Annotated in this window: 108 protein-coding genes and 3 tRNA genes (1 of these 111 only partly in view); 68 read left to right on the top strand and 43 right to left on the bottom strand. The window is 73.8% G+C overall.

All coding sequences use genetic code 11. The features are described 5' to 3' along the window. The 3 genes in view from ACIOFR_RS20315 to ACIOFR_RS20305 are tightly spaced (at most 25 nt apart) and all read left to right on the top strand, a layout consistent with a single transcriptional unit that may run on beyond the window. Positions 1 to 236, top strand: the 3' portion of a protein-coding gene (locus tag ACIOFR_RS20315; protein ID WP_400999122.1) for a class F sortase. 397 nt of this gene lie to the left of the window's left edge; only the last 236 of its 633 coding nucleotides appear in the window; its start codon lies beyond the left edge, outside the window; it ends in the stop codon at positions 234 to 236. A 25-nt stretch (positions 237 to 261) separates the two neighbouring features. Continuing rightward, positions 262 to 1572 carry an alpha/beta hydrolase gene (locus ACIOFR_RS20310; RefSeq protein ID WP_400999120.1) on the top strand — a complete coding sequence of 437 codons (1311 nt, stop codon included), beginning with the start codon at positions 262 to 264 and terminating at the stop codon, positions 1570 to 1572. Further along, positions 1569 to 4088: a bifunctional lysylphosphatidylglycerol flippase/synthetase MprF gene (locus tag ACIOFR_RS20305; RefSeq protein ID WP_400999118.1), complete on the top strand. Its 2520-nt coding sequence runs from the start codon at positions 1569 to 1571 to the stop codon at positions 4086 to 4088. The genes ACIOFR_RS20310 and ACIOFR_RS20305 overlap by 4 nt, the downstream gene beginning before the upstream one ends. A 36-nt stretch (positions 4089 to 4124) precedes the next feature. Here ACIOFR_RS20305 and ACIOFR_RS20300 read toward each other — a convergent pair whose 3' ends face one another. After that, positions 4125 to 4631, bottom strand: coding sequence for an SsgA family sporulation/cell division regulator (locus tag ACIOFR_RS20300; RefSeq protein ID WP_400999116.1), 507 nt, complete (start codon positions 4629 to 4631; stop codon positions 4125 to 4127). Between the two features lie 251 nt (positions 4632 to 4882). On the opposite strand from ACIOFR_RS20300, the gene ACIOFR_RS20295 reads away from it, so the two are divergent. The 5 genes from ACIOFR_RS20295 to ACIOFR_RS20275 all read left to right on the top strand — a co-directional run bounded on the left by ACIOFR_RS20295 (position 4883) and on the right by ACIOFR_RS20275 (position 9351). Beyond that, positions 4883 to 5020, top strand: coding sequence for a hypothetical protein (locus ACIOFR_RS20295; RefSeq protein WP_400999113.1), 138 nt, complete (start codon positions 4883 to 4885; stop codon positions 5018 to 5020). Beyond that, entirely contained in the window at positions 5017 to 5409 is a 393-nt protein-coding gene (locus ACIOFR_RS20290; RefSeq protein ID WP_400999111.1) for a type II toxin-antitoxin system death-on-curing family toxin, read from the top strand. The genes ACIOFR_RS20295 and ACIOFR_RS20290 overlap by 4 nt, the downstream gene beginning before the upstream one ends. 123 nt (positions 5410 to 5532) lie before the next feature. Continuing rightward, positions 5533 to 7362, top strand: a complete 1830-nt coding sequence (locus tag ACIOFR_RS20285) for a DEAD/DEAH box helicase (RefSeq protein WP_400999215.1) — start codon at positions 5533 to 5535, stop codon at positions 7360 to 7362. A 476-nt stretch (positions 7363 to 7838) separates the two neighbouring features. Then, positions 7839 to 8489 (top strand): IclR family transcriptional regulator, encoded by a 651-nt coding sequence (locus tag ACIOFR_RS20280; protein ID WP_371497296.1) that lies wholly within the window; start codon positions 7839 to 7841, stop codon positions 8487 to 8489. A 70-nt stretch (positions 8490 to 8559) separates the two neighbouring features. Beyond that, positions 8560 to 9351 (top strand): S16 family serine protease, encoded by a 792-nt coding sequence (locus ACIOFR_RS20275; protein WP_400999213.1) that lies wholly within the window; start codon positions 8560 to 8562, stop codon positions 9349 to 9351. A 45-nt stretch (positions 9352 to 9396) separates the two neighbouring features. On the opposite strand, the gene ACIOFR_RS20270 is transcribed toward ACIOFR_RS20275, so the two are convergent. Further along, complete coding sequence (locus tag ACIOFR_RS20270) at positions 9397 to 9879, bottom strand: Lrp/AsnC family transcriptional regulator (RefSeq protein WP_400999109.1); 483 nt, start codon at positions 9877 to 9879, stop codon at positions 9397 to 9399. Positions 9880 to 10056: 177 nt separating this feature from the next. Between ACIOFR_RS20270 and ACIOFR_RS20265 the strand changes: the two genes are divergently transcribed. Further along, entirely contained in the window at positions 10057 to 10608 is a 552-nt protein-coding gene (locus ACIOFR_RS20265) for a VOC family protein (RefSeq protein ID WP_400999107.1), read from the top strand. A gap of 11 nt (positions 10609 to 10619) precedes the next feature. Here the strand turns inward: ACIOFR_RS20265 and ACIOFR_RS20260 are convergent, their stop codons facing one another. Further along, complete coding sequence (locus tag ACIOFR_RS20260) at positions 10620 to 11183, bottom strand: hypothetical protein (RefSeq protein WP_400999105.1); 564 nt, start codon at positions 11181 to 11183, stop codon at positions 10620 to 10622. A 145-nt stretch (positions 11184 to 11328) separates the two neighbouring features. Between ACIOFR_RS20260 and ACIOFR_RS20255 the strand changes: the two genes are divergently transcribed. The 4 genes from ACIOFR_RS20255 to ACIOFR_RS20240 all read left to right on the top strand — a co-directional run bounded on the left by ACIOFR_RS20255 (position 11329) and on the right by ACIOFR_RS20240 (position 16726). After that, entirely contained in the window at positions 11329 to 12033 is a 705-nt protein-coding gene (locus ACIOFR_RS20255) for a response regulator transcription factor (protein ID WP_400999103.1), read from the top strand. Positions 12034 to 12050: 17 nt separating this feature from the next. Next, entirely contained in the window at positions 12051 to 13436 is a 1386-nt protein-coding gene (locus tag ACIOFR_RS20250; protein WP_400999211.1) for a histidine kinase dimerization/phospho-acceptor domain-containing protein, read from the top strand. Between the two features lie 182 nt (positions 13437 to 13618). After that, positions 13619 to 15166 carry a cellulose binding domain-containing protein gene (locus ACIOFR_RS20245; RefSeq protein ID WP_400999101.1) on the top strand — a complete coding sequence of 516 codons (1548 nt, stop codon included), beginning with the start codon at positions 13619 to 13621 and terminating at the stop codon, positions 15164 to 15166. 156 nt (positions 15167 to 15322) lie between these two features. Beyond that, a complete protein-coding gene (locus ACIOFR_RS20240) occupies positions 15323 to 16726 on the top strand; it encodes a glycosyltransferase 87 family protein (protein ID WP_400999099.1) in 1404 nt (467 codons plus the stop codon). Positions 16727 to 16783: 57 nt separating this feature from the next. On the opposite strand, the gene ACIOFR_RS20235 is transcribed toward ACIOFR_RS20240, so the two are convergent. Next, positions 16784 to 17200, bottom strand: coding sequence for an SsgA family sporulation/cell division regulator (locus tag ACIOFR_RS20235; RefSeq protein WP_400999097.1), 417 nt, complete (start codon positions 17198 to 17200; stop codon positions 16784 to 16786). A 215-nt stretch (positions 17201 to 17415) separates the two neighbouring features. On the opposite strand from ACIOFR_RS20235, the gene ACIOFR_RS20230 reads away from it, so the two are divergent. Together ACIOFR_RS20230 and ACIOFR_RS20225 are read left to right on the top strand one after the other, a co-directional pair. Next, entirely contained in the window at positions 17416 to 18915 is a 1500-nt protein-coding gene (locus ACIOFR_RS20230) for an RDD family protein (RefSeq protein ID WP_400999095.1), read from the top strand. Between the two features lie 89 nt (positions 18916 to 19004). Continuing rightward, the gene (locus tag ACIOFR_RS20225) at positions 19005 to 19715 is read left to right on the top strand and encodes an RDD family protein (RefSeq protein WP_400999093.1); all 711 of its coding nucleotides are present in this window, start codon (positions 19005 to 19007) and stop codon (positions 19713 to 19715) included. A 27-nt stretch (positions 19716 to 19742) separates the two neighbouring features. Here the strand turns inward: ACIOFR_RS20225 and ACIOFR_RS20220 are convergent, their stop codons facing one another. After that, positions 19743 to 19994 (bottom strand): hypothetical protein, encoded by a 252-nt coding sequence (locus ACIOFR_RS20220; protein WP_400999091.1) that lies wholly within the window; start codon positions 19992 to 19994, stop codon positions 19743 to 19745. Between the two features lie 243 nt (positions 19995 to 20237). Here ACIOFR_RS20220 and ACIOFR_RS20215 point away from each other — a divergent pair, with 243 nt between their 5' ends. The 5 genes from ACIOFR_RS20215 to ACIOFR_RS20195 all read left to right on the top strand — a co-directional run bounded on the left by ACIOFR_RS20215 (position 20238) and on the right by ACIOFR_RS20195 (position 24924). Next, positions 20238 to 21050 carry an endonuclease V gene (locus ACIOFR_RS20215; protein ID WP_400999089.1) on the top strand — a complete coding sequence of 271 codons (813 nt, stop codon included), beginning with the start codon at positions 20238 to 20240 and terminating at the stop codon, positions 21048 to 21050. A gap of 110 nt (positions 21051 to 21160) precedes the next feature. After that, entirely contained in the window at positions 21161 to 21667 is a 507-nt protein-coding gene (locus tag ACIOFR_RS20210; RefSeq protein ID WP_400999088.1) for a hypothetical protein, read from the top strand. Positions 21668 to 21736: 69 nt separating this feature from the next. Beyond that, positions 21737 to 23152, top strand: a complete 1416-nt coding sequence (locus tag ACIOFR_RS20205; protein ID WP_400999086.1) for a hypothetical protein — start codon at positions 21737 to 21739, stop codon at positions 23150 to 23152. 115 nt (positions 23153 to 23267) lie between these two features. Beyond that, positions 23268 to 24641, top strand: a complete 1374-nt coding sequence (locus ACIOFR_RS20200; protein WP_400999084.1) for a S8 family serine peptidase — start codon at positions 23268 to 23270, stop codon at positions 24639 to 24641. A gap of 91 nt (positions 24642 to 24732) precedes the next feature. Further along, positions 24733 to 24924: a hypothetical protein gene (locus ACIOFR_RS20195; RefSeq protein WP_400999082.1), complete on the top strand. Its 192-nt coding sequence runs from the start codon at positions 24733 to 24735 to the stop codon at positions 24922 to 24924. Positions 24925 to 25019: 95 nt separating this feature from the next. Here the strand turns inward: ACIOFR_RS20195 and ACIOFR_RS20190 are convergent, their stop codons facing one another. Continuing rightward, positions 25020 to 25976 (bottom strand): transglycosylase SLT domain-containing protein, encoded by a 957-nt coding sequence (locus tag ACIOFR_RS20190; RefSeq protein WP_400999080.1) that lies wholly within the window; start codon positions 25974 to 25976, stop codon positions 25020 to 25022. A gap of 96 nt (positions 25977 to 26072) precedes the next feature. Continuing rightward, the gene (locus ACIOFR_RS20185; protein WP_400999078.1) at positions 26073 to 26594 is read right to left on the bottom strand and encodes a GNAT family N-acetyltransferase; all 522 of its coding nucleotides are present in this window, start codon (positions 26592 to 26594) and stop codon (positions 26073 to 26075) included. A gap of 129 nt (positions 26595 to 26723) precedes the next feature. Between ACIOFR_RS20185 and ACIOFR_RS20180 the strand changes: the two genes are divergently transcribed. Further along, positions 26724 to 27254: a DinB family protein gene (locus ACIOFR_RS20180; protein WP_400999076.1), complete on the top strand. Its 531-nt coding sequence runs from the start codon at positions 26724 to 26726 to the stop codon at positions 27252 to 27254. 12 nt (positions 27255 to 27266) lie between these two features. Here ACIOFR_RS20180 and ACIOFR_RS20175 read toward each other — a convergent pair whose 3' ends face one another. Together ACIOFR_RS20175 and ACIOFR_RS20170 are read right to left on the bottom strand one after the other, a co-directional pair. Then, positions 27267 to 28406 (bottom strand): DUF2332 domain-containing protein, encoded by a 1140-nt coding sequence (locus ACIOFR_RS20175; protein ID WP_400999074.1) that lies wholly within the window; start codon positions 28404 to 28406, stop codon positions 27267 to 27269. Positions 28407 to 28598: 192 nt separating this feature from the next. Next, the gene (locus ACIOFR_RS20170; protein WP_400999072.1) at positions 28599 to 29051 is read right to left on the bottom strand and encodes a hypothetical protein; all 453 of its coding nucleotides are present in this window, start codon (positions 29049 to 29051) and stop codon (positions 28599 to 28601) included. Positions 29052 to 29287: 236 nt separating this feature from the next. Here ACIOFR_RS20170 and ACIOFR_RS20165 point away from each other — a divergent pair, with 236 nt between their 5' ends. Continuing rightward, a complete protein-coding gene (locus ACIOFR_RS20165; RefSeq protein ID WP_400999070.1) occupies positions 29288 to 30421 on the top strand; it encodes a cation diffusion facilitator family transporter in 1134 nt (377 codons plus the stop codon). Positions 30422 to 30575: 154 nt separating this feature from the next. On the opposite strand, the gene ACIOFR_RS20160 is transcribed toward ACIOFR_RS20165, so the two are convergent. Further along, on the bottom strand, positions 30576 to 31139 hold the full coding sequence (locus ACIOFR_RS20160) for a hypothetical protein (protein ID WP_400999068.1): 564 nt from the start codon (positions 31137 to 31139) through the stop codon (positions 30576 to 30578). 314 nt (positions 31140 to 31453) lie between these two features. Here ACIOFR_RS20160 and ACIOFR_RS20155 point away from each other — a divergent pair, with 314 nt between their 5' ends. Further along, positions 31454 to 32482: a hypothetical protein gene (locus ACIOFR_RS20155; protein WP_400999067.1), complete on the top strand. Its 1029-nt coding sequence runs from the start codon at positions 31454 to 31456 to the stop codon at positions 32480 to 32482. Between the two features lie 16 nt (positions 32483 to 32498). Here ACIOFR_RS20155 and ACIOFR_RS20150 read toward each other — a convergent pair whose 3' ends face one another. Together ACIOFR_RS20150 and ACIOFR_RS20145 are read right to left on the bottom strand one after the other, a co-directional pair. Then, a complete protein-coding gene (locus tag ACIOFR_RS20150) occupies positions 32499 to 33089 on the bottom strand; it encodes an isochorismatase family protein (RefSeq protein ID WP_400999065.1) in 591 nt (196 codons plus the stop codon). A gap of 102 nt (positions 33090 to 33191) precedes the next feature. Further along, the gene (locus tag ACIOFR_RS20145) at positions 33192 to 34532 is read right to left on the bottom strand and encodes a nicotinate phosphoribosyltransferase (RefSeq protein ID WP_400999063.1); all 1341 of its coding nucleotides are present in this window, start codon (positions 34530 to 34532) and stop codon (positions 33192 to 33194) included. Between the two features lie 134 nt (positions 34533 to 34666). On the opposite strand from ACIOFR_RS20145, the gene clpS reads away from it, so the two are divergent. The 6 genes from clpS to ACIOFR_RS20115 all read left to right on the top strand — a co-directional run bounded on the left by clpS (position 34667) and on the right by ACIOFR_RS20115 (position 37827). Continuing rightward, positions 34667 to 34960, top strand: coding sequence for an ATP-dependent Clp protease adapter ClpS (gene clpS / locus ACIOFR_RS20140; protein ID WP_033821648.1), 294 nt, complete (start codon positions 34667 to 34669; stop codon positions 34958 to 34960). Positions 34961 to 35008: 48 nt separating this feature from the next. After that, positions 35009 to 35584: a DUF2017 domain-containing protein gene (locus ACIOFR_RS20135; RefSeq protein WP_400999061.1), complete on the top strand. Its 576-nt coding sequence runs from the start codon at positions 35009 to 35011 to the stop codon at positions 35582 to 35584. Between the two features lie 183 nt (positions 35585 to 35767). Further along, entirely contained in the window at positions 35768 to 36199 is a 432-nt protein-coding gene (locus ACIOFR_RS20130; RefSeq protein ID WP_400999059.1) for a Mov34/MPN/PAD-1 family protein, read from the top strand. Between the two features lie 162 nt (positions 36200 to 36361). Beyond that, a complete protein-coding gene (locus tag ACIOFR_RS20125) occupies positions 36362 to 36478 on the top strand; it encodes a putative leader peptide (RefSeq protein WP_354640698.1) in 117 nt (38 codons plus the stop codon). Between the two features lie 90 nt (positions 36479 to 36568). Continuing rightward, a complete protein-coding gene (locus tag ACIOFR_RS20120; protein ID WP_371497263.1) occupies positions 36569 to 36847 on the top strand; it encodes a MoaD/ThiS family protein in 279 nt (92 codons plus the stop codon). 11 nt (positions 36848 to 36858) lie between these two features. After that, on the top strand, positions 36859 to 37827 hold the full coding sequence (locus ACIOFR_RS20115; protein WP_400999056.1) for a PLP-dependent cysteine synthase family protein: 969 nt from the start codon (positions 36859 to 36861) through the stop codon (positions 37825 to 37827). Positions 37828 to 37929: 102 nt separating this feature from the next. Here the strand turns inward: ACIOFR_RS20115 and ACIOFR_RS20110 are convergent, their stop codons facing one another. Next, positions 37930 to 38409: a type II toxin-antitoxin system PemK/MazF family toxin gene (locus ACIOFR_RS20110; protein WP_400999054.1), complete on the bottom strand. Its 480-nt coding sequence runs from the start codon at positions 38407 to 38409 to the stop codon at positions 37930 to 37932. A gap of 181 nt (positions 38410 to 38590) precedes the next feature. Here ACIOFR_RS20110 and ACIOFR_RS20105 point away from each other — a divergent pair, with 181 nt between their 5' ends. Together ACIOFR_RS20105 and ACIOFR_RS20100 are read left to right on the top strand one after the other, a co-directional pair. Continuing rightward, the gene (locus tag ACIOFR_RS20105) at positions 38591 to 38785 is read left to right on the top strand and encodes a helix-turn-helix transcriptional regulator (RefSeq protein WP_400999052.1); all 195 of its coding nucleotides are present in this window, start codon (positions 38591 to 38593) and stop codon (positions 38783 to 38785) included. A gap of 176 nt (positions 38786 to 38961) precedes the next feature. Beyond that, complete coding sequence (locus ACIOFR_RS20100; protein WP_400999050.1) at positions 38962 to 39708, top strand: MBL fold metallo-hydrolase; 747 nt, start codon at positions 38962 to 38964, stop codon at positions 39706 to 39708. A 28-nt stretch (positions 39709 to 39736) separates the two neighbouring features. On the opposite strand, the gene ACIOFR_RS20095 is transcribed toward ACIOFR_RS20100, so the two are convergent. From ACIOFR_RS20095 to ACIOFR_RS20085, 3 genes are all read right to left on the bottom strand, one after another. After that, positions 39737 to 40105 (bottom strand): cupin domain-containing protein, encoded by a 369-nt coding sequence (locus tag ACIOFR_RS20095; RefSeq protein ID WP_400999047.1) that lies wholly within the window; start codon positions 40103 to 40105, stop codon positions 39737 to 39739. Positions 40106 to 40267: 162 nt separating this feature from the next. Next, positions 40268 to 41527 carry a PTS transporter subunit EIIC gene (locus ACIOFR_RS20090; protein WP_400999045.1) on the bottom strand — a complete coding sequence of 420 codons (1260 nt, stop codon included), beginning with the start codon at positions 41525 to 41527 and terminating at the stop codon, positions 40268 to 40270. Positions 41528 to 41886: 359 nt separating this feature from the next. Continuing rightward, positions 41887 to 43176 carry a PTS transporter subunit EIIC gene (locus ACIOFR_RS20085; RefSeq protein ID WP_400999042.1) on the bottom strand — a complete coding sequence of 430 codons (1290 nt, stop codon included), beginning with the start codon at positions 43174 to 43176 and terminating at the stop codon, positions 41887 to 41889. A gap of 454 nt (positions 43177 to 43630) precedes the next feature. Here ACIOFR_RS20085 and ACIOFR_RS20080 point away from each other — a divergent pair, with 454 nt between their 5' ends. The 4 genes from ACIOFR_RS20080 (at position 43631) to rdgB (ending at position 45952) form a co-directional block, all read left to right on the top strand. Next, positions 43631 to 43864: a glucose PTS transporter subunit EIIB gene (locus ACIOFR_RS20080; RefSeq protein ID WP_018517946.1), complete on the top strand. Its 234-nt coding sequence runs from the start codon at positions 43631 to 43633 to the stop codon at positions 43862 to 43864. A gap of 89 nt (positions 43865 to 43953) precedes the next feature. Next, the gene (rph, locus tag ACIOFR_RS20075; RefSeq protein WP_371497255.1) at positions 43954 to 44679 is read left to right on the top strand and encodes a ribonuclease PH; all 726 of its coding nucleotides are present in this window, start codon (positions 43954 to 43956) and stop codon (positions 44677 to 44679) included. 226 nt (positions 44680 to 44905) lie between these two features. Further along, positions 44906 to 45301 (top strand): hypothetical protein, encoded by a 396-nt coding sequence (locus ACIOFR_RS20070; RefSeq protein ID WP_400999037.1) that lies wholly within the window; start codon positions 44906 to 44908, stop codon positions 45299 to 45301. Between the two features lie 42 nt (positions 45302 to 45343). After that, entirely contained in the window at positions 45344 to 45952 is a 609-nt protein-coding gene (rdgB, locus tag ACIOFR_RS20065; protein WP_400999034.1) for an RdgB/HAM1 family non-canonical purine NTP pyrophosphatase, read from the top strand. A 47-nt stretch (positions 45953 to 45999) separates the two neighbouring features. Here rdgB and ACIOFR_RS20060 read toward each other — a convergent pair. Further along, positions 46000 to 46081: transfer RNA gene (locus tag ACIOFR_RS20060), tRNA-Leu, on the bottom strand. Positions 46082 to 46174: 93 nt separating this feature from the next. Then, positions 46175 to 46834: an HNH endonuclease gene (locus ACIOFR_RS20055; RefSeq protein ID WP_400999031.1), complete on the bottom strand. Its 660-nt coding sequence runs from the start codon at positions 46832 to 46834 to the stop codon at positions 46175 to 46177. Between the two features lie 376 nt (positions 46835 to 47210). On the opposite strand from ACIOFR_RS20055, the gene ACIOFR_RS20050 reads away from it, so the two are divergent. Next, on the top strand, positions 47211 to 49631 hold the full coding sequence (locus ACIOFR_RS20050) for a chitinase C-terminal domain-containing protein (protein WP_400999209.1): 2421 nt from the start codon (positions 47211 to 47213) through the stop codon (positions 49629 to 49631). A gap of 186 nt (positions 49632 to 49817) precedes the next feature. Next, positions 49818 to 50420: a DUF4291 domain-containing protein gene (locus ACIOFR_RS20045; protein WP_400999028.1), complete on the top strand. Its 603-nt coding sequence runs from the start codon at positions 49818 to 49820 to the stop codon at positions 50418 to 50420. Positions 50421 to 50445: 25 nt separating this feature from the next. Here ACIOFR_RS20045 and ACIOFR_RS20040 read toward each other — a convergent pair whose 3' ends face one another. After that, the gene (locus ACIOFR_RS20040; protein ID WP_400999025.1) at positions 50446 to 51108 is read right to left on the bottom strand and encodes a hypothetical protein; all 663 of its coding nucleotides are present in this window, start codon (positions 51106 to 51108) and stop codon (positions 50446 to 50448) included. A gap of 201 nt (positions 51109 to 51309) precedes the next feature. Further along, complete coding sequence (gene bcp, locus ACIOFR_RS20035) at positions 51310 to 51786, bottom strand: thioredoxin-dependent thiol peroxidase (protein ID WP_400999023.1); 477 nt, start codon at positions 51784 to 51786, stop codon at positions 51310 to 51312. A 138-nt stretch (positions 51787 to 51924) separates the two neighbouring features. Between bcp and ACIOFR_RS20030 the strand changes: the two genes are divergently transcribed. Then, positions 51925 to 52275: a DUF3618 domain-containing protein gene (locus ACIOFR_RS20030; protein WP_400999021.1), complete on the top strand. Its 351-nt coding sequence runs from the start codon at positions 51925 to 51927 to the stop codon at positions 52273 to 52275. 121 nt (positions 52276 to 52396) lie between these two features. After that, entirely contained in the window at positions 52397 to 52759 is a 363-nt protein-coding gene (locus ACIOFR_RS20025) for a GroES family chaperonin (protein WP_400999207.1), read from the top strand. On the opposite strand, the gene ACIOFR_RS20020 is transcribed toward ACIOFR_RS20025, so the two are convergent. Together ACIOFR_RS20020 and ACIOFR_RS20015 are read right to left on the bottom strand one after the other, a co-directional pair. After that, positions 52750 to 53994, bottom strand: coding sequence for a glycosyltransferase (locus ACIOFR_RS20020; RefSeq protein WP_400999018.1), 1245 nt, complete (start codon positions 53992 to 53994; stop codon positions 52750 to 52752). The two genes, ACIOFR_RS20025 and ACIOFR_RS20020, sit on opposite strands and share 10 nt — an antisense overlap. Before the next feature lie 110 nt (positions 53995 to 54104). Beyond that, complete coding sequence (locus tag ACIOFR_RS20015) at positions 54105 to 54695, bottom strand: polysaccharide deacetylase family protein (RefSeq protein ID WP_400999015.1); 591 nt, start codon at positions 54693 to 54695, stop codon at positions 54105 to 54107. Positions 54696 to 55676: 981 nt separating this feature from the next. Here ACIOFR_RS20015 and ACIOFR_RS20010 point away from each other — a divergent pair. The 7 genes from ACIOFR_RS20010 (at position 55677) to ACIOFR_RS19980 (ending at position 63192) form a co-directional block, all read left to right on the top strand. Next, positions 55677 to 56519, top strand: coding sequence for an ABC transporter permease (locus ACIOFR_RS20010; RefSeq protein ID WP_400999012.1), 843 nt, complete (start codon positions 55677 to 55679; stop codon positions 56517 to 56519). Beyond that, positions 56512 to 57339, top strand: a complete 828-nt coding sequence (locus ACIOFR_RS20005) for an ABC transporter permease (protein WP_400999011.1) — start codon at positions 56512 to 56514, stop codon at positions 57337 to 57339. The genes ACIOFR_RS20010 and ACIOFR_RS20005 overlap by 8 nt, the downstream gene beginning before the upstream one ends. 23 nt (positions 57340 to 57362) lie before the next feature. Continuing rightward, the gene (locus ACIOFR_RS20000) at positions 57363 to 58322 is read left to right on the top strand and encodes an ATP-binding cassette domain-containing protein (RefSeq protein ID WP_400999008.1); all 960 of its coding nucleotides are present in this window, start codon (positions 57363 to 57365) and stop codon (positions 58320 to 58322) included. 119 nt (positions 58323 to 58441) lie between these two features. After that, positions 58442 to 59440 (top strand): hypothetical protein, encoded by a 999-nt coding sequence (locus ACIOFR_RS19995; protein ID WP_400999005.1) that lies wholly within the window; start codon positions 58442 to 58444, stop codon positions 59438 to 59440. Between the two features lie 2 nt (positions 59441 to 59442). Further along, a complete protein-coding gene (locus ACIOFR_RS19990; RefSeq protein ID WP_400999002.1) occupies positions 59443 to 60738 on the top strand; it encodes a nucleotide sugar dehydrogenase in 1296 nt (431 codons plus the stop codon). A gap of 36 nt (positions 60739 to 60774) precedes the next feature. Next, positions 60775 to 62088, top strand: a complete 1314-nt coding sequence (locus ACIOFR_RS19985; RefSeq protein WP_400998999.1) for a DUF445 domain-containing protein — start codon at positions 60775 to 60777, stop codon at positions 62086 to 62088. Between the two features lie 69 nt (positions 62089 to 62157). Further along, positions 62158 to 63192, top strand: a complete 1035-nt coding sequence (locus ACIOFR_RS19980) for an adenosine deaminase (RefSeq protein ID WP_400998996.1) — start codon at positions 62158 to 62160, stop codon at positions 63190 to 63192. Between the two features lie 76 nt (positions 63193 to 63268). Here the strand turns inward: ACIOFR_RS19980 and ACIOFR_RS19975 are convergent, their stop codons facing one another. The 4 genes from ACIOFR_RS19975 to ACIOFR_RS19960 all read right to left on the bottom strand — a co-directional run bounded on the left by ACIOFR_RS19975 (position 63269) and on the right by ACIOFR_RS19960 (position 66674). Continuing rightward, positions 63269 to 63955 (bottom strand): YidC/Oxa1 family membrane protein insertase, encoded by a 687-nt coding sequence (locus tag ACIOFR_RS19975; RefSeq protein ID WP_400998994.1) that lies wholly within the window; start codon positions 63953 to 63955, stop codon positions 63269 to 63271. Between the two features lie 81 nt (positions 63956 to 64036). Next, positions 64037 to 64330: a DUF6412 domain-containing protein gene (locus ACIOFR_RS19970; protein ID WP_371497238.1), complete on the bottom strand. Its 294-nt coding sequence runs from the start codon at positions 64328 to 64330 to the stop codon at positions 64037 to 64039. Between the two features lie 167 nt (positions 64331 to 64497). Next, positions 64498 to 65568 (bottom strand): Gfo/Idh/MocA family oxidoreductase, encoded by a 1071-nt coding sequence (locus ACIOFR_RS19965; RefSeq protein WP_400998990.1) that lies wholly within the window; start codon positions 65566 to 65568, stop codon positions 64498 to 64500. Between the two features lie 74 nt (positions 65569 to 65642). Further along, positions 65643 to 66674 (bottom strand): lytic polysaccharide monooxygenase, encoded by a 1032-nt coding sequence (locus ACIOFR_RS19960; protein ID WP_400998987.1) that lies wholly within the window; start codon positions 66672 to 66674, stop codon positions 65643 to 65645. Between the two features lie 348 nt (positions 66675 to 67022). Here ACIOFR_RS19960 and ACIOFR_RS19955 point away from each other — a divergent pair, with 348 nt between their 5' ends. Continuing rightward, complete coding sequence (locus tag ACIOFR_RS19955; protein WP_400998984.1) at positions 67023 to 67802, top strand: HAD-IIA family hydrolase; 780 nt, start codon at positions 67023 to 67025, stop codon at positions 67800 to 67802. Positions 67803 to 68105: 303 nt separating this feature from the next. Further along, a complete protein-coding gene (locus ACIOFR_RS19950) occupies positions 68106 to 68816 on the top strand; it encodes a uracil-DNA glycosylase (protein WP_400998982.1) in 711 nt (236 codons plus the stop codon). A gap of 75 nt (positions 68817 to 68891) precedes the next feature. Here the strand turns inward: ACIOFR_RS19950 and ACIOFR_RS19945 are convergent, their stop codons facing one another. Then, the gene (locus tag ACIOFR_RS19945) at positions 68892 to 70151 is read right to left on the bottom strand and encodes a hypothetical protein (RefSeq protein ID WP_400998980.1); all 1260 of its coding nucleotides are present in this window, start codon (positions 70149 to 70151) and stop codon (positions 68892 to 68894) included. A 348-nt stretch (positions 70152 to 70499) separates the two neighbouring features. Continuing rightward, positions 70500 to 71093, bottom strand: coding sequence for a DedA family protein (locus ACIOFR_RS19940; RefSeq protein WP_400998977.1), 594 nt, complete (start codon positions 71091 to 71093; stop codon positions 70500 to 70502). Positions 71094 to 71648: 555 nt separating this feature from the next. Here ACIOFR_RS19940 and ACIOFR_RS19935 point away from each other — a divergent pair. After that, positions 71649 to 72710 (top strand): LLM class flavin-dependent oxidoreductase, encoded by a 1062-nt coding sequence (locus ACIOFR_RS19935; protein ID WP_400998975.1) that lies wholly within the window; start codon positions 71649 to 71651, stop codon positions 72708 to 72710. Positions 72711 to 72729: 19 nt separating this feature from the next. Here ACIOFR_RS19935 and ACIOFR_RS19930 read toward each other — a convergent pair whose 3' ends face one another. Continuing rightward, on the bottom strand, positions 72730 to 74730 hold the full coding sequence (locus tag ACIOFR_RS19930) for a putative bifunctional diguanylate cyclase/phosphodiesterase (protein ID WP_400998972.1): 2001 nt from the start codon (positions 74728 to 74730) through the stop codon (positions 72730 to 72732). Between the two features lie 332 nt (positions 74731 to 75062). Continuing rightward, entirely contained in the window at positions 75063 to 75488 is a 426-nt protein-coding gene (locus tag ACIOFR_RS19925; protein ID WP_400998969.1) for an OsmC family protein, read from the bottom strand. A 263-nt stretch (positions 75489 to 75751) separates the two neighbouring features. Here ACIOFR_RS19925 and ACIOFR_RS19920 point away from each other — a divergent pair, with 263 nt between their 5' ends. Both ACIOFR_RS19920 and lepB read left to right on the top strand, forming a co-directional pair. Beyond that, on the top strand, positions 75752 to 76099 hold the full coding sequence (locus ACIOFR_RS19920; protein ID WP_400998967.1) for a chorismate mutase: 348 nt from the start codon (positions 75752 to 75754) through the stop codon (positions 76097 to 76099). A 199-nt stretch (positions 76100 to 76298) separates the two neighbouring features. Then, complete coding sequence (lepB, locus tag ACIOFR_RS19915; RefSeq protein ID WP_400998964.1) at positions 76299 to 76922, top strand: signal peptidase I; 624 nt, start codon at positions 76299 to 76301, stop codon at positions 76920 to 76922. On the opposite strand, the gene ACIOFR_RS19910 is transcribed toward lepB, so the two are convergent. Continuing rightward, a complete protein-coding gene (locus ACIOFR_RS19910) occupies positions 76889 to 77926 on the bottom strand; it encodes an EamA family transporter (RefSeq protein WP_400998961.1) in 1038 nt (345 codons plus the stop codon). The genes lepB and ACIOFR_RS19910 overlap by 34 nt on opposite strands. Before the next feature lie 109 nt (positions 77927 to 78035). Next, positions 78036 to 80315 (bottom strand): transglycosylase domain-containing protein, encoded by a 2280-nt coding sequence (locus tag ACIOFR_RS19905; protein WP_400998958.1) that lies wholly within the window; start codon positions 80313 to 80315, stop codon positions 78036 to 78038. Positions 80316 to 80518: 203 nt separating this feature from the next. Between ACIOFR_RS19905 and ACIOFR_RS19900 the strand changes: the two genes are divergently transcribed. Next, a complete protein-coding gene (locus ACIOFR_RS19900; RefSeq protein WP_400998956.1) occupies positions 80519 to 81343 on the top strand; it encodes a hypothetical protein in 825 nt (274 codons plus the stop codon). A gap of 160 nt (positions 81344 to 81503) precedes the next feature. Next, positions 81504 to 81704, top strand: a complete 201-nt coding sequence (locus ACIOFR_RS19895) for a hypothetical protein (protein WP_400998953.1) — start codon at positions 81504 to 81506, stop codon at positions 81702 to 81704. A gap of 72 nt (positions 81705 to 81776) precedes the next feature. Here the strand turns inward: ACIOFR_RS19895 and ACIOFR_RS19890 are convergent. After that, positions 81777 to 81850 (bottom strand) — tRNA-Lys (locus ACIOFR_RS19890). A 134-nt stretch (positions 81851 to 81984) separates the two neighbouring features. On the opposite strand from ACIOFR_RS19890, the gene ACIOFR_RS19885 reads away from it, so the two are divergent. After that, a complete protein-coding gene (locus tag ACIOFR_RS19885; protein ID WP_400998951.1) occupies positions 81985 to 82866 on the top strand; it encodes an alpha/beta fold hydrolase in 882 nt (293 codons plus the stop codon). A gap of 72 nt (positions 82867 to 82938) precedes the next feature. Here ACIOFR_RS19885 and ACIOFR_RS19880 read toward each other — a convergent pair. The 4 genes from ACIOFR_RS19880 to ACIOFR_RS19865 all read right to left on the bottom strand — a co-directional run bounded on the left by ACIOFR_RS19880 (position 82939) and on the right by ACIOFR_RS19865 (position 87053). Beyond that, positions 82939 to 83012, bottom strand: a tRNA-Lys gene (locus ACIOFR_RS19880). A gap of 83 nt (positions 83013 to 83095) precedes the next feature. Beyond that, positions 83096 to 85123: a dipeptide ABC transporter ATP-binding protein gene (locus tag ACIOFR_RS19875; RefSeq protein ID WP_400998948.1), complete on the bottom strand. Its 2028-nt coding sequence runs from the start codon at positions 85121 to 85123 to the stop codon at positions 83096 to 83098. Then, positions 85120 to 86070 (bottom strand): ABC transporter permease, encoded by a 951-nt coding sequence (locus tag ACIOFR_RS19870; RefSeq protein WP_400998945.1) that lies wholly within the window; start codon positions 86068 to 86070, stop codon positions 85120 to 85122. Before ACIOFR_RS19870 ends, ACIOFR_RS19875 begins: the two co-directional genes overlap by 4 nt. Continuing rightward, complete coding sequence (locus tag ACIOFR_RS19865; protein WP_400999205.1) at positions 86070 to 87053, bottom strand: ABC transporter permease; 984 nt, start codon at positions 87051 to 87053, stop codon at positions 86070 to 86072. Before ACIOFR_RS19865 ends, ACIOFR_RS19870 begins: the two co-directional genes overlap by 1 nt. A 364-nt stretch (positions 87054 to 87417) precedes the next feature. Here ACIOFR_RS19865 and ACIOFR_RS19860 point away from each other — a divergent pair, with 364 nt between their 5' ends. From ACIOFR_RS19860 to ACIOFR_RS19835, 6 genes are all read left to right on the top strand, one after another. Next, on the top strand, positions 87418 to 89115 hold the full coding sequence (locus ACIOFR_RS19860) for an ABC transporter family substrate-binding protein (RefSeq protein WP_400998942.1): 1698 nt from the start codon (positions 87418 to 87420) through the stop codon (positions 89113 to 89115). A gap of 436 nt (positions 89116 to 89551) precedes the next feature. Beyond that, positions 89552 to 90754 carry a low temperature requirement protein A gene (locus ACIOFR_RS19855; protein WP_400998940.1) on the top strand — a complete coding sequence of 401 codons (1203 nt, stop codon included), beginning with the start codon at positions 89552 to 89554 and terminating at the stop codon, positions 90752 to 90754. Between the two features lie 114 nt (positions 90755 to 90868). Beyond that, positions 90869 to 91531, top strand: a complete 663-nt coding sequence (locus ACIOFR_RS19850; protein ID WP_400998938.1) for a pentapeptide repeat-containing protein — start codon at positions 90869 to 90871, stop codon at positions 91529 to 91531. A 157-nt stretch (positions 91532 to 91688) separates the two neighbouring features. After that, positions 91689 to 93755: a phosphocholine-specific phospholipase C gene (locus tag ACIOFR_RS19845; RefSeq protein ID WP_400998936.1), complete on the top strand. Its 2067-nt coding sequence runs from the start codon at positions 91689 to 91691 to the stop codon at positions 93753 to 93755. 139 nt (positions 93756 to 93894) lie between these two features. After that, positions 93895 to 94095 carry a hypothetical protein gene (locus ACIOFR_RS19840; protein ID WP_400998934.1) on the top strand — a complete coding sequence of 67 codons (201 nt, stop codon included), beginning with the start codon at positions 93895 to 93897 and terminating at the stop codon, positions 94093 to 94095. Between the two features lie 109 nt (positions 94096 to 94204). Further along, positions 94205 to 94399, top strand: coding sequence for a hypothetical protein (locus ACIOFR_RS19835; RefSeq protein ID WP_400998932.1), 195 nt, complete (start codon positions 94205 to 94207; stop codon positions 94397 to 94399). An 87-nt stretch (positions 94400 to 94486) separates the two neighbouring features. Here ACIOFR_RS19835 and ACIOFR_RS19830 read toward each other — a convergent pair whose 3' ends face one another. Beyond that, positions 94487 to 97693: a S41 family peptidase gene (locus tag ACIOFR_RS19830; protein ID WP_400998929.1), complete on the bottom strand. Its 3207-nt coding sequence runs from the start codon at positions 97691 to 97693 to the stop codon at positions 94487 to 94489. A gap of 230 nt (positions 97694 to 97923) precedes the next feature. On the opposite strand from ACIOFR_RS19830, the gene ACIOFR_RS19825 reads away from it, so the two are divergent. From ACIOFR_RS19825 to ACIOFR_RS19805, 5 genes are all read left to right on the top strand, one after another. Further along, complete coding sequence (locus ACIOFR_RS19825; protein WP_400998926.1) at positions 97924 to 99786, top strand: fatty acyl-AMP ligase; 1863 nt, start codon at positions 97924 to 97926, stop codon at positions 99784 to 99786. Then, positions 99783 to 101618, top strand: a complete 1836-nt coding sequence (locus ACIOFR_RS19820; protein ID WP_400998923.1) for an acyl-CoA dehydrogenase — start codon at positions 99783 to 99785, stop codon at positions 101616 to 101618. Before ACIOFR_RS19825 ends, ACIOFR_RS19820 begins: the two co-directional genes overlap by 4 nt. A 60-nt stretch (positions 101619 to 101678) precedes the next feature. Then, positions 101679 to 101957, top strand: a complete 279-nt coding sequence (locus ACIOFR_RS19815; RefSeq protein ID WP_371497205.1) for an acyl carrier protein — start codon at positions 101679 to 101681, stop codon at positions 101955 to 101957. Continuing rightward, positions 101954 to 102829 (top strand): 4'-phosphopantetheinyl transferase family protein, encoded by an 876-nt coding sequence (locus ACIOFR_RS19810; RefSeq protein ID WP_400998919.1) that lies wholly within the window; start codon positions 101954 to 101956, stop codon positions 102827 to 102829. The genes ACIOFR_RS19815 and ACIOFR_RS19810 overlap by 4 nt, the downstream gene beginning before the upstream one ends. A 134-nt stretch (positions 102830 to 102963) precedes the next feature. After that, positions 102964 to 103572: a DNA-binding response regulator gene (locus ACIOFR_RS19805; RefSeq protein WP_400998916.1), complete on the top strand. Its 609-nt coding sequence runs from the start codon at positions 102964 to 102966 to the stop codon at positions 103570 to 103572. Positions 103573 to 103621: 49 nt separating this feature from the next. Here ACIOFR_RS19805 and ACIOFR_RS19800 read toward each other — a convergent pair whose 3' ends face one another. From ACIOFR_RS19800 to ACIOFR_RS19785, 4 genes are all read right to left on the bottom strand, one after another. After that, the gene (locus tag ACIOFR_RS19800) at positions 103622 to 104827 is read right to left on the bottom strand and encodes a sensor histidine kinase (RefSeq protein WP_400998915.1); all 1206 of its coding nucleotides are present in this window, start codon (positions 104825 to 104827) and stop codon (positions 103622 to 103624) included. Between the two features lie 58 nt (positions 104828 to 104885). Beyond that, positions 104886 to 106385: a SagB family peptide dehydrogenase gene (locus ACIOFR_RS19795; protein ID WP_400998912.1), complete on the bottom strand. Its 1500-nt coding sequence runs from the start codon at positions 106383 to 106385 to the stop codon at positions 104886 to 104888. A gap of 70 nt (positions 106386 to 106455) precedes the next feature. After that, positions 106456 to 108753 carry a TOMM precursor leader peptide-binding protein gene (locus ACIOFR_RS19790; RefSeq protein WP_400998909.1) on the bottom strand — a complete coding sequence of 766 codons (2298 nt, stop codon included), beginning with the start codon at positions 108751 to 108753 and terminating at the stop codon, positions 106456 to 106458. Beyond that, positions 108743 to 109024, bottom strand: a complete 282-nt coding sequence (locus ACIOFR_RS19785) for a hypothetical protein (protein ID WP_400998907.1) — start codon at positions 109022 to 109024, stop codon at positions 108743 to 108745. Before ACIOFR_RS19785 ends, ACIOFR_RS19790 begins: the two co-directional genes overlap by 11 nt. A 243-nt stretch (positions 109025 to 109267) precedes the next feature. On the opposite strand from ACIOFR_RS19785, the gene ACIOFR_RS19780 reads away from it, so the two are divergent. From ACIOFR_RS19780 to ACIOFR_RS19770, 3 genes are all read left to right on the top strand, one after another. Then, entirely contained in the window at positions 109268 to 110086 is an 819-nt protein-coding gene (locus ACIOFR_RS19780) for a BTAD domain-containing putative transcriptional regulator (protein ID WP_400998904.1), read from the top strand. A 103-nt stretch (positions 110087 to 110189) separates the two neighbouring features. Further along, on the top strand, positions 110190 to 110429 hold the full coding sequence (locus tag ACIOFR_RS19775) for an acyl-CoA carboxylase epsilon subunit (protein ID WP_400998901.1): 240 nt from the start codon (positions 110190 to 110192) through the stop codon (positions 110427 to 110429). Between the two features lie 146 nt (positions 110430 to 110575). Then, positions 110576 to 110851 carry an acyl carrier protein gene (locus tag ACIOFR_RS19770; RefSeq protein ID WP_400998898.1) on the top strand — a complete coding sequence of 92 codons (276 nt, stop codon included), beginning with the start codon at positions 110576 to 110578 and terminating at the stop codon, positions 110849 to 110851. Positions 110852 to 110937: 86 nt separating this feature from the next. Here ACIOFR_RS19770 and ACIOFR_RS19765 read toward each other — a convergent pair whose 3' ends face one another. After that, positions 110938 to 111177 carry a hypothetical protein gene (locus ACIOFR_RS19765; protein ID WP_400998896.1) on the bottom strand — a complete coding sequence of 80 codons (240 nt, stop codon included), beginning with the start codon at positions 111175 to 111177 and terminating at the stop codon, positions 110938 to 110940. Between the last annotated feature and the right edge of the window lie 156 nt (positions 111178 to 111333).

The following is a 111333-nucleotide window of genomic DNA, read 5'->3' as shown; positions in this document are numbered from 1 at the left end:
GCCTGCGCAGGGGCGACCAGCTGGAGATCCTGCGGGCCGACCGGGCCACCGCCTTCTTCGCCGTGGACGCGGTCGAGGTCTACCCGAAGGCGGACTTCCCCGACGCCAAGGTCTACGCCCCCACCGGGGACGCCCAGTTGCGCCTGATCACCTGCGGCGGGGGCTTCACCCGGCAGGGCGGCTACGACGGCAACGTGGTCGTCTTCGCCCACCTGGTCCGCACCCTGCGGGCCTGACCCGCCCGAGCACCGAGGAGGCCCATTGGTCCGGCCGCTCGCGGCGTGGAACCCGCTGGACTGGTCGCTGGTCGACGGCCCGGTGCCGTACGTGCTGCTGGTGCTCGGCTTCGGCTCGCTGCTGGGCCTCGCCGTCTCCACCGGCCCGCGCTGGTGGACCAGGCGGCTGCCCTGCGCCGTCCTGGTGGCCGCGGCGGCGTCGGCGCTGGTGGTGTACACCGTCGACGTCTGGTGGCGGCCGTTCCCGGGCGGCCTGCCGCGCGTCGTCACGGTGTGGATCGGGGTCGCGCTGCTCGGCCTCTCGCTGGCGGCCTTCCGGCTGCCGGCGCTGCACTGGCGCGGGGGGATCTGCGCCGTGGTGGCCGCGCTGCTGGTCGTCCTGATGGCCGCCAACCAGGTCAACCGGTACTACGTCCAGTACCCGACGGCGCGCGCGATGCTGGCCCCCGAGACCGATCCGCTGACCACCGGCCGGGACGACCGGACCGTCACCGCGCCGCCCGGCCGGACGCTCTCCGAGGTCTGGCAGCCGCCGGACCGGATGCCCGGCACCGGCACCCTGTCGGCCGTCCCGATCCCCGGCCGGGCGTCCGGGTTCGACGCCCGGGACGCGTACGTCTACCTCCCGCCCGCCTACCTGACCTCGCCGCGCCCGCTGCTGCCCGTCATCGTGCTGATGGCGGGCCAGCCCGGCGGGCCGGCGGACTGGGTGAACTCCGGCGGCCTGAAACAGGTGCTGGACGAGTTCGCCGCGGCCCACCGGGGGCTGGCGCCGGTGGTGGTGGTCGCCGACCCGATCGGCTCCACGCTCGGCAACACCCTCTGCATGGACTCCCGGATCGCCCGGGCCCAGACCTACCTGGCGGTGGACGTGCCCGACTGGATCCACCACCACCTGCAGACCGCCACCGGCCGCACCCAGCAGTCCGTCGGCGGCATCTCGTTCGGCGGCACCTGCGCCCTCCAGCTCGCCGTCAACGCACCGGAGGTGTACGGCTCGTTCATGGACATGTCCGGCCAGTTGGAACCCACCCTCGGCACCCACGCCGATACCGTCGACGAGGCCTTCGGCGGGGACGAGGCGGCCTTCGACGCCGTCGACCCGCTCCATGTGATGGCCCGTCGGAGCTTCCCGGACACCGCGGGCCTGTTCCTCGTCGGCGCCTCGGACGCCGAGTTCGGGCCGCAGGTGCGCGCGGTCCACGCCGCGGCCGTCCAGGCCGGGATGCGGATCACCTTCGAGACCGTCCCCGGCGGCCACAACTGGGCCGCCTTCCACCTCGGCCTGACCCGGTACGTCCCGTGGCTGGCCCAGCAGACCGGACTGACCCGATGACCGACGCCGCCACGCCCGCCACCCCCGTCACCCCGCGCCCCGAACGCGGCCCGCAGCGGCTGCTGCGGCTGCTGCGCCCGCACGCGGCGCACCTGCGCTCGGCCCCGCTGACGGTGGCGCTGCTGGTCGCCCTCTGGGCGGTCGGCGCCGCCACCGGCAGCCTCGGGGACGGCCCCGACCCCGACCTGCTGGCGCACGTCGGGGTGGGCATCCCGACGCTGGAGGCCGGGCGGTGGTGGACCCCGCTCAGCTCGCTCCTGTGGTGCTCCGGCATCGGCGCGTACGTGCTGATCAGCCTGCTGCTGGCGGTGCTCGGCCCGATCGCCGAACGCCGGCTGGGCAGCCCGCTGGCGGCGGCCGTCCTGGTCCTCGGGCAGGTGCTCGGCACCCTCCTGGGCACCGCGGCCGTCCGGATCGGGGTCTCGGCCGACCTGGGCTGGACGAAGGCGATCCAGGACCAGATCGCGGTCAGCCCCGGCGCCGGGCTGGTCGCGCTGGCCGCCGTGCTCAGCTACCGCCTCAGCGTGCTCTGGCGGCGCAGGCTGCGGCTGCTGGCGGTGCTCGTCCCGTTGGTGCTGATGCTCTACGTCGGCCACCTCCAGGGCGTGCAGCGGGTGGCCGGGGTGCTGGTCGGCCTGGTCGGCGGCGCCCTGCTGCACCGGCGGCGTCCGGGCCGGCCGCACCGCGCCTCGTACACCGAGACCCGGGTGCTGGTCGCGCTCTGCCTGGCCGCCGCGGCGATCGGCCCGCTGGTCGCCTCGCTCTACCAGGACGCGATCGGGCCGTTCAACACCGTCAGCGACCTCTACTTCTCGCACGTGCCCTCCTCGGCGGAGGTCGCCGACGCCTGCGCCTCCTCCGTCGAGGAGTGCGCGCGGGCGCACTCCGTGCAGCGCTTCTTCGACTCGCCCGGCCGGCTGATGGCCGCCCTGGTACCGGTGCTGCTCCTGGTGCTGGCCGAGGGGCTGCGCCGCGGGCTGCGGCTGGCCTGGTGGATCAGCGTGCTCACCGAACTGGCCTGGGTCGGCGTGCTGGCCTGGCTGCTGGCCGACAACTACGACGCGTACGCCGAGGACGGCGGTGTCCCGCTGCTGTTCGAGCTGGTCGGCGAGGCGCTGCTGCTGCCGGTCGCCCTGCTGGTGCTCCAGTGGGTCACCCGGCGCAGCTTCGACCAGCGGTTGTCGCGCCGGGACGTCACGCGGTTGGCCGCGGTGGTGGGCGGCGCGCTGGTGCTGTGCTGCGGGGCCTACGTGGGCATCGGCCTGCTGGTCCGGGCCCAGTACGAGCCGGACGCCACGGTGGGCGGCCTGTTCGCCGGGCTGCCGGCCGAGCTGCTGCCGCCCTCGTACAACGACCTGCTGCCCGGCTACCCGATCGCGTCCGGCGGCACCGCGCAGGCCCTGGAGATCTACTGCGGCGTGGTGTTCTGGGTGATCACGCTGGTCGCGCTGGTGCTGGCGTTCCGCCGGCCGGTGCTGCACACCGACGCCGAGGACGCGGCCCGGGCCCGGGCGCTGCTGACCGCCCACGGCGGGTCGACGCTCTCCTTCATCTCCACCTGGGACGGCAACCACTACTGGTTCGACGAGGAAGGCCTGGCGGCGGTGCCGTACCGGGTGATCGCCACCGTGGCACTGACCACCGGCGACCCGTTCGGCGAACCGGCGGCCCGGTCGCGGGCGGTGGCGGGCTTCGCCCGGTACTGCGACGCGCGGGGGTGGACGCCCTGCTTCTACAGCGTCACCACCGAGACGCTGGAGCAGGCGGAGGCGCTCGGCTGGCGCTCGCTCCAGGTCGCCGAGGACACCGTGGTCGCGCTGCCGGAGCTGGCCTTCACCGGCAAGAAGTGGCAGGACATCCGCACCTCGCTGAACAAGGCCGGCAAGCAGGGCATCACCGCCGAGTGGTGGACGTACCACGACGCCCCGATCGCGATCCGGGACCAGGTCCAGGCCATCTCCGAGGAGTGGGTCTCCGACAAGGGCCTGCCGGAGATGGGGTTCACCCTGGGTGGCCTGCCCGAGCTGACCGACCCCGCGGTGCGGATGCTGGTGGCGGTGGACGCGGACCGGACGGTGCACGGCCTGACCAGCTGGATGCCGGTCTACCGGGACGGCGAACCGGTCGGCTGGACGCTGGACTTCATGCGGCGCCGGTCCGAGGGGTTCCGCGGGGTGATGGAGTTCCTGATCGCGTCCGCGGCGCTGGGCTTCAAGGAGGAGGGGGCCGAGTTCCTCAGCCTCTCCGGCGCCCCGCTGGCCCGCTCCGACCGGGGCGAGCCGCCGACCGCGCTGCAGCGGATGCTGGACTGGATGGGCAAGGTGCTGGAGCCGGTGTACGGCTTCCGGTCGCTGCTGGCCTTCAAGGCCAAGTTCCAGCCCGAGTACCGGCCGATGTACATGGTCTACCCGGACCCGGCCGCGCTGGGCAGCATCACCCGGGCGATCGGCAAGGCCTACCTGCCGCACCTGACGCCGGCCCAGGGCGTCCGGCTGATGCGCAGGCTCTCGGCCTGAGCCGCTCCGCCGGCGGCCCAGGCCCGCGACGGCCGTTCAGCCCAGCAACTCGGCCAGCTCGCGGTCCGGGTCCAGGTTCAGCGCTTCCTGGCCCTCGGGGACGGCCAGGTGGCTGCGCCACAGGAAGCGCCGGAGGTCCGGGGTGGTGAAGTGCAGCAGGGCGACGCCCTCCGGGGCGCGCAGCTCGACCGCGGTCCGGCGCTCGGTGGCGGGCCGCACGTGCACGTCACCGGGGCCGGCGGGACCGTCGAGTCCGGCCGCGAGCAGCCGGCGGGCGAAGACCCACTCGACGCCGGGCCCGGCGTCGGGGTCGGGCCCGGTGCGGTCGGGTTCGTGGCGCCCGCCGGGGCCGCCGACGTCGCCGGGGTCGCCGGGGGATTCGCCGGCGTCGTCCAGCGAGTACTCGGCGGGGAAGACCATCCGGACGGCGAGCGGGTCGTCCGTCCGGTACCGCAGGGTGACCGGCAGCAGCGCGGAGCGCCGGCTGCTGATGATCAGGCGGGCCTGGACGACCTGTTCGACGGTTGCCGTCGTACCGGACATGTTTCTTCCTCCCGATGAAGCGTGCGTGCGAGCCGCGTGACGCGAGTGGCCGATGTGGCTCCGGAACACTGGGAGTCCGGAAGGCGGTCGGGATTACGCGGCTTTTCGCCCTTTCTGGAGTGATCCGGGTCACATCAAACCGGATGTCGGGGGAAATCCGGTCGGATGGTCCGAACTTCACCCGGGCGGCCGGGGGTGGCGCACCCGAAATGCGCTGTCCGGGCGGTCGTCCGGGCCCCTACCATCGCGGGATGGACACTCCGAGCGACCCTGGCCGGGCGCCCGTCCCCGAGGAGGAGGACGTGCAGCGCCACCGCGAGGACGTGCGCCGCCTCGGCGCCAAGTACGCGGCCCGTCACGCCGATCTGCTGCGGAGGCTCGGCGAATGAGGTACCTGGACGTGCCGGACGTGCTGGAGCTGTCCGCCTTCGCCTGTCAGGGGCGCGAGATGGCGGTCCGCGAGCCCGGCCTGCTGGCCTCGGCCGCGCACCGCCCGCGCTCCGGGATGTTCGGCGTGGAGGCGTACGAGGGCCGGTTCCAGAAGGCCGCGGCGCTGCTGCACGGCCTCGCCACCAACCACCCGTTCGTGGACGGCAACAAGCGGACGGCGTGGATGGGCACGGTCGTCTTCCTGGACCTGCACGGCGCCGACATGGCCGCGGTGGACCAGGAGGAGGCGTACCGGCTGGTGGTCGAGGTGGCCTCGGGAGAGCTCGCCGATGTGACCGGGATCGCCCGCCGGCTGAGGGCGATGTACGAGCGCGGCGAGGCCGGTTGAGGTCGGCGGGCCGGTAGGCTGGGCGGGTTGTACGACCGCCGACCGCCCGCGGGCCGGGGGCTGAGAAATGCCCTGACCTGCGACGAACCCCTTCCGGAGACCGTGAGTACTGCCGCCTCCCCGATGGCCCCCCTGTTCTCGGACGCCGATCCGCACGCACCCAGCCGCCCGGCCGGAACCACGGCCGCGTCGCACCTGTCCCCGGCCTTTCCCGGCCGTGCCCCCTGGGGCACGGCCGGAAAGCTGCGGGCCTGGCAGCAGGGGGCCCTGGACCGGTACATCGAGAAGCAGCCGCGCGACTACCTCGCGGTCGCTACCCCGGGCGCGGGAAAGACCACCTTCGCCCTGACCCTCGCCTCGTACCTGCTGCACAACCACCTCGTGCAGCAGGTCACCGTCGTCGCCCCGACCGAGCACCTGAAGAAGCAGTGGGCCGAGGCCGCGGCCCGGATAGGCATCAAGCTGGACCCGGCCTACTCCTCGGGCCCGCTCTCCCGCGATTACCACGGCATCGTGGTCACCTACGCCGGCGTGGGCGTCAACCCGATGCTGCACCGCAACCGCACCGAGGCCCGCAAGACCCTCGTGATCATGGACGAGATCCACCACGCCGGTGACTCCAAGTCCTGGGGCGAGGCCTGCGCCGAGGCCTTCGAGCCCGCCACCCGGCGGCTCGCGCTCACCGGCACGCCGTTCCGCTCCGACACCAACCCGATCCCGTTCGTCCAGTACGAGGCGGGCAGCGACGGCATCCGCAAGTCGGTCGCCGACTACACCTACGGGTACGGGCACGCGCTGGCCGACCACGTCGTGCGCCCGGTGATCTTCCTCTCCTACAGCGGCAACATGCGCTGGCGCACCAAGGCCGGCGACGAGCTGGAGGCCCGGCTCGGCGAGCCGATGACCAAGGACCTGATCGCCCAGGCCTGGCGTACCGCACTGGCCCCCCAGGGCGAGTGGATCCCGAACGTGCTGAGCGCGGCGGACCGGAGGCTCACCGAGGTCCGCAAGGCCATCCCGGACGCCGGCGGCCTGGTGATCGCCACCGACCAGAACGTGGCCCGCGCCTACGCCAAGATCCTGCGCGAGCTCACCGGCGAGAAGCCCACCCTGGTCCTGTCCGACGAGGCCGAGGCCTCGAAGCGGATCTCCGACTACGCGGCCGGCGACTCCCGCTGGATGGTCGCCGTCCGGATGGTGTCGGAGGGCGTCGACGTGCCCCGGCTGGCCGTCGGCGTGTACGCCACCTCCATCTCCACCCCGCTGTTCTTCGCCCAGGCCGTGGGCCGCTTCGTGCGCGCCCGCAAGCGCGGCGAGACCGCCTCCGTCTTCCTGCCCACCATCCCGATGCTGCTCGGCTTCGCCAACGAGATGGAGGTCCAGCGCGATCACGTGCTGGACCGGCCGAAGAAGGAGGGCGAGGGCCTCTTCGACGAGGAGGACCGGCTGCTCGCCGAGGCCGAGAAGGCCAACGACGGCCCGGACACGGCCGGCGGCGAGGAGTTCTCGTACGAGGCGCTCGGCTCCGACGCGGTCTTCGACCGGGTGCTGTACAACGCCATGGAGTTCGGCATGCAGGCGCACCCGGGCAGCGAGGAGGAGGAGGACTACCTCGGCATCCCGGGCCTGCTGGAGCCGGACCAGGTGCAGATGCTGCTGCAGAAGCGCCAGCACCGGCAGATCCAGCGCTCCAAGGCGAAGCCCGCGGAGGAGGCCGACCTGATCGAACTCCCGGCCGAGCAGCGCCCGGTGGTCACCCACCAGGAGCTGCGCGAGCTGCGCAAGGAGCTCAACGCGCTGGTGGCCGCCTGGCACCACCGGACCAGCCAGCCGCACGGCACCGTCCACAACGAGCTGCGCCGCCAGTGCGGCGGCCCGCTCACCGCCCAGGCCACGGCGAACCAGTTGAAGGCCCGGATCGCCAAGATCAGGGAGTGGGCCACCGCGTCCTGAGTTCCGACCCTTCCCTCGGGGGGGGGATTGCTTTTCGCCACGGCCGGCGCGACGGCCGGTGAGAACGCCCGGCGGCCATCGGCCGCCGGGCGTCGCGCGTTCCGGGCTGGGAGTCCGCTGGGAGTCCGCTGGGAGCGGTGATGGCACTCCGTACTGTCCGGACTCCGGACTCGCTCGAACTGGCGAGCGGGAATTGCCGGAGGGTATGGGGGATTTTGGTGGGAATTTGATCTCGGTAGCGCGACGAATCGGATCGGATTTTGGACAAGGCCTTCCGCAGCGAGCCTCCCGTTCACTACTTTTCCTCCACGCTCTCTCGAACCGACCACCCCGACCCGGGGGAGCACCGCAGAGCTATCCGCCCGGCAATGGCGCCGGGACGTGGCTTCCAGCGCGGACACCCACTCGCGCGCGACACCTCCGTCCCGGTACCGGCACCACGTCGGACCGGCGACCGCCGCGGAAAGGACATGCGCGTGACCGCTGAGACCTCCCAGACCCTGGACAGAGGTGTCCGGGTACTGAAACTGCTCGCGGACTCCGAGCGGGGCCTGACCGTCACCGAACTCGCCGCCCGCCTGGCGGTCAACCGCACCGTCGTCTACCGGCTGCTGGCCACCCTGGAACAGCACGGGCTGGTCCGCCGGGACATCGGCGGCCGGGCCCGGGTCGGCCTCGGGGTGCTGCGCCTGGCGCACCGCGTCCACCCGTTGCTGCGCGAGGCCGCGCTGCCCGCGCTGCGCAGCCTCGCCGAGGACCTCGGCGCCACCGCGCACCTCACCCTGGTGGACGGCAGCGAGGCGCTGGCGGTGGCGGTGGTCGAGCCGACCTGGACGGACTTCCACGTCGCGTACCGCACCGGCCTGCGCCACCCGCTGAGCGAGAGCGCGGCCGGCCGGGCGATCCTGGAGGCCCGCTCCTTCCCCAGCCAGCGCCGGCCCGAGCAGGGCTTCGTCGTCACCCACGCGGAGGAGCAGTCGGGAGCCAGTGGCGCCGCGGCCGCACTGCTCGGTCTGAGCGGCATCGAGGGCAGCGTCGGCGTGGTGATGCTCAACGGACTGGTGCCGGAGCGGGTCGGCCCGCGGGTGGTGGAGGCCGCGACCGAGGTCGCCGACGCCCTGAGGTAGTGCCCGCCGGACCGGCCGGGTGTGTTTTGATGCGGGGTGTGTCTCCTGTGAAGGTGTGTCCCCTGTGAAGCTGCCCCCGGCCCTCACCGCTCCCAAGACCCGCGCGCTGGGCCTGTGCGGCGCGCTGGTCGTCGCGCTGTTCGCGGTCGCCGCGTTCGCGCCGCTGCCGTTCACACTGACCCAGCCCGGGGTGACCGCCGACACCCTCGGCACGTACCAGGGCCGGCCGGTGCTCACCATCACCGGTGCGCCCGTCCGGGTGACCGACGGTCAGCTGCGGGCCACCACCATCTCGGCGACCAACGCGGGCGAGCGGATCAGCCTGCGCCGGGCGCTGGAGGGCTGGCTGAACGAGGACGAGGCCGTGGTGCCCACCGACGTCGTCTACCCCGAGCCCGACCCGGCCGACGCCGAGCAGGAGACCGCCCGGCAGATGACCGAGTCCCAGGACTCGGCGACCGCGGCCGCCCTGAACTACCTCCACCTCGCCCCGGAGCAGGTCAAGGTCGCGGTCGACCTGGGCGACATCGGCGGCCCGAGCGCCGGCCAGATGCTCACCCTCGGGATCATCGACAAGCTGGCCGGCAACGGCCACGGCGGGGACCTCACCGGCGGCCGCACCGTGGCCGGCACCGGAACGGTCGACGCGGACGGGAGGATCGGCGCGGTCGGCGGCGTGCCGCTGAAGACCCAGGCGGCGGCCCGGGACGGCGCCACGGTCTTCCTGGTGCCCGCCCAGGAGTGCTCGGACGCCAAGGTGAACCTCCCGGACGGCCTGCGGCTGGTGCCGGTCACCACCGTCGCGGAGTCGGTCGCGGCCCTCGACGCGCTGGCCGCGGGCGGGACCGTCCCGGCCTGCTGAGCCGCCGTACCCGCCGCCGCCCGGCTCGCGGCGCCGCCCGGCGGCTCACTCCCGGGCGGCCTGCTCCACCAGCGGCAGCACCCGGTAGGGCACCGGGTTCTCCAGGGCGATCGCGGTCGAGGCCCGGACGATCCCGTCGAAGCCCACCACCCGGTCGATCACCCGCTGGAGGTCCGCGTTGGACCGGGCGACGATCCGCACCAGCATGTCGCCCTGCCCGGTGATGGTGTGCAGTTCCAGCACCTCCGGCACGGCCACCAGGTGGGCCCGGACGTCCACCCCCTGGCCCTGGGAGATCTCCAGGGTGGCGAAGGCCGTCACCGGGTAGCCCAGCGCCGCCGGATCCACCTGCGGGCCGAAACCGCCGATCACGCCGCGGGCCTGCAACCGGTCCAGCCGGGCCTGCACCGTCCCGCGGGCCACCTGGAGCCGGCGCGAGCACTCCAGCACGCCGATCCGCGGCTCCTCGCTGAGAAGCCTGATCAACTTTCCGTCGAGCGCGTCGATCGCGTCATTGGGGGAGTGCACGGGGGCTCCGTCCGGTGGGCAAACTGTCCAGCTGCTGCGGCCATTTTCGGGCGGCGACGGGCACCTTGCCCAGGAGGAATCGGAACAGTTGCGCATCGATCCGCCGAGGGCCAGTCTCCCTCCACACCCCGTGGCCCGACCCCCACGCCGAGCCGCGGGCGACCGGGGAGGAGCGCCTTGACCGAGATCTTCGCCGCACCAGTCGCCCAGGAACCCGCCGACGACTTCCGTCCGATCACCGGCCCGGACGCCGTCGTGCTCGCCGTCCACGACGCGCGGAAGGCCGCGCACTACTACTCCGCCACCCTCGCCATGCGATGTACCGCCTACTCGGGGCCCGAGAACGGAAACCCGGAGACGTGCGCCTACGTCTTCGAGTCCGGCCCCGCGCGCTACGTGCTGACCTCCGTGGTCCAAGTCCTCGGCGGGCACGGCCGCCTGATCGCCGATCACCTCGAACGCCACGGCGAGGGCATCGTCGACCTCTCGCTGCGCGTCCCGGACGCCTACGCCGCCTTCGACTACGCGGTCGACCGCGGCGCCACCGCGCTCGCCGAACCGTACGAGCTCACCGACCCGGACGGCACCGTGGTGCTGGCCGTCATCGCCACCGCCGGGACCGCCCGGCACACCCTGGTCGACCGGACCGGGTACCGCGGCCCGTACCTGCCGGGCTTCACCCCGGTGCCGGACCGGGTGCGGCCGCCGACCACCTCGCTGTACCCGTGACGCCGGGTCGCTCAGCCGGCGGCGGGCACGGTCTGCACCGTCGGCGGATGGCCGTTCCAGGTGACGAAGACCGAACTGGTGCCCTCGGGGTGGGAGAAGTCGATCCGCATCCAGTGGTCGCCGTTCCAGACCTGCATCTGCCAGCCCGTCTCCGGGGTGGCCGAGACCAGCTCCGCGTGGTCCTCGCGGATGTCCAGGGCCACCCGGCCGCCGGGCACCAGGTAGCTGCGGACGGACGAACTCGGGCTCGGTTGCCGGGTCGGCGTCCGGCTGGGTGAGGCCGCGGCGGACGGGCTGCCCGGCGCCCCGCCCGGGCTCTGGCCCGGGGCCTGGCTCTGACTCGCCGAGGGCGGAGCCGTACCGGCGGCCGCGGGCCCGGTGGTCGGCCCGTCGGTGGGGCGTGACCCGGCGGACTCGCTCGCCGCGGGCGCGGGTGCCGACGCGGGCAGCGGTACGGCCGTCGGCTGCTCGAACACCGTGTCCGCCAGGACGGCGTGCACGCCGAGCCAGGACAGCACCACCGCTGCCCCGGTGGCGGCCGTCCAGGCGCCGAGTTGTACCAGTTGGCTCCGCATCGCCCGCCCATCCTGCCGTATCCGGGCGGGCGGCAGGTCAGTGGCCCTGACCATCGGTGGGGACCGTGCGGAAACGGCCGGTCGGCGGCCTTATCGGGACCCGAGGTACAGACCAATGGGGGCCGATGCCGTACCGTGCAGGGCCATGGCAACAGTGCTCGTGGTCGAGGACGACCCCTTCGTCCGCTCCGCCCTCATCCGACACCTTTCCGAGTCGGGCCACGCGGTACGCAGCGTGGGAACAGCCCTCGAAGCGCTGCGCGAGGTGGCCCAGGTCGGCTGCGACCTGGTGATCCTCGACCTCGGCCTGCCCGACCTGGACGGCGGCGAGGCGCTCAAGATGATCCGCGGCATCACCAACGTGCCGGTGATCATCTCCACCGCCCGGGACGACGAGGCCGAGATCGTCCGGCTGCTCAACGACGGCGCCGACGACTACCTGGTGAAACCTTTCTCCGGTGAGCACCTGACGGCCCGGATGGCCGCTGTGCTGCGCCGGCTCGGTGGCGGCGGGCCCGCCACCCCGCAGGTCCTGCGCGTCGGCGGTCTCACCATCGACCCGCAGCGGCGCGAGGCCGTCCTGGACGGGCGGACCCTCGACCTGACCCGGCGTGAGTTCGACCTGCTGGCCTTCCTCGCCGCCCGGCCCGGCGTGGTCGTGCCGCGCAAGGAGATCCTCGCCGAGGTCTGGCGGCAGACCTACGGCGGTGACCAGACCATCGACGTGCACCTGTCCTGGCTGCGCCGCAAACTCGGCGAGACCGCCTCCAGCCCGCGCTACCTGCACACCGTCCGCGGCGTCGGCGTCCGCCTGGAGGCACCCGCCGCACCCGCGGGGTACGCGCCGTGAGGCGGTTCACCCGCTCGCTGCGCTGGGCCATGATCAAGGCGGCGGTGGCCGGCACCACCATGGTCGCGCTCGCCTTCCTCATCCCGCTCGGCCTGATGGTCCAGCAGACCGCCCGCGACCGGGCGTTCACCGCCGCCGAACGCCAGGCCGCCGCCCTCGGCCCGGCCCTGGCCATCACCACCGACCAGGACGCCATCACCCGGGCCATCGCCTCCACCGACGCGGGCGCCCGGGACCGCCTCGCCGTCCACCTCCCGGACGGCACGGCGGTCGGCGCGGCCCGCGCCAACCCCGACGACCTCGACACCGTCGAGCGGCAGGGCCGGTCCTTCACGGTGGCCGTCCCCGCCGGCTTCGCCCTGCTCCAGCCCGTCGCCGTGGACGGCGGCAGGATCGCGGTGGTCGAGGTGCACGTCGCCGACGGCGACCTCACCCGCGGCGTCACCACCGCCTGGCTGGTGCTCTCCCTGGTCGCGCTCGCGCTGGTCGCCATCTCCGTGCTGGTCGCCGACCGGATGGGCGCGAGGATCGTCGCCTCCGCCCGCCGGCTGGCCGGCGCCGCCCGCTCGCTCGGCGCCGGCAACCTCGCCGTCCGGGTGCCGGTCGAGGGCGGGCCGGGCGCCGACGCGCCCGAGGAACTCCGCGACGCCGGAAAGGCGTTCAACGCCATGGCCGACCGGGTGGTCCACCTGCTCGCCGCCGAACGGGAGCTCGCCGCCGACCTCTCCCACCGGCTGCGCACCCCGCTCACCGTGCTGCGCCTCAACGCCGCCTCGCTCGGCGACGGCGACGCCGCCGACGCCACCCGGCACGCCGTCTCCCAACTGGAGCGCGAGGTCGACCAGATCATCCGCTCCGCCCGCCGTGCCCCCGACGACGCCCCCGCGGTCGCGCTCGGCTGCGACGCGGTCGAGGTGATCCGTGAGCGGGTCGGCTTCTGGTCCGCGCTCGCCGAGGACGAGGGCCGCCCCTGGCAACTCGCCGGCGCGGAGGGCGCCGTCCTGGTCCCGGTCCAGCGGGTCGACCTGGCCGCCGCCGTGGACGTGCTGCTCGGCAACGTGTTCCGGCACACCGCGATCGGCACCGCCTTCTCGGTCGACCTGATGGCCACCCCCGACTCGGTGATCGTCCTGGTCGGCGACGCCGGACCGGGATTCGTCGACCCCGACACCGCGATCGAGCGCGGCACCGGCCACGGCGGCGACGGCTCCACCGGACTCGGCCTCGACATCGTCCGCAAGCTCGCCGAGACCACCGGCGGCGACGTCGCGCTCGGACGCTCGGCCGGGCTCGGCGGGGCCGAGATCCGGCTGCGCATCCAGACCCGCCCGGAGTCCGCCCCGGCGCGTCAGACCCGGCGCCGCGGCGCCCGGTTCGCCGGTGCCTCCCGCCGCCGCGACTGACCGCGCGGCGCGCCGTCCGTGCGCCGGTCGCCGCCGTGCGGGACGACTTCCTTAACCGGGCCCTAAGCCAGCGCTACACCTGCCTCAGCTGTCCGATTCGTCCCTTCCGCACTCGCTAGCGTCTGCGGCGCCGGGGTCGGTGATCCCGGGTACGACGGTCGATCCCCGGAGGTACGCCGACCATGACGACGAGCCAGCCCACCCGCCCCGGACACCGCCGCCGCAGCCGCAAGGGCACACTGATCGGCGCCTCGGCCGTCGCCGCCGCGGTCGTCGCCGGCGGCCTGGTCACCCTCGCCTCCTCGGCGAGCGCCGCCTCGGTCGGCGCCGTGTACAGCCGCACCAGCACCTGGGACGCCGGCTACACCGGCCAGTACGCGATCAGCAACCCCGGTACCGGCGTCATCGACGGCTGGACCCTCAGCTTCGACCTGCCCACCGGCGCCACCGTCTCCTCGCTCTGGAACGCCGGCTTCACCGTCTCCGGCCGGCACGTCACGGTCAAGCCCGAGGACTGGAACAAGCGGATCGAACCGGGCCGCACGGTCGACGTCGGCTTCGTCATCCAGGGCACCGGCGCGGCCCAGGCCGAACCCGGCAACTGCCTGATCAACAACGTCTCCTGCACCGCGGGCGGCGGCCCGGCCCCCACCCCCTCCGGACGGCCCACCGGCACGCCCACCACCCCCGCCCCGACCCCGTCCCCGAGCGCGTCCACCACCTCGCCCAAGCCCACCGCCACGGCCTCGCCCAAGCCGACGCCCACCCCCACCCCGACGCCGACCCCGACCGGCACCCCCGCGCCGGTCACCGGCGCCCGCTTCGCGCCGTACGTCGACACCTCGCTCTACCCGCCGTACGACCTGGTCGCCACCGCGAAGGCGAGCGGGGTGAAGAACTTCAACCTCGCCTTCCTCGTCTCCGGCGGCGGCTGCACCCCCAAGTGGGGCGGCGTCTCCGACCTCTCCGCGGACGCGGTCGCCGGCCAGATCGGCGCGCTGCGGGCGATCGGCGGCGACGTCCGGGCCTCCTTCGGCGGCGCCAACGGCAGCGAGCTCGCCACCGCCTGCTCCTCCACCGCCGACCTGACCGCCGCCTACCAGAAGGCCGTCGACGCCTACGGCCTCGACCGGCTCGACTTCGACATCGAGGGCGGCGCGATCGCCGACGGCGCCGCCAACGGCCGCCGCGCCCAGGCCATCGTCCAGCTCCAGAAGAACGCCGCCGCCAAGGGCAGGACGCTGGACGTCTCCTTCACCCTGCCGGCCCTGCCCAGCGGCCTCACCCAGGACGGCATCAACCTGGTCGCCGGGGCGAAGAGCGCGGGCGTCCAGATCGGCGCCGTGAACATCATGGCGATGGACTTCGGCGACGGCGTCGCCCCCAACCCGCAGGGCCGGATGGGCAAGTACGCGATCGACGCGGCCACCGCCACCCAGGCGCAGGTCAAGAGCGTGCTCGGGGTCAGCGACAGCGTCGCCTGGAGCAAGGTCGCGGTCACCCCGATGATCGGCGTCAACGACGTCGCCACCGAGGTCTTCACCGTCGCCGACGCGACCCAGCTGGCCGACTTCGCCAAGACCAAGCACCTGGCCTGGCTCTCGATGTGGTCCGGCACCCGCGACAAGGCCTGCCCCGGCGGTCCCAAGGGCTTCGCCGACGCGACCTGCAGCAGCATCGCCCAGCAGCCGCTCGACTTCACCCGCGCCCTCGGCTCGTACAACGGCTGAGCCCCCGCCGCACCGCCGCACGGCCGGCCCCCGGGACACCGCCACCACCGTCCCGGGGGCCGGCCGCGCCCCCGCCCGTCCGCCCGCACGACAGGTGGCCGGGCGGGCCCTTCCGGTAAGGTCGCAGGCTGGCCCCACCAGCGGACGGAGCAGGACGTGAGCACGGTGCACGAGGAACGCAGGACGCCCCCGTGGCGCCCCGAGCAGCCCCCTGCGCCGGCAGCCTGGCGCCGCCCGTTCGCGGCACCGCTGGCCGCCCTGCGCGCCGCCCCGCGGCGCCCGCTCGCCCTCGCCACCGCGCTGGCCCTGTTCTCGCTGCTCGCCTACGCCACCGTGCGGCACTTCGTCGGCACCTCGATGGTCGACATGATCGTCTACCGGGCCGAGGGCGCCGCCGTGGCGGACGGCCGCGACCTGTACGCGCTGCGCGTCACCGAGTGGAACCTGCCGGCCACCTACCCGCCGTTCGCCGCGATGCTCTTCGTCCCGACCACCTGGTTCGGCGTCGGGTTCCTGCGGGTCGCCATCACCGCCGGCAACGTCGCCCTGATCGGGCTGCTCGCCCACCTGTCGTTCAAACTGGTCGGCTGGCCGCGCCGCGAACTGCGCCCGGTCGGCGTGGTGCTGGTCGCCGGCCTCGGCGTATGGCTGGAACCGGTCTTCACCACGCTGCGCTACGGGCAGATCAACCTCGTCCTCGCCTGCCTGATCCTCTGGGACCTCACCCGCCCCGACGGCCGGCGCGGCAAGGGCATCGCCATCGGCATCGCCGCCGGGATCAAGCTCACCCCCGGCCTGTTCGCCGTCTACCTGCTGATCACCGGCCGGATCCGGGCCGCCTTCGTGGCCGGCTTCACCTTCCTCGCCACCTTCGCCCTCGGCGCGGCCGTGCTGCCCGACGCCACCTGGGGCTTCTGGACCAAGTACCTCTACGACTCCACCCGGGTCGGCAAGACCGAGATCGTCGACAACCAGTCCGTCCGCGGCGCCGTCGCCCGTCTGCTGCACAGCGCCGACCCCGGTACGCTCGCCACCCTGGCCAGCGCCTGCGTCGCGCTGGCCGGCCTGGCCGTCGCCGGGTGGGCCCACCGCAGCGGCCGCTGGACGCCGCGCGCCGAGGCCTGGGGCGTCTGCTGCGCCGCCGTCACGGCCGTGCTGATCTCCCCGATCAGCTGGACCCACCACTGGGTCTGGTGCGTGCCGATGCTCGTCCTGCTCGCCGCGGAGGCCGCGCACGAGCACTCCCGCCCGACCGCCGTCCGCCGCCTGCGCTGGCGGCCGATCTTCGGCGCGACCCTGCTCGCCTTCCTGTCCTTCGGCATGTGGGTCGTCCCCCACAAGGGCGACCTCGACCTGCACCTTCCGCCGCTGCACCAGTTCCCGGCCGACGTCTACCCGATCGTCGGCATCTGCTTCCTGGCACTCGGCGCGCTCCGGGTCACCGCCCGCCGCCGGGCGGCCGGCGCACCGCTGCTCCAGCTGCCGCAGCAGCGCCGGGATCGCGCGGCCGGAGCCGGCACGCCGGCCGACGAGCAGCTGCGCGAGCCGCAGCAGGCCTGAGGTCCGCGCCACCGGCCACCGGCCGGGCCCCGCGCCCGGCACCCGTGCCGTTGCGCCTCACGCCAGCAGGTCGGCGAGCGAGCCGTCCAGGTCCAGCGCGCCCAGCTCGGCCCCCGGCGGCACCAGCCGGTGCGCCCGCTCCAGCCAGGACGCCACCGTCGCCAGCGGAGCCTCCAGCAGCGCGTCCCCCGCCGGCGAGCTGAGCGCCAAGCAGAGCACGCTCCGCCGGCCGGCGCGGGTCGGCCAGATCCGGACGTCCCCCTGCCCGCACGGGCGGAAGGTTCCTTCCACCAGCAGCTCGCGGGCGAACACCCAGGTCACCGGGGTCCCGGAGTCCAGGTGGAAGGTGATGTGCACCGCGAACGGGTCGTGGCTCCCGTACGACAACCGGGCCGGGACGGCCACGCTGCGCTCGGGAGACAGCACCAGGTCGAGGTCGAGTTCCTGCTCCACCACACTGACGGACCGTTCCATGACCGTGTTCCTCTCCGCGTTCCGGAGCGGCTGCCGCTCAGCCCCTCCACCGGGAGAGAGGACGGGGAACAGGATCTCTTACACACATTCCCGGGGGTTTCTTTTCCGCCGAACCCGGCCGAGCGCGACGCGAAGGTACTACCCTTTGTGACTGCACGGCGACTCTCCGCCTGCGCCACTCGAACCGGCCCGGTGCGGGCGCGAAGGATGCACGGATGACGGACCGGCCATTCGCCGCCGGCGCGGACACGGCCGCCGGCCCGACGCCGGGCTACTACCCAGACCCCTCCATCCCCGGCTTCGTCCGGTACTGGGGCGGTACCGCCTGGGTGCCCGGCACCAGCCGGCGGGCGCCCGCCGAGGGCGAGTACCTGGCGCCGCCGCACTTCGCCTCCCGGCAGGCCCCGGCGGCCGCCCCGCCGCGCCGGACGCCGCCGCCGGTCGTCCAGGGGGCGCCGCCCGGAGCCATCGGGCACGTGCAGCCCGAGCCGCGGCGGGCCGCCGACGAGACCGGGCCGGTCTTCCTCGACCAGACCGGGGCGGGCGCCGCGTTCACCATGGCCCCGCAGGCCGAGCTCGAACTGCGGCCGCGGGCGTTCGTCGAGCCGCACCGGCCGCCCGGCGGCGCACCCGGCCAGGGCGGGAGCGGGAGCGCCGCTCTGCAACCCGTACCGCCGGTGCCGTCCGGTCCGGGTGCCGTCGGCCAGCGCGCCGTCGACCAGCGTGCCGTCGACCAGGATGCCGCGGCGCCGTGCCCCGACGGGTCCGGCTGGCGGGCCGACCCCAGCGCGCAGCGCGGGCTGCTGGAGACCGGGACGGCGCCGCGGTGGGTGTCCTGGGGAGTGCTCGGCACCGAGGGAGCCGAGGGTGCGGCACGCGCCGAGGGGGCGGAAAGGGCGGACGGCGGCGGGCCCGGCGAGGGTGCCGGACCGCGGGCGCTCGACACCGCACCCGCCCCCGCACCCGAGGTGGCGGCCGTCGTGCCGGCGCCCGCCGCGCCCGCGCCGCGCAGGGCCGAGCCCGCGGCGACCAGGGTCGAGCCGACGGTCGTCGGGTCGGCCGCAACGAGGTCGGCCGCAGCGAGTCCGGCTGGCCCGAAGTCGGCGGACGCGAAATCGGCGGCGGTCGGGCCCGCCGGTGCGAAGCCCGCCGCCAACACCGGCGCCGGTGGAGCCGGTTCGAAGCCCGCTGCGCGCCGCCCCGTGCCGCCACCGCCGCCCGCCGGGCTCGGCCGGCGCCTGGTCGCCCGGACGATCGACACGGCGGTGGTCGCGATCGTCGGCGCCGCGGCCGCGGTCCCGCTCGGGGCCTCCGCGGTCGAGCACCTCCGGCTCAAGCTCGACGAGGCCCAGGCCCGCTCGCACCTCACCGGCCGGGCGGTCCAGGTGTGGATGGTCGATCCGGTGGTCGCCGGCAAGGCGGCCGCGCTGCTCGGCCTGCTGGTGCTGCTGGGCATCCTGTACGAGGTCCTGCCGACCGCCCGCACCGGCCAGACCTTCGGCAAGCGGGTCGTCCGGATCAGGGTGGTCGACGCGACGGGCCCGGCCGGCCGGACCGGTCCGAAGCCGCCGCGCGCCGCCCGTTCGCTGCTCCGCTGGATCGTCGGCCAGCTCTCCGCCGTCCTGGTCCTCGGCCTGTTCTGGCCGCTGCTCGACCGGCGGACCCGGCGCGGCCTCCAGGATCGGGCCGGCCGGACGAGGGTGGTGCGCGCCTGACCGGAGTTGACGGACCGTCCGATGGCGAAACGCATCAAAACGGACGAAATATCCCCACACCGTGGTATGTCCGATGTTCTACTCGGGTCATGAGCACCCCCGACCCCTCAGGCAACGAGCAGGAGGGGGGCGACAAGCCCTCCTTCGACAAGCCCCCGCAGGCGGGTACGCCCTCGGGTGCGCCGTCCGACCCCCACGGCACGCCCCCACCGCCCCCACCCCCGGGCGACACTCCCTACGGCACCCCGCCGGGCTACGGCGCCCCCTACGGAGCACCCCCCGGCGGATCGGGCACGCCCCACGGCTCCCCGTACGGCGCAGCGCCGCCGCCCGTCTCCGGGCCGTACGCGGATCAGAGCGGCGGCCCGGTGCCCGGCATGCCGCCGCTCGCCACCTGGCCCAACCGCATCATCGCGAAGGTGATCGACTTCGTGATGATGGAGGCCCTCGCCATCGTGGTGTCGCTGCCGTTCTCCGACCTCGGCCGGCAGAACGGCTGGATCGGCCCGATCTGGCTCGGCTACGCCTTCTTCCTGGTCTACGAGGGCCTGATGCTCAGCCGGGACGGCCAGACCGTCGGCAAGAAGCTCTTCCACCTCAGGGTCGCCATGCTCATCGACGGCAGCACCCCCACCCCCAACGCAGGGTGGATCAGGTCGGCGACCTTCGTCCTGCCCGCCGTGATCTGCTGCGGCGGACTCTGGTGGCCGGTCGACGGGCTCTTCGGGGTCTTCGACAAGCCGTACCGGCAGGCCATCCACGACAAGGCCGCCAAGACCGTCGTCGTCACGACGGCCTGACGGCCCGATCCCCGGCCGGCGGCCCGGTCAGCCCTGCCGGACGTACTCCGGCCGCGCCACCCCGGACGGCTCGCCGAGCCCCGACCCGGCGGCCGCCCGGCGCTGCGCGGCCACCGACATGAGCAGCGCCGTGGAGAGCGTCCCGAGCGCGGTGGCGAACGCCACCAGCACCGCGACCTCGAAGACCCCGGACGAACCGGAGACGGCGAGCAGGGCCACCGTGGTGGCGACGACGATCAGAATGCCGGTGCTGAGCTGGGCGGTGGTGGGGCGCGGCATGGCGGTCAGTCCTTCGCGCGGGAGAAGTGGGGGTCCGTACTGGTGGACTACCCATGACGGCGGGTCGGTAAGTCAAGCCTCATCAGCCTAATCGGCCGGTCCGGGCATATGCAGAAGCACGAGGGGGCGCACGGGCTCATGGCCGCCCGCCGCAGCCGGGGCGGTGCGCTCGGGGCCGGGTCGTCGGAGCGTCTCGGTACGGTGTCCCGGAGAACGCCGACCCGCACCACCCCGGGGGGACCCATGCCCGTACCAGCCGACTGGCCGACCGGCGAGGCCGGGGCGCTCGCCGAACAGGAACGCCTGCGCCCGCTGGTCGTCCCGGCCGGTCCCGCCCCGCAGGCCGCCGCCGGTGCGCTCGTCGCGGGCGTCGACGTCGCCTACGACGACGACCGGGACCTGGTGGTGGCCGCCGCGGTCCTGCTCGACCTGGCGACCCTGGACGTCGTCGAACAGACCACCGCGACCGGCCGGATCGCCTTCCCCTACCTTCCCGGACTGCTCGCCTTCCGCGAACTCCCCGCCGTCCTCGACGCGCTGGCCGACCTCAGGACCACCCCCGACCTCGTGGTCTGCGACGGCTACGGACTCGCCCACCCCCGCCGCCTCGGCCTCGCCAGCCACCTCGGCGTCCTCACCGGCCTGGCCACCATCGGCGTCGCCAAGACCCCCTTCACCTTCACCCACCGGCAGCCCGACGACGAACGCGGCGCCTGGTCCCCGCTGCTCGACGGCGACGAGGAGGTCGGCCGGGCCGTCCGCACCCGCCGCGGCGTGAAGCCGGTCTTCGTCTCCGTCGGCCACCGCATCGGCCTCGCCGAGGCCGTCACCACCACCCTCGCCCTCACCCCCGCCTACCGGCTCCCCGAGACCACCCGCCACGCGGACTCCCTCTGCCGGCGCCGCCTGACCGAGGCCCAGCAGGCGTACGGAACCCCGCCGCCGGGAACGCCCCGCCAGACACCGCCGGCACGGCGCCGCCGCACCGCCGACCCGGCGCCCGAACCCGCAAACCCGCGCTGCGGAGGATGGTTGGGGTACGAGCCCCCGTTCTGACAGCGCGTCGCATGTGTTAGACATATGGGTTGAAGCTCGGCAACGGCGAGTGAGCGGCGGCGGACGGCACCAACCAGCCCGCCGCACCGGTACGGGGGAGGTAGACAGACGTGAGCACGGGGACCGGATCAACCGGAGGCTCCGGCGCCGGCTACCGCGTGGAGGTCGACGGCCTGAGGGCGTTCGCCACGCAGGTCCGAGGCCTGCTCGGCGAGTTCCAGACCACGGCGGACGGCACGCGCGTGCACGGCCAGAGCGGCGTCGGCGCGAGTGCCTTCGGCAACTTCCCGGAAGCCCAGGCCCTCCACGACAGGTACGAGCAGATGCGGGACGGCCTTCGCGACGTCCTCAACGCGCTCTACGACGCGATCGACGAGGCGCAGCGCAAGGCGGACCTGACGGCGGTCAACTACGAGGAGCAGGAGCACGAGACCTCCCGCACCCTCAAGGTCGGCTCCGACGGCTGGTCGGTCGGCAACCCCTCCACCACCAGCCAGGTCACCTACAACACCACCACGGCCGGCTCGCACCCCAGGCCGACCGGCGCGGCGTCCCCCACCTCCCCGGCGAGCACCACGTCGCCGGCGGGCAGCGGAGAGCCGAAGCCGTCGTGGTAGCGATCACGGTCCCCGGCGGGACCGCAGGCACGAGGCCGATTTCGGGACGGGGACGGAAGGCGTCCGGCGATGAGTGACTACACCAACTTCCACGGCTACAGCCACGGCGACATGCGCAGCATGGTGGAGTCCATGGACTCCGGCGGCGTCATGGCCGCCGGCGACCCCTGGCGCAAGGCCACCGAGACCCTCAAGCAGATCCGCACCGCGCTGAACGTCGCCTCCGCCGACGCCACCTCCGACTGGGAGGGCTCGACCAGCGACGCCTTCTACTCGAAGATGACGAAGCTCGCGAACGCGGTCAACAACGCGGCCGCGTACGCGAACGACGCCGCGGCGGCCATGCAGATGATGTCCGAGGCCATCGACACCGCCAAGCGCGACATGCCCGAGGAGCCCAGCTGGCTCGACAAGGCCGGCGACGCCATCAGCGACACCGCCCAGTCCACCGTCGGCGTCGACGACGAGGACACCCGCACCGCCGTCACCGACGAGAAGAAGGCCCAGGCGGTAGCGGTCATGGAGACCCTCGCCAGCAAGTACCGGGCGACGACGAACTACCTGAAGCCTCCGTCCGGCGGGTTCGAGACCGTTGAGGACATCCCCCCGCCGGATTCGGCCGGCCCGGCAGCGCTCGGTGCGATGATCATGGGTGGCGGAATGGGGCTCTCGGGTGGCCGCGCCTCCGGAGGGTCGGTCGGGTCCAGCCGGACGACCGGGCCCTCTCTCGGGCAGGCTCCTCAGTCGCCCAAGGTCACGACCGTGCATCCTGGAGACCCCGGGATCAAGGGCGGTGTCTCCAGTCCGCCTCCCAAGCCGAAGGCACCCGGCACGTTCTCGCCGGGTACGGGTCTCGACGGCATCCACGCCGGGGCGCCGGGCACGACTGCTGGGGGGCACGCCCCGAACCAGGGTGCCGGCCACGGCGGATCGTCCCAGGGCGGAGGCTCGTCGAGCACGGGGCTCGGCGGAGCCGGCGGCCTCAGGGGCGGTGGCGGGGGTTCGGCGGGAGCGGGTGCGAAATCGGGTGGCACCGCGGGTGTCGGCGGCATGCGTGGAGGTGCTGCGGGCTCCGGAGCCGGGAGCGGCGCTCAGGGATCATCGAGTGGCGCCGGCGGCCGGGGATCCGGCGGGTTCGGCAGTGGTGGCATGGACGGCGCCAAGGGATCCGGCCTCGGTGCCCGGGGCACGGGAGGCGGTGCCTCCGGTGGCGGCCTGGCCCGGAAGGGCGGCGGAGTGGTCGGAGAGACCGCCCACGGCGGGGCCGGGAAGAGCGCCTTCACCGAAGGTGGCTCCGGGCTCGGCCGCGGTCGCACGCAGGGCGGTCAGGGAGGGCAGGGGCAAGGGCAGGGACACGGTATGCCTGGCAACGCCCAGAGTGGCAAGAAGGACAAGAAGCAGGGCAGGGAACGGCCGGACTACCTGGTCGAGGACGAGGAGACCTGGGCATCGGGTGAGCGCGTCAACCCCGACGTCGTGGAATAGGCGTTGCTGCTGGATCCGAACTGCTCAACTGTGCAAGGGCTTTGCTTCCGCCGATATTCTCCAACACATGAGGTGACGTAGCTTGACGACCAGCCGAGTGGCGCGAGGTGTGGCCGTGCTCGCGACGGGATCCTTGCTGTGGGGTGCCGGCATCGGCACCGCCGCTGCGGACAACATCCGCGACGGTCAGTGGGCGCTGCAGAACTACGGCGCAGAGACCAGGGTCTGGCCGATTTCCCAGGGTGAGGGCGTCGTCGTCGCAGTCATCGACAGTGGCGTGGACGCTGGGCATCAGGATCTGTCGGGACAGGTGCTCGCGGGCACCGACCTGTCGGGTGAGAACTCCGACGGGCGCGTGGACAAACTCGGTCACGGCACTCAAATGGCCAGCATCATCGCCGGTCACGGCCACGGTGACCGGGCCGGTGTCATGGGGCTCGCGCCGAAGGCGAAGATTCTGCCGGTGCGCGTCGCGCTCAACGAGAACGGTGACATCGATTCGGGGCAGGAGGCCAAGGTGGCCTCGGCGATCACCTATGCCGTGGATCACGGCGCCAAGGTGATCAACATGTCCCTGGGTGGTGGCCAGAACGGCAGTGATGTGCGCGCGGCTGTCGCCTATGCCGTGAGCAAGGACGTGGTTCTGGTCGGGGCCAGCGGTAATACCGGGAATCACGACACCCCGGTGAGCTATCCGGCGGCCTTCCCCGGGGTGGTCGCGGTCGGCGCGGTCGATCAGAACGGGAATGTCTGGGAGAAGTCGAACAAGGGCCCCGAGACGACTCTGGTTGCTCCCGGAGTCGGAATCTACGTGGCGACCAGTAAGTCCGACTCCGGCTACGGGAACGGGTTCGGTACGTCTGCCTCCTCGGCCTATGTCTCCGCCATTGCCGCGCTCGTGCGGGCGAAGTACCCGGAGTTGTCGGCTGGGCAGGTGATCAACCGGATGATCAAGTCGGCGGTGGCTCCGCCGGACAAGTCGGCGGTGCCGAACAGTAGTTACGGGTACGGGATCGCCTCGCCGGCCGCCGCGCTGGCGGCCAATCCGGCGGTGGACGGTGGGGCGAAGGAGAATCCGCTGCTGGGGCGGGTCGAGTCGCAGAAGGGCGGGTCGGCCGCGCCGTCGGGTGGGGCCGGTTCGCCGAAGCCCGTGCCGAGTGCTCCGGTGAGTGCGGGGGCCGGTGGCGGGGATGTGGCCAAGGGTGATGACGGGGACAGTGGGTTCCCGGTGGTTGCCGTGGCGGGTGGTGTGGTCGGGCTGCTGGTGGTGGTTGGGCTGGTGGTGTTCCTGGTGCGGCGGTCGCGCGGTGGTGGCGGCGGTTCCGGGGGGCCGGGCGGTTCCGGTGGTCCGGGTGGGGGGCCGGTGGCGTACGGGTATGCGCCGCAGGGTGGCCCGCAGGGGTACGGGGCTCCGCAGTCGCAGCCCGCGCCGCAGTACCCGCCGCAGCAGCCCCCCGCCCCGCCGGGCGGTAATCCGTACCAGCGGTGACACGCCCTCGGACGGCCGATGGTCGTGCCGTGTGATCGGCCCTTCGGGTAAGAGATGGCTCCACGAGTCGCCGTCTACCCGAAGGGCCGTCATGTTCAAGAAGATCGCCGTTGTCACCCTGCTCGCCTCGGCCGCCGCGTTCGGTGTGCTGGGCGGGGCCGGTCCCGCCATGGCGAACGGGCCGAAGAACGAGCAGGAGGCGACGGTCTGTTCGGCGCTGCTGCCGTTCGCGGTCTCGGGCAGCCTGGTGGACGCGATCTGTGCGGTGCGCGACGGCGGCTGAGACCGGTGGTCGCCCCGGAGCGGTCCTGCCGGCTCCGGCCTTCGTGGCCGGGGCCGGCTTCGCGTGCCGCGGGTCCGCCGCGCGGGCGGGTCGGGTCAGCCGGCGGTGGTCCAGGGGGCCTTGGCCATGATGGCCTTGACGTTGGCGACGTAGCCGGGGTTGGGGATCACCGAGGTGCCGACGGTGGTGCCGGTGGCCGGGTCGGTGGTGGTGTTGTAGTGGACGTTGCCCGCGCCGGCGTTGTAGGCGGCGACGACCAGGTCGAGCAGGGGTGTCTTGCCGGTGGCCGGGTCGGGGGAGAGGTCGTAGTTGCCGCCGAAGCAGGAGTCGCCGTAGTAGGCGACCAGCCAGTCGAGCAGCTGCGCGCCGAGCTGGACGTTGCCGTTGAGGGTGTTGACGTCGCTCTTGGTGCCGAACTTGGTGTTCATCCAGCTGACCGTGGTCGGCATGATCTGCAGGGTGCCGATGCCGCCGTCGCAGGCGAGGATCGTGGACTGCCAGCCGCTCTCCTGCCAGGCGACGGCCTTGAGCAGGGCGGTCGGGAGGGGCGGGAGGCGGTCGGTGCCGCCGTTGCCGAGGGAGAGGGTCCGGGGCTGGGCGGCCGCGGCGGCCAGGGCGTCGCCGACGGCGGCGCGCGGGGCGTCGGTCCCGGTGTGGCTGGGGGTGCAGCCGCTCTGCAGCGGCGGGGTGTGCGGCGGGGCCGGGGGCGGCGGGGGCGCCACCGGGCCGGGCTTGGCGGTGGGGGGCGGTGCGGCGGCCGCGGCGGGCTTGGCGGTGGTCCTGGCGGGGGTGGGCGAGGCGGAGGCCCGCGGGCTCGTGGCGCTGGGGGAGGCGCTCGGCGAGGCGCTCGGTGAGGGGTCGGCGGTGGCCGACCCGGTGGGGCTCGGTGAGGCGGTGGGCGAGCTCTCGGGGGTGGCGGTGACGGCGGCCGCGGGTGTGGGTGGGGCGTCGGCGCGGGGGTCGGTCTTCTTGGCGCAGCCCGCCAGTGGTGCGGCGGCGATGGTGACCGATATCAGGCAGAGCGCGGCTCTGCGCGGGCCGTTGGCCGTCATGTGTGGATCCCCCGGGTGGTGTGGCCCGCCCGGGTCCGGGCGGGGCGGGCCACATCCTACGGCTCGGTAACGTGTCGGGGCCGGGCGGACGGTGGGTCAGTCGGCCACCAGGGTTTTGGCCAGCCAGAGTTCGGCGTAGGGGTCGTCGCCGTACCGTTCGGTGGGGCGGTAGCCGAGCCGGGTGTAGAGGGCGATGGCCTCGGTGAGGTCCTTGCGGGTGTTGAGCAGCATCCGCCGGGCGCCGCGTCCGCGGGCGGTGTCCTCGGCGGCGGCGACCAGCCGGGCCCCGCCGCCGCCCTGGCGGGCCTCGGAGCGCACGTAGACGCGGGTGAGTTCGGCGGAGCCGTCGTCGAGCCAGTGGAGGCCGGTGCAGCCGACGGGGGTGGCGCCGGCGCGGGCCACGAGGAGCAGGCCGCGCGGTTCGAAGAGGTCCGCGACGTCGCCCGCGAAGGAGTCGATCTCGGGCTCCAGGGCCGGGCGGTCGTAGTACCGGCTGATCAGTTCGTCGGTGTAGGCGCGCAGCACGGTGGTGGCGTCGGGGTGGTCGGCGGGGACGGGGGCGATGTCCCAGTCGGCGGGGCCGGGCGGCGGGGGGAGGACGGGGGAGGCACTGGTCACGGTGTTCATTCTGCGGTGCCGGGCAAGCTGTTTTCGGGCCGCCGGCGGCGGCGGGGGCTGGCGGCATCTTGTGGTCGGATGGCGGTCGGACCGCTGGTGGCGGGTGGGGCGCGGGGACATCCTTGAGCCATGATCACCCCTGACACCAAGGACTGGACCTGGGTCCTGGAACGCGCCTGCGCCGACTGCGGGCTGGACACCCCGGCGGTGGCCCCGGAGGCCGTCCCGGGCATGGTGCGGGCCAATGCGGCGGCCTGGACGGTGCTGCTCGCGGGCGACGCGGCGGAGCTCCGGCGCAGGCCGCGCCCGGAGGTCTGGTCGCCGCTGGAGTACGCGTGCCACGTCCGGGACGTGTTCCGGCTGTTCGACGTGCGGCTCGGCCTGATGCTCGACGGGGACGATCCGGCCTTCCCGAACTGGGACCAGGACCGGGCGGCGGTGGACGGGCGGTACGGCGAGCAGGACCCGGCCCGGGTGGCGGCGGACCTCGCGGCGGCGGCCGAGGTGCTGGCGCATTCCTTCGAGGGCGTGGGGGGCGCACAGTGGCAGCGGACCGGCGTGCGCGGTGACGGCGCGCGGTTCACGGTGGCGTCGTTCGCCCGGTATCTGATCCACGACCCGGTCCACCACCTCCACGACGTCACCGGGGTACGCGGCTGAGCCCGGCCCGGTTCAGCGCGGCGCGGGGCCGGGGCCGCGGAGGGTGCGGGCGGGCAGCCCGTGCGGCGCGGCCTCGGCGAGCATCCGCGCGGGTTCCCGGCCGGCCCGGACGGTGAGCACGAACCGGTGCAGGTCGCCGGCCCGCCGCGGTTCGAACGCGATCCGGGCGAACGGCGCGGCGGCCGTCGAGGAGCCGGCGAGGCGGTCCAACTCGCCTTCCACCAGCAACCATTCGGCGTCGGACACGTACTGGCGCAGCACCGAGTGCCAGACCACGGTGAGTGTCCCGTCGGCGACCTCGACCCCGCGCAGGAACTCTGCCGCGCCCACCGGCTCGACCCGGGTGGGGATCTCGGCCGCCAGCCGCAGGGCTCCGTCGAGCCGGGCGGCGCGGGCCGGCTGGTCGGGCCAGAGGTAGGCGCGCAGGGTGAGTGCGCCGCCGGGGGAGCGCGGGTCGATCGGGGCGGGGTCGCAGCCGACGCGTTCGGCGAAGTGGAGGGGCACGGCCCGGGCGGGCGGGGTCGGCGGCGGCCCCTGCCAGGCGCCGGTGAGCACCACGGGGGAGTCGGCGGGCCCGTGGGAGAACCCCGGCGCCTCGCAGCGGAAGCGGTCCGCGAGCAGATTGAGGCCGGCGCTGGACCCCGGTTCGAACAGCCGGACCGGGCGCGGGCCGCGGCCCTGGGCGGCCAGGGTGTGCAGCAGTCCGGCGATCAGCAGGTTGGCGCGGCCGACCTCGTTGGTCTGCGGGGGCCTGGTCAGCCAGTCGCGCACCCACGGCAGGTCGGCGGCGACGGCGGCCCGGAAGGCGGGCCAGGGGGCGTCGGGCCGGTCGGGGTCGAGGGTGCCGCCGGTGCTCGGGTAGTGGGCCGCGAGGGCGGGAGCGCGCCCGGTCAGGACCAGCGCGTGCACCGCGCCCAGCAGCCGCAGCGGGACGGCGGCGGAGCCCGGGTCGGTCTCGTGCCCGGCCAGCGCCGCGGCGCAGGGACCGCCGGCGGCGAGGTCGAGGGCGACCCGTTCGAGCAGCGCCGCGTACAGCGGGGAGCCGAGAGCGGCGCAAGCGCGGGCCTGCTGTTCGACCACGGCGACGGCGTGCGCGCGGGCCGGGGCGCGGTCGGCGCCCGGCGGGTTCGGTGCGGGGGGCGCGGGGGACATCCGGGGGCTCCGTTCCGTCGGCTGGGATCATCATTCGCCTACGGACGGGCCGCTCGGGACAGCGGCGCGCGGGCGAGTTCCGGCGGTGCGACGGGTCCTCGGTACGGCGGCCCTCGGTGCGGCGGGCCCGGCGGCGCGGTGGGCCCCGCGGCGGGGTGAGCCCGGCTCCACGGCGGGACCCCGGCCGTGCGGTCAGACCTCCTCGGCCGGGGCGCTGCGGCGGGCGTGCCGCAGCCGGCCGGTGATGCTGGCGGCGTCCGTGCCGATCACGTCGGCGATCTCGGGGGTGGCGAGCCCGACCACGTAGTGCAGGATCGCCAGGTCCTCGTCGGCCGGTCCGGGCCGCAGGCCGGTCGGGACGGAGCGGGCCCGCTGCTCGGTGATGGTGGTGCGCAGGATCTCCCAGGCCGCGGCGGTGGGGTTGGGCCCGACCAGGACCTCGGACCAGACCGCGGCCAGGCTGCCCAGTGCGCGGCGCACCACGGCGGACGCCTGGTCCGGGTCGGCGAACCAGACCCGGGCGTAGCTCAGGTACCGCGGGCGGTGGAGCTCGCAGAAGGCGCCGAACTCCACCGGCATGCCGGGGAAGTCGCCGGCCCGGGTGGCAGCCGCCGGTTCCTCGGCCTGGACATGACGGTCAGTCACATCTGCCTCTCGATCTGGTCGGGGCGGCGGGGCGCACATTCCGCTCACTCTAGGCCCTCGCCCCGCTGCATTGGGTGACAAGTCCGTTGAGATGACCGGGAGTGGGACTCGATCCGGCCGATCGCCGACGACCCGTCAGGTCTGCGCGCGGGGCGCGCCTGCGACCGGGTCGCAGCTGGTCAGCAGTGGTACAACGGCAGTGGCTGCAAGGCGGGCGCTGTGCCAGTGTGGTCGGCATGGCAGAGCACCAGCACCACCGTCAGGGGTGGGCCGGACTGCGGCACCGGCTCGGACATCTGCTCAAGCCGCACACCCATGACTCCCCCGAACGAGTGGACGCGGCCCTGGAGGCCTCGGCGGACGGGCTGCGCACCCTGTGGGTCTCGCTGGTCGTGCTGGGCCTCACCGCGTCCGTCCAGGCCGTCGTGGTGGCGCGCTCGGGCTCGGTCGCGCTGCTCGGCGACACCGTGCACAACCTGGCCGACGCCCTGACGGCCGTCCCGCTGGGCGTGGCCTTCCTGCTCGGCCGCCGGGCGGCCAACCGCAGCTACACGTACGGCTACGGGCGGGCCGAGGACCTGGCCGGGGTGGTCGTGGTGGCCGTGGTGGCGGCCTCCGCGGTGCTCGCCGCCGCGACCGCGGTGGACCGGCTGCTGCACCCCCGGCCGGTCGAGCACCTGTGGGCGGTGGCCGGCGCGGCCCTGGTCGGCTGCGTCGGCAACGAGTGGGTCGCCCGGTACCGGATCGCGACCGGGCGCCGGATCGGCTCGGCGGCCCTGGTGGCGGACGGCGTGCACGCCCGGGCCGACGGGCTGGCCTCGCTGGCCGTCCTGCTCGGCGCGGCCGGCAGCGCGGCCGGCCTGCGGTCCGCGGATCCGCTGGTCGGGCTGCTGATCACGGTGGCGATCCTGGCCGCGCTGCGGGGGTCCCTGCGGGAGGTCGGCCGGCGGCTGATGGACGCGGTGGACCCGGCGCTGGTGGACGCCGCGGAGCGGGAGCTGGGCGCGGTGGAGGGGGTGCGCGCGGTGGGTGCGGTCCGGATGCGCTGGGTCGGGCACGCGCTGCGTGCGGAGGCCGAGGTGGTGGTGGACCCGGAGCTGACCGTGGTCGCGGGGCACCGGGTCGCGGAAGCGGCCGAGCGGGCGCTGATCGGTGCCGTGCCGAGGCTGCTGGCGGTCACCGTCCACGTCGACCACGAGCGGGGGCACGCGGGGGCGCTCGACGTCCGTCGCGAGCCCGTCCGCAGCCGCCGGGAGCGCCCCGACCACGAACATCACCACCCTCACCGTCCTCATCACTCCCACGACCACGACCACGATCACCCGCCCGACCGGGCCCACGGCGGCCGGCCGGCCGCGGCGGAGACCTGAAAGGCCGTCATGGCGCCCCCGCAGGCCGGGAGGGGTTCCGCCCGGCCTGGGGGGTACGTCGCTCACGCCGGGTTGACGCCGGACGGGCCGGCCGCCGGCCGGCCGCCCCGGCGGGCGTCGCCCCGGGCGCGGGGTGGGCCCGGCCCCCTCGGGTTCAGGAGATCCGGCCGGCCGGGCTGACGTCGCCGCCGCGGCCCTCGGCGAACTCCCCGACGAGCTCCTCGGGGAGGCCGTCGGAGAGCTGTTCCGCGAGGTGCGCCTGCCGGGCGCTCGCGGCGGCGGAGGCGGCCGCCGAGGCAGCTGCGGCCGATGCGGCCGCCGCGGCGGCCGTGCCCGCGGGTGGCGCCGAGCGCCGGGTCTGCCCGGGAATGGCCAGCGGGGTGTCGGTCCGGCGGGTGCGGGCGCCCTCGTCCACGGCCTCGGCCGCCTCCCGGGCGGCCAGGTAGGCCTGCACCGCCGCGATGCCGTAGACCGGCTGGATCAGCTGGTGGCCCTTGAAGAACGGGCGGGCCGGGGCGAAGCCCGCGGCGATCACCAGCTCGCGGATCTCGGCTATCTCCTCCTCCGTCCGCGCCGTGAAGCGGACCTCCCAGCCCTTCTTGTATGCGCGGCCGTCCTCGCTGTTGCGGCGGGCGAGGTCCGGTCGGCGGACGTAGCCGGGCAGTCGGCCGAGGCGCAGCTGGGCCGTGCGCCGGCCTGAGGTGTCGTCACGTGGCATGAGCTGATGGTAGGCAATCGTTCGGGAGGGTCCGACCCCGGGTTGGTGCTTCACCGTGCGACACTGGCTACTCTCCGTCATGATCGCCAGGTCAGTGTGTCGGGGGTGCTCCGGCCGCAGCGATGATCATTCCGTTGAAAATCGGATGGTACCCGTCAAGTCCGATCTAATCCGGCTTCTGAATGAACGTCCCATCCGCCGAATGGGTGAGGGTATGGGGACTTTAGTGCAGACCAGTCCCGGTTTCGCGACGGTTGGGTAACAGGTCGTCAGGTCGCGGATGCCGCGGCGGGGCTGTTGGGGAGGGTGTCGGCATGAGCTACCAGATTCCTTCCCAGTCCTTGTCCCTCGAAGAGCTGGCCAGGCGGCAGCAGAACGTGATCACGGCCAGTCAACTGCGCGCCCGCGGTGTCCCCACCCGGGTCGTCAGCGAGCACTGCAGGCGGGGTGGTCCCTGGCAGCGGATGCTGCCCCGGGTCTACCTGCTGCAGGAGAGCGAGCCCACCCCCGAGCAGCGGATGTGGGCCGCGCTGCTCTACGCGGCGCAGAACGGGCGCGAGGAGGGCGGCCGCGAGGGCGCCGTGATCACCGGCGCGGCGGCGCTCGCGCTGTACGGCTTCGTCTCCACGCCGCGGCTGCCCGCCGTCACCGGGGTCGAGGTGCTGGTGCCCCGCCAGCGCCGGCTGCGCGACGCCGGACAGGTCCGGATCCGGCGCACCGAGCGGGAGTTGGTGGCCCGGTCGGTGCACGGTCTGGCCTGCGCGCCGGTGGCCCGTGCGGTGTCGGACGCGGTGCGGGAGTGGACGGACGGGGGCGCCTTCGAGGCCGGCGTGATCGGCCCGGGGCTGCTGCGCGCGGTGCTGCGCGAGGCGGTCTCCCGGATCGAGTCCACCGGCGCGCTGCGGGAGCTGTCGACCGAGCTGGCCGAGGCGGGCCTGTTGGAGGAGCCCCGGGTGCGCGCCGCGCTGGACGAACTCCTCGCCACCGAACGGGAGTCGGTGCTGGATCGGCTCGGCGGGCTGGTCGACGAGTGGCTGCTGCCCGTGCCGCTGGCCGGCCCGGAACTGCGGATGCGCGGCGGCACCTACATCGCGGTGCCGGACCTCTACTGGCCGCAGGCCGGCGTCGCCGTCGAGGTCGACTCCGACCTGCGCTGTGTCAGCGAGGGCGAGGCGGCCTGGGTGCGCGGTGGCCAGCACCGGATGGAGTACCTGGGGGTGCGGGTGGTGTACGTGTCGGGGGAGCGGCTCGCCGCCGAGCCGGACGCGGTCGGCGGCGAACTGCGGGAGGCCTTCCGGGCGGGCGGCGAGGACGTGGTGGAACTGCTGGTGACCGAGCGCTGACCGGACGGCCTGGAGGTCAGCCGCCCACCACCGGCTCGCCGACCAACTCCACTCCGGCCAGCCGGAGTTCGTCCAGCGCCGCGGCTGTCGTCGGGGCGGCCACCGCGGCGGTGAGATCGAGCAGGACGCGCGTGGTGAAGCCCTCGCGGGCGGCGTCCAGAGCGGTCGCCCGGACGCAGTGGTCGGTGGCGATGCCGACCACGTCGACCTCGGACACCCCCCGCTGGCGCAGCCAGCCGGCCAGGTTCTCGCCGACCTCGTTGCGCCCCTCGAATCCGCTGTACGCGGCCGCGTACGCACCCTTGTCGAAGACCGCCTCGATCGCGCCCGAGGTGACCGACGGGGCGAAGTTGGGATGGAACCCGACCCCCTCGGTGCCCGCCACGCAGTGCACCGGCCACGAGTCGACGTAGTCCGGCTCCTCGGAGAAGTGCGCACCGGGGTCGATGTGGTGGTCGCGGGTGGCGACGATGTGGGCGTAACCGGGGGTGGACTCGGCGATCAGGTCGGTGATCGCGGCGGCGACCTCGGAACCGCCGGACACGGCCAGACTGCCGCCCTCGCAGAAATCGTTCTGCACGTCGACGACGATCAGGGCGCGGTGCATGGCTGGCTTCTCTCGTTGTGGCTCGGGTGCTGGGGCCGGGGCTATGAACTCTAGGGAGTGACGCGCGTAGGGGAAAGGCCCGCGGCGCCCCCCGGATCGCGGTCAGAGACCGACCGGTGCGGCGGCCCGCGCCCCGGCGGGCTGCTCCGTCACGATCACCGGCTCGCCCTTGGACAGCTGCGTCGCCGACAGCGGCAGCCCCGCGCGGGCCCGCAGGTGACGCTCGCGCGCCGCGCTCAGCGGTTCGCGCCCGACCACCTCGCCGGCGGTGATCAGCGGGACGTGCAGCAGGTGCGGCTCCAGCTCGGCGGGGACCGGGCCCAGCCCGACCACCTCGGCCTCGGCCACGCCGTCCACGTCGGGACGGCGGGCGGCCCACTTGCGTCCCCCGATGCTGGTCTTCCCGCCGGCCGAGCGCTTGGCCACCGGCACCAGCTCGCCGTCCGGGCCGCCCGCCCGGGCGACCAGCTTGTAGACCATCGCGCAGGTCGGGTGCCCGCTACCGGTGACCAGGCTGGTGCCGACGCCGTAGCCGTCGACGGGGGCGGCCGCGAGGGCGGCGATGGCGTACTCGTCCAGGTCGGAGGTGACGATGATCCGGGTCTTGGTGGCGCCCAGCTCGTCCAGCTGGCGGCGGACCCGGTGGGCCAGCAGTGTGAGGTCGCCGGAGTCGATCCGGACGGCGCCCAGGCTCGGCCCGGCCACCTCGACGGCGGTGCGCACGGCCTCCGCGAGGTCGTAGGTGTCCACCAGCAGGGTGGTGCCCCGGCCCATCGAGTCGATCTGCGCGGTGAAGGCGTCCCGCTCGCTGTCGTGCAGCAGGGTGAAGGCGTGCGCGGCCGTCCCGGTGGTGGGGATGCCGTAGGTGAAGCCGGCCTCCAGGTCGGAGGTGGCGCCGAAGCCGGCGACGTACGCGGCCCGGGCGGCGGCGACGGCGGCGCTCTCGTGGGCCCGGCGGGCACCCATCTCGATGCACGGGCGGTCGCCCGCGGCGGCGGTCATCCGGGAGGCCGCGGCGGCGATCGCCGAGTCGTGGTTGAGGATCGACAGGATCAGCGTCTCCAGGATCACCGCCTCGGCGAAGCTGCCCTCGACGGTCAGCAGCGGGGAGCCGGGGAAGTAGACCTCGCCCTCCGGGTAGCCGTGGATGTCGCCGCCGAAGCGGTAGTCGGCCAGGTAGCGCAGGGTGGGCTCGTCGACGACCCCCTGGTCGGCCAGCCAGTCCAGCTGCGGGGTGGTGAAGCGGAACGCCTCCACCGCGTCCAGCACCCGGCCGGTGCCGGCCAGCACGCCGTAGCGGCGGCCGGCGGGCAGGCGGCGGGTGAACACCTCGAAGACGGAGCGGCGGTGTGCTGCGCCGCTGCGCAGGGCGGCCTGCAGCATGGTGAGTTCGTACCGGTCGGTGAGCAGCGCGGTGGACCGGCTCGCGGTGGTGGCGTCCATGGTGATGATGCTACTACCACTTAGCGTCAGATTGACGATTTCTCTGCCGCGTGTTGACCCGGATTCGCTCGCGGGTCCCCCGGATGGAAGCATGAGAGGCACAGACGGTCGTGTACGGCGAGGGAGAAGCAGTCGTGAGTGTCGCCCCGGTGGAGATCGAACGGCCCGAGGTCGAGGGCCTGCCGGTGACGGAGCCGGACACTCCGTGGGTGACCATCGTCCACAACGACCCGGTCAACCTGATGAGTTACGTCCAGTACGTCTTCCAGGCCTACTTCGGCTACCCGAAGGACAAGGCCCGGCAGCTGATGATGGACGTGCACACCAAGGGCCGCGCCGTGGTCTCCAGCGGCACCCGCGAGGAGATGGAGCGCGACGTCCAGGCCATGCACGGCTACGGACTGTGGGCGACCCTCCAGCACGACTGATCCTCACCCTCCCCACCACCACACGAGAAGACGGGCTGATCGGAACTCATGGCTGGGTTGTTCGAGAGCGCGGGCGGCGGCAGTGCGGCGATCGCGCTGGACGAGTTCGAGGTCTCCATCCTGCGCACGCTCGAAGTGCAGATGCTGGAGCTGATCGGGCCTGGCCCGGGCGGCCAGAGCGAGGACCCGCTGGCGGCGCTGTTCGCCGAGGGGCCCACCGAGGCGCCGCAGGACCCGGCGCTGGCCCGGCTCTTCCCGGACGCCTACGGCGAGCCCGGCGAGCCGGCCGACGCGGACACCCGGGCCATGTCGGGCGAGTTCCGCCGCTACACCGAGGTGGACCTGCGGGCCCGCAAGCGCGAGGACGCGCTCGCGGTGGTCCACGCCCTGGACGGCCTCGGCGAGGACGGCGGGGTGCTGGAGATCGCGGGCGACGACTGCCGGCACTGGCTCGGCGCCTTCAACGACCTCCGGCTCACCCTGGGCAGCCGCCTGGAGGTCACCGAGGAGGACGAGCAGGGTCTCTACCGGCTGCCCGACACCGACGAGCGCAAGCCGCTGGTGATGGCCTACATCTGGCTCGGCGAACTCCAGGAGACGCTGTTGGAGGCGATGGCGGGCTGAGCCCGAGACCGTGCGGGCGGTGGCCGGCCCGCTGACGGCGGCTCTGCGGCCTTGGCCGCCAAGGGAGTTCGGCCCGCAGCCGGCCCGGCCCCGGCGGGCCTCGCGGGCGCCGTGCCGGAGCGCGACCCGACCTGCCCGCCCGGTCCGGGCGGGCGGCCGACCCGCCCTGGCTATCCTGACCGGATGCTGACCATCACCCGAGAACTGCGCGACGCGATCGTCGCCCACGCCCGCGCCGACCACCCGGACGAGGCCTGCGGTGTGATCGCCGGTCCGGAGGGCAGCGGACGGCCCGAGCGGTTCATCCCGATGCTCAACGCGGCCCGCTCGCCCACCTTCTACGAGTTCGACTCCGGCGACCTGCTCAAGCTCTACCGCGAGATGGACGACCGCGACGAGGAGCCGGTGGTGATCTACCACTCGCACACCGCCACCGAGGGCTACCCGTCCCGCACCGACGTCTCCTACGCCTCCGAGCCGGGCGCCCACTACGTGCTGGTGTCCACCGCCGACGGCAACGGCGACAGCGACCCGTACCAGTTCCGCTCGTTCCGCATCGTGGACGGCGTGATCACGGAGGAAGACGTGGACGTGGTGGAGGCGTACCCCGCATGACCGGAACCGGCACCGCCGGATCCCCCCGCCGGGCCCGTCGGCCCTGCGCGGCGCGCGGGCGGCGGGCCCGCGGCCTGCCCACGTCTCAGCATCGGATACGCCGACGACCGGATGCTGGGACGCGGCTGCCGGACGGGGCCCGGGAATCTATACGATGAGCCCATGCGTTCCGTCGATGTGAGCAACCAGGCCCCGGGCACCCGCCTCGTGGCGCGCCTGCACGTCGACCTGTGCCGGCTCGCCAGCGCGATCTGTCCCGGCACCGCCGACGCCCGCTGACTTCGGCACCACCCACCCCGGCAGCGCCGGGGCCCCACCCCTGCCGCGACCCGTGCGGCCCACCCGACTCACCTCCACAGGAGCGCAGCCATGGCCATCGAGGTCCGCATCCCGACCATCCTCCGTACCTACACCGACGGCGCCAAGGCCGTCGAGGGCGCCGGCGCCAACCTCGGGGAGCTCTTCACCGACCTCGACGCCCGCCACCCGGGCATCGCCGAGCGCCTGCTCGACGCCGGCGAGCTGCGCCGCTTCGTCAACGTCTACCTGAACGACGAGGACGTCCGCTTCCTGGACGGCATCGCCACCGCCGTCGCCGACGGCGACAGCGTCACCATCCTGCCGGCCGTGGCCGGCGGCGCCCGCTGAGCCGCCGCTCCATGCGCTACGACAGCCCGATCGAAGCGGTCGGCAACACCCCGCTGGTCCGGCTCCCCCGGATCTCCGCCGCCGTCCCCGGCAACACCGACGGGCTGGTCACGCTCTGGGCCAAGCTGGAGGACCGCAACCCGACCGGCTCGATCAAGGACCGCCCGGCCCTGCACATGATCGAGCGGGCGGAGGCCGACGGCCGGCTCACGCCCGGCTGCACCATCCTGGAGCCCACCAGCGGCAACACCGGCATCTCGCTGGCCATGGCCGCCAAGCTCAAGGGCTACCGGATGGTCTGCGTGATGCCGGAGAACACCAGCGAGGAGCGCCGCGAGCTGCTCCGGATGTGGGGCGCGGAGATCATCCCGTCGCCCGCCGCGGGCGGCTCCAACACCGCCGTCCGGATCGCCAAGGAGATCGCGGCCGAGCACCCCGACTGGGTCATGCTCTACCAGTACGGCAACCCGGACAACGCCGGCGCCCACTACCGGGGCACCGGCCCGGAGATCCTCGCCGACCTGCCGGAGATCACCCACTTCGTCGCCGGGCTGGGCACCACCGGCACCCTGATGGGCGTCGGCCGCTTCCTGCGCGAGAAGGTCCCGGACGTCCAGATCGTCGCCGCCGAGCCGCGCTACGACGACCTGGTCTACGGCCTGCGCAACCTGGACGAGGGCTTCGTGCCCGAGCTGTACGACGCCGAGGTGCTCACCACCCGGTTCTCGGTGGGCTCCGCCGACGCGGTGCGGCGCACCCGGGAGCTCCTCCAGCAGGAGGGGATCTTCGCGGGCGTCTCCACCGGCGCGATCCTGCACGCCGCGATCGGCGTCGGCCGCAAGGCGGCCCTGGGGGGCCGGCGCGCCGACGTGGTCTTCGTGGTCGCGGACGGCGGCTGGAAGTACCTGTCCACCGGCATCTACACCGCCGAGTCCACCGAGGCGGCGGTCGAGGCACTGCAGGGCCAGCTCTGGGCCTGACCGCCGGCCCGAGGACACGACGGCGCCGCACCCAGCCGGGGGCGGCGCCGTCGCCGTGTCCGGTACCGGGCCCGCCGGTGTCCGGGGCCGGGCCGGGCGCCGTCAGTGCCGGGCCCGGCGGACCACCTCGGCCCAGACCTGGTCCCCGACCGGGCCGACCCGGCGGCGGAAGTCCGCCAGTGGCACCTCGCGCAGCTCGTCCGGCTCCAGCCAGCTCGCCCGCCCGTGCCGGTCGCCCACCGAGCCGGGCGGCAGCCGCAGCACCCCCGGCCGCTCGGCTCGGTGCCGGGTGGTGATCTTCGCGACCAGCGCCGTCCGCGGCCGCACCCGCAGCACCAGGCAGGGCCGGTCCTTGGCCCCCGGGCCGTCCTCGAACGGCACCGTGGCCCACCAGATCTCCCGCGGAACGGGTCGGCCGGACGCCGGCAGCGGCCGGGGGGCCGGCCGTGCCGCCGCGGTACGGGTGCGGCGGCGCCACCACCGGGCCACCAGCAGCGCCGCCGCCAGCAGCGCCGCCACCAGCAGCGCCGCCGCCACCGCGGCCGCGCCGCCCAGCACGGCGAGGGCCAGTGAGCTGTCCATCCGCCGACCGTACCCGGCCCGGCGGTCCGTTGTGACAACCGATGATTTGTCCGTTCTGTGCTCCTGATTCGTCACGGAACGACCACAGCGTCCGATCTGCTCCGAAGATCCCCGTTGGGACCGAAAAGGTGAAGCGACGGCCCGAGCCCAGCCTCGGGACCTCCGCCCGAAGGTGGTCCAGATGAGTCCAAGCAGCAGCGACCTGTGGTCCTATGCCGAGATCGCCCGCCACATCAACGTCCAGTCCGAGACCGTCCGCAACTACCGCCGCCACGGCCTGCTCCCGGCGCCCGACCTGACGGACGGCAACGGCCACCCCCGCTGGTACCCCGACACCATCAGGGCCTGGGCGCGCAACCGCCCCCGGCACCGCTGACCCCCCGTCGAACGCCCGCCCCCGTCCCTTGCCCGTTCTGGTGATTCCAGCCACAGCGCGGCACGGGGACGGGGGCAAAGTGCCGTCCGGCCCTTACCCTCGACACGCAAAGGCCGTGCCGGTGCAGATGATGCGGACGGCTGCGGACCATGACCATCGGGGCGGAGGGGCTCGGCATGAAACTGACCGTGGTGGGGTGCTCGGGGAGTTTCCCGTCCGCCGACTCGCCGTGCTCCAGCTACCTGGTGGAGGCCGACGGTTACCGCGCCGTCCTGGACCTCGGCAACGGCGCCCTCGGCGCCCTGCAGAACTACTGCGGCCTGTACGAGGTCGACGCCGTGCTGCTCAGCCACCTGCACGCCGACCACTGCGTCGACCTGTGCGCGTACTGGGTCGCCCGCAACTACCGGGTGGAGGGCTGCCCCGAACCGGTGCCCGTGTACGGGCCCGCCGGCACCCCCGAACGGCTCGCCCGCGCCTACGACATGCCCGAGGAACCGGGCATGACCGAGGTCTTCGAGTTCCGCACCCTGAAGCCCGGGAGCTTCGACCTCGGCCCGCTGCGGATCACCGTCATCCAGGTCAACCACCCGGTCGAGGCCTACGCCTTCAGGATCGAGCACGGCGGCCACTCGATCGTCTACTCCGGCGACACCGGTGAGAGCGCCGACCTGGTCGAGCTGGCCGCCGGCGCCGACCTCTTCCTCTGCGAGGCCGCCTACACCGACGGCAAGGACACCTACCAGGCCGTCCACCTCAACGGCCGGGAGGCCGGCGAACACGCCACCGCCGCGGGCGTCCGGCGGCTGGTCCTCACCCACATCCCGCCGTGGACCGACGCCGAGCGCAACCTCCGGGACGCCCGGGCCGCCTACCGCGGTCCGGTGGAGCTCGCCAGACCCGGCGCGGTCTACCAGTTCTGACCGACCGGGCGGTTGCCACCCGCCGTGCTCAACGCGGGGGCGCAGAAGGCGAGTCGAGCTCCCCGCGATGACCGCCCGACCCGGTTCGGCCGGACTCCTCCGCCACCTCCACCACGACCAGGGTGCCCCGGCTGCCCGGGCGGACGGCGTGCGCGGTGCCGGGCGGCACCAGGAACAGCCCTCCCGGCCCGACCGAGACCGGATGCCCGTCGACCGTCAGCTCCAGCCGGCCGTCCAGGACCAGCAGGGCCTCGGCGGCGGCGTGCCGCTCCTCCCCGACCGGCAGCTCGTCCATCCGCAGGACCTTCACCGCGGCCGTGCCCACCCGGCCGAGCGGCCGGGAGCGCCAGGCCCGCGGCAGGCCGTCCGCCGTTCCCACCAGGTCGATGGCATGCATGAGGAGCCCCTCTCGGGCGTCGGGATCAAGGAATGCCCCGAACGCTACCGGGCGCGCACCGGCCATTGGTCGACCGTTCGGCAAAATCCTCGGCCCGGCCCCGGACGTGCCGGTGCCCCGCCGCGGGGGAGTGCGGCGGGGCACCGGGTGAGCGGCCGGGGATCAGGCCTTGGTCACGTCCTCGATCTCCTCGTCGCTCTCGCGGCCGGGGGTCTTGAGGTCGAACCTGATGATCGCGAAGCGGAAGACCGCGTAGTAGATCGCGGCGAAGACCAGGCCGATCGGGATGATCAGCCACGGCTTGGTGGCCAGGTGCCAGTTGATCACGTAGTCGATCAGGCCGGCCGAGAAGCTGAAGCCGTCGTGGACCCCGAGGGCCCAGGTGACGGCCATCGACAGCGCGGTCAGCACGGCGTGGATGGCGTAGAGCACCGGGGCGATGAACAGGAAGGTGAACTCGATCGGCTCGGTCACACCGGTGACGATGCTGGTCAGCGCGAGCGAGGTCATCATGCCGAGGACGACCTTGCGGCGCTCCGGGCGGGCGGCGTGCGCGATGGCCAGCGCGGCGGCGGGCAGCGCGAACATCATGATCGGGAAGAAGCCGGACTGGAACTGCCCGGCGGTCGGGTCGCCGGCCAGGAAGCGGTTGATGTCGCCGGTGGCGACCTTGCCGGTCGCGTCGGTGAAGCTGCCGGTCTGGAACCACGCGTAGGTGTTGACGAACTGGTGCATGCCGATCGGGATCAGCGCGCGGTTGACCAGGCCGAAGATGCCCGCGCCGACGGCGCCCGCGCCGACCAGCTTGTCGTTGCCGCCGGAGATGAGGTCGCCGATCGGGCCCCAGCAGAGGCCGAACAGGATGCCGAGGCCGGTGCCGACGAAGGCCATGATGATCGGGACGAGCCGGCGGCCGTTGAAGAAGCCGAGCCAGTCGACCAGCTTGGTGCGGTGGTACTTCTGCCACAGGACGGCGGCGAGCAGGCCGACCACGACACCCCCGAGCACGCCGGGGTTCTGCGGCTTGCCGGCCGGGAGTGCGGCGGTGACGGTCCCCTCGGCCGGGAACACCGTCAGCACCTGCTTGAAGACCAGGTAGCCGACCAGCGCGGCCAGCGCCGTCGAGCCGTCGGCCTTCTTGGCGAAGCCGATCGCCACGCCGACGCAGAACAGCAGCGGCAGGTTGTCCAGCACCGCGCCACCGGCGGCGCCGAACACCTGGACCAGCTTGGCGGGGAAGTGCCAGTTGGTCTGGACGTCCGGCTGGCCCAGACGGGCCAGGATGCCCGCGGCCGGGAGGACCGCGATCGGCAGCTGGAGGCTGCGGCCGACCTTCTGCAGGCCGGGAAGGATTCCGGAGCCGAACTTCTTTCCCGGCTTGGGCGCGGCGGCGGGCGCCGGTGCCTGCGTGGTCGTACTCATGGGGGTGGTTCCTCACGACAGGGCGGGTCGGACGTCAGGTGGAGCGTCGGGGGCCGACTCGCAAACTGGTCTACACCACTAGTGGTGTAGACCAGTTTTCTAACACGTGCCGACAGGGCGGGGAACCCCGGAAAGCCGTGCAGGTGGGAAGCGCTATGAAATCGAAACCTATTTGTGGATCGGCGATCTTCACTACCCGCGGGAGCCGGGGATTTGGCGAGTCACGCAACAAAAGCCGCCACCCCCGGCCACCCGGGCCACCCCGGCCGCCGGGCGGCGGCGGCAGGGTGACGGCGGAGTGACGGTGGGCGTGCGGTGGGCGTGCGGTGGGCGTGCGGTGGGCGCGCCGGGCGTGACGGTCAGGCCTTGGTGACGTCCTCGACGTCCTCGTCGTCCTCGCGGCCCGGTGTCTTGATGTTGAACTTCACGATCGCGAAGCGGAAGACCGCGTAGTAGACCACCGCGAAGCACAGGCCGATCGGAATGATCAGCCACGGCTTGGTGGCGAGGTTCCAGTTGAGCGCGTAGTCGATCAGGCCGGCCGAGAAGGCGAAGCCGTCGTGCACGCCCAGCCCCCAGGTGACGGCCATCGAGGCGCCGGTGAGCAGCGCGTGCACGGCGAACAGCGCGGGGGCGATGTAGGCGAAGGAGTACTCGATGGGCTCGGTGATGCCGGTCACGCAGGAGGTCAGCGCGACCGAGGTCATCAGGCCGTAGATCTCCTTGCGGCGGTGCGGTTTGGCGGAGTGCGCGATGGCCAGCGCGGCGGCGGGCAGCGCGAACATCATGATCGGGAAGAAGCCGGACATGAACTGGCCGGCCGTCGGGTCACCGGCCAGGAATCGGGCGATGTCGCCGTGCGCCTCGGTGCCGTCCGGCTTGACGTAGGTGCCGAACTGGAACCACGGGAAGAAGTTCAGCAACTGGTGCATGCCGATCAGCAGCAGCGCCCGGTTGGCGAGGCCGAACAGTCCGGATCCGGTCGAGCCGAGGTCCGCCAGCCACTTGGAGAACGACTCCAGCGCGTCGCCCACCGGCGGCCAGACCCACAGGCAGAGCGCGGCGAAGACCAGGCCGGCCAGGGACGTGATCATCGGGACCAGCCGGCGGCCGTTGAAGAACCCCAGCCAGTCGACCAGTCGGGTGCGGTGGAAGCGGACCCAGAGCCAGGCGGACATCAGGCCCATCAGGATGCCGCCGAGGACGCCCGGGTTCTGGAAGCCGACGTTCGAGGCGGTCCGCTTGGCGTAGTCCACGCACTGGCTGCCCGCGATGACACCCTGGCAGGAGCTGAGGTCGGGAAAGGCCTGGAGCACCTTGTAGTAGACCAGGAAGCCCGCCACCGCGGCCAGCGCGGTCGAGCCGTCCGCCTTCTTCGCCATGCCGATCGCGACCCCGACGCAGAACAGCAGCGGCAGGCCGAGCGAGCCGTCCAGCAGGGCCGACCCGGCGGCGGCGAAGGCCTTCGCCACGTTGTCCCAGCCGAGACCGTCGGCGCCGAGCAGGTCCGGCTGGCCGAACCGGACCAGGATGCCGGCCGCGGGGAGGACCGCCACGGGGAGCTGGAGGCTGCGGCCCATCTTCTGCAGGCCGCCGTAGAACGTCTGCCACCAGGGGCTCCGCGGGACGGTGGTGCCGGCCGAGCTCATGGTCGTCCTCCGGGTGCCGTGGCCGCTGCGGTCTGGTCGGGGTCGGTCTGGTCGGTCGGTCGGGGGCGGGTCGGGCTGGTCGGTCGGTCGGGGTCGGGCCGGTCGGGGTCGGGCCGGCCGGTCGTTCGGGGAACGCGGGCGAGGTGTCCCGCGTTGTCCGGAGTGCACTTAAGATTGGTGTAGACCACTTTTCGGGCGGGACGGGACGGCCGCGCCGGAACCCGGATGCCGGTGATCGCCATCCTCGGTTCACCGCCCCGGGCATGCGCGCCGGGGTAGCCCAAAAGTGGACTAACGTGGCATATCGTCCGGAGGCGGGTGATGCTTGACGCGCTGTTTCGACGACGCGCCAGCTGATCACGCGTCATCATCATCTCCGGCAGCGCCCACCGCACACCGCAGTACGGCCACCGGCGACACCCCGCCGAGGCGCCGAGACAGAGTGGAGAAAGACATGGCCAGCAAGGCTGAGAAGATCGTCGCCGGTCTCGGCGGAATCGAGAACATCGAAGAGGTCGAGGGCTGCATCACCCGCCTGCGCACCGAGGTCATCGACCCCAGCAAGGTCGACGAGGCCGCCCTCAAGGCCGCCGGCGCCCACGGCGTGGTCAAGATGGGCACCGCGATCCAGGTCGTCATCGGCACCGACGCCGACCCGATCGCCGCCGACATCGAGGACATGATGTGAGCTGAGCCACCGCTCACCGGCGCCACGGCCCGCCGCCCCGCCGGGGCAGGCGGGCCGACGCGTCCCGCGAGCCACTACGCTCGTTACCCATGTCACGCATTGACGGCCGCACCCCCGACCAGCTCCGCCCCATCACCATCGAGCGGGGCTGGAGCAAGCACGCCGAAGGATCCGTCCTCGTCTCGTACGGCGACACCAAGGTGCTCTGCACCGCCAGCGTCACCGAAGGCGTCCCCCGCTGGCGCAAGGGCAGCGGCGAGGGCTGGGTCACCGCCGAGTACTCCATGCTCCCGCGCGCCACCAACACCCGCGGCGACCGCGAGTCCGTCCGCGGCAAGATCGGCGGCCGCACCCACGAGATCAGCCGCCTGATCGGCCGCTCGCTGCGCGCCGTCATCGACCACCGCGCCCTCGCCGAGAACACCTTCGTCCTGGACTGCGACGTCCTCCAGGCCGACGGCGGCACCCGCACCGCCGCCATCACCGGCGCCTACGTCGCCCTCGTAGACGCCGTCTCCTGGGCCCGCGACAAGAAGATCCTCCGGGCCAAGGGCCAGCCCATCACCGGCGGCGTCAGCGCGGTGAGCGTCGGCATCATCGACGGCGTCCCGATGCTGGACCTCCGGTACGAGGAGGACGTCCGCGCCGAGACCGACATGAACATCGTCTGCACCTCCGACGGCCGCTTCGTCGAGGTCCAGGGCACCGCCGAGGGCGCGCCCTTCGACCGCGACCTGCTCAACCAGCTGCTCGACCTCGGCACCCTCGGCTGCGCCGAGCTCGACGAGATCCAGCGCAAGGTCCTCGAAGGCTGACACCGCGGACCTGACCGGGCATCGGCCCGGCCGGCGGGAACTCCCGTCCGGCCGGGCCGACGGCCTTCCCGGGACCGGCGGGAGACGTCCCCGGCCGCGGGCCGGCGCAACCGAACCACCCGGCCCGCACGTCCTTGTGGGTGCCGTCACCGACGGATGCTGTACACGCCGCCGGCCCAGCCCGTAGCGTGCCAGGCAGACACCCGGAGCCGACCGAAGGACCGCGATGCCGCAGCCGCCCAGCATCAACCGCCCCACCGTGCTCGCCGTGGCCGCCCTCGCCCTCATCCTCCCGCTCAGCGCGGTCAGCTGCTCCGCGGCGCAGAAGGCGATCGACTGCGGCAACACCGCGATCACCATCACCAACGACATCTCCAACGTCTCCAGTGCCTTCAACAACGCCGGCAACGACCCGACCGCGGCCGGGCAGGCCATGCAGCAGCTCAAGAACGACATCGACAAGCTCGGCCGCAACTCCAGCGACACCGACGTCAGCAAGGCCCTGACGGACCTGCAGACCCAGGTCCAGAACGTCCAACAGGCCGTCGACAACAAGCAGGTCCCCGACCTCAAGCCGCTCGGTGACGCCGCCGGCAACCTCAGCAAGGCCTGCACCGGCTGACCCGAGGGCGCACCCCCCAAGTCCTGTCCTAGGCTGGGCGCCATGACTAGCCGACGCCTCGTCCTCGCCACCCGCAACCAGCACAAGGTCGCGGAGCTGCGCGACATCCTCGGCGCCGCCGGGCTGGACGTCGACCTGGTCGGCGCCGACGCCTACCCCGAGATCCCCGACGTCCGCGAGACCGGCGTCACCTTCGCCGAGAACGCCCTGCTGAAGGCGCACGCCCTGGCCCGGGCCACCGGGCTGCCCGCGGTCGCCGACGACTCCGGCCTGTGCGTCGACGTGCTCGGCGGCGCACCCGGCATCTTCTCCGCCCGCTGGGCCGGCAAGCACGGCGACGACCGCGCCAACCTCGACCTGCTGCTCGCCCAGCTCGGCGACATCTCCGACCCGCACCGCGGCGCGCACTTCGCCTGCGCCGCCGCGCTCGCCCTGCCGGACGGCACCGAGCGCGTGGTGGAGGGGCGGCTGCGGGGCACCCTGCGGACGGCCCCGGCGGGCGACGGCGGCTTCGGCTACGACCCGATCCTCCAGCCGCTCGGCGAGACCAGGACCTGCGCCCAGCTCACGCCCGCCGAGAAGAACGCCATCAGCCACCGCGGCGAGGCCTTCCGCGGACTCGGCCCGGTCATCCGCGAGCTGCTCGGCTGACGGCGAAGGGCCCGCCCGGAGATCGACTCCGGGCGGGCCCTGGGCGGTGCGGCCGAAGGGATTCGAACCCTCAAGCCCTCACGGGCCAACGGACCTAAACCGTTTGCGTCGCCATTGCGCCACGGCCGCCTGCGCTGCTGCCTTCATGCTACTCGGCCGATCGCGGGGAAGGCACCTGCGTTCCCACCGGCCGCGACGGTCGCCCGGCGGGTGTGCCGCAGGTCACCCGGGTGCCCGGTGGCCACGGTTGCGCCCGCAGTAGGTGGGGGTGACGGAGTGGCAGTTGGGGCACACCAGGCGCAGATTTCCGGCCCGGTTGTCGAGCGGGTCGCCGTTGACGTGGTCGACCTCCAGGGTCATCGGCCGCCCGAGCCAGGTCGGCGGCGTCCCGCAGAGCTCGCAGCTCTCCGGCCGGCCGAGGTGGAGCAGCGCCGCGCGCAGCCGGCCGCCGGGGGTGCGGTCGCTGCCCGGTGGCAGCCGTACGAGAAGCTCCTCGGGCCTGCGCCGCGGGCCGGTCCTGCGGCCGCGCGTGTGGGCCTGCCCGGTGAAGTGGGCGGTGTCGATCGCGTGCGCGGCGATGCTGCGCTGCACCAGCCGGCGTGCCGCGTTGGTCTCGGGCAGCCCCATCGCGCGCACGACCGCCACGACGCTGCGGTGCTCCGCCACCGCCCGTCGGAGGGCCGGCCCGGGCAGCGGAGCGGCATCGCAGAGGCGGGTCCGGGGGAAGTGCGAGGTGTCGATCCCGTAGTGCTTCAGCCGGCGGCTCAGGTAGGCGTGGGTGCCGCCGGCCATCGGCACTCCGAGCCGGCGCATCAGGTCGTTCACGCTGGCGGACACGGCGGCCAGTTCGGTGAGCAGCTCGCGGGTGTACCTGACGGACATGGTGGATCCTCCCGCTTCGGGCCGTCGGGGTGCCCGTCCCCCGTGCAGGTACGAACGAGCGGTGGGCCGCAGGGGTTCGGGGTGGGCGCAGCGGGTGGGGGTGGTGGGGTGCGGGAGGGGCGCGGGCGTGTCGGTTCACTGCTGATTGGTACAGACCTATTGACCTATGTGGTTCAGACCACATAGCTTCGGCGCACTCCGCGGTGCGCCGGGCCGAACAGTTGACGGGCCGTCGCACGGCGGGGTGCAAACCTCCCCCACAGGCGCGTCCCCACAGCGCGTCCGACACTCTCTCCTGGAGGACCGAGTGTTGATCCGAAACACGACGGCGCAGCGTCCCACCGCCGCGGGCCGTCGCAAGAGCCCCGGCGGGCGGCTGGCGTTCGCCGCCACGGCCGCCGCCTCGCTGGCCGGCCTGCTGATGGCCACGCTGGGCGCGACGCCCTCGCAGGCGGCCGTCGACAACCAGTCCTGTCGCCCCGACGGCATGTACAGCACGCCCGGCGTGGACGTGCCCTACTGCAGCGTCTACGACACCGCGGGCCGCGAGAAGATGGGCGCGGACCACCAGCGCCGCATCATCGGCTACTTCACGGGCTGGCGCACCGGTCAGGACGGCACCCCCGCCTACCTGGTGAACAACGTCCCCTGGGACAAGGTCACCCACCTCAACTACGCCTTCGGTCACGTCGACGGGGCGAACAGGTTGTCGGTCGGCACCGACTCGGCGACCAACGCGGCCACCGGCATGACCTTCCCCGGCGTGCCGGGCGCGGAGATGGACCCGACGCTGCCGTACAAGGGCCACTTCAACCTGCTGACCAAGTTCAAGAAGCAGTACCCGAACGTGAAGACCCTGATCTCGGTGGGCGGTTGGGCCGAGACCGGCGGGTACTTCGGTGACGACGGCAAGCGCGTCGACTCGGGCGGCTTCTACTCGATGACGGTCAACGCGGACGGCGGCGTCAACCAGGCCGGGATCGACACCTTCGCGGACTCCGCGGTCGACTTCATCAAGAAGTACGGCTTCAACGGCGTCGACATCGACTACGAGTACCCGACCTCGATGAAGGACGCGGGCAACCCGCTCGACACGTCGGTCTCCAACGCCAAGCGCGCCTCCCTGGTCAAGGGCTACGCGGCGCTGATGAAGACGCTGCGCGAGAAGCTGGACCGGGCCGGCGCCACGGACGGCAGGCACTACCTGCTGTCGGTGGCCGCGCCCTCCTCGGGCTACCTGCTGCGCGGCATGGAGACGTTCCAGATCACGCAGTACCTGGACTACGTCAACATCATGTCGTACGACCTGCACGGCGCCTGGAACAAGTACGTCGGTCCGAACGCCTCGCTGTACGACGACGGCAAGGACGGCGAGCTGGCGGCCGCCAACGTGTACGGCACCTCGCAGTACGGCGGCATCGGCTACCTCAACACGGACTGGGCGTACCACTACTTCCGCGGGGCGATGCCGGCCGGCCGGATCAACGTCGGCCTGCCGTACTACACCCGCGGGTTCAAGAACGTCACCGGCGGCACCAACGGCCTGTGGGGCACCTCGTCGACCACCACCTGCCCGGCTGGCGCGGGTCTGACGACCTGTGGCGACGGCGCGGTCGGCATCGACAACCTCTGGCACGACCTGGACACCAACGGCAAGGAGTCCCCGGCGGGCTCCAACCCGATGTGGCACGCGAAGAACCTGGAGAAGGGCGTCGTCCCGGACTACCTGTCCAGGTACGGGCTGACCGACACCGCGCTGCAGGGCACCTACAGCCGCAACTACAGCTCCTCGCTGGTGGCGCCGTGGCTGTGGAACGACAGCAAGAAGGTGTTCCTGTCCACCGAGGACGAGGAGTCGGTGGCGGCCAAGGCCGACTACGTGGTCAACCAGGGTGCCGGCGGCACGATGATCTGGGAGCTGGCCGGAGACTACCGCTGGGACGCCACCGCCAACGGCGGCAAGGGCGAGTACGTGCCGGGCTCGACGCTGACCTCGCTGATGTACGACAAGTTCAAGGCGGCCTCGCCGTACGGCGCCGTCCGCTCCACGATCGCGCTGCCCACGCAGACGCTGCCGATCGACGTGTCGTTCACCAACTTCGCGCTGGGCGACTCGAACTACCCGATCAACCCGAAGATCCACATCGTCAACAACTCGGCCCAGACCCTGCCGGGCGGCACCGAGTTCCAGTTCGACTACTCCAACGCGGCCCCGGGCAACGCCAAGGACCAGTCCGGCTTCGGGCTGACGGTGATCCGGCAGGACCACACCGCGGCCAACAACGTGGGCGGCCTCAAGGGCACCTACAACCGCGTCTCGGTGAAGCTGCCGGGCTGGCAGTCGCTGGCGCCCGGTGCCTCGGTCGACCTGGACTTCGTCTACTACCTGCCGGTCTCGACCCCGGCCAACTGGACGGTCGACGTCGGCGGCACGCTGTACGGCCTGGCGGGCGACCTGACCCGCGGCGCGACCGGCGGCGGCACCGCCTCACCGAGCCCGTCGCAGTCCGCGAGCCCGAGCGCCTCCGCCAGCCCCTCGCCGTCCGCGAGCCCGAGCGCCTCGGCCAGCCCCTCGCAGTCCGCGAGCCCGTCGGCCTCCGCCAGCCCCTCGCCGTCCGCGAGTCCGACCGGCGGCACCTGCGCCGCGCCGAGCTGGAACGCCGCGACGGTCTACGCCACCACCGGCACCAAGGTGTCGTGGAAGGGCCACCAGTACAGCAACAAGTGGTGGACCACCAATGAGGACCCCTCGACCACCGGTCAGTGGGGCGTCTGGAGCGACCTCGGGGTCTGCTGACCCGGGGTGACGAACGGCGGTGGCGGTCGACCCGGTCGGGGGGTCGGCCGCCACCGCTCCGTCGTGTCCGGGACGCCCCGGCCGGGCCGGGCCGGAACCCGGGGCCGGACGGCGGGGCCGAAACCCGCTCGCGCACGGCAACCCGGGCTGGGACGCTGGCAGCTCCCCGACCCCCGGAGCCCCACGATGTCCGAGCAGCCGCTGCGCGCGGTCCGTGCCGCGTACGACGCCACCGGCCTGGTGGTGTACCAGGCGTACTCCGCCGCGATCGCCGGACCGGCGTCGGCGGCGGGGACGTTCGTGGCACCGTTCAAACGGGACCGGATGACCTGGATCAAGCCGTCGTTCCGCTGGATGATGTACCGCTCGGGCTGGGGCACCAAGGAGGGGCAGGAGCGGGTGCTGGCCGTCCGGATCCGCCGGGAGGGCTTCGAGTGGGCGCTCGGCCGGGCCTGCCTGAGCCACTACGACCGGGACCGTCACGCGTCGGCCGCCGACTGGAAGGCCCGGCTGCGGGAGAGCCCGGTCCGGGTGCAGTGGGACCCGGAACGCTCGACCCGGCTCGGCCCGCTCCCGCACCGCGCGGTCCAGATCGGCCTGAGCGGCCCCGCCGTGCACCGCTACGTCGACGAGTGGATCCTCGGGATCGAGGACGTCACGGCCCTGGCCCACGAGGCCCACGCCCTGGTGCGGGCCGGCCGTCCGGAGGCGGCCGACGCGCTGATCCCCGCGGAGGCGCCGTACCCGCTGCCCGCCGCCCTCGCGGCGCGGATCGGCGCCACGGGCTGAGCCGGACCGGCCGGGCCGACCCGGCTCAGTGCTCCAGGTCGGCGCGCATGGCCGTGAACTGCCGGGCGGCCTCGGCGGGGGTGGTCCGTGGGAAGAGGGCGACGGCGGCGGTGGACGCGTCGGTCCAGCCGCAGATGACGTCGGTGGTGGGCGCCTTGGGCAGCGAGAGGCACTCGACCGAGCCGCCGAGCGGGCCGGTCGGATAGGGCTCGGCGGTGGTCGGGTCGCCGGTGGAGCCGTTCTGCAGGGCGTAGTCGATCAGGCCGCGCCACAGGTGCTCGCGGCGCTTGCCCGGGTCCTCGGGGACGGCGTCGACGCCGAGGAAGAGGACCGGGCGGCCGGTGGCGGCGGCCCGGTAGGTACCGGCCACCAGGTGCATGCCGTCGCGCATCTCGCCGGGGTCGATCGGCACGTCGGAGAGCGCGCCGGCCCCGGTCACCGCGGGGAGGCCGCCGGCTCTGGCGGCATGGACCAGGGTGCGCCGGTCCGCCGCCGCGGACGAGCCGCTCGGAGCGGCGGCGGTGGCGGTGGAGTTGGTAACGGCGGTGGCGGTGGTCGGGGTGGCCGCGTCCGCCCCGGTGTCGGCGCCTTCGGGATCGCAGGCGGTGAGCGCGAGGGCGGTCACCAGCGCCCCGGCGGCGAGCAGCGTGCGGGCGGTACGGCGGCTCGGGGTCGGCAGGGTCGGCACGGCGGTCTCCCGGGGGTGCGGCGGGGCGTGGAACCGGGCTGCTGGACCCGGTGCGCAGCACGCTAGCGGGGCCCCGGGCACGGCGGCCGGCCGATGCCCGTTCCCGGACGCCACCGGGACATGACGGTGACACGGCTCGGCGGCCCGCCCGGAAGGACCGGGGGACCGCCGACGTGGTGGGCCGTCAGGCCGCGTCGGGCCTCAGCCCGCGTCGATCTTCAGGTCGCGGAGCAGCTTGGCGACGTGGCCGGTGGCCTTGACGTTGTACAGCGCGCGCTCGACCTTGCCCTGCTCGTCCACGACGACGGTGGAGCGGATCACGCCGACGTAGGTGCGGCCGTAGTTCTGCTTCTCGCCGTACGCGCCGTAGGCCTCCAGCACGGCGTGGTCCGGGTCGGCGACCAGGGTGACCTTGAGGTTCTCGGTCTCGCGGAACCTGCCGAGCTTCTCCGGCTTGTCCGGGGAGACGCCGATGACGTCGTAGCCGGCGCCCGCGAAGACCTCCAGGTTGTCGGTGAAGTCGCAGGCCTGGGTGGTGCAGCCGGGGGTGAGGGCGGCCGGGTAGAAGTACACGATCACCTTGCGGCCGAGGTGGTCGGCGAGGGACACCTGGTTGCCGTCGGCGTCGGGCAGGGTGAAGGCGGGGGCGGTGTCGCCGGCCTGGAGGCGCTCGCTCACGGTCGATCTCTCCTCGTGCGTGGACTGGGTGGTCGTGCCACGGCAAACCTACCTCCGTTGGTGGGTGGCACTGCGCGGCCCGGACCGGGAGCTGACAGACTGGCCCTGTCGTACCGGACAACGGCAGGAAGAAGAGGGGTGGCCCGCGTGGGCGAGGCGAGCACGAAGGACAAGGCGGCCCGGTCGACGGCGCAGATCGAGGCGGACATCACCCGGACCCGTGACCGGCTCGCGTCGACCCTGGACGAGCTGGCGATGCGGGTGCACCCGTCGACCATCGCCGCCCAGACCAAGGCGAAGGTGCTGTCCTCGGTCGAGCAGAAGGCCGGCCGGGCGTACGTCGCGGCGAGCGGCGCGCTGGACCGGGTGAAGGAGCAGTTCACCGACGAGAAGGGCCGGCCGCGCCCGGAGCGGATCGTCCCGGCCGCGCTGGTGGGCGTCGGGGTGCTGCTGCTGGTGGCGTCGGCCCGCAAGCGCCGCAAGGACTGAGTACGGTCGGGTCGGGGCCGGGCGGGGGTTGTGACCCGCCCGGCCCCGTGCTGTTGCCGGGGTGGCACCACCCCCGGCGGCCGGGACGGGTACGGTCGGTGGCGTGAGCAAGAACGACGAGCTGAGTGCGCAGCACGATGAGCCCCGCCACGACCGGCTGGGGGAGAAGCTGCCGATCCGGATGCTGCACGACCGGGTGCTGGTGAAGATCGAGGGCAGCGAGGGCGAGCGCCGCTCGACCGGCGGCATCCTCATCCCGGCGACGGCTGAGCTGAGCAAACGATGCGCATGGGCCGAGGCGGTGGCGGTCGGTCAGAGTGTGCGCTCGGTCGAGCCCGGTGACCGGGTGCTCTACGACCCGGAGGACAAGCTGGAGGTCGAGGTGCGTGGCACCACCTACGTACTCCTGCGCGAGCGTGACCTGCACGCGGTGGCGGCGGGGCGTTTCGGTGACACGGAGGGCTCGACCGGCCTCTACCTGTGAGGTGCCGGCTGCCCCGGAGCGGGTGATACCGGGGCGGGTGATACCGGGGCGGGCGATACCGGGGCGGCGCTCGATCTGAGCGAGGGTGAGACGGCCTCCGGGGCTCGCGTCCAAGGACCGACCATCTCCAGGTACAGGGCTGTGAGCTGGCCGACGACCTCGACGATGTCGTACCGGTGGACGGCGCCGGGCGGAGGGAACGGAAGGCACTGGCTGTTCAGCGACAGGTCACCGAGCCTCTGCGCGTAGCTGCGGCCGTCCGATGCCTCCGCATGGGCTTGCGGGGCCTCTGCGCTGGGAAGTTCCTCCAGCGCGGGGCCGCTCGAGTACAGCACGGGAAGCCCCGCCGCCAGCGCTTCGAGCAGGGCCAGTCCGAAGGTCTCGACGACCGAGGGTGCCGCGAACACGTCCATGGCTGCCAGGAGCCGGCGGACGTCGGCCCGTTCGCCGGCGAACACGGTACGGTCCACCACTCCGAGCTCCGCGGCCTGCTGTTGCAGGGTGCCGCGGCTGGCACCATCGCCGACCAGGAGCAGCCAGGGCACGCGCCCGCCCGGGGTTTCCGGCATCTGTGCGAGCGCGTCGATCAGCACGTCGAAGCGCTTGCCCGGCACGAGACGGCCGACGCCACCGACGACGTAGGCGTCGAGCGGGATTCCCAATTCCTCACGGACGGCCCGGGCAGCGAAAGCGCGCTCCTGCTCCGACATGGAGAAGTGCGCCGCATCGATGCCGTTCGGGATGGTCCGGATCTTCCGCTCCGGGATCCCCCATGCCTGAAGCCTGCCTTCGACCGCTCTCGAAACGGCGACGGTGTGCTTTCCGAGGTGCTCGGTGAGTTTGTAGAGGGCCTTGACACCACCCGTGATCGTGCGCCCCTCCAAGGAACTGTCGAGCAAGGAGTGTTCGGTTGCGACGATGTTGCGGACACCTGCCAGGCGCGCCGCCAGCCTCCCGTAGACGCATGCGCGGTAGAGGTGTGTGTGGACGATGTCAAAATTCCCCTGTCGGATGAATTTTGAAATCTTGTACAGTGCCGGAATATCGCGGTTCCCGCGCATTCCGAGGTGGGTCACCCGCACGCCGTCCCGTTCGATCCCCTGCGCGACGAGTCCGGGGTTCTCCAGGGTGAGGACTTCGGACTGGACCTCTGGGGGCATGTTGCGCAGGAGCAGCCGTAGCTGCAGTTCGGCTCCACCCGATGCCAGGCCCGTGATGATATGAAGAACCCGCATGTGACATCCTCTCGCTCCGTACTGCGTGACACGCGGCCCGGTGATGCGGAAATGAAGTCCCGTCCGCTCCGATATTCCTCCGTCGGAGGGTGGGCGGTCCGGCAGGACGGTCAACTGATATCGCTGGACCGGACGGCGTCCATGTATCGGGGCCGGCATGCGCGCTTGGCCGACATTCGCAGGAATCCGTCACGCTCCCCCACGTAGGAACGTGGAATCGTCCAGTCGTTGAACGGGCCGGGCGGGTTCGTCGTGCATGCGTATCCGAACCCCGCCGCGCGGACCTCGGCCTCCACCGCCGAGTCCACGGCGCCGTACGGGTAGCAGAAGCCGTCCACCGGTTTGCCGAGCAGATTTTCAAGATCAGCCCTGCTGCCCCAGACCTCCTCCGCCACGGCGGCGGCCGGTAGGTCCGTCAGGCGCGCATGCCGGCGTCCGTGGCACCCCACGTCCACTCCCTCGGCGGCAAGGTGGAGGACCTGGTCCGCGGTCATCAGGGGATGGCGTGGAGCCCCATTCTCGACGTCCCATTCGTTATGTGACCCGAGCAGGCCGGAGATGATGTAGACGGTGGCTCCGAATCCCCGGTCCCGCAGCCTCGGAAATGCGTTCTGGTAGAAATCGAGATAGCCGTCGTCGAAGGTCAGGCCCACCATCTCCGAGGCATTCTCAGAATTTTGCTCGCGCAGCAGTTCCGCCATGCTGACGCCCCGGAGGCCGCAGCGTGCGAGCCAATCCATCTGCTCCTCGAACCTGGCCGGACTGACGCTGATCCGGAAGGGGTCTCGGTCATATGAACCGATGGAGTGATACATCAAAATCCATGGGATTCTCCTCCTGTCGCATGATTGATTGCGGCGTGGGAGGATCGATCGCCCGTTTGAATTTCGAGACTGGGGTAGCATGCATGGATTATGGCACGGTCGGGCCTTTGATCCGGCCCGCCCGGTGGCTCCGTGGGTCCGATTGGGACGACGACTCTCCAGGTCGGTTTGCGGTGAATGCCCTGCTCCAGAAATCTGACAGAGTCACCGGCCCGAGAGGGTGGATCACCGGAGCGGTGCGTTGTCGGGACTTCATTTCATCGACCGGATAATCGACCCGGTGTGATCCTGATAGCGGCCGGCGGAGTGGCCGACGAGCCGACCGCTATTGCCGCCGCCCCTCTCGGGCCGGGGCGGCGATCTTTCGGGCGGAGGCCGCCCGTCCGGGCGACAGCAACCCGGATCCCTGCCCGGCGCCGCCGCAATGGCCGTGATCCGGGACCAGGACTTCCACCGCGCCGCGAACCCCCGACGCCTCTCCGTCGGCCGAGGCGGCAGGCGCGCCCTGGTCGCGGTTGTGCACAAGCCCGGCGACACCGAGAGGGCGTCCGGCCTGTCCTCGTAGGCGGCGGGTCGGGGCGCCGGCGGGTCGGGGTGCCCGGCCGGTCAGGGCGCCCGGCCGGTCGGCGGGTTGCCGAAATCCTGCTGCGCCGGGCGATCGGTGGCGATACGGTCGAACCCCACATCTGAACAGCGCCTCGGACCAGCTCCGCACGTCGCCCCGGTACCCCCGGGGGCCCGACGGTCGGGGCCGTTCCGGCTGCCCTCCCGATGTCGCGCGTTTCTGCAGGCGTCGGTCCGGTGGCGCTGTCCGGGGCTGTGGACGACCCTGCTGCGATAAGTCGACAAGGAGATATTGTGACGTTAACAGCGCAGCTCAGAAGGGTGGACGGGGGCTCCGCGCAGCTCTACCTCGCGGTCGCCCGGGGCGCCTTCCGCCGCTACTCGACCTACCGGGCCGCCACCCTGGCCGGCGCCTTCACCAACACCGTCTTCGGCTGCATCCTCGCCTACACCTTCCTCGCCCTGTGGCAGGCCCGGCCGGGCCTCGGCGGGTACGACGCCCGGCAGGCGGTCAGCTACATCTGGATCAGCCAGGCCCTGCTGGTCACCGTCGCGGTCTGGGGCGGCGGCTTCCAGGACGACGTGCAGGACCGCTTCCGGACCGGTGACATCGCCGTCGACCTGTACCGGCCGGTGGACTTCCAGGGCTGGTGGCTGGCGAGCGACCTCGGCCGGGCGGCGTTCCACCTGATCAGCCGGGGCGCGCTGCCGACCGTCTTCGGCGCCCTGGTCTTCCGTACCCGGCTGCCGGCCGACCCCGCCGTCTGGGCGGCCTTCCTGCTCTCGGTGCTGCTCGCGGTGGTGGTGAGCTTCGGGCTGCGCTTCCTGGTCTCGCTGACCGGCTTCTGGCTGCACGACTCGGAGGGCGTGCGGGCCGTGATGCTGGTGGTGTCGATGTTCTTCTCCGGCATGCTGCTGCCGCTGGCGCTGTTCCCCGGCTGGCTCGGCCGGATCGCCGTCGAGCTGCCCTGGGCCGCGCTGATCTCGGTGCCCACCGACGTCCTGCTGGAGCGCCGGACCGGGGCCGCCCTGCTGGCCGGCCTGGCGTTCCAGGCCGTCTGGGCGGTGCTGCTGCTGGCCGCCGGCCGGGGCGTCCAACTGCTGGCCACCCGCAAGGTGGTGGTCCAGGGTGGCTGAGACGGTGCTGGAACGGACGGGTTGGGCGCTGCGCTCGTGGTGGCTGGTGGCGGCGATGTGGACCCGCTCGGTCATGGCGTACCGGGCCTCGTTCACGCTGATGCTGCTCGCCAGCACCGCCACCAACTCGCTCGACTTCGTGGTGCTGGTGCTGATGTTCCGGCACACCGACACGCTCGGTGGCTGGACGCTGCCCGAACTCGCCTTCCTGTACGGCACGTCGGGCCTCGCGCTGGGGACGGCCAACCTGCTGGTCGGCAGCATCGACGCGCTCGGCCAGCGGATCCGGGCCGGCACCCTGGACATCGTGCTGATCCGGCCCGCGCCGGCGCTGGCCCAGCTGTGCGCCGAACGGTTCTCGCTGCGCCGGCTCGGCCGGCCGTTCCAGGCGGGGGCGCTGCTGCTCTGGTCGCTGAGCGGGCTGCCGGTGCACTGGACGCCGGACCGCCTGCTGCTGCTGCCGATGATGCTGGTCAGCGGGACGGTCATCTTCGCCTGCGTCTTCATCGGCGGCGCCAGCGTGCAGTTCTGGTGGGACGAGGCCAAGGAGCTGCAGAACTCCTTCACCTACGGCGGCGCCACCATGCTCCAGTACCCGCCCACCATCTTCGCCAAGGAACTGGTCGCGGGCACGGTCTTCGGCCTCCCGCTGGCCTTCGTCAACTGGCTGCCCGCACTGCGGATCCTCGACAAGCCCGACCCGCTCGGCCTGCCCACCGCCTTCCAGTTCGCCTCGCCCCTCGCCGCCGCGCTCTGTGCGGCGGCCGCGGCGCTGGCCTGGCGGGCCGGCCTGCGCGCCTACCGCGGTACCGGGAACTGACATTCAGGACAAGGGAGTTGCAGATGGCTCTGATCGAACTCGAAGACGTCCGGCGGACCTTCACGGTACGCACCAGGGCGGGCCGGCTCCGCCGGGAGAAGCGCGAGGTCCGGGCGGTGGACGGCCTGAGCTTCACGGTCGGCGCGGGCGAGTGCGTCGGCTACATCGGCCCGAACGGCGCCGGGAAGTCCACCACCATCAAGATGCTCACCGGCATCCTCGTCCCCAGCTCGGGCCGGCTCACCGTGGCCGGCGTGGACCCGGCCCGCGAACGCACCCGGCTGGCCCGCCGGATCGGCGTGGTGTTCGGCCAGCGCACCACCCTGTGGTGGGACCTGCCGCTGCGCGACTCCTACGAGCTGGCCCGCCGGATCTACCGGATCCCCGACGGCCGGTACCGGGCCAACCTCGCCCGCTGCGTCGAACTCCTCGACCTGGGCGACCTGCTGGACATCCCGGTGCGCCAGCTCTCGCTCGGCCAGCGGATGCGCGGCGACCTGGCGGCCGCGCTGCTGCACGACCCGCAGGTGCTCTACCTGGACGAGCCGACCATCGGCCTCGACGTGGTCAGCAAGGCGAAGGTCCGGGAGTTCCTGCGCGAGGTCAACACCGAGCAGGGCACCACCGTGCTGCTCACCACCCACGACCTCACCGACATCGAGCAGCTGTGCGGCCGGGTGATGGTGATCGACCACGGCCGGGTGGTCTACGACGGCGGGCTCGGCGGCCTGCACGCCGCCGGGGAGAGCGAACGGACCCTGGTGATCGACCTGGCCGAGCCGCGGCCGGCGATCGAGGTGCCCGGTGCCCGGGTGATCAGGGTGGAGGGCCCGCGCCAGTGGCTGGCCTTCCCGGCCCAGGCGAGCGCGGCGCCGCTGCTCGCCTCGGTCGCGGCCCGCTACCCGCTGGTCGACCTCTCGGTCCGCGAGCCGGCGATCGAGGACGTGATCGCCCGGATGTACGCGGAGGTGCCGATCGGCTGACCCGCCCCGGACCCGGCGGGCGGCGCGGCGCCGGCGCTGATCCGTTGGGGTGAGCGCAGTAACCGGCCCCCCGCCACGGCAGTTGTCACCGGGTGACTCTGCCAGCGCGGGAGGTACCGATGACCGTACCCGACGTCAGTGTCGTGATCGCCGTCCGCGACGCCCTGCCGCACCTCGTCGACTGCCCGGCCTCGCCGGCCGGGCAGACCGTCGGGGCCGGGCGGATGGAGGCGGTGGCGGTCGACGGCGGCTCGACGGACGGCAGCGCGGCGGAGCTGGAGCGCTTCGCCGCGCTGCACCCCGCCCTGTTGGGGCCGCGCCCGTCGGCCCCGGCGCAGCCCGACCCCACCGCCCCCATGGCCCCCACTGCCCCCAGCGCCCCCACCGGCCCCGCGGAGCCGGCCGAGCGGGTCGGCTTCACCGACTCGGCGCTGCCCTGGGCCCCGACCCTGACCGACGCCAGGCTCTTCCGCCGCGAGCTGATCACCCGGCACGGCCTGCGGCGCCCGCCGGAGCTGCCGGTCCACGCCGACCGGCCGTTCACCGTCGCGGCCCTGCTGCACGCCGGACGGATCCCGGTGCCGGCCGACTACGGCCACCACCACCGGGCCCACCGCCCCGACGCCGACCCCGACCGCCGGGCCCCGGCGCGGGGCGCGATCCGCCGCCGGTACCTCGGCCGGGAACTGCCGCACCTGCTCCAGCAGCCGTTCCCGGCCCTGGACGCCCCCGCGCAGCAGGCGGTCGTCCGGGAGATCGGGCGACCGGTGGACCGGTACTGCTCGCCCGGCCTGTTCGTCGGGCTGCCGGTCGCCGACCGGCTGCGGCCGGCGCTCGCCCAGCGCGGCGAACTCGGAGCGCTGCGCGGCCTGGTCGCCCACGAGGCCGTCCACGGCCCGCCGCCCGAGGTGCGCCGCGGCGGGCGCGGGTACGTGGGCCACCCGGTGTTCCGGCAGGCCGGACTCGCCCTGCCGGACGCCCTGTTCGAACTTCCCGGCGGGCCCGCCGTACGGCCGCCGGGGTGGCGCCGCCTGGTGCCGCGCCAGGTCAGGCGCGGGGCACGCGGGTGGCGCCGGGCCGGGCGGGACGCCCGGCCGGTGAAGGCGGCAGGGAGCTGAACATGAGGGACATCTGTGTGGTGGGCCTGGGCGCGATCGGCCTGCCGCTGGCGGTGCAGTTCGCGTCGAAGGGGCACCTGGTCGCCGGGGCGGACCCGCAGCCCGAGCTGGTGGCCGCCGTCGCGGCGGGCCGGTCGCCGTCCGGGCCGGAGGCCGAGCTGGCGCAGCGGCTGGCGGAGGTGGTCGCGGACGGCCGGCTGCGGGCCACCACCGACACCGCCGCCGCGGCCGCCGGCGCGGAGGCGATCGTGATCGTCGTACCGCTCACCACCCATCCGGAGGGCGACCCGGACTTCTCCGCGCTGGACGCCGCCACCGACGCGGTGGCCGGCGGGCTGCGCCGCTCCACCCTGGTCAGCTACGAGACGCCGCTGCCGGTCGGCACGCTGCGGGGCAGGTTCGCCCGCCGGCTGGAGGCCGGGTCCGGGCTGGTCGCGGGCCGTGACTTCGGGCTGGTGTTCAGCCCCGAGCGGGTGCGGGCTGGCCGGATCCTGGCGGACCTGCGGCACTGCCCCAAGCTGGTCGGCGGGATCGACGCGGCCTCCACCGAGCAGGGCGTCGAGTTCTACCGTTCCGTCCTGGACTTCGACCCGCGGCCGGACCTGGAGCGCCCCAACGGGGTGTGGCCGCTGGACTCGGCCGAGGCCGCCGAGTTCGCGAAGCTCGCCGAGACCACCTACCGGGACGTCAACATCGCGCTGGCCAACCAGTTCGCCCGGTACGCCGACCGGGTCGGGGTCGACCTCGGCCAGGTGATCGAGGCGTGCAACTCGCAGCCGCACGGCCATCTGCACCGGCCCGGCATCGCGGTCGGCGGCCCCTGCCTGCCGGTCCATCCGCGGCTCTACCTGTGGAACGACCCGCACGCCGGCGTGGTCAGGGCGGCGCGGGAGGCGAACGAGGCGGTGCCCGGGTACGCGGTCGGGCTGCTGGAGGGGGCGCTCGGCCCGCTCGGCGGGGTCGGCGTCGGGGTCCTCGGCGCCTCGTACCGCGGCGGCGTCCGGGAGACCGCGCAGTCCGGGGTGTTCGCCGTGGTCGAGGCGTTGCGGGCGGCCGGGGCCGAGCCGTACGTCAGTGACCCGCTGTACGGCCCGGAGGAGCTCGCCGCGCTCGGGCTGCCGGCCGACGAGGGGAAGCCGGTGAGCGCGCTGGTGATCCAGGCCGACCACCCCGAGTACCGGGAGCTCGGCTCGGTGGACTTCCCCGGTGTGAGGGTGCTGCTGGACGGCCGGCGGATCACCGATCCGGCCCGCTGGGAGGGCGTCCGGCGGATCGTGCTGGGCGGCGGTGGGGTCTGAGTCCCGGACCGGCGGGCGGCGGGGCAGACTGTCCGGGTGACCCTTGATCAGAGAGTGAGCCAGGACGAGCCGCCCCGGCCCGCCCCCGGTGTCAGTTTCACCGCCGCGGACGAGGAGAAGCGCCAGGGCGTGCGGCGGATGAAGGCCTTCGCGACCGGCCTGCTGGCCTTCGCCACGCTGGTGTTCGCGCTGGCCACCTGGGCCGACGCGGCGGGCGCGGGGGCCTGGGCCGGTTACGTCGCGGCGGCCGCCGAGGCCGGCATGGTCGGTGCGCTGGCCGACTGGTTCGCGGTCACCGCGCTGTTCCGGCGGCCGTTCGGGCTGCCGATCCCGCACACCGCGATCATCCCCACCAAGAAGGACGCCTTCGGCCGCTCGCTCGGCGACTTCGTCGGCGACAACTTCCTCTCCGCCCCGGTGGTCAGGGCCCGGCTCGGCGCGATCGGCGTCGCCCGGCGGCTCGGCGAGTGGCTGGCCGCCCCCGGCAGCGCCGAGCGGGTCACCAAGGAGGCGGCGGCCGCGCTGCGCGGGGTGCTCGCGGTGCTGCGCGACGAGGACATCCAGGCGGTGGTCGGCGAGGCCGTCACCCGGCGGGCCGCGGCGACCTCGGTCGCCGAGCCGGCTGGCCGGCTGCTGGCCCGGGTGGTCGGGGACGGCGGCCACCACGGCGTGGTGGACCTGATCATCGTCCGGGCGCACCACTGGCTCTCCGTGCACCACGAGGAGGTGGTGCAGCGGGTCACCGCCAAGACCCCCGGCTGGACGCCGAAGTTCGTCGACCACCAGGTCGGCGAGCGGGTCTACAAGGAGCTGCTGCGCTTCGTCACCGACGTCCGCGACGACCCCGCGCACGCCGCCCGCGGCGCCGTCGACAACTTCCTCGCCGAGTTCGCCACCGAACTCCAGCACGACCCGGACACCATCGCCCGGGTCGAGCGGGCCAAGGCCGACCTGCTGGCCCGCGACGAGGTGCAGGACCTGATCGCCTCCGCCTGGACGGCCGTGCGCACGCTGGTGCTCACCGCGGCCGAGGACGAGGACAGCGAACTGCGGCGGCGACTGCGGGACGCGCTGCGCCGGCTGGGCCAGCGGCTGGCCACCGACGCCCGGATGCAGGCCAAGGCCGACGGCTGGCTGCAGGACGCGGCCCGGTACGTGGTGGAGACCTACCGGGAGGAGATCACCTCGCTGATCTCCGACACGGTGGCCGGCTGGGACGCCGCCGACGCCTCCCGGAAGATCGAGGCCAACGTCGGGCGCGACCTCCAGTTCATCCGGATCAACGGCACCGTGGTCGGCGCGCTGGCCGGCCTGCTGATCCACACGGTGACCAGGGCCCTGGGCGGCTGAACCGGGCGGGGCCGGGTGATCCGTACGATGATGCGAGAGCTGTCCGGAATGCGACGAAGGAGCGTCAGGGTGCCTGAAGGAACGAGCGGAATCGAGGCGTTCATCGCCGGCCTGCCCAAGGCCGAGCTGCACGTCCACCACGTCGGCTCGGCCTCGCCCCGGGTGGTGGCCGAGCTGGCCGCCCGGCACGAGGGGCGGACCAGGGTGCCGGTGGACCCGGCGGCGCTCGCCGAGTACTTCACCTTCACCGACTTCGCGCACTTCATCGAGGTGTACCTGAGTGTCGTCGACCTGATCCGCGACCCCGAGGACGTCCGGGCGCTCACCTACGGTGTCGCCGAGGACATGGCCCGCCAGCAGATCCGGTACGCCGAGCTCACCGTCACCCCGTACTCCTCGGTCAGCCGGGGCATCCCCGACGTGGCCTTCATGGAGGCCATCGAGGACGCCCGCCGCTCGGCCGAGAAGGACCTCGGGGTCGTGCTGCGCTGGTGCTTCGACATTCCCGGCGAGGCCGGTCTGGCCGCCGCCGAGGAGACTGCCCGGCTCGCCGTCGACCTGGCCCCGGAGGGCCTGGTCAGCTTCGGCCTGGGCGGCCCCGAGATCGGGGTGCCGCGCCCGCAGTTCAAGCCGTACTTCGACCGGGCCCGGGCGGCCGGCCTGCGCAGCGTGCCGCACGCCGGCGAGACCACCGGCCCCGGGACGGTCTGGGACGCGATCCGGGAGCTCGGCGCGGAACGGATCGGCCACGGCACCCAGGCCGTACTGGACCCCGCGCTGATCGACCACCTCGGCGAGCACCGGATCGCCCTGGAGGTCTGCCCGACCTCCAACATCGCCACCCGCGCGGTCGAGCGGATGGAGGAGCACCCGATCCGGCAGATGGTCGACGCCGGGCTGCTGGTCACGGTGAACAGCGACGACCCGCCGATGTTCGGCACCGACCTCAACACCGAGTACGCGGTCGCCGCCCGCCTGCTCGGCCTGGACGAGGCCGGGGTCGCGGGGCTGGCCAAGAACGCCGTCGACGCCTCCTTCCTGGACGACGCGGGCAAGGCCCGGCTGAACGGCGAGATCGACGGCTACCTGGCGTCCTGGCGCTGAGGACCCGGCCGGCGGCGCCCCGGACAGGGGTGCCGCCGGCCGTCGTCGGGCCGGCCGTGGCCGGGGTGTTCGTCGGTCAGGCGGCCTCGGCGAGGACGGCCCGGGCCGGGGCGTCCCGGTGCAGCCAGGCGCGCTCGGCCGCCGTCCACGCCGTGGTGGTCAGCAGGTAGAGGCCGGCCGCCAGCGGGACGAGGGCGGCGAACAGCACGGTGAGGAACGACAGGTACGGTGCGAACGCCGCACCGGGCGCCGTCGTACCGGCCGAGAGCCGGCGCGCGCGCCGGAAGGAGGCGTAGCCGACGGCGGCCAGCGCCGCGTACAACGCACCGAAGACCACCAGCTGCGCCGGACCGTGCGCGGCCCCCACGTGCAGGCCGAGCGGGACGCCGAACAGGGTGTGGTCCAGCAGGTCGTTCGGGGAGGTGAAGAGCCGGTACATCACCGAGAAGAACGGGATCTGCACGAACATCGGCAGGCATCCGGCGAGCGGCGAGGACTTCTCCTCCCGGTACAGCTCGGCCATCGCGGCCTGGAGCTTCTCGGGCTTGCCCTTGTGCTTGCGGTTGAGCTCGGCGAGCTGCGGTGCGAGCCGCATCCGGGTCTTCTCGCCCCGGGCGGCGGCCCGGGCGAGCGGATGCAGGGCCAGCCGCACGGCGACGGTGAACAGCACGATGGCGAGCGCGGTCGGCATCACCCCGGCGAGCGACGAGACGACGTCGTGGGCCAGGCGGACAGCGGGGTCGAGCACGGCGAAAAGGGACATGGTGGTGCGAGCCCTCCGGGGGTCTCGGAATCTGCGAGAGGTCGGCGGAGGGCGGCCGCGCGGGGCCGTACGGACCAGGTGCTACGCGGCCGCCGGGGCCGCACCCGGCGCCCTGGGGCGGCGGCGGCCGCGGGCGTCCGGATCACGCTGGGGGAGGAAGGCGGTGCGGTAGGCGCGTCTGCGCAGCGCACCGCTGCGGACGGCGGCCGGCGCCCGGGCGCCGAGCAGCCGGGCGGCGGCCAGGGTGCCGGCGACGGCACCCGACAGCAGCACCACGGCGGCGGTGGCGGCGGCCACGGTCAGCCCGGGCGAGCCGGTCAGCAGCTCACCGGTCAGCAGCCGGAACACACCGAGGAGCAGCGCGACGACGGACACGGGCGGCCTCCTCGGGGATCGGTGCACGGACGGCTCCAGGCGATGGTACGCCGCCGGGCGCCCGAGCGGGCCCCGGACGCCTGGACCCACGTCGGACGTCCGCGGACCGGATCGGTCGTCCGCGGACCGGAACGCGTCGTGGACGCCGTCGGCCTCCGAGGGGCGGCTCAGCCGAGCCGGACCACCGAGCGGGTGGCGTCGGAGGACCGGGCGGCCTCCAGGACGGCGAGGGTGGCGACGGCGTCGCGAGGGTCGACCGGCGGCGGGTTCCCGGTGACGAGGGCGGCGGAGATGCCGGCGTAGTAGGCGGGGTAGTCGCCCGGATCGGTGGGGACGGGGACGGCGTCCTCGTCGGTCCCGAGGGTGCCGAACAGGTCCGGGGTGTCGGTGCCCCAGGGGGTGCCGTCGCCGGGGCGGCGGCCGGCCCGCAGGTCGGCCTCCTGCGGGTCCATGCCGGACTTGGTGTATCCGGCGCTGTCGCCGAGCACGCGCAGCCGGGGGCCGCCGAGCGGGGCGATGGCGCTGGTCCACAGGTGGGAGCGGACGCCGCCGGTGTGGGTGAGGGCGAGGAAGGCGTCGTCGTCGACGACCGCGCCGTCCCGGCGGGTGTCGATCTCGGCGTAGACGGTGTCGACCGGGCCGAACAGGCTGATCGCCTGGTCGACGAGGTGGCTGCCGAGGTCGTACAGGGTGCCGCCGACTTCCGCCGGGTCGGCGAGCTCGCGCCAGCCGGCCTTGGGCTTGGGCCGGAACCGCTCGAAGCGGGACTCGAACCGGTGCACCCGGCCGAGCGCGCCCTCCTCGACCAGGCGGCGGACGGTCAGGAAGTCGCCGTCCCAGCGGCGGTTCTGGAAGACCGAGAGCAGGGTGCCGGACCGCTCGGCGAACTCGCACAGGGCCAGCGCCTCGTCGGCGGTGGCGGCGAGCGGCTTGTCGACCACGGTGGCGAGGCCGGCCGCCAGGGCGGCGCGGGCCAGCGGGACGTGGGTCCGGTTGGGGGAGGCGATCACCACCAGGTCGAGGCTGTCGGCCTGGGCGAGCAGCTGCTCGGGGGTGTCCACGGCGCGGGCGCCGGGGTGTTCCCGGTGCAGCTGGGCGCGACGGTCGGGGTTGGCGGTGACCACCGCGTCCAGCCGCAGCCCGGGGGTGGTGGCGATCAGCGGGGCGTGGAAGGCGGAGCCGGCCAGGCCGTAGCCGATCAGGCCGACGCGGAACGTGGTGCGGGGCGAGCTGGTCATGCCCCTACTCAACCACGCGCCGCGGGACGCCGGATCGGCCCGCGCGGCCGACCCGGCGCGACGGCCCCGCCCGGTCAGCGGGCGTGGGCCCCCGGGCGGCGCCGGCGGCGGTTGATCACCACGACCGCGCCGCCGGCCAGCAGGAAGGCGGCGCCGACGGAAGCGGCCAGGCCGGTGGCACGGCCGGTGCCGGTCTGGGCGAGCTCGGTGCCGGAGCTGCGGGTGGTGTCCCCGGTGGCGGCCCGGGCGGTGGCCGCTGCGGGGGCGGCGTCCAGGGCGGCCGGCTGGGCGGCCGGGGAGAGCGGTGCGGTGGATGCGGCCGGGGCGGCGGACGCCGGGCCGGACCCGTCCGGCCCGGCCGGCGGGGCCGGGGCCACGGGCGCCGTCGAGCCGGTCGGGGCGGGCTCGTGGCTGTGCGTGGCGCCGCTGCCCGGGGCGGGGGTGGGCGCCGAGCCGGCCGGTGCGCCGCTGCCGTCGAAGACCACGTCGGAGCAGGAGTAGAAGGCCTCGGGGCTGTCCGAGCGCTGCCAGATCGCGTAGATCAGCTGGCGCCCCTTCTTACCGGCCGGCACCTTGCCGGGCAGCACGTACTGGCCGTTGGAGACGGTCGGGTCGGTGACGGTCAGGAACGGCGTGGGCTCCAGCGAGGACCACGCCAGCGGCTTGGCCGGGTCGTACCCGTCCTTGGTGATGAACAGTTGGAAGGTGCCCCGGTGCGGCGCGGTGACGTGGTACCGGAAGGTGAAGTCGGCGCCGGCGGTGAGGTTGGTGGCCGGCCAGTCGGCGCGGGCCAGGTCCAGCCCGGCGAACTCGGGATCGGCGGCGCTGCACAGCTTGCCGTCCGGGATCAGCTCGTGGTGGCGGCCGGCCGCGGTGCCGATCCGCACGGCGTTCCAGTCGTACATCGCCTGGGTGCCGCCGGCGGCGATCGCGGCCCGGCAGGCGTCGGACTTCGGGTGCTCGGGACCTTCCAGGTAGCAGCCCTCGACCCGGCTGAGGGGATTCTGCATCGAGCCGTGCGCCCAGGCGGTGCCGGAACCGAGGGTGCCGGCGAGGGCGCAGCCGGCGAGGGCCACGGCGGTGGCCGTGAGGCGGCGGACGGACATGGGCGGTGCTCCTTCGGGTGGTCCGTCCGGGCCGGGTGCGCGGGAGCGGCCGGGACGGCGGATGAGGGTGGGTGCGGGGGGTGCGGGGGTGCCCCGGGACGAAGCTAGCCGGGCCGGAACGGGAAATGACGGCTGCTCAGCGGTGTTAGGGGCGGCTTAATGCAGCCTTGAGGCGGCGGGCCCGGCGGCCGTGCGCGTCCGGTGGGCGGGCGGGTACTGCGGTCGGGCAGGTGTGCGGATTAGGCTGGTGCCGTTGGGGCAGCCAGCAGTGACCCGGCCGACCGGGTGCCCCGGGGCGGCGGGGTGCAGTTTCCGTACGACCACCGCACGAGTTCTGGAGACACGCACGTGGCAGACCGCAAGCCCATCGAATCGTGGCTGACCGACATGGACGGCGTCCTCATCCACGAGGGCACCCCGATCCCCGGCGCGCAGGAGTTCCTCCGCCGGCTTCGGGAGTCCGGCAAGCCGTTCCTGGTGCTGACCAACAACTCCATCTACACGCCGCGCGACCTCAGCGCCCGCCTCGCCGGGATGGGTCTGGAGGTGCCGGAGGAGTGCATCTGGACCTCGGCCCTGGCGACCGCCAAGTTCCTCAAGGGCCAGCGCCCGGGCGGCACGGCGTACGTGATCGGCGAGGCCGGTCTGACCACGGCGCTCTACCAGGCCGGCTACGTGCTGACCGACAACAACCCGGACTACGTGGTGCTGGGCGAGACCCGCACCTACAGCTTCGAGGCGCTGACCAAGGCGATCCGCCTGATCAACGCCGGTGCCCGGTTCATCTGCACCAACCCGGACGAGACCGGCCCGTCCACCGAGGGCGTGCTGCCGGCCACCGGTTCGGTCGCGGCGCTGATCACCAAGGCCACCGGCGTGGACCCGTACTTCGTCGGCAAGCCCAACCCGCTGATGATGCGGGAGGCGCTGAACACGGCCGGTGCCCACTCCGAGACCGCCGTCATGATCGGCGACCGGATGGACACCGACATCGTGGCGGGCATGGAGGCCGGCATGGAGACCATCCTGGTGCTCACCGGCCTGACCGCGGAGAACGACGTCGAGCGGTTCCCGTACCGCCCGACCCGGGTGGTCAAGTCGATCGCCGACCTGATCGACCAGATCTGACCGACCGGGACCGACCGACCAGATCCGACCGACCGGGACCGACCGGTCGGCACCCGAGGCCCCACCTCCCCTGCGCGGGGGCGGTGGGGCCTCGTCGGTACGAGGGGGAACCCGGGGCGGGCAACCGGCGGGGCCGGGCGGAGACGACCCCGGGAGCACCTGCGGGTCCGGCGTTCCGCGTGGTCGGGGGTGACGGCGCGGGCCGCGTAGTGTCGGTGGGGCTGTGTAGCGTTCTGTGTCGAAGGAAGTCGTGCGTCCGGGGCGGCCGTGCTGGTCCGCGTCCGGCGGTGGGAGGTTGATGTCGTGACGGATGTTGCCGAGGTGGCCGTGGGTGCCGGGCTCCAGGTGCCCGAGTCCTGGCGCGAGGTGCTGGCGGGCGAGCTGGACAAGCCGTACTTCGCCGAGCTGGACGCCTTCGTGGCCGCCCAGCGGGCCGAGCACGAGGTCTTCCCGCCGGCCGGGCAGGAGTTCTCCGCGCTGGAGGCGACGCCGTACGACAAGGTGCGGGTGCTGATCCTCGGCCAGGACCCGTACCACGACAACGGCCAGGCGCACGGCATGAGCTTCTCGGTGCTGCCCGGGGTGAAGACCCCGCCCTCGCTGCGCAACATGTTCAAGGAGCTGGACGCCGACCTCGGCGTCCCGGCCCCCGACAACGGCTACCTGATGCCCTGGGCCGAGCAGGGCGTGCTGCTGCTCAATGCGGTGCTCACGGTGCGGGCCCACGAGGCGAACTCGCACAAGGCCAAGGGCTGGGAGAAGTTCACCGACGCGGTGATCAAGGCGGTCAGCGCGCGCGAGGAGCCGGTCGTCTTCGTGCTCTGGGGCAACTACGCCAAGAAGAAGCTGCCGCTGATCGACACCGAGCGGCACGTGGTGGTCCAGGGGGCGCACCCCTCGCCGCTGTCGGCCAAGCTGTTCTTCGGCAGCCGCCCGTTCTCCCAGATCAACCAGGCGCTGGAGCAGTTCGGCAGCGAGCCGATCGACTGGCAGGTGCCGAACCTCTCGGCCTGACGCCGCGCACGGCCGAGCGGAGTGCGGTCCTGCCGCACTCCGCTCACCCGCACTCCGGGGTCCGGCCCGCGGCGCTCAGCTCGCGGTGCCCAGGAAGGACGCCCAGCCGCCGGCGGGCGCCTGGCCGACGCCCAGCGTCCGCAGCTTGCGGACGGTCGACTGGTCCTGCACCTCCAGCCACTCCACCAGCTGCCGGAACGACACCAGCCGGACCTCCGGCTTGGCCGCGATCGTCTTGATGGTCTCCTCGACGGCGTCCATGTAGATGCCGCCGTTCCACTGCTCGAAGTGGTTGCCGATGAACAGCGGCGCCCGGTTGGTGGTGTACGCGCGGTCGAAGCCGGCCAGGTACGCGTCGCGGGCCTGGGTGCGCCACTCCGCGTACCGGGCGGGGTCGCCCTTGGTGCTGCCGCCGGACTGGTTGGCGAGGATGTTGTAGTCCATCGAGAGCACCTGGAAGTTGTGCCCGGGGAACGGCAGCCCCTGGAGCGGGAAGTCCCAGATCTTGCCGTCCTGGACCTTCTGCGGCCAGATCTGCAGGCCGCCCGGCGAGCTGGCGTCGTACTTCCAGCCCAGCTTCGCGGCGGTCGGCAGCAGCGCCTTCTGCCCCTCCAGGCAGGGGGTGCGGGCGCCGACCAGCTCCTTGCGGTAGTCGAAGGGCAGCGGGTCGACGTCGGTGAAGCCGGTGTTGGTCCGCCACTTGGTGACGAAGGAGACGGCCTGCTCGATCTCGCTCTCCCAGTCCTCCGCCGTCCACTTGTTGACGCCGTTGCCGTCCGCGCGGGTCGAGCAGAAGTGCCCGTTGAAGTGGGTGCCTATCTCGTGGCCGGCCGACCAGGCCTGACTGATCAGCTTGACGGTGTTCTTGACCGCGCCCGCCGAGAGGAAGGGGATGTCGGAGGCGCCGGCCGGGTGCTTGGGCGGCTGGTAGAGGGAGGACTTCTCCTTGGGCAGCGTGTAGATGCCGGACAGGAAGAAGGTCATCGCGGCCTTGTGCTCGGCGGCGACCTTGAGGAAGCGGTCGAACTGCCCGTCGTCGGTGGCGCCGGCGCCGTCCCAGGAGAACACCACGAACTGCGGGGGCGCCTCACCGGGCTTCAGCTTCTCCGGCTTGGGCTGGTTGGGCTGGGGACCGGTGTCGGAGGTGGAACCGTCGCCGATCGGGGTGCCCTTGGGGGACTCCTTCGCGGTCGCGCTGCCCGGCACCCCCGAGCCCTTGCTGTCCGAACCGGGGAGCGAGGCCCGGCCGGACCCGCCGCCGCAGGCGGTGACCGCCCCGAGAGCCGCGGTGGCCGCCGTGGCGCCCAGCACTGTCCTGCGCGAGATGCTGCTCATGTGGTCTCCCCTGCCGCGATGAGTCCGACTGCTCGGCGAACCTCCGGGTGGCCCACAGGCTCACCGGAGGTCAAGTGATAGCAAAACTGGACATTTGATCCGTATTGGCACCCACAGGATGTCACGAGCGCCTGGGAGCGGTCAGCCTCGGGGTACCTGTCACCGGCTCACACGTACGGGAACCGTTCGCGGATTCGGCGGGCCGGGCTCTGTTGCCATTCCGGTACAGAAGGGGAGCGCACCGAGCCGCCGCCACAGCACGGGTGACGGCGACTCGGGTGGATTCGGTCCCCGGACTTGGTCCCGGTCCCGGGCCCGGGCGTGGACGGGCGGCGGCCCGGCGAGGGGTCAGACCGCGACCGCGACCCGGCGCCGCCGGGCCCAGCGGGCGATCACGGTGCTGACGGCGGTGGCCGCCGCGCACGACACGGCCAGGCTCAGCCAGGCGGTGTCGAACCAGTGGCTGTTCAGCCACCCCAGGCTGACGATGTACGCGGCCCAGAGCAGCGCGGCCACCGCGGACCAGCGCAGGAAGCCCGACCGGTCGGGGGAGTGCCCCACCGCGAGGTCCAGCACCGTCCGCCCGGCGGGCACGAACCGGGCGATGATCACGATCGCGGCCGCCGTCCGGCTGGAGCGCCCGGCGAAGCTGCGCTGCATCCGCTCGACGCTCGCCGCCAGCTTCGGGCGGTGCGCCAGCCGGCGCTGCACGGCGGGGGCGCCGCGCCGGGCCAGGTTCAGCAGCAGAAGGTCGCCCAGGAAGGAGGCGAGGGCCACGCCGGCCGCGAGCACCAGGGGTGCGCCGTCGACCTGGGAGGTCCTCAGCACGGCGAGGATGACCAGGCTTCCGCTGGGGATGAACGGCAGGAAGGCGTCGCCGAGCACGGCGAAGAGTGCCAAGGCGCAGATCCACGATGAGCCGATGACGGCGGCGGCGTCCAAGGTCCTACTCCCTCCAGACCGCCCCCGGGGGAGAGCAGCTGCGAGGGACAACGCTAGCGGGTCGACGTTTCATGCCATGAAGCACCCCTGGTGGTGCACGTCACACCGGAGTCGCGGAACCGCCCGGACATGGCACGGCCCCTGGGTCGGGGTGTCCGTCCCAGGGGCCCGCATCGATCGGACGGCGCTGGTCCAGCCCGTCGATCCTGCGCATGAGCGCGGCACTGGATGAGTGGCCCGCACTGATCAACAAGGGTGCCCCACGGCGGGGCCGCCCGCGACCCCCCGGGCCTGGCGACTTGCGGCCCTGGCGTGAAGTCGCCAGGTGCGCAGGCCCGCTGTCGGGGCGTCAGCACCCCGGTGCCACCCCGCCGGCCCCCGGCGGCCTCGCGGTGGCACCCCCGGCGGCGCCGTCGCCACCGGCCCGGGGAACAGCCGGGAGCCGCCGCCGGTTGTCCCCCGCATCGACCCGGTCGATCCCGTGCGACCGACCCGTCGACCCCGTCGACCGGCCGGCACGGAGAACGGCTCCCCGGCACCTGGAGGACGGACGGCATGACCACTGTGGAAGGCGACCCGATCCGCGGCCGCGCCCGAGGCACGGCTCCCGCGCCGCTGTCGATCCTCGACCTGGCCACCGTCGGCGTCGGCTCGACCCCCGGCCAGGCCCTCGCGGCAACCACCGAGCTGGCCCGCAGCGCCGAGGAGTGGGGCTACCACCGCTTCTGGGTGGCCGAGCACCACGGCATGCCGGGCGTCGCCAGCTCCACCCCGGCGGTGCTGCTCGCCCACCTCGGCGCCCACACCCGCACGCTGCGGCTGGGCTCGGGCGGCGTGATGCTGCCCAACCACGCGCCCCTGGCCGTCGCCGAGCAGTTCGGCCTGCTGGAGGCCCTGCACCCGGGCCGGATCGACCTGGGCCTCGGCCGCGCCCCCGGTACCGACCAGGCCACCGCCCGTGCCCTGCGCCGCGGCGCCGCGGACGGCGCCGACGACTTCCCGCAGCAGCTCGCCGAACTGACCCACTTCCTGGACGGCGACTTCCCGGCCGGCCACCCGTACGCCGCCCTGAGCGCCGTCCCGCGCAACGCCGGCCGCCCGCCGCTCTGGCTGCTCGGCTCCTCCGGGTTCAGCGCCCAGCTGGCCGGCCGGCTCGGCCTGCCCTTCGCGTTCGCCCACCACTTCAGCGCGGCCAACACGGTGCCGGCGCTGGACCTCTACCGGTCGAGCTTCCGGCCCTCCGCGGTGCTGGACGAGCCGTACGCGCTGATCGGCGTGAGCGCGGTGGCCGCCGACGACGCGGAGCGGGCCCGCTACCTCGCGCGCTCGGCCGGCCTGGCCATGCTCCGGCTCCGGCAGGGCCGGCCGGGCCTGATCCCGACCCCCGAGGAGGCCGCCGACCACCCCTACAGCCCGGCCGAGGCGGACTTCGTCGACGGCTGGCTCGCCAACGTGGTGCTCGGCGCGCCGGCCGAGGTCGCGGACGGACTGGAGCTGCTGCGCAAGCGGACCGGGGCGGACGAGCTGATGGTCACCTCGCACATCCACGGCCAGGAGCGCAGGCTGCGCTCGTACGGCCTGATCGCCGAGGCGTACGGCCTGAAGGCGGCCGGCTGACACCCCCGGGCGGCGGGCCTCAGGCCGAGCGGGCCTCGCGCAGTATCGCCGCCACCACCCCGGCCTCGCCCGGCCGGGCGAAGTACCAGCCCTGCGCGGTGTCGCAGCCGGTCAGTCGCAGGCGCTCGGCCTGGGCGGCGTTCTCGATGCCCTCGGCGGTGACGGTGAGGCCCAGGGCGTGGGCGAGCTGCACCATCGCGCCGACGATCTGCTCGTCCGCGGTGTCCCGGCGGGCCCGGCGCTCCGGGTCGTCCGCGAGCGGGTCGCCCTCGACCTGGCCCGGGGGCCCGCCCGCGGAGTCGCGGAAGCCCTCGATGAAGGTGCCGTCCAGCTTGAGCACGTGGACCGGCAGCCGGGAGAGGTAGGCGAGGTTGGAGTACCCCGTCCCGAAGTCGTCGATGGCGATGCGCACGCCCATGTCGGCCAACGCCTGGAGGGCCTGCAACGGGCGGCCGCCGGGGCCGAGCACCGCGCTCTCGGTGATCTCCAGCTGGAGCAGCCGGGCCGGCAGCCCGGTGGCCTCCAGCACCTGGGCGACGTCCGCGACGACGTCCGAGTCCCAGATCTGCCGGGCGGCCAGGTTGACGCTGACGAAGGTCTCGGTGTCGGGGAACTCCGCCAGCCACCGCACCGCCTGGCGGCAGGACTCCTCCAGCACCCACCGGCCCAGCGGCACGATCGCCCCGGACTCCTCGGCGAGCGGGATGAAGCGGTCCGGGGAGAGCGTGCCGTACCGGGGGTGCTGCCAGCGCACCAGCGCCTCGGCGCCGCGGACCGCACCGTCCGACAGGCCGACCAGCGGCTGGTACTCCACGGTGAACTCGCCGCGCTCCAGGGCCGGCCGCAGCGCGGACGCCAGCCGCTGACGGGTCAGCTGGTGGGCGCCGCGGTCCGGGTCGTACAGCGTCCAGCGGGCCCGGCCGTCGGCCTTGGACCAGTGCAGGGTCGAGTCCGCGTCACGGAGCAGGTCGATCGGGGTGGTCTGGTGGACCGGCCGCTCGACCACGCCGACCGAGGCGGTCACGGTCAGCTGGTGGCCCGCCACCTCGAAGGGCTGCTCCAGCGCCTCGACCAGCTGGGCGGCCAGGCCGGTCAGCTGCTCGCTGCCGCGGCTGCCGGTGATCAGCAGCGCGAACTCGTCGCCGCCGAGTCGGGCGAGCATCCGGTCCTCGTCCGGGTCGGCGCCGCGCTCCGCGTCCAGCGCGAAGCGGTTCCCCAGCCGCTCGGCGACCGCCACCAGCAGCTGGTCGCCGATGTGGTGGCCGAGCATCTCGTTGATCGCGGCGAACCCGTCCAGGTCCACGTAGCACAGGCCCACCCGCGGGCCGTCCCCGCCGGCCGCCGCCTGCTGGGCGGACGCGGCCTGGAACGCGGTGTTCAGCCGTTCGAAGAAGAGCGCCCGGTTGGGCAGCCGGGTGAGCGGGTCGTGCAGGGTCTGGTACGCGAGCCGGTCGCCGAGCAGGCGCTGCTCGGTGACGTCCTCGACCATGGCCAGGGTGTAGAGCGGCTGCCCGGAGCCGTCCCGGATCAGCGAGATGGTGACCTTGCTCCACACCGACCTGCCGTCGCGGTGCTTGAGCTGCTTCTCCACCCGCAGCCGGTCCGTCTCGCCGCGCAGCAGTTCCAGGTAGAGCCGCCGGGGGGTGTCCTCCGGGTCGATGATCTGGTGGATGTGCATCCGGACCAGTTCGCCGACCTCGCGGCCGATCATGGCGGCGAAGGCCGGGTTGGCCTCGATGATGTGGTCGTCGGCGTCGATCAGCGCCATGCCGATCCCGGCGTCCGCGAACGCGGCCCGGAACCGGGACTCGCTCGCCCGCAGCGCCGACAGCAGCCGCTGGGTGCCCCCGCCGACCGCTGCGCCGCAGGTGGGGCAGGTCGAGAGCCCGGCACCGGGCACCGGGCCGCTGTCGTACGGCTGCTGCGGATCGGGCGCGGGGCGCGCCTCCTGGGCCCGGTGGCCGGCCTCGTGCCGCACGCCCAGGCGAGACCCGTCGGCCCCCTCGTTCCGGCCCGGCACGGCACGCTCCCGTCCGCTGCTCACTGATCCGGCCGGCTGCCCGGACCGCCGTGGACGGCTCCCGGGGGCCGGCGGCGCCGAGGGCCGGTGCCCGAGGTGGTCGGGACGGCGTACGGGGCGACATTCCGGCGGCGAACAGGCCACTGCCGCTGATCATAGGCGGCCGGAAGAACCGGCGGCGACCGCCGCGAGGGTGATTCGCGACTCCCGTCCGCACGGCCGTCACCGCACGCGACCGCCCCCGGGACGGACCGTCAGATGCGGTCCCGGGGGCGGTGCGAGAAAGGGCGACGGGCGGTCAGGCGAGTGCGGCGCTCGGGCGGGTGCGGCGGTCAGGCGAGGGCGGCGCTCAGGGTGATGGTGGTACCGGTCAGCGCCTGGCTCACCGGGCAGTTCGCCTTGGCGTCCTCGGCGGCCTTCACGAAGCCGGCCTCGTCGAGCCCGGGCACCTCGCCGGTGACGGTGAGGTGGATGCCGGTGATCCCGGTGCCGGGCTGGAAGGTCACGTCGGCCTTGGTGGACAGCTTGGTGGGCGGCGTGCCGGCGCCGGCCAGGCCGTGCGAGAGCGCCATCGAGAAGCACGCCGAGTGCGCGGCCGCGATCAGCTCCTCCGGGCTGGTCTTCCCGTTCGCGGCCTCGGCGCGGGACGGCCAGGACACGGGGTACTCGCCGATGCCGGAGGAGTCCAGCGTCACCAGGCCGTTGCCCTCGAGCAGGTTGCCCTCCCACTCGGTGTGCGCGGTGCGGGTGGTTGCCACGATCAGGTACCTCCTGTGCTGGGGGAACTGCTGGGTCGTCACTTCCGGTGGTGCGGTGACCAGCCTACGGGTCGGGCGGGGCCGCCGGGCGCCTTGCGGCGCGGGCCGCCGCGGACGTTCCACATGCCGGACCACCAGCGGAAAAACGGCGGGCCCCCGCGCGGCCCCTGTTAGATTGGCCGGGGTCCGGGCCCGACCGTCCCACGGGTCGGCCGGGCGCCGACCAGCCCGCCAGCGCCACCCGCCAGACCCGGAGCCACCCGATGACGGATCAGCCCACGAACCCCTGCGCACCAGCCTCGGAGCGGGTCGACGAGGAAGTGTGGGCCGAGCTGACCAGCCTGCGCCAGAGCATCGACAACGTCGACGCGGCCGTGGTCCACATGCTCGCCGAGCGGTTCAAGGCGACCCAGCGGGTCGGCCGGCTCAAGGCCGAGCACAAGCTCCCGGCGGCCGACCCGGCGCGCGAGCGGGAGCAGATCGCCCGGCTGCGGGAGCTGGCGGCCGGGGCGCACCTGGACCCGGTGTTCGCGGAGAAGTTCCTCACCTTCATCATCGCCGAGGTGATCAGGCACCACGAGGCGATCGCCGGCGAGCCGCTCGGCGGCTGACCGGCTCCGGACCGCGGGCCCTCCGGGGCCGGGCGGGTGTCGGCTCCGGATAAGAGCGGGATTTCGCGGTGGGTACCGGTCGGCGTTAGCGTGCTGTTCTCCCACCCTCTCCCCGCAGGCGGCCCGATCCGTGACCCAGCCCGGCGCAGCAGCTGAACCGCAGTCCCCGGCGTCCGCCCGACGGCGGCGGCCCTGGTGGGTGGAGATCCCCGTCATGGTCGCGGTCGGCCTGGTGGCCGCCCTGTTCATCAAGACCTGCCTGTTGCAGGTGTTCTCGATCCCCACCGGGTCGATGGAGAACACCCTGCGGGTGGGGGACCGGGTGGCGGTCAACAAGCTGGCCCCGCTGTTCGGCTGGGAGCCCGAGGACGGCGAGCCGGTGGTCTTCCGCGACCCCGGCGGCTGGCTGCCCCCGCAGGCGGACTCCGGCAACCCGGTCTCCGAGGCGGTCGGCAGCACCCTGAGCTTCGTCGGCCTGCTCCCGCCGAAGGACGACAACTACCTGGTCAAGCGGGTGATCGCGACGGCCGGCCAGAGCGTCAGGTGCCACGGCAGCACGCTCACGGTGGACGGCCGGGTGGTCCGCGAGCCCTACCTGCACGTCGGGGACGACTCCTGCTCGGGCCTGGACTTCGGCCCGGTGACCGTCCCGGCGGGACACGTCTGGGTCGAGGGCGACCACCGCAGCGACTCGGCCGACTCCCGCTATCACCGGGACGGCCCGGGCGGCGGCGCGGTGCCGGTGTCGGACGTGGTCGGACCGGCGTCCGCGGTGGTCTGGCCGCTCGGTCACCTCGACTGGTTCGGCTGGACCGGCCGCTGATCCCGAACCCCGGCGGCCTCCGCGACCGGTAGCGGGTCGGGACCGGCCGCGGCGGGGTCGAGGGCCGGCGCCGGGTCGTCCGCGGGCTTGCCGCTCTGCGCGGCGAACGCGCCGGCCAGCACCATCGCACCGCCGACCAGCTGCGGCAGGCCCAGGTGCTCGCCGAGCAGCACCCAGGCGAGCACGGTGGCGACCACGGCCTCCAGGTTGGCGACCACCCCGGCCACCGGCGGGGACAGGTGCTGCACGGCCACCACTCCGGTCAGGTAGGCCAGTACGGTCGCCACCAGGACCATCCAGGCGGCCGGCAGCAGGGCGGGGACGTGGTGGCCGTTCATGGTCACCTGCCCGGCCAGCACGCCCCAGTCGGCGGTCCACGGCCGGGTGCAGGCGGTCAGCACCACGGCGCCGACGAGCAGCCCGTACGCGCTCACGGCGAGCGGGTCGATCGGGCGCTCGCCGCGGCGGCCGGCGTCGGCCAGGACGAAGTAGCCGACCTGGCAGCAGGCGGCGCCGAGGGCGAACAGCACGCCGAGCGGGTCGAAGCCCAGACCGTTCCAGACCTCGACCACGCAGGCCAGGCCGCCGACCGCGACGGCGGCGCCGATGCTCGCGCCGCGGGAGACCGGCCGGCGCTGGACGAACCTGACGTAGCCGAGCAGCAGTGGCGGCCCGAGGTACTCGATCAGCAGGGCGACGCCGACCGGGATGCGGGCGATCGCGGCGAAGTAGCAGGCCTGGACACCGGCCACCGCGAGCAGGCCGAAGCCGATCAGCACGCCCGGCCGCTGGAGCACCGCGGCCCGGTGCCGCCAGGCCAGCGGCAGCAGCACCAGCGCCGCGCCGGCCACCCTCAGCCAGACCACGTGCTGGGAGGAGAGGCCGGCCTCGATCAGGGGTTTCGCCGCCGTTCCGGAGCCGCCGAAGGCGAAGGCGGAGACGAGCGCGAGGGTGAGGCCGAGGGAGCGGACCGAGCTGCGGGAGAGGGGCGTCGAGCTGTGCACCTGCGCATTGTGCCAGTCGGCACACGGTCTACGTAAGGTGCCATCCCGCGATTTGGTCCTGCCATGCGAAGGCCCCGCAGCCACCGGGTGACTGCGGGGCCCGCAAGCCCTAGCCCGCCGCCGGGACCGGCCGGGTGGCCCGGCCGGTCGCGGTCGACTGGTCGGTGGTGGTCCCGGTGTCCGTGCCCGGCGTGGCCGAGGGCCGGCCGGGCTTCACCGGCGCACCGCTCGACGAGCTGCCGGCCGACGGTGAGCGGCCCGGGGTGCGGCCCGGTCCGGTGCCGTCGCGCTCACCGCCCCAGGCGGGCTGGTCCGGGGGCTCGGGGGTCGGGGACGGGCTCTGGGTCGGCGCGGCCGGCTGGCTGCTGGGCGTCGACGGCGGGGTGACGACCGGCGCGCGGCGGTCGGCTGCCGGGGCGGCGAACGACCTGACCGGCTGACCGGCCAGCGCCGACTTCATGTACTGGGTCCAGATCTGTGCCGGGAAGCGCCCGCCGGCCGCGCTGCCGGCCCCGCCGACGCCGTTCAGCGAGACCTGCGAGCCGTCCGCCGGGTCCTGGCCGAACAGGCCGACGGCCGTCACCAGCTCCGGCGTGTAGCCGACGAAGTAGACCGACTTCGCGTCGTCCGTGGTGCCGGTCTTGCCCGCGGCCGGCCGGCCCAGCTCCTGTGCCCGGTAGCCGGTGCCGCCGGCGTCGGAGACCACGCCCTGCAGGATCGAGGTGACCGTCCGGGCGGTCTGCTTGCCGACCGCCTGGGTGACCTTGTGCTCCGGCAGGGCCACCGCCTCCCCGCCGTGCTCCAGCGAGCCCACCAGCCACGGGCTGATCTGCTGGCCGTCGTTGTCGAGCGTCGCGTAGACCCCGGCCATCTCCAGCGCGCTCGGCGAGGCCACACCGAGCGGGATCGCGCCCTGGGCCTTCAGACCGGGGGTGTCGGCGGGCAGGCCGAGGGCGACGGCGGTGGATCGGACCGTCTCCAGGCCGGCGTCCTGCGCCAGCTGGGCGTAGACCGAGTTCACCGACCAGTCGGTGGCCTGCTGGAGGGTGGTCGGGCCGTAGCTGCGCTCACCCTCGTTCTTCGGCGCGAACGGGACGCCCTTGCCGCCCTGGACCGGGCGCCGGTTGGTGCCGTCGTAGACCGTGTCGCCGGTGATCCGCTGGCCGGACTGGGTACGGGCGCCGCTGTCGAGGGCCGCGGCCAGGGCGATCGGCTTGAAGGTCGAGCCGACCTGGTAGTCCTGCCGGGTGGCGTTGTTGATCCAGTGCCTGGTCGCGTCGGCGCCGCCGTAGAGCGCGACCACCGCGCCGGTCTTCGGGTCGAGGGAGACCGCGCCCGCCTGGGCGGCGGCGTCCGGCTTGCGGGCGTCCGGCTTGAGGTTGGCGGTGAGCTGGTCGGCCACGGCGTCCTGCAACTGCTGCTGGCGCCGGGGGTCGACGCTCAGCCGGACCGTGTAGCCGCCCTGCGCGAGCTGGGCGTCGGTGACGATGTGGTGCGAGGTCAGGTACTCGGTGGCGGCGGTCACCAGGTAGCCGGCCTGGCCGGACAGGCCCGGGGCGCTGCGCGGCTTGAGCACCTCGGGGAAGGTGATCGCCGCACGGTCCGCGGCGGACAGCCAGTTCTCCTGGACCATGCCGTCCAGCACCCAGTTCCAGCGGTCCGTCGCGTTCTGCTTGCCCTGCGGCGTGGCGGTCGAGACGTCGTACGCGCTCGGCGCGTTCAGCAGCGCCGCCAGGTAGGCGCCCTGGGCGGGGGTGAGCTGGGCGGCGTCGACCCCGAAGTAGGCCTGCGAGGCGGCCTGGATGCCGTAGGCGCCGCGCCCGTAGTACGAGGTGTTGAGGTAGCCCGCCAGCACCTCGTCCTTGCTCTGCGTCGCGTCGACCTTGATCGCGATGAAGACCTCCTTCACCTTGCGGCCGACGGTCTGCTTCTGGTTGAGGTAGGTGTTCTTGACGTACTGCTGGGTGATGGTCGAACCGCCCTGGGTGCCGCCGCCGGACACGGTGGCCAGCGCGGCCCGGGTCATGCCCTTGAGGTTGACCGCGCCCTCGCTGTAGAAGCTCCGGTCCTCGGCGGCCAGCGCCGCGTGCTGGGCGGCGGGCGAGACCCGGTCGAGCCCGACGTTCTGGCGGTTGGTCTGGCCGGTCCGGGTGAGCAGCGAGCCGTCCTGGTAGAGCCAGGTGTTGCTCTGCGCGGTCGCCGCGGCGTGCGCGTCCGGCACCTTGACCAGGGTGATCCCCAGCACGAACAGCCCGACGCCGAGGAGCGTCGAGGCGACCAGCCCGGCCAGCGTCATCCGCCACGTCGGTATCAGCCGGCGCCAGCCGGTGCGGCGGGGACGGCGGGTGGCGCGCGACCGGCGACCGGCCTGCTCGGTTGTTCGGGGCACCGGAGAACCTCCCTGCGAGCCCCGTGACGGTCGCTCACCCGGTTGACGATATGGACCGATCCATCCTGCCTGATCAACTTCGCAGGTGTTGGTGACCTATGTCCCAATTCTTCCTACTCGCGGGCAAAATCCCTGGTAGGCCCGCCCTCCGACCCGGGTAAGGTGCCGGAACTCACCCGATCCAGCGCACCGGGAGCACCAGCGTGACCAGCCGGCCGAGCATCCTGTACGTCACCGACCTCAGCTACCCGGCGCGCGGCCGGCGCTACGGCGACGAGGACGTCCACCTCGCGGACCGGCTCCGCGAGGAGTTCGCCGTCGCCCTCTGCCACCCCCGGGAGGCCGTCGCGCTGATGGACTCCTTCGACGCGGTGCTGGTCCGCAACAGCGGCCCGGTGATCCACTACCAGGCCGAGTACGAGGCCTTCCGCGCCGCCGCCCTGGAGCGCGGCACGCTCGTCCACAACCCGCTGACCGGCCGCGGTGACATGGCCGGCAAGCAGTACCTGCTGGACCTCACCGCCGAGGGCCACCCGGTGATCCCGACCGTGGACCGCCTCGACCACCTCGACCGGCTGCCGGACGTCCCCGAGTACGTGGTCAAGCCGGTGCTCGGCGCGGACTCGGTGGGGCTGGCCTTCGTCCCCCGGGAAGAACTGGCCGGGACCGACCTCACCGGCGCGCTCCTCCAGCCGCGGATCCCGTTCCGGTACGAGGTCTCGTTCTACTTCGTCGACCGCGTCTTCCAGTACGCCCTGTACGCCCCCGACCCGGACCGCCGCTGGGAGCTCGCCGTCCACCGGCCGACCGGGGAGGACCTCGCCTTCGCCCAGCGGTTCGCCGACTGGAACACCCTCGACCACGGCATCCAGCGCGTCGACGCCTGCCGCACCCCCGAGGGCGGCCTGCTGCTGGTCGAGCTGGAGGACCTTAACCCCTACCTCTCCCTCGACCTGCTGGATCCGGCCGCCCGGGAGGGCTTCGTCGCCGCGCTCAAGACCTCGCTCCGGCGCTCGCTGGCGCGGTAGGCGCCGCGGGCCGGCCGGCGGTCGTTACCGAACAGCGACCGGGCCGGACGGCGTGTGGTGCGGAATCGGCCGCGGCACCGGACGACACTGTCGGGCACCCGGGCCAGGGCTCGTCCGACAAGCCCTGGGACACCGGTCCGGATCCGGCCGAGGAGTCACCATGCTGAGACGCAAGAGCCGCGAGCGCCGCGCGGCCGAGCCGCTGGCCGCGCTCGTCGCCGACGCCGTCCGGCTCGACTACGGCGGGGGCTACGCCCGGCAGACGGGCGCCGAGCGCGGCGCGGGTGCGGCCCCGCACGCCGTGCCGCGCCCCGAGCAGCCCCGGGTCTCGCCCGCGGCCGAGCGCTACCTGCCGGGCTGAGCCGGGGCGCGCGGTGGTGTCCGGGAACGCCGAAGGCCCCCTCGCTCTCGCGAGGGGGCCTTCGACCGTCGGTGCGCCGCCAGGGACTCGAACCCCGGACCCGCTGATTAAGAGTCAGCTGCTCTAACCAACTGAGCTAGCGGCGCCTGCTGACGGGGAAAACAATACACGGTTCACGGGGGTGGTCCGTACGGGGTGTCCGGCGGCCGGTCCGGGACGGGCGCATTCCGGCCGCCTAGGCTGCGGACGTGCCCCTCGACCGACCCCGCCGCCCCGCCCGGTGCCCCGCTCGCCCGGCGACCCGGTGATCCTGCGGGTCGGCGGCCTGCCGCTGCACGTCCTGCGGGAGGGCAGCGGCCCGGTCTGCGTGCTGAGCAGCGGCCTCGGCGGCTGCTGGTTCGACTGGGACCCGGTCGTGCCGCTGCTCACCCCCCGGCGCACGGTGGTCCGCTTCGACCGCCCCGGGTACGGGCTGAGCGCCCCCTCCGACGGGCCGCCGGCCCTCGCCGCCGAGGCCGACCGGATCGGGCAGGTCCTCACGGCCCTCGGGCTGACCGGCCGCTGCACGGTGGTCGGCCACTCGCTGGCCGCCTTCCACGTCGAGGCCTTCGCCCGGCTCCACCCGCGGCGGACGGACGCCCTGGTCCTGCTGGACGGCAGCGTGGAGCACCGGCCCCGGCCCGCCCGGGCCCCGGAGCTGCGGGACCTGGCCGCCCGCGCGTCCGCCGCCGCGCTGACCGCCGTCGCCCTCCCGTACCTGCTCGGCCCCGCGGCCCGGCGGGCCGGGGTGCGGATGGCCTCGGTGCGCGGGCGGGAGGACGTGCCGGCCGCGCTGGTGCGGCGCTGCTACCGGCCGGGGCGGGTCCTGCGCTCGGTGCTGCGGGAGAACACCGCCTACCGCGACACCGCGGCCGAGCTGGTCGCGCTGCGCGAGCGGCTGCCGCTGCCCGGCGCCCGGGTCACGGTGGTGGCCGCCGACCGGCGGGGCGGCGCGGCGGGTGCGGTCGGCGCGGCGGGCCCGGGTGCCGCGGTCCGGCAGCGGGAGCTGGCCGCGGTGCTGGGCGGTGAGTTCCGGACCGTCGGGCCGGCCGGTCACCTGCTGATGCTCGACCGGCCGGGGGAGGTGGCGGCGGCGATCCTCGGCGAGCCGGATGCGGGCTGAGCCGGGGCGCGCGGTGGTGTCCGGGAACGCCGAAGGCCCCCTCGCTCTCGCGAGGGGGCCTTCGACCGTCGGTGCGCCGCCAGGGACTCGAACCCCGGACCCGCTGATTAAGAGTCAGCTGCTCTAACCAACTGAGCTAGCGGCGCCTGCTGACCTGCGGAACACTACACGCCGTCGGTCGCCCTGCTCAACTCGGGAGGCGGTCGCCGGGGCGGCGCGCCCCCGGGGCTCAGGGGTAGTGGCAGGCGGCGTGGTGGTCGACGTCGGGGGCGGCTCGGAGGGGCAGGGGGGAGTCCCGGTCGCAGGGGGTGCGGCGGTCGGGGGTGAGGGTGGCGTAGACCGGGCAGCGGGTGCGGAAGCGGCAGCCCTGGCGGCGGGTGGTGGGGGAGGGCGGGTCGCCCGCGAGCAGGACCTTGGTGCGGGCGCGTTCGGCGGCCGGGTCGGGCAGCGGGACGGCCGAGAGCAGGGCGCGGGTGTACGGGTGCCGGGGGCGTTCGAAGACCTCGGCGACGGCGCCGGTCTCGACCGTACGGCCGAGGTACATCACGCTGACCCGGTCGGCGAGGTGCCGGATCACCGAGAGGTCGTGCGAGACGAACAGGTAGGCGAGGCCCAGGTCGGCCTTGAGCCGCTGGAGCAGGTTGAGCACGCCGGCCTGGATGGAGACGTCCAGCGCGGAGACCGGCTCGTCCAGGACCAGCAGCTCGGGCCGGACGGCCAGGGCGCGGGCGATCGAGATCCGCTGGCGCTGGCCGCCGGAGAACTGGTGCGGGTAGCGGTCGGCGTGCGCGGGGTCGAGTCCGACCTGGCGCAGCAGCTCGGGGATCCGGCGGGCGGTGAGGTCGCGGGGGGCGGCCTGGGCGTGCAGGGGCTCGGCGATGATGTCGCCGATCGGCATCCGGGGGTCGAGGCTGGCCATCGGGTCCTGGAAGACGATCTGCAGTTTCGACCGGAGCCGGTGCGCGGCGGCCCGGTCGAGGCCCGCGGTGTCCTGGCCGAGGAGCTCGATCCGGCCGGCCTCCGGGCGGGTCAGCCGCAGCAGCTCGTACAGGGTGGTGGACTTGCCGGAGCCGGACTCGCCGACCAGGCCGAGGGTCTCGCCGCGGCGGATGTCCAGGTCGACCCCGTCCACCGCGTACACCTCGCCGACCTTCCGTTTGAAGACGGCGCCCTTGAGCTGCGGGAACGTCTTGGTCAGCCCGCTGACGACGAGCACCGGCGCGCGTTCGGCGCGGGGGACGGCGGGGCCGGGGGCGGGCAGCTCGGGCAGCGGGTAGACCTCCCCGGGGGCCGGGGCCCGTTCGGCGAGCTCGGCGGCGCGCACGCAGGCGGCGCGGTGGCCGTCGTCGCCGGTGAGCGCGGGTTCGGCGGTGCGGCAGCGTTCCTCGACCAGGGGGCAGCGGGCCGCGAAGGGGCAGCCGGGGCCGCCCTCCCCGGGGGCCGGCGGGTGGCCGGGGATCGGGACCAGCGGGCCGCCGCGGCCGTCGAGCCGCGGCACGGCGCCGATCAGGCCGAGGGTGTACGGGTGACGGGGGCGGGCGAACAGCTCGTCCACGGGTGCGGTCTCCACCACCCGTCCCGCGTACATCACGGCGACCCGGTCGGCCGTGCCGGCGATCACCCCGAGGTCGTGGCTGACCAGGACCAGGGCGGCGCCGGTCTCGCGCTGGGCGGTGCGCAGCACCTCCAGCACCTGGGCCTGGATGGTGACGTCCAGGGCGGTGGTGGGTTCGTCGGCGAGCAGGATGTCGGGGCCGTTGGCGATCGCCATCGCGATCATGGCGCGCTGGCGCATGCCGCCGGAGAACTCGTGCGGGAAGCTGTCGAGGGCCCGGCCGGGGTCGGGGATGCCGACCAGGTCGAGCAGTTCGGCGGCGCGCCTGCGGGCGGCTGCGCGGTCCAGCGGCTGGTGGATCCGGACGGCCTCGGCGATCTGGTCGCCGATCCGGTAGACCGGGGTGAAGGCGGAGAGCGGGTCCTGGAACACCATGGCGACCTTGCGGCCGCGGATCCGGGCCAGTTCGCGGCCGGCCAGCCCGACCAGTTCGCGGCCCTCCAGCCGGACCGAGCCGCCGACCCGGGCGGTGCCGGGCAGCAGCCCGAGGACCGCGAGCGCGGTGACGGACTTGCCGGAACCGGACTCGCCGACGATGCCGAGGGTCTCGCCGCGCCGCAGCTCCAGGTCGACGCCGCGGACGGCGGGGGACGGACCGAAGTCGACGGTGAGGTCCTTGACGGTGAGCAGGGCGGGGGTCACGGGTTTCTCCGGCGCGGGCGACGAGGGGTACGGGCGGGGCGGGCCGCGTCGGCGGTGGGGTCGAGCGCGTCGCGCAGCCCGTCCCCGACCAGGTTGACGGCGAGGACGAACAGCACCAGCAGGGCGGCGGCGAAGTAGAACAGCCAGGGGAAGACAGGGGCGTCGCCGGTGCCGGCCGCGAGCAGGGTGCCGAGCGAGACGTCGGGCGCGCGGACGCCGAAGCCGAAGTAGGAGAGCGCGGCCTCGCTCATCACCGCGCCGCCGACCGCGATGGTGGCGTCGATGATCAGGAAGGAGGAGACGTTCGGGAGGATGTGCCGCAGGATGATCCGGAACGGCTTCACACCCATGAACTGGGCGGCCCGGACGAACTCGCGCTCCTTCAGGGAGAGCGTCATCGAACGGATCACCCGGGCCGTGATCATCCAGTTGAACAGGGCGAGCAGCAGGACGAAGGCCAGCCAGCCGGTGCCGCGCAGCTTGGGCGAGACGATCGCGATGATCAGGAAGCTGGGGAAGATCAGCATCAGGTCGACCAGGAACATCAGCGCCCGGTCCGCCCAGCCGCCGAAGTAGCCGGCGCAGGCCCCGACCAGGGAGGCCAGCACGGTCGAGAACAGCGCCACCAGCAGGCCGATGACCAGGGACTTCTGCAGCCCCCGGACGGTCTGCGCGAAGACGTCCTGGCCGATCCCGTTGGTGCCGAACCAGTGCTCCGCGGAGGGCGGTCGGCGGATCGCCGTGTAGTTGGGCGTGGCGTAGTCCCAGGGCGTCAGGTAGGGGCCCAGGAAGGCGAGCAGGAAGAGCAGCAGCACGATCGCGGCGCCGACCAGCACCCCGCGGGCCCGGCGCAGCCGGGTCAGCACCAGCCGCGCCCGCCCGGTGGGGGCGGCCTCCCCGGTCGGTGCGGGGGCGGTGTCGGTGTCGGTGGGCACGGTGGTGGTCATCAGTACCTGACCCGGGGATCGAGGGCGGCGTGCAGGGCGTCGGCGAGGAAGCCGGCGGCGAGGACCACGACGGCGGCGAACAGGTTGACCGCGACCACGGCGTTGACGTCCTGCTCGTTGATCGCCTGGATGAACCACTCGCCCATGCCGTGCCAGCCGAAGATGGTCTCGGTGAAGGCGGCGCCGGTGAAGATGCCCAGGAAGCTGTAGGCGAACATGGTCGACATCGGGATGACGGCGGTGCGCAGGCCGTGCTTGAGCAGCGCCCTGCTCCTGGTCAGGCCCTTGGCCTCGGCGGTGCGCAGGTAGTCGGAGCCGAGCACGTCCAGCATGGTGGAGCGCTGGTAGCGGCTGTAGGTGGCGAGGCCGCCGAGGGCCAGCGACAGGGTGGGCAGCAGCAGGTGGAGCGCCCAGTCGCCGAGGTGGGCGCCGAGCCCGCCGGCGAGGTTGGGCGTCTCGTAGCCGGTGAACGGGATCACCTCGTGGCCGGCCGCGTCCTTGGCGGCGATCGCGCCGTTCTTGAGGAGGAGCGCGACCAGGAAGACCGGGGTGGAGAGCAGCACGAAGGAGAAGAGCGTCAGCGCCCGGTCGGAGAACCGGTACTGCTTGACCGCGCTCCACGCGCCGCCGGCGACCCCGAGCACCATGCCCAGCAGGCTGCCGACCAGCAGCAGCCGCAGCGAGACCCAGATCCGGCGGCCGAACTCCTCGTTGACCGAGGTGTTGTGGATGGTCCGGCCGAGGTCGGCGTGGAACACCAGGCCGTCCGCCCAGGTGGCGAACCGTTCCACCACCGGGGTGCGGTCGTTGATGTTGAGCGCGGTGAGCTGCCGGTCGACCGCGGCGGCCGAGGGCCGGGGCTGCTTGGCCTCGAAGTAGGCGCGGGGGCCGAGCGCGGCGCAGGACAGGGCGTAGGCGAGGAAGACCGCGACCACCAGCAGCACGGCGTAGTAGCCGATCCGTTTCGCCAGATAGCGGATCACGGCCGGCCGCCGAAGCGGTTCGCACACCTGGTGAACATGATCGTTCGCCTTCGCTCAAGGGGTGGTTGCAGCAGGTTCGCGCAGCAGTTGTACGGCACTGCGGGTCGGCCGTCCAGGGGGTGCGTCGCGGGGCGTTCCGACCGGTCCGGCGAACGCCCAGGTCACAGTCGATCAGACGGGTACTGACGGGGTGTTGCGGCAGTGTTGCGGCGCATGTCCTTTCGATCAGATCTGAACACGGCCCCCTGGTAGTCGACTTGATCCGCTGTTACGTTCTGCCTGTCGGCACCGACTTGGCTGCCCACGTTCAAGTGTCGCCACACCTGGCGGCCGTCGACTCTTCGAGACCCCGGGGAACTTCCTGATGGACGCATCGCTCGCCACCCGCAGACTCGGCCGTGCCGCGGCCGCCGCCATCGCCGTGGTGCTGGCCGCCACCGCCTGCAGCAGTTCGGGCGGCGGCTCGGCGGACGACGTGGCCAAGACGGTGGCGCCGACCCAGGACGCGGAGGACAACAACCCGCAGCCACTGGAAAAGATCAAGGACGGCGGGGAGCTGCGCGAGCCGCTCCAGCAGTGGATCACCCAGTGGAACCCGTACCAGGTCGACGGCACCTACGGCGACGCCGTCGAGATCATGGGCTACGTCGAGGCGCGGATCTTCCGTTCGGACGCCAAGGGCGTCTACCACCCGGTGCCGGAGTACCTGGAGTCCGCGAAGGTCACCTCCACCTCGCCGCAGGTGGTCACCTACAAGATCAACCCCAAGGCGAAGTGGTCGGACGGCAAGCAGCTGGGCTACCAGGACTTCAAGGCGGTCTGGCAGGCCTCCAACGGCAAGGACCCGGCGTACAACCTGGCCGACTCCTCGGGCTACGAGCAGATCTCGAACGTCGAGCAGGGGGCGGACGCGAGCGAGGTCAAGGTCACCTTCAGCGAGCCCTATGCGGACTGGCAGAGCCTGTTCAACCCGCTGCTGCCGGCCTCCGGGCTGTCCACCCCGCAGGCCTTCAACGAGGGCTGGATCGAGCAGGTCCCGGTCTACGGCGGCCCGTTCAAGATCTCCAACGCGGACAAGGCCGCGCAGACCATCACCCTGGTGCCCAACCCGGACTGGTGGGGCCCCAAGCCCAAGCTCGACAAGATCACCTACCGGGTGCTGGACGGCGCGGCGATCACCCAGGCCTTCCTCAACAGCGAGGTGGACTACGCCTCGGCGGGCACCGCCACCGCGTACGGCCAGCTCAAGGACGCCAAGGACGCGGCGATCCGGACCGGAACGCCCTGGGACGAGGTGCACATCTCCTTCGGCGGCAACGGCGCGCTCGCCGACCAGGGCGTGCGCCAGGCGCTCGGCAAGGCGCTGGACCGGGCCTCGCTGATCAAGATCGTCAACCAGGGCGTCCCGGTCGAGTTCAAGCCGCTCGACAACCACCTGTTCATGACCAACCAGAGCGGCTACCAGGCCAACGCCGGGGACTGGGTGAAGTGCGACCCGGCCGCCGCCAAGCAGTTGCTGGACGCCGCCGGCTGGAAGGACTCCGGCGGGGTGCGCAGCAAGGACGGCAAGCCGCTGGAACTGCACTACGTGATGAGCGACGGCTCCACCCAGGCGCAGGCCGACCTGGCCGCCGCCGTGCAGAGCATGCTCCAGCAGGTCGGGGTGAAGCTCTCGGTGGACAAGGTGCCCAGCAAGGAGTACTTCTCCAAGTACGTCAACGAGGGCAAGTTCGACCTGGCCAGCTGGCGCAACACCGGCTCCTTCCCGCTCTCGCGGACCGTGCCCATCTACCGGGCGCCGCAGGGCGACAACGTGTTCGGCAACTACTCCAAGCTGAGCACCCCGGAGATCGACACCCTGCTGCGCAAGGCCGCCGCCACGCTGGACCCGGCCGAGGCCGCGAAGCTGTACAACCAGGCCGACGTGAAGATCTGGGAACTCGCCCACACCGTCGAGCTCTACCAGCGGCCGAGCATCGTCGCGGTCCGCAAGGGGCTGGCCAACTTCGGTGCCGGCAGCCTCGCCGACACCGTCATCACCTCGGTCGGCTGGGAGAAGTAGCCCGCGCCCCGGCGCCCCGGCCCGGCGGTGCGCTCGGGCGGTCCGGCCCCACGGCCGGGTCCGGCGGGCGACCGGCGGCGCTGGCGAGCAGCGCGGTGATCACGAGGCGTTCGGGCGTGGGCACGGGAACCGGCACAGCCGCCCCCGTGTCCGCGCCATCTGCCTTGACCTTCCGCGTTGCCCGCAGACCGCCCGTGTCGTCGTTCCACCTGGGGTGGAATCTATCGGCCCGACCGGGATGGACGGGACACCCTCCACAGGGCGCGCCCGGGAGCCGTCGAGCTGTCACCCGGTTCGCGCACTGCACCGTCAACTGTGCCTGACGACCGGCCGGAACGGATGCAGGTGGCCCGGTCGGCGTGCCGCGCGGACGCGTGCGCACGGCAGGTGCTGCTGCCAGGATCGCGGGGTAGCGCCCCTGACGAAAGCGACCGCGATGACCAGCGAAGCCGCCCTGCCCGAGCCGCACTCCGCCGACCCGCGCCGAGCCGACTCCCGGCCCGTCCGGCGGATGGTGCCGCGCAGTCGGAGCGAACCCCACCGCGCCGCCACGCCGTTGGAGCTCTTCTTCGACCTCTGCTTCGTGGTCGCCGTCGCCCAGGCCGGCGGCCAGCTCGCCCACTCCGTCGCCGACGACCACCTGACCACCGGCCTGGTCGGCTACTGCTTCGCGTTCTTCGCGATCTGGTGGGCCTGGATGAACTTCACCTGGTTCGCCTCCGCCTACGACGTGGACGACGTGCCGTACCGGATCACCACCCTGGTCCAGATCACCGGGGTGCTGATCCTGGCCGCCGGCGTGCCCCGGATGTTCGGCGACCAGGACCTCACGCTCTCGGTGGTCGGCTACGTGGTGATGCGCCTCGCGATGGTCACCCAGTGGCTGCGCGCCGCCCGTGGCGAGAGCGGCGGCGCCCGCACCATGGCGCTGCGCTACGCGGCCGGCATCACCGTCTGCCAGGTCGGCTGGGCGCTGGTGCTGCTGGTGCCGCAGGACGTCCGCCCGTACGTCGTCCCGCTGGGCATCCTGGCCGAGCTGTCCGTCCCGGTCCTCGCCGAGCGGCACACCCAGAGCACCTGGCACCCGCACCACATCGCCGAGCGCTACGGCCTGTTCACGCTGATCGTGCTCGGCGAGACGGTCTCCGCCGCCACCGTCGCCATCCAGGCCGCGCTGGACGAGCACGAGGCGCTGGGCGAACTGCTGCCGCTCGCCGCCGGCGGGATCCTGCTGTGCTTCGCCGCCTGGTGGATCTACTTCGCCCGGCCGGTCCACGACCACCTGCGCTCGAACCGGCGGGCCTTCCTGTGGGGTTACGGCCACTACCTGGTGCTCGGGGCGGCGGCCGCCATCGGCGCCGGGCTGGAGGTCGCGGTCGAGCACGCCGTCGGCCAGGCGCACATCTCCGCCGACGCGGCCGCCGCGGCGGTCACCGTGCCCGCGGCGGTGTACCTGCTCACGGTCTGGCTGCTGCACGCCCGGCACACCAAGAGCGGCGCCGGCCAGGCCGTGCTGCCGGTGGCCGCGGTGGCGATCCTGGCCTGCACCTTCGCCGGCGGGTCCGGGGTGCTGCTGGCCGGCCTGGTGGCGGCCGCGACGGTCGCCGTCGGGCTGGTGCTGTACGCCCGCGAGGGCTGAGCGGACCGCCCGCCACGCGCCGTACGGCCGACGGCTCGCGCGCCCGCCCCGGACCGTCGGTACCGGCTGGGACGATGGCCGGGCCCGCCGCCGTCGACCCTGGAACGAGCCGCCATGCCCGCCGTCCCGCACGCCCCCGAAGAGCTCGCCGAACTGCCCTACGCCCACCTGCTCCAGCCGCACAGCGGCCCGCTGCGGGCCGATCAGCGCTACGACACCGTGCTCTTCGACGGCACCGAGCACACCGGCGCGGCCGGCGGCGCGGGCTTCCTGGAGTGCGCCTTCACCGGGGTCCGGCTCGACGGCGCCCGGCTGCGGCGGGCCTCCTTCAACGAGACCTGGATGCACGGCAGCCGCCTGGTCGCCACCGACCTCGCCGACAGCGAGTGGCAGGACAGCGCGGTGCTCGGCTCGGTGCTCGCCGGCATCGCCTGGTACGGCAGCGCGCTGCGCCGGGTGGTCTTCCGCCAGTGCAAGCTGGAGTCCGTCAACCTGCGCGGCGCCACCCTGCGGGACGTGGTGTTCGAGGACTGCCTGCTGCGCGACGTGGACTTCGGTGAGGCCCGGCTGACGGAGGTCGCGTTCCCCGGCTCCACCCTGGAGGAGGTCCGGCTCGGCGGCGCGGCGCTCAGCAAGGTCGACCTGCGCGGCGCGGCCCGGCTCGGTCTGGCCGACGGCCACTTGGGGCTGCGCGGGGCGGTCATCTCCACACACCAACTCTTCGAACTGGCGCCGCAGTTCGCCCAGGCGCTGGGGATCGTCGTGAAGGACGGCTGAGGCCCGCGTTCACCGCGAGGTCGCCGGGCGACGCGCGGGCGAACAGTCCAAAAAGCCTTCGTGGAAAGCCATGGCCTTCGGCGCCGGGCTGGGCCAGGATGCACCGCGGTGTGCGCCAAACCTGTGTGCACAACTCCCTGAGAGGGCGGCGGTTCGGATGGCTGAGCTGAGTCGTAGGAAGTTCATGGCGCTGTCGGCGAGCGCGGCGGCCGGGGCGGCGGTGGCCGGCGGCACCGCCGCCACCGACGCCGTCGCCGACACCGCCGCGGCGGCCGTGGCGGGCACCACCGGGACCATCGTGGACGCCAAGCACATCGTGATCCTGATGCAGGAGAACCGTTCCTTCGACCACTACTTCGGGATGCTCAAGGGCGTCCGGGGGTTCGCCGACCGCAGCGCCGTCCAGATCGCGGGCGGCTACAGCGTCTTCAACCAGCCGAACGGCCTCGGCCGCCAGTACCCCTGGCAGTTCAGCGCCACCAAGCCGGCCGGCGGCGCCGACCCCGAGCGCCTCGCCCAGTGCAACGGCGACCTGGCGCACGGCTGGTCCGACCAGCACAAGGCCTGGAACGGCGGCAGGATGGACTCCTGGGTCGCCGCCAAGGGCAACGTCCGCGCCCTCGGCCACCTGACCCGGGCCGACATCCCGTTCCACTACGCCCTCGCCGACAACTGGACCATCTGCGACGCGTACTTCTGTTCGGTGCTCAGCGCCACCGGCCCCAACCGCACCTACCACTGGAGCGGCCAGATCGACCCGGCCGGCACCGCCGGCGGCCCGGCCTACGACGGCGGCGACGAGTCCAACCTGCGCTGGGAGACCTACGCCGAGGCGCTGGAGCGCGCCGGCGTCAGCTGGAAGGTCTACCAGAACGCCGCCGACAACTACGGCGACAACGCCCTGGCCTACTTCAACACCTTCTCCGGCGCCCCGGCCGGCAGCCCGCTCGCGGTCAAGGGCATGGGCTCGGTGCCTAGGGTCACCGGCAGGACCCCCGACGACATCGCCGCCGCGATCCGCGCCGACGTGCTGGACGGCACCCTCCCGCAGGTCTCCTGGGTGGTCGCCGACGAGGCCTCCTCCGAGCACCCGTACGCCACCCCGACCGACGGCGCGCACTTCGTGCACATGGTGATCGACGCGCTCAACGCCGACCCGGCCGTCTACAACTCCTCCGTCATGTTCCTCAACTACGACGAGAACGACGGCTTCTTCGACCACGTCCCGCCGCCCGTCGCCCCCGCCGGCACCCCCGGCGAGTTCTACAACGGCACCAACATCGGCCTCGGCTTCCGCGTCCCGCTGATCGCCATCTCGCCGTGGACCCGCGGCGGCTGGGTCAACTCCGAGGTCTTCGACCACACCTCGGTGCTGCGCTTCCTGGAGAAGTGGACCGCCGCGATCGGGAAGCCCGCCACCAGCCCCAACATCAGCGCCTGGCGCCGCAAGGTCTGCGGCGACCTCACCGGCGTCTTCGACTTCGCCAACCCGGTGTACGGGCTGCCCGCGCTGCCCAACACCGACGCCACCATCGGCCTGTCCGCCTGCGGCCCGCTGCCCAACCCGGCGCCGGTCACCAACGCCCTCCCGCTGCAGGAGGCCGGCACCCGCCCGGCCCGCGCCCTGCCGTACCAGCCCAACGCCAACCTCGACCACCTGGAGTTCGCCTCCGGCAACGTCATGAAGGTCTGGCTGACGATGGAGAACAAGGGGACGGCGGCCACCGGCGCCGCGCACTTCGCCGCCTACGCCAACGCCTACCGCAGCGGCGGCCCCTGGCAGTACACGGTGGACGCGAGCACCGGCCAGAGCGACTTCTTCAACTGCGGCGCGAACTTCGGCAACGGCCCCTACGACCTCAGCGTGGTCGGCCCCAACCGCTTCCTGCGCCGCTTCAAGGGCGACGCCACCAAGGCCGGCAAGAGCGTCACGGTGACCGCCTCCTACGCGAACGCCCCGACCACCGGCAAGCTCGCCGTCTGGTTCAAGCTCGCCAACGCCGGCACCGCCCCGGTCACCTTCACCGTCACCTCGAACAACTACCGCACCGACGGCCCCTGGGCGTACACCGTCCCGGCCGGGGGCAGCACCAGCGACTACTTCAACGCGGTGGCGTACCAGAACGGCTGGTACGACTTCACGGTCACCGTCAGCAACGACAGCACCTGGTCCCAGCGCTTCACCGGTCACCTGGAGACCGGCGCGCCCAGCGTCAGCGGCTGACCCCGCCGCCGGAGCCGGGCCCGCACCGCGCCGGGGCCCGGCTTTGGCGCGTCCGGCGGCCGTCCCGGGGTGCGGGGGCGCCGCGCCGGTGCCAGATTGGGCCGGAGCAGGGTCGTCCGTACACATCCGAGGAGGCGCCGTGGGTATCGGGGACAGGTTCCGGGACAGGCAGCAGGAGAGCGGCCGGGAGGCCGGCGGCGCGCGGCGGACCGGGCCGGGCGGGCGCGCGGCGGCCGAGCAGCGGGCCCAGGACGCCGTGGACACCGAGGACGCCACGGCCGAGGACACCATGATGGAGCCCGGCGACGACGGACCCGACGAGATCCAGGGCCCGTGGTGACCCGATGAGGGCCGCGCCGCCCCGGCCGTGCCCCGGTGGCATGTGGGGCGGCGCGGTGTGACAGTGAGGGGGAGGTCCGCCGTCCGAGTAGCCGGAGGAGCAGAGAGCGATGGGTATCTTCGACAGGTTCCGGTCCAAGGCACACGAGATGGTCAGCCCCTCCGAGCGCGGGGCCGTCGCCCACGACGAGGCCGCGGACGCGTTCGGTGACCGCGCCGAGCGGTCCAGGCAGCAGGCGGCGCAGGCCGAGGAGGACCGCCGGGCGGCGGCCGACATGACCGCCGAGGGCGACCCCCTCGACTGACCGCGCGGCACGCGCGGCACGCAGGGGGCGCACCCACGGCGGGTGCGCCCCCTGCCTGCGTGCGGCGGCTCCACCGGTGGCGTCCGGTCAGCGGGGCGGCAGCGGCGGGCGCCGCAGGTCCGGCCGCGGCACGTCGGCCGGCGGCGGGGCCGCCGCCGGGTGCTCGGCCAGCTGCTCCAGTGCCAGCCGGACGGCCGCGACCAGCTCGGTGTGCTCGCCGCGGGCCCAGTCGTGCGGGCTGCGCACCACCTCGACGTCCGGGTCGACGCCGTGGTTCTCCACCGAGAAGCCGATCCCCTCCGTGAACCAGGAGGCGTTCTTGGGCACCGAGATCTGGGTGCCGTCGCCGAGCGGGTGCCGGCCGGTCATCCCGACCACCCCGCCCCAGGTGCGGGTGCCCAGCACCGGCCCGAGACCCAGCAGCCGGATCGCGGTGATGATCACGTCCCCGTCCGAGCTGGTGGCGTGGTCGGCCAGCGCCACCAGCGGGCCGCGCGGCGCGTCCCTGGGCCAGCGGACGGGGTGCCGGCCGCGGGTGAAGTCCCAGGCCAGCACCTTGCGGTCGAGCTTCTCCAGCACCAGCTCGGAGACGTTCCCGCCGGCGTTGCCACGGACGTCCAGCACCAGGGCGGGCTTGGCGAGCTCGCTGCGCAGATCGCGGTTGAACTGGGCCCAGCCGGAGCCGCCGAGGTCCGGGATGTGCAGGTAGCCGCACCGGCCGTCGCTGAACTCCCGCACCAGCCTGCGGCGTTTGGTCACCCAGTCCTGGTACCGGATCGGCCGCTCGTCGGTCAGCGGGGTGACCGCGATCCGCCGCAGCGCCTCGCCGCGGCGCAGGGTCAGCTCCACCGTGCTGCCACCGGTGCCGGACAGCAGCGGGGCCGGGCCGCGCACCGGGTCGGGCGCCCGCCCGTCCACGGCCACCAGCTCGTCCCCGTCCTCGACGCCGTACCCGGCGAGCGGCGCGCGGGCCCTCGGGTCCGAGGACTCGCCGAGCAGGATCCGGTCCAGCAGCCAGCGGCCGTCCGGCGTGCGGTGCGCGTTGGCGGCCAGCAGCCCGAGCTGCTGCTGGGCCGGCGCGGGCCCCTCGCCGCGCCGCGCGGGCGTGACGTACGCGTGCGAGGTGCCGAGCTCGCCGAGCAGTTCGCGCAGCAGGTCGGCGAAGTCGTCGGGCGAGGCGATCCGCTCCAGCAGCGGCTCGTACTGGGCCACCAGCTGCGGCCAGTCGAGGCCGCACATGTCGGCGTCCCAGAACTGGTCACGGACGATCCGGGCCGCCTCGTGGTACGACTGGCGCCACTCGTCGGCCGGGTGGACGGTGTGGGTGATCCGCCGCAGGTCCACCGTGACCGGGGAGTTCGGGGACGCCAACGGGTGCAGCTTCAGCGACCCGGCCGAGAAGACCGAGACCGCGCTGCCGTCGCCGGAGACCGCGAAGCCGTCCAGCTTGTCGACCACGGTGCTGCGGGTGCCGTGCGCCAGGTCGAAGTACTCCAGCGACGGCCGGCCCGAGGTGTCCGCGGGGTTGGCGAAGGTCTGGCCGAGGGCGCCCGAGATCGGCCAGCGCAGCCAGACCACCCCGCCGCGCACCGGGGCCGTCGCCGAGTACTTGGAGGCGATCACCGGGAACGGCACCAGGCGCTTGGACAGGCCCGCCTCGTCCACCCGGACCGTCCCGTCCCCGGTCGCCTCCTCCGGGTCCAGCCCGACCGGCGGCCGGCCCCGGACCGGGGCCGCGAACGGCGAGGGGGTGTCGGCCGCCAGCGGGACGAGGTACGGGCGGCAGCCGAGCGGGAAGGAGAGGTCGCCGGTGTGCACGTCGTGCACCGGGTCGAAGCCCCGCCAGGAGAGGAAGACCAGGAAGCGGCCGTCCCGGGTGAACACCGGGTGCTCGTCCTCGAACCGCCCGCCGGTCACGTCGACCGTCCGCTCCGGGGCGTCCACCCGGGCCAGCTGGATCGAGCGCAGCGAGCGACCCGCCACCGGCTGCGACCAGGTCAGCCACTGCGAGTCGGGGGAGAAGGCGGGGCTGCTGACCGGGCCGAAGGCGCAGGCCACCACCTCCCGGACGGCGCCGTCCTCGACCGTGACCAGCAGCAGCCGGCCGTCCGAGGCCGCCACCGCGAGGGTCCGGCCGTCCGGGCTGGCGGTGAACTCCAGCACCCGGCCGAGCAGGCCGGCGGCGATCCGGCGCGGGGCCGCCACCGGGGTGCCGTCGCGGCCGGGCAGGGGGGCCACCTCGACGGCGTCCGCGCCCTGCGCGTCGCTCACCCAGGCGGCCCGGCCGGTGTGCCCGAGCACCACCGGCAGCCGGGCCCGCACCCCGGGCGTGTCGGCCAGTACCCTGGCCGGGCCCTCCCGGTGGGTCAGCCAGTACAGGCTGCCACGGACGGTGAGCACCCCGGCCCGGCCGGTGGCGTCGCAGGCCAGGTCCTTGACGTGGGTGGCGGCGAGCACCTGGTAGGGCCGCCGGCCGGCCCGCGCGCCGCCCAGCGGCACCGACAGCCGGCGCGGCGCGGGGGCGTCGAGGCCGTCCAGCAGCCACAGGTCGCCGGCGTGCTGGTAGACGATCCGGGTGCCGTCGGTGGCGGCCTCCCGGGCGTAGTACGAGGCGTGGTCGGTGTGCCGGCGCAGGCCGGTGCCGTCCGGGCGGCAGGAGTAGAGGTTGCCGATGCCCTCGTGGTCGGAGAGGAAGGCGATCCGGCCGGCCGCCGGCATCGGCATCGGGGAGGCCAGGTGGCCGGTGTGGCCGGGCAGCAGCGGGCCGTGGTCCAGCCAGAGCCGGCCGGTCGCCCCGCCGCGGTAGCGCTTCCAGGCGGCGGGCTCGTGCGGCGCCGAGGCGGTCAGCAGCACCGTGTGCTCGCTGCTCATCTGGGCGTCGGCGACCGGGCCCCAGGGCAGCCGGCGGCCCGGCGAGCCGTCCGGCGGCAGCGCGTACGCCCAGGTGTAGTGGGCGAACGGCTCGCGGTAGGAGGTGACGGCCAGCACCTCGCCGTCCGGCAGCCAGCCGCGGACCCGGGTGTCGGCGCTGCCCCAGTACGTCAGCCGGACCGCCTCGCCACCGGCCGCGGGGGCGGTCCACACCTCGGGGGTGAGCGTCAGCCAGCTGGTCCAGGCGATCACCGCGCCGTCGGGGGAGAGCCGGGGATGACTGACCCTGGTCCGGTCGCAGCTGATCCGCCAGGCCCGGCCGACCTCGCCGTCGGTGCCCAGCGGCGCGGCCCAGACGTCGTCCTCGGCGGTGAAGGTCAGCAGGTCGCCGCGCAGGTGGGGGTGGCGCAGGTATCCGGGCACCCCTCCATGGTTCGGCCGGTGCCGATCACCCGCAACCGGGCTGCCCGCTCATGCACCGTCAGCGCCCCGCGCCGGCGGGAGGGCCCCGGTCACGGCGTCCACCGGGGCCCGCCCCGCAGTCGAGAGGCGCTCTAGCACCTGCGCTGATCCTGACCCCCGACGGGGCGGGCCGCCGGTGGGCGCAGGGCGCAGGAGCCGCGCCGGACACCACGGCCAGGGGAGGGGAAGCGATGTCGGAGAACGAGACCTTCACCGACGTACTGCTGCGGCACGCCGCGCAGGACGCGGAGAAGGACGCCTTGGTGTTCCTGCGGGAGGAGCCGACCGGCCCGGCCGGGGGGCTCCAGGTGCGGCTGCCCGCACTGGCCGTCCCGGCCGGCATCGACCACCCGGCGCCGGCCCGGCGCGACCACCGGCTGTGCGAGCGCCGGATGGACTACGCGGAGCTGGACACCGCGGCCCGCCGGCTGGCCGCCTGGCTGCAGGACAGACGCCTCGCCGGGGAGCGGGTGCTGATCCTCCAGGCGGACGCCGAACGGTTCGCCGTCTCCTTCCTGGCCTGCCTGTACGCCGGGGTCGTCGCGGTGCCGGGGCCGGCGCCCAACGGCCGCCGCGGCAACGACGAGCGCACCCTCGGCATGATCAAGGACGCGGCGCCCCGGCTGATCCTGACGGACCGTCGCGCGGCCCCCGACATCTCGCTGATGGCCGCCGTGGCCGGCCGCGGGGACCTCGCCTGCCTCGCCCTGGACGGCGCCGAGCTGCCCGCCGCCGAGGACTGGCGCCGCCCCGCGACCGGCGCCGACGACCTGGCCATGCTCCAGTACACCTCCGGCTCCACACGGGACCCGCGCGGGGTGATGGTCACCCACCGCAACCTGCTCGCCAACCAGCGGGCGATCGCCGACCTGCTGGGCACCGGCCCCGACTCCCGGGTCGGCGGCTGGCTGCCGTACCACCACGACATGGGGCTGGTCGGCCAGCTGCTGCACCCGCTCTGGCTGGGCGGGACCGGCGTGCTGCTGCCCACCGACCTGCTGATCCGGCGCCCGATCCGCTGGCTGGAGGCGATCAGCCGGTACGCGATCGACGTCAGCGGCGGCCCCGACCTGGGCTACGAGCTCTGCGTCCGGCGGGTCTCCGACCGGCACCTGGAGGGTCTCGACCTGTCCGGTTGGACCACCGCGGTCAGCGGCGCCGAGCAGGTCAGGTCCGAGACCCTGCGGGCCTTCGCCCAGCGCTTCGCCCGGGTCGGCTTCCGGGCCTCCGCGTTCGTCCCCGCCTACGGGCTGGCCGAGGCCACCCTGCTGGCCACCGCCCGGCCGGCCGGCCCGACGAGCGCGCCCGGCCAGCGGGTGGTCGACGCGGCCTCGCTGGAGAAGCACCAGTTCGTCCAGCCGGTGCCCGGACGCACCGCGCGCACCCTGGTCAGCTGCGGCAGCCCGGCGCCCGACGCGCTCGCGCTGCGGATCGTCGACCCGAAGAGCCGCCGGGTGCTGCCGGAGGGCAGGGTCGGCGAGATATGGCTGCGCGGCGAGGGCATCGCCCGCGGCTACTGGAAGCGGCCGCTGGAGACCGCCGAGACCTTCAAGGCGGTCACCGCCGACGGCGACGAGGGCTACCTGCGCACCGGGGACCTCGGCGTGCTGCGGGACGGCGAGCTGTTCGTCACCGGGCGGATCAAGGAACTGCTGGTGGTGGCCGGCCGCAACCTCTACCCGCAGGACATCGAGCGCGCGGTGCAGCAGCTCAGCAGCTCCTTCGGCCCGGGCGTGGTCTTCGAGGTGGAGCCCGGCCGGCCGCACATGGTGGTGGTGCAGGAGGTCAGGACCGCCGGGCGGTTCGACCTCGACCTGGCCCAGCTGACCATGAGCGTGCGCCAGTGCGTCTCCCGGGAGTTCGAGGTCCGGGCCGGCAACGTGCTGCTGGTGCGCCCCGGCACCGTGCGGCGCACCACCAGCGGCAAGCTCGAACGCGGCACCATGCGGCGGCTGTTCCTCTCCGGCCGGCTGAAGGCCCTGCACCAGGTGGTCGAACCGGCGGTCGCCGAGCTGGTGGCGGGCGGCCCGGCGGCAGCGGGGGTCGGACGGTGACGGCGCGCACCGGCACCCTGGGCGCCGGCGCGCCCGGCACCGGCCGCCCCCTCCCCGGCGCCCCTGTCCCCGGCGCCCCCGCCGCGCCCGGCCGCTCGGTGGAGACCGAGGCCGCCCGCCGGATCACCGAACTGGAGACCGCCCTCGGCGACCCCTGGGACCCGGCCAACCCGTACGGCCACCGGGCCGTCCTGGAGGCCGACGACCGGTCCGAACTGCCCGACGACTCGGTCCGGTTGCTGCACCGGCTCGGGCTCGCCGCGGAGTTCGTCCCGGAGCGGCTCGGCGGCCGCTTCGAACGGGTGGACGTGCTCGCCCGGATGCTCCGGCCGGTGTTCCGCCGCGACCCCTCGCTCGGCGTCGGCTTCGGCGCGGGCTCCTTCCTGGCCGCGGTCTCGGTCTGGGCGGCCGGCACCGAGGCCCAGCAGCGCCGCACCGCCGACCTGCTGCTGGCCGGGGGCCGGGTGGCCGTCGCCTACCGGGACCTCGCCCACGGGAACGCCTTCCTGCGCGACGAGTTCTGCCTCAGCGACGAGGGCGGCGGGCTGCGCCTGGACGGCGCCAAGCGGGTCATCGTCAACGCCGAGCACGCCGCCGCGCTGGTGGTCTTCTGCCGCACCGACGACCGGCCCGGCAGCCGCAGCCACTCCGCCGTCCTGCTCGAACGGTCCGGGCTGCCCGCCGACCGGGTGCGCGACCTCGACCGCTTCCCCACCGTCGGACTGCGCGGCTGCTCGATGAGCGGGCTGGCCTTCACCGACTGCCCCGTCCCGCGCGAGGCGCTGCTCGGCGACTGGGGCGACGGGGTCCGACTCGCCCTCAGCTCCTTCCAGTTGACCCGCAGCGTGCTGCCCTCGATGGTGCTCGCCGGGGTGGACACCGCGCTGCGCACCGCCCTGCGGTTCGCGCTGGACCGCGGAGTGCACGGACGGCCGGTGCTGCGCAACCCGCAGGCCCGGGTCAGCCTCGCCGGCGCCTTCACCGACCTGCTGGTCTCCGACGCGCTGGCCCTCACCAGCACCCGCGCCGTGCACCTGTACCCGGAGGCCACCGGGGTGTACGCCGCCGCCACCAAGTACCTGCTGCCGATCCTGCTCAGCGACTCCGTCTACGACCTGTCGGTGCTGCTCGGCTCCAACCTGTACGAGCGCTCCGGCGCGTACGGGATCTTCCAGAAGCAGGTCCGGGACCTGCCGATCACCAGCCTGGGCCACTCCGGCACCGCGGCCTGCCAGTCCACCGTGATCCCCCGGCTGCCGGTGCTCGCCGAGCACGCCTGGACGGTCGGCGGGGCCCCCGACCCGGCGCTGTTCCGGCTGCGCGAGGACCTGCCCGCGCTGGACACCACCCGGCTCGGCCCGGTCGGCACCGAGGACCCGCTGCTCGCCGAACTCGCCGACCTGGCCGCCGGATCGACCGCCGTGGCGGGCGCCGGGGAGTACCGCGAGGTGCTGGAGACCCTGGTGCGGACCCTCGCCGCCGAACTGCACGAACTGCGCGCCGCCGCCCGGTCGCTGGCCGGCCGGCGCCGCGACGACCTGGCCGACCCGCGCAGCTACGCCCTGGTGGACCGGTACGCGCTGCTGCTGGCCGCGGCGTCCGCGCTGGGGGTGTGGCGCCACCAGATCGGCGGACCGGACCCGTTCCTCGCCCGTCCGGCCTGGGTGGTGCTCGCGCTGCTGCGGATCTGCCGCCGGCTCGGCCTCGGACTGCCCGGCCGCCCCGCGCCGGGGGCCGAGGGCGAGGTGCTGGACGAGCTGCTGCGGCGCCACCACGGCGGCGGCACCTTCGACCTCTACGACGACCCGACCGCCGCGGCGCCCGTCGGCTGACCGCCGGCTGACCGCGGGCGGGCCGACCTGACCGACCGACCGACAGACAGGGAGTACAGGATGAGTGCGGTGCTGGAGCGGCCGGCCCGGCTGCTGGGCGAGCTCGCCGAGGAGGCGGCGGCGGTGCTGGGCGGCGGCCGGCCGGCCGTCCCGGTGGACGCCCGCTTCTACGACGACCTCGGCTTCGACTCGGTGATGCTGATGCAGCTCAAGTACCGGATCGAGCTGCGTTTCCCGGAGCTGGGCGAGCTGTCGCTGGCCGAGATGGTGGACAGCCTGGTGAACTGCTCGACCCTGGCCGAGTACCTGACCGAGCTGGCCGCCGAGGTGCGGCCGTGAGGCCGGCCCGCGACCCGGGGGCGGCGCTCGGCGGGCCGATCCCGGTGTACCGCGGGCCGGGCGGCGGCTGGGACGAGGTGCGGGAGTCGCTCACCCGGCGCGGCAGCGCCGTGCTGGTGGCCGGCCTCGGCGACTGGGTGCCGCGGGAGGGGGCGCCCGCGGACGGGCCGGACGGCGAGTACCCCGGCGACCGCGCGGTGCTCGGCCGGGACTGGGCCAGGTACCAGGCGATGTCCCACGAGCAGGTCAGGGAACGCTTCCTGGCCTCGCGGCTGCTGCTGAAGACGGCGGCGGGCGCGGCGCTCCAGGCGCCCCCGGAGACGGTCGACCTGGCGTACAAGCTCGGCGGCCGGCCGTACCTGAGGGGCTGCGACCAGGTCGACATCAGCCTCAGCCACACCGAGGACCTGCTGGTGGTGGGGCTGACCCGGCGCGGCTGGATCGGGGTGGACGCCGAGGTGGCGGACCGCACCCTGGTCGGCACCGGCGCGGAGCGGCAGATCTGCACGCCGTACGAGGCCGCGCAGCTCGAACTGTTGGACCCGGCCCGGCGCAACCCCGCGCTGGTGCGGCTGTGGACCCTGAAGGAGGCGTACAGCAAGGCGATCGGGCAGGGACTGCGGTTCCGTTTCACCGAGTTCGGGTTCGCCACCGGCGCGGAGCGGGTCAGCGTGCTGCGGCCGGACGGCTCGCCGGGGACGGGGGGCGAGTGGAGCTTCGGGACCTGGGCGGTCACCGGGTACACGGTGAGCGTCGCCCTGTTCGACGCCGGCTTCGACGAGACGGCGGACATCGCGGCCCGGACGATGCTCGACGACGGTCTCGTGGACGCGCTCATCGGACCGCAGAGGGCGTTAGCCTCCGGAGTGTGATCGTAAGGTTGCATGCCGCGATCTCCTGGCTAGAATCGCACCTCTGGCGGTCACGAAGCCAGACCGATTCGAAGCGGTACCGGCGCCGGGACCAGACGTCTGCGAGCCGGTGCGCGGACGGGGGGCCGGGGGAAGTGATCCGGATACTGCTTGCCGAGGACATGAACATGGTCCGGGGGGCGCTGGTGGCGCTGCTGGGGATGGAGCCGGACATCGAGGTGGTCTCCGAGGTGGACCACGGTGACCAGATCCTGCCCCAGGCGCTCGCGCACCGCCCGGACATCGCGGTGCTCGACATCGACCTGCCGGGGGTGGACGGACTGACGGCGGCGGGCCTGCTGCGGGACCAACTGCCCTCCTGCCGGACGCTGATCCTGACCAGCCTGGGCCGGCCCGGCACGCTGCGGCGGGCGATGGCGGCGAAGGTCTCCGGGTTCATCCTCAAGGACGCCCCGCCGGAGGAACTGGCCAGGGCGATCCGCAAGATCGCCAACGGCGAGCGGGTGATCGACCCCCAACTCGCCATGGCGGCCTGGGACTCGGCGGACTGCCCGTTGACCAACCGGGAGGTGCAGGTGCTGCGGATGGCCGCCCAGGGGGCCGAGGTGGTGGAGATCGCCGCCGGGCTGTTCCTGTCGGCGGGCACCGTGCGCAACTACCTGACCAACGTGGTGACCAAGCTGAACGCCCGCAACCGGGTGGACGCGATCCGCAAGGCCGACGAGGCGGGCTGGCTGAGCTGACCGGGCGGCCGTCCGGTCATCGGCTGCGGGAGCCGGCGGCCGGGGGCGGTCAGGAGACGCTGCGGAGGTCGGTCTGCTGGGCCAGCGGCACCAGGGCGACCACCTGGAAGGTGCCGTCCGGCTGGACGCCCGCGGTCAGGCTGCCGCCGATCGCGGCCAGCCTGGTCTCCAGGTTGCCCAGCCCGCTGCCGCCCTCCTCCCAGGAGGTCCGGGCGCCGGGCAGCTGGCCGACGCCCCTGGCGGCCGCCCGCCGGCGTTCGGGCACGCCGTCGTTGACGATCCGCAGCCGGATGTCCGGGCCCTGTTCGCCGACCTCGATGCGGCAGTGCTCGACCTTGCTGTGGCGGAGCATGTTGGTCACCGCCTCACGCAGCACGGTGGCCAGCGTGGTGTCGACCACCCCGGGCAGTTCGGAGGACTCGATCCGGGTCTCCACGGTGATGTCGGCGGCCTCCAGCATCCCGCGGGCCGACTCGGCCTCGCCGGCCAGCGACATGTCGCGGTAGCCCCTGGCCACCGCCCGGACGTCGGCGAGGGCCTGCCGCGAGATGCCCAGGACGGAGGTCAACTCCTCGGCGGCCCGGGTCGGGTGGCTGTGCACCAGGCGGATCGCCACCTCGCTCTTGAGGGTGATCGCGGAGAGGCTGTAGCCGAGCAGGTCGTGCAGGTCGCGGGCGAATCGCAGCCGCTCCTGGGCGACCGCGAGCCGGGCCAGCTGGCCGCGCGCCCGGTGCAGCTCGACCACCAGCTGCACCAGCCGGCTCAGTCCGTACATCATCAGCCCGCTCAGCAGGGTGGAGATCGCGACGTACACCACGTCCTGCGGCCGGGCGTTGTACAGCACCGCGACACCGGTCATCGAGAGGACCACGCCGCCGTACCAGAGCCAGGCCCAGGCGCCCTCCAGCAGCATCAGCCCGGAGGCGGCCAGGAACCCTCCGGCGGCGCCCCAGATCGCCCCGAAGAGCAGGATGGGCAGGTAGGTCAGCAGCGTCTGGACGGCCAGGGTCAGCCGGCCGAATCTTCGCCGGACCAGTTTGGCCTGCGGCAGGCAGTGGACCAGCTGGCAGCCGCAGATCACCACGAAGGCGGCGATGCCCAGCAGGAGGCCGGGACTGCCGGGCCGGATCGCGATCAGGTTGACCGAGACCTGCACCAGGTAGGCGAACAGCGCCGCATAGAGGATGCCGAGCGCGAACACCGGTGCGGGCTCGTGCCGCAGGCCCTCGTCGCCGGCCGTTTCGTCTCTCGCCACTGGTCCGGATCCTCCGATCAGACACATCCGAGGACCGAGCGTACGTGGTGATCGACGGTCAGACACCGGAGTTCCAGGGATGGTACGGACTTGCCGGTCCGTCCGGCCGGGCCGCGGCCGGGCCGAGCACCAGCTGACCCACCGGGGACTCGGCCCGCCAGTCGGTGCCGCTGACCCTGGCGCCCGCCGCGATGTCGGTCGCGCCCAGCGGCACCGCCGCCAGGCCCAGCGCCGCGGCCGTCAGTTCGAGGGTCTGCAGGGCGGCGCCGGTGTCGCGCAGCACCAGGGCGTAGCTCTGCCCGCTGAACTTCCAGGCCGTCCGGGCGAACCGGGCGGTGAGCGTGATCACCAGCGGCGGCGGCGCGGGCAGGCCGGCCGCGACCCGGCTGCAGGTCAGGACGGCGTCCAGGATCCCGCGGTCCTCGTTGAGCAGGGTGAGCCGGTGGTGCTCGGGGTCGTAGTGGAACACCCCCGGCGGCAGGCCGTGGCACCGCTTCACCGAGACGTACAGCTCCAGCGGATGGGTCCGGCCGAAGCTGGTGTACGGGCGCTCGCTGACCTCGTACCCGGGCGGGCCGGCCGGGTCCTCGGCGACCGCGCGGACCCGGGCCGCGCGGTAGAGCAGCACGCCGAGGTGGTCCACGGTCAGCCGGTCGGCGCTCTCCGCGCAGTCCACGGCCGCCGCCGCGCGCTCCAGCACGGCGGCGAACGGCGGATCGTCCGGGCCGGCCGCCGGGGGCAGCGGCAGCGGGAACCGGGGGCCGTCCGGCGCGGTGCGGACGGCCGGTTCGGGGCTCAGCCGGCCGGTGTGGGCGTACGTCGCGCCGAAGTCGTTGTCGTGCCGGCCGACCGTGCTGCGGGTGTGGAACAGCAGGTCCACCGGCGACCAGGTGGACAGCACCGGGTCGGCGTCCTCGGCGAACGCCGCCGCGCCGTCCGGCGTCCGCCCGGCGGCGACCGCCAGACCCGCGGCGAGCAGGTGCCCGACCGCCTCGCGGACGGCGGCGGACGGGAACGGCAGCAGCGAGTCCAGCTCGGCCAGGGTGGTGCTCCAGCCGAGGGCCCCGAGCAGGGCGGCCGCGGTGGGGCGGTGGGTGACCACCCGGAACAGCGACAGCGGGGACTCCAGCGTCAGGCCCCGTCCGGCGCCGGACAGCACGGCGAACCGGGAGAGCCGGACGGGCTGGTCCTGCTCCAGCCCGACCGGTTCCAGGACGGCCTGCGGGGACATCGGGACGACCGACAGGAGCGGTAGCTCGCTGTCGGTCAACCCGACCGAACGGATCGTCAGGTGCGGGATCAGCCGCAGCAGTTCGTCGAGTCTCGCGCGGGCGCCGCTCTCCGCGCCGTCCAGTACGTTGCCCAGCGAGATCGGCCCGAAGGTCATCCTGCGCAGGGCCTCGCGGCCGGCCCGGTCGGGCCGGGCCAGCCGTACGGTGGACCAGCGGTTGCGCAGCAGCGCGTCGCCGTCCGGCCCCTCGAACTCGACGTCGACGTCCTCGCGGAGCGACCAGAGGCGCTGGAGCTCCGGCGTCGAACCTCCGGCCGCTGCGTCCATGGCGCTCTCCGGGGTAGGCAGTGTGCGAATGGCCCACTATCCGGGACTCCGGTCGAGTCCCGCTCAAGTCTCACACGAACAGTGGGACGGGGTTGAGCCGCTCGTACGGGGTCGGCTCGTCCAGCCGGCCGAGGCTCACCGGCACGTCGTACAGCCGGCCGGGGGCGAAGCGGGCCCAGAAGTGCCGCAGGCCCGGCACCACCACCCGGACCACCGGGAGGCCGATGTCCGCCCTGGTCTGGTCGAGGACCAGCAGCTCCATGCCGTGCCGGCGCACCAGCGCGCCGGCGGCCTCCAGCTCGGAGCGCGCACCGGGACCGGCCGGCGGCGGGCGGTCCGCCGGGCGGACGGCCCGGCGCTCGGGGTCGGGCAGCAGGTAGGGGTGGCGGGCCACGGTCGCCGTCCGCCACCAGTGCAGGGCCGCCGGGTCCTGGAGCGAGTAGCGCGGCGGGCCGCCGGGCCCGGTCGGGGCCACCGCGGGGAGCAGCTGGTTGACCTCGGCGACCGCCCGACGGACGGCCTCCGGCAGGGCGAAGTGCGCGCCGAAGCCGAACAGGACGTCCTCGGTGGGCCCCTGGAGCCGCCGGGACAGCACCGCCACCACCGGGACGCCGAGGTCCGCGGTGAGGTCCAGGGCCCACAGTTCGCGGCCCTGCCCGCGGTGCAGCCGGGCCACCTCCTCGATCCACGGGTCGTCCAGGGCCGCCAGGTCGACGGCCGGCTGGCGGGTCCGGTTGTACCACCACAGCGCGACGGCGTCCCGTTCGACCAGCTCCAGGAAGCCGCGCAGCACGGCGTCCTCCAGGGTCCCGCCGGCGGCGCAGCCGTTGGAGTCGGCGCGGGCGTACCGGGCGTCGCCCGGCTGGTGCGTGCCGTAGAACAGCATCGCCGTCGGCAGCAGCCGCTGCCGGCCGCCGGTGAGCGACCAGAGCGGCGTCCAGTCGAGCGGGGTGCGCTCGTCCAGCGGTTCGCAGATCCGCTGGTAGCTGCCGTGCGCGATGTTCCACTGGGCCCGGTCCCGGTACTGCCGCTCGTGGTACAGCTGGCAGCTGTTGGGCGGCAGCGCGGCCTCGCCGAGGCCGCGCAGACTGTCCCGGATCCGCGGCTCGTCCCCGTGCAGCCGGCCCGACTCGCGCTCCAGCGCCTCGCACAGGGCGCTGACCCGGGCGTCGAGCTCGGTGGCGCCCTTGCCGCCGCTCTCCCGGCGCAGCGGCGCCCGGCCCTCCGGGGCCGTGCAGGAACGGGCGGTGAAGGAGTGCAGCGGAGCCGGGGCCTGGGCCCGGGTGATCTCCTGGACGACCCCGCAGATCGGGCTGACCAGGTGGCCGTAGCGGTCCAGCACCTGCTGCGCGGTCGGGAGCCGGCTGCCGCCGCGGGCCCGCCCGCCCGGCGGATCGTCGGGGGCCGGGCGCGGCACGACCGGTTCCAGCATCCGGGCCGCGCCGGCCGCCGGGGTGCCGCAGGTGGGGCACTGCGGGCGGCGGACCACGGCGTGCCGTCCGGCCCGCAGGCTCAGGGTGTCCAGGGTGTCGATCTCCGGGCGCTCCGAACGGGGCTGCCCGGCCAGCCACTTGGCGGCCTGGAGGGCTGCGAGCTGGAGGCCGAGGGCGCGGGTGGCGCCGAGCGAGGCCTCCGGGCCGAGCGGTGGCTCGGACAGGCCCAGGGCGTGCTGGACGGTGAGTTCGTGCACCCGGTTCGCCCGCAGGCGGTGGGCCAGGCACTGCCAGCAGGCGCCGTCGTCCGCCGAGAGCACCGGGCCGGACCACACCACCGAGCCGGTGGGCTTGGCGATCAGCCAGGGCCGGCCGGCGGCCCGCTGGGCGACGTCGATCCGGCGCAGCACCGGGGCGAGGTAGTCGTCGCACACCACCACGGTCAGCTCGGCGGCGTCCGGCGAGTCGGACGTGACGCAGCGCAGGCCGGCGGCCTCGAAGGCCGGGCGGACGCTGGCCGCGTCGTCCCGGCCGACCGCCAGGATCCGGACCTGCGCGGCGGTGACCCGGGCGGAGGAACTGGTGCCGTCGAGCCCGGCCAGCTCCCAGAAGGCCTCGGCGCGCGGGTCGCGTCCGCTCTGGTCGGCGGGCCGGTAGCTGACCAGCCCGGCCGCGGACAGCGAACCGAGCAGCTCGCCGATCTCCGCGGCCGAGACGCGGTCCCCGGCCTCCCGGAGCAGCGAGGGCAGGTCCCGGGTGCCGTCCAGCAGCGGCGCGACCGCCTCCACGTGCGCGCCGCGCAGGCGGGTGGTGCCCCGCTCGGAGATCAGGTACGCACCCTCACCCGCGACGACTTCGGCCCGCAGGTGGCGTCGGAACGCCAGTACCCGCGGGCCGGTCGTGGGGAGGGCTCTGAGCTCCGCGTCAGAGCTCACTGTCGACGGTGCAGAAGGTGAAGTCGGCGAGGACGGTGCCTTGGTCCAGGTCCTCGATCGTCAGCCGGCCGCCGGCGGCGGTGGCGAGGGCCGGCGCCGGGGCGCCGAAGGGCAGGGAGATGCCGAACTCGGCCAGGACCGGCGCGGGTTCGACGGTGTAGCGGGTGCGCAGCACCGGGTCGAGATGGGCCGCGATGACCAGTTCGGCGAAACGCCAGTCGCGCTCAAGGCCGGTGCTGGACGGTGCGGCTGGAATGGTGAGTGCGCTCACGGGGGCAACTCCGTTGCTAGAGACGGCCTGTGCTCACAGTGGTACGGCACGGAAGTCTGTGTGATCCGACCCCGCCGTGGACAGTGGATCCGTCATGTGCGTGGCGTGAGAATCCCATGGTGGCCGCGTGTGGTGATTCCCGTTCGATCCGTGAGGATCTCACTGTTGCCGGCCGCCTCCACCGTGCGAGGCTCTGGGGAGCGAATCCCCGGTGCTGTCCAGGAGTGGAAGGGAGGCGGATCCGTGCAGATCAACATTCTGGGCCCGTTCGTCGCGCAGGAGCAGGAGACATCCTTCGCGCCGAGCGCCGCCAAGCCGCGGCAGATCCTGGCGCTGCTCGCGCTCCAGGCCAACCAGGTGGTGACGGTGCCCACCCTGATGGAGGAGATCTGGGGCGACCAGCCCCCGCGCAGCGCCGCCACCACCCTCCAGACCTACATCCTCCAGCTGCGCCGCAAGCTCGGCACGGCCTTCCACGCCGAGCAGCCCTCGACGGCCAAGGAGATCCTGGTCACCCGGTACGGCGGCTACCTGCTGGACGTCCAGCCGGGCGAGGTGGACAGCGCGGAGTTCGAGCGGCTGCTGGGCCTCGGGCGGGCGGCACTCGCCGCGCACGACGACGTCGCCGCCTCCGCCCTACTCGGCCAGGCGCTCGCACTGTGGCGCGGGCCGGCCCTGGTGGACATCCAGGTCGGCCGGGTGCTGGAGATCGAGGTGCTCCAGCTGGAGGAGGCCAGGCTCGGCGCGCTGGAGAGCCGGATCGCGGCCGACCTGCGGCTGGGACGGCACGCCATGCTGCTCAGCGAACTGACCATGCTGTCCGCCCAGCGGCCGATGCACGAGGGCCTGCACGCCCAGCTGATCCTGGCGCAGTACCGTTCCGGCCGCTCCTGGCAGGCACTGGAGACGTACCAACGGCTGCGCAACACCCTGGTCGGCGAGCTGGGCATCGAGCCCTCGGCCCGGTTGCAGCGCCTGCACGCCGCGGTGCTCGCCGCCGACACCCGGCTCGACCTGGCGGGTGCGGAGCTCTCCATGGAGCTGCACCAGGTGGTCGGCTGACCGCTGCCGCCACCGGTCCCGCCCCTTCCCCTCGTCCGCTGCTCCACCGGGCGTCGAGGGCGGGACGAGTGCCGCGCGAGACGCCCTTCCTACCGTCCGCGGCATGGAGAGTGCCGAGAACCCGATGCCCGCCCCCGCAGACCTGCGGGGGCGGGCACTCGTCGTGGTCGAACGCGGCCTGCCCACCGCCGAGGAGCTCGCGGTGCTGGCGGTGGTGCTCGCGGCCGTCGCGGCCGGCCGGGCCGCGGCCGGGGCCGCCGCACGGGCCGGCCGGGCCGGCACCTGGCTGCGACCGGTGGGTGCCGACTACCTGCCGCCGGGCAGCTGGCGGACGGCGGCCTGAGGCGGCGGTGGCCCGAGGCGGCGACCTGAGCGGCGGCCGGAGGCGGCGGCCGGAGACCGGGCGCCCGGCTGATCCAGATCGGTTCTAGTCGCTCTTGAGGGAGGGGGTGCACCCTGCGGCGAGACGCCACTGCGAAGGAGTATCTGATGACAGTCCAGGGATCGATTCACCTTGAGCAGGTGGAGCGGGACATCCGCGATTGGCTGGTCGAGCGGCTCAGCAGCTACCTCTCCCGTCCGGAGAGCGAGATCAACACCGAGATGCCGTTCGCGGAGTTCGGCATGGACTCGGTGGCCGCGCTGAGCCTGTTCGGGGACATCGAGGAGAAGTTCGAGCTCTACCTGGAGCCCGCGGTGGCGTACGAGCACCCCACGGTCGCGGCCATGGCGGCGTTCCTCGCCGAGGAGGCGCGCGTCGCCTGACACTCCGGTTCCAGTGCGGCCCCGGGGCCCGGTTCCCGTCCCACCGAGAGGTGGTGCGGGAGGCCGGGCCCGGGGCCTTTCCGGCGTCAGCCCACGACCGACCGGACGAGCAGCAAGCCGAGTTGGTACACCGGCAGCACGATGGCGACCACGAGGCCGGCGTCCGCGACGGCCCGCAGGGCACGGCCCGGCGGCGCCGGGGGCCGGCGGGGGGCCGGCCGGACCACCCGCAGGCGTACGGGCGGCACCGGCAGCGCGGACGGCAGGTGCGGCAGCGGCGGCAGGGGTGCGAGCGGCACGGTCGGCCGGGGGTGCGGTGCGGACACGGCGGGCTCCTCGGGGCTCGGGGGCGCTGGCGGGGAGGCGGACGGGGGGGGGGCGGCGCCCCGCCCCCGCCCCCCCACCGTCCGAGACTAGGCCCGCGGCCGCGGGGGGTACTTGCGGGTCTGGAGGCGGGTGGGGGGGTTGGGCTGAGACGAGAG

The organism is Kitasatospora sp. NPDC088346, assembly GCF_044740765.1.
Taxonomy (GTDB): Bacteria; Actinomycetota; Actinomycetes; order Streptomycetales; family Streptomycetaceae; genus Kitasatospora.
Note: the sequence above shows the minus strand (reverse complement) of the source record. Positions and strands in the feature narration are given on the sequence as shown.

Bases quoted from the DNA above. Each gene is read 5' to 3' on its own strand.
- ACIOFR_RS20305 (WP_400999118.1), top strand. From the start codon at position 1,569: ATGACCGACGCCGCCACGCCCGCCACCCCCGTCACCCCGCGCCCCGAA.
- ACIOFR_RS20300 (WP_400999116.1), bottom strand. From the start codon at position 4,631: ATGTCCGGTACGACGGCAACCGTCGAACAGGTCGTCCAGGCCCGCCTG.
- ACIOFR_RS20295 (WP_400999113.1), top strand. From the start codon at position 4,883: ATGGACACTCCGAGCGACCCTGGCCGGGCGCCCGTCCCCGAGGAGGAG.
- ACIOFR_RS20290 (WP_400999111.1), top strand. From the start codon at position 5,017: ATGAGGTACCTGGACGTGCCGGACGTGCTGGAGCTGTCCGCCTTCGCC.
- ACIOFR_RS20285 (WP_400999215.1), top strand. From the start codon at position 5,533: ATGGCCCCCCTGTTCTCGGACGCCGATCCGCACGCACCCAGCCGCCCG.
- ACIOFR_RS20260 (WP_400999105.1), bottom strand. From the start codon at position 11,183: ATGCGGAGCCAACTGGTACAACTCGGCGCCTGGACGGCCGCCACCGGG.
- ACIOFR_RS20255 (WP_400999103.1), top strand. From the start codon at position 11,329: ATGGCAACAGTGCTCGTGGTCGAGGACGACCCCTTCGTCCGCTCCGCC.
- ACIOFR_RS20245 (WP_400999101.1), top strand. From the start codon at position 13,619: ATGACGACGAGCCAGCCCACCCGCCCCGGACACCGCCGCCGCAGCCGC.
- ACIOFR_RS20235 (WP_400999097.1), bottom strand. From the start codon at position 17,200: ATGGAACGGTCCGTCAGTGTGGTGGAGCAGGAACTCGACCTCGACCTG.
- ACIOFR_RS20230 (WP_400999095.1), top strand. From the start codon at position 17,416: ATGACGGACCGGCCATTCGCCGCCGGCGCGGACACGGCCGCCGGCCCG.
- ACIOFR_RS20225 (WP_400999093.1), top strand. From the start codon at position 19,005: ATGAGCACCCCCGACCCCTCAGGCAACGAGCAGGAGGGGGGCGACAAG.
- ACIOFR_RS20220 (WP_400999091.1), bottom strand. From the start codon at position 19,994: ATGCCGCGCCCCACCACCGCCCAGCTCAGCACCGGCATTCTGATCGTC.
- ACIOFR_RS20215 (WP_400999089.1), top strand. From the start codon at position 20,238: ATGCCCGTACCAGCCGACTGGCCGACCGGCGAGGCCGGGGCGCTCGCC.
- ACIOFR_RS20205 (WP_400999086.1), top strand. From the start codon at position 21,737: ATGAGTGACTACACCAACTTCCACGGCTACAGCCACGGCGACATGCGC.
- ACIOFR_RS20195 (WP_400999082.1), top strand. From the start codon at position 24,733: ATGTTCAAGAAGATCGCCGTTGTCACCCTGCTCGCCTCGGCCGCCGCG.
- ACIOFR_RS20190 (WP_400999080.1), bottom strand. From the start codon at position 25,976: ATGACGGCCAACGGCCCGCGCAGAGCCGCGCTCTGCCTGATATCGGTC.
- ACIOFR_RS20180 (WP_400999076.1), top strand. From the start codon at position 26,724: ATGATCACCCCTGACACCAAGGACTGGACCTGGGTCCTGGAACGCGCC.
- ACIOFR_RS20175 (WP_400999074.1), bottom strand. From the start codon at position 28,406: ATGTCCCCCGCGCCCCCCGCACCGAACCCGCCGGGCGCCGACCGCGCC.
- ACIOFR_RS20165 (WP_400999070.1), top strand. From the start codon at position 29,288: ATGGCAGAGCACCAGCACCACCGTCAGGGGTGGGCCGGACTGCGGCAC.
- ACIOFR_RS20160 (WP_400999068.1), bottom strand. From the start codon at position 31,139: ATGCCACGTGACGACACCTCAGGCCGGCGCACGGCCCAGCTGCGCCTC.
- ACIOFR_RS20155 (WP_400999067.1), top strand. From the start codon at position 31,454: ATGAGCTACCAGATTCCTTCCCAGTCCTTGTCCCTCGAAGAGCTGGCC.
- ACIOFR_RS20150 (WP_400999065.1), bottom strand. From the start codon at position 33,089: ATGCACCGCGCCCTGATCGTCGTCGACGTGCAGAACGATTTCTGCGAG.
- ACIOFR_RS20145 (WP_400999063.1), bottom strand. From the start codon at position 34,532: ATGGACGCCACCACCGCGAGCCGGTCCACCGCGCTGCTCACCGACCGG.
- ACIOFR_RS20135 (WP_400999061.1), top strand. From the start codon at position 35,009: ATGGCTGGGTTGTTCGAGAGCGCGGGCGGCGGCAGTGCGGCGATCGCG.
- ACIOFR_RS20130 (WP_400999059.1), top strand. From the start codon at position 35,768: ATGCTGACCATCACCCGAGAACTGCGCGACGCGATCGTCGCCCACGCC.
- ACIOFR_RS20125 (WP_354640698.1), top strand. From the start codon at position 36,362: ATGCGTTCCGTCGATGTGAGCAACCAGGCCCCGGGCACCCGCCTCGTG.
- ACIOFR_RS20120 (WP_371497263.1), top strand. From the start codon at position 36,569: ATGGCCATCGAGGTCCGCATCCCGACCATCCTCCGTACCTACACCGAC.
- ACIOFR_RS20115 (WP_400999056.1), top strand. From the start codon at position 36,859: ATGCGCTACGACAGCCCGATCGAAGCGGTCGGCAACACCCCGCTGGTC.
- ACIOFR_RS20110 (WP_400999054.1), bottom strand. From the start codon at position 38,409: ATGGACAGCTCACTGGCCCTCGCCGTGCTGGGCGGCGCGGCCGCGGTG.
- ACIOFR_RS20105 (WP_400999052.1), top strand. From the start codon at position 38,591: ATGAGTCCAAGCAGCAGCGACCTGTGGTCCTATGCCGAGATCGCCCGC.
- ACIOFR_RS20100 (WP_400999050.1), top strand. From the start codon at position 38,962: ATGAAACTGACCGTGGTGGGGTGCTCGGGGAGTTTCCCGTCCGCCGAC.
- ACIOFR_RS20095 (WP_400999047.1), bottom strand. From the start codon at position 40,105: ATGCATGCCATCGACCTGGTGGGAACGGCGGACGGCCTGCCGCGGGCC.
- ACIOFR_RS20090 (WP_400999045.1), bottom strand. From the start codon at position 41,527: ATGAGTACGACCACGCAGGCACCGGCGCCCGCCGCCGCGCCCAAGCCG.
- ACIOFR_RS20085 (WP_400999042.1), bottom strand. From the start codon at position 43,176: ATGAGCTCGGCCGGCACCACCGTCCCGCGGAGCCCCTGGTGGCAGACG.
- ACIOFR_RS20080 (WP_018517946.1), top strand. From the start codon at position 43,631: ATGGCCAGCAAGGCTGAGAAGATCGTCGCCGGTCTCGGCGGAATCGAG.
- rph (WP_371497255.1), top strand. From the start codon at position 43,954: ATGTCACGCATTGACGGCCGCACCCCCGACCAGCTCCGCCCCATCACC.
- ACIOFR_RS20070 (WP_400999037.1), top strand. From the start codon at position 44,906: ATGCCGCAGCCGCCCAGCATCAACCGCCCCACCGTGCTCGCCGTGGCC.
- rdgB (WP_400999034.1), top strand. From the start codon at position 45,344: ATGACTAGCCGACGCCTCGTCCTCGCCACCCGCAACCAGCACAAGGTC.
- ACIOFR_RS20055 (WP_400999031.1), bottom strand. From the start codon at position 46,834: ATGTCCGTCAGGTACACCCGCGAGCTGCTCACCGAACTGGCCGCCGTG.
- ACIOFR_RS20045 (WP_400999028.1), top strand. From the start codon at position 49,818: ATGTCCGAGCAGCCGCTGCGCGCGGTCCGTGCCGCGTACGACGCCACC.
- ACIOFR_RS20020 (WP_400999018.1), bottom strand. From the start codon at position 53,994: ATGCGGGTTCTTCATATCATCACGGGCCTGGCATCGGGTGGAGCCGAA.
- ACIOFR_RS20015 (WP_400999015.1), bottom strand. From the start codon at position 54,695: ATGGCGGAACTGCTGCGCGAGCAAAATTCTGAGAATGCCTCGGAGATG.
- ACIOFR_RS20000 (WP_400999008.1), top strand. From the start codon at position 57,363: ATGGCTCTGATCGAACTCGAAGACGTCCGGCGGACCTTCACGGTACGC.
- ACIOFR_RS19995 (WP_400999005.1), top strand. From the start codon at position 58,442: ATGACCGTACCCGACGTCAGTGTCGTGATCGCCGTCCGCGACGCCCTG.
- ACIOFR_RS19990 (WP_400999002.1), top strand. From the start codon at position 59,443: ATGAGGGACATCTGTGTGGTGGGCCTGGGCGCGATCGGCCTGCCGCTG.
- ACIOFR_RS19975 (WP_400998994.1), bottom strand. From the start codon at position 63,955: ATGTCCCTTTTCGCCGTGCTCGACCCCGCTGTCCGCCTGGCCCACGAC.
- ACIOFR_RS19965 (WP_400998990.1), bottom strand. From the start codon at position 65,568: ATGACCAGCTCGCCCCGCACCACGTTCCGCGTCGGCCTGATCGGCTAC.
- ACIOFR_RS19960 (WP_400998987.1), bottom strand. From the start codon at position 66,674: ATGTCCGTCCGCCGCCTCACGGCCACCGCCGTGGCCCTCGCCGGCTGC.
- ACIOFR_RS19945 (WP_400998980.1), bottom strand. From the start codon at position 70,151: ATGAGCAGCATCTCGCGCAGGACAGTGCTGGGCGCCACGGCGGCCACC.
- ACIOFR_RS19935 (WP_400998975.1), top strand. From the start codon at position 71,649: ATGACCACTGTGGAAGGCGACCCGATCCGCGGCCGCGCCCGAGGCACG.
- ACIOFR_RS19920 (WP_400998967.1), top strand. From the start codon at position 75,752: ATGACGGATCAGCCCACGAACCCCTGCGCACCAGCCTCGGAGCGGGTC.
- ACIOFR_RS19895 (WP_400998953.1), top strand. From the start codon at position 81,504: ATGCTGAGACGCAAGAGCCGCGAGCGCCGCGCGGCCGAGCCGCTGGCC.
- ACIOFR_RS19870 (WP_400998945.1), bottom strand. From the start codon at position 86,070: ATGACCACCACCGTGCCCACCGACACCGACACCGCCCCCGCACCGACC.
- ACIOFR_RS19860 (WP_400998942.1), top strand. From the start codon at position 87,418: ATGGACGCATCGCTCGCCACCCGCAGACTCGGCCGTGCCGCGGCCGCC.
- ACIOFR_RS19855 (WP_400998940.1), top strand. From the start codon at position 89,552: ATGACCAGCGAAGCCGCCCTGCCCGAGCCGCACTCCGCCGACCCGCGC.
- ACIOFR_RS19850 (WP_400998938.1), top strand. From the start codon at position 90,869: ATGCCCGCCGTCCCGCACGCCCCCGAAGAGCTCGCCGAACTGCCCTAC.
- ACIOFR_RS19845 (WP_400998936.1), top strand. From the start codon at position 91,689: ATGGCTGAGCTGAGTCGTAGGAAGTTCATGGCGCTGTCGGCGAGCGCG.
- ACIOFR_RS19835 (WP_400998932.1), top strand. From the start codon at position 94,205: ATGGGTATCTTCGACAGGTTCCGGTCCAAGGCACACGAGATGGTCAGC.
- ACIOFR_RS19825 (WP_400998926.1), top strand. From the start codon at position 97,924: ATGTCGGAGAACGAGACCTTCACCGACGTACTGCTGCGGCACGCCGCG.
- ACIOFR_RS19815 (WP_371497205.1), top strand. From the start codon at position 101,679: ATGAGTGCGGTGCTGGAGCGGCCGGCCCGGCTGCTGGGCGAGCTCGCC.
- ACIOFR_RS19795 (WP_400998912.1), bottom strand. From the start codon at position 106,385: ATGGACGCAGCGGCCGGAGGTTCGACGCCGGAGCTCCAGCGCCTCTGG.
- ACIOFR_RS19775 (WP_400998901.1), top strand. From the start codon at position 110,190: ATGGAGAGTGCCGAGAACCCGATGCCCGCCCCCGCAGACCTGCGGGGG.
- ACIOFR_RS19770 (WP_400998898.1), top strand. From the start codon at position 110,576: ATGACAGTCCAGGGATCGATTCACCTTGAGCAGGTGGAGCGGGACATC.